The sequence below is a fragment of the Natronomonas sp. CBA1123 genome (genome assembly GCF_009741925.1).
Classification (GTDB): Archaea; Halobacteriota; Halobacteria; order Halobacteriales; family Haloarculaceae; genus Natronomonas.
Genome location: NZ_WPCC01000002.1, coordinates 115,029 through 207,538, shown reverse-complemented (window position 1 = coordinate 207,538; position 92,510 = coordinate 115,029). Strand labels below are relative to the sequence as shown.

At 57.3% G+C, this 92,510-nt stretch carries 84 protein-coding genes and 4 pseudogenes; 45 read left to right on the top strand and 43 right to left on the bottom strand.

Annotated features, from left to right (window positions below; genetic code table 11):
* Together GJ631_RS02365 and GJ631_RS02360 are read right to left on the bottom strand one after the other, a co-directional pair.
* Nucleotides 1–1,695: integrin alpha (locus GJ631_RS02365; RefSeq protein ID WP_156707604.1), on the bottom strand; the 1,695-nt coding region annotated here is incomplete at its 3' end.
* Between the two features lie 350 nt (nucleotides 1,696–2,045).
* Nucleotides 2,046–2,726 carry a proteasome assembly chaperone family protein gene (locus GJ631_RS02360; RefSeq protein WP_156707603.1) on the bottom strand — a complete coding sequence of 227 codons (681 nt, stop codon included), beginning with the start codon at nucleotides 2,724–2,726 and terminating at the stop codon, nucleotides 2,046–2,048.
* A 42-nt stretch (nucleotides 2,727–2,768) separates the two neighbouring features.
* On the opposite strand from GJ631_RS02360, the gene GJ631_RS02355 reads away from it, so the two are divergent.
* Complete coding sequence (locus GJ631_RS02355) at nucleotides 2,769–3,065, top strand: transposase (RefSeq protein WP_370518534.1); 297 nt, start codon at nucleotides 2,769–2,771, stop codon at nucleotides 3,063–3,065.
* Nucleotides 3,066–3,276: 211 nt separating this feature from the next.
* On the opposite strand, the gene GJ631_RS02350 is transcribed toward GJ631_RS02355, so the two are convergent.
* Nucleotides 3,277–3,765 carry an ester cyclase gene (locus GJ631_RS02350; protein WP_156707602.1) on the bottom strand — a complete coding sequence of 163 codons (489 nt, stop codon included), beginning with the start codon at nucleotides 3,763–3,765 and terminating at the stop codon, nucleotides 3,277–3,279.
* Between the two features lie 132 nt (nucleotides 3,766–3,897).
* Between GJ631_RS02350 and GJ631_RS02345 the strand changes: the two genes are divergently transcribed.
* On the top strand, nucleotides 3,898–4,338 hold the full coding sequence (locus GJ631_RS02345) for an ester cyclase (RefSeq protein WP_197424739.1): 441 nt from the start codon (nucleotides 3,898–3,900) through the stop codon (nucleotides 4,336–4,338).
* Nucleotides 4,339–4,545: 207 nt separating this feature from the next.
* Here GJ631_RS02345 and GJ631_RS02340 read toward each other — a convergent pair whose 3' ends face one another.
* From GJ631_RS02340 to GJ631_RS02330, 3 genes are all read right to left on the bottom strand, one after another.
* Complete coding sequence (locus tag GJ631_RS02340) at nucleotides 4,546–4,968, bottom strand: ester cyclase (RefSeq protein WP_156707600.1); 423 nt, start codon at nucleotides 4,966–4,968, stop codon at nucleotides 4,546–4,548.
* A 490-nt stretch (nucleotides 4,969–5,458) separates the two neighbouring features.
* Entirely contained in the window at nucleotides 5,459–6,790 is a 1,332-nt protein-coding gene (locus GJ631_RS02335; RefSeq protein WP_156707599.1) for a RimK family alpha-L-glutamate ligase, read from the bottom strand.
* A gap of 425 nt (nucleotides 6,791–7,215) precedes the next feature.
* Entirely contained in the window at nucleotides 7,216–8,268 is a 1,053-nt protein-coding gene (locus GJ631_RS02330; protein ID WP_156707616.1) for an NAD(P)-dependent alcohol dehydrogenase, read from the bottom strand.
* Nucleotides 8,269–8,457: 189 nt separating this feature from the next.
* Here GJ631_RS02330 and GJ631_RS02325 point away from each other — a divergent pair, with 189 nt between their 5' ends.
* On the top strand, nucleotides 8,458–8,706 hold the full coding sequence (locus tag GJ631_RS02325; RefSeq protein WP_156707598.1) for a hypothetical protein: 249 nt from the start codon (nucleotides 8,458–8,460) through the stop codon (nucleotides 8,704–8,706).
* Between the two features lie 579 nt (nucleotides 8,707–9,285).
* A complete protein-coding gene (locus GJ631_RS02320) occupies nucleotides 9,286–11,319 on the top strand; it encodes a heavy metal translocating P-type ATPase (RefSeq protein ID WP_370518531.1) in 2,034 nt (677 codons plus the stop codon).
* Nucleotides 11,320–11,756: 437 nt separating this feature from the next.
* On the opposite strand, the gene GJ631_RS02315 is transcribed toward GJ631_RS02320, so the two are convergent.
* The 3 genes from GJ631_RS02315 to GJ631_RS02305 all read right to left on the bottom strand — a co-directional run bounded on the left by GJ631_RS02315 (nucleotide 11,757) and on the right by GJ631_RS02305 (nucleotide 13,556).
* The gene (locus GJ631_RS02315) at nucleotides 11,757–12,239 is read right to left on the bottom strand and encodes a hypothetical protein (protein ID WP_156707596.1); all 483 of its coding nucleotides are present in this window, start codon (nucleotides 12,237–12,239) and stop codon (nucleotides 11,757–11,759) included.
* Nucleotides 12,236–12,817 carry a winged helix-turn-helix domain-containing protein gene (locus GJ631_RS02310; protein WP_156707615.1) on the bottom strand — a complete coding sequence of 194 codons (582 nt, stop codon included), beginning with the start codon at nucleotides 12,815–12,817 and terminating at the stop codon, nucleotides 12,236–12,238. The genes GJ631_RS02315 and GJ631_RS02310 overlap by 4 nt, the downstream gene beginning before the upstream one ends.
* Before the next feature lie 181 nt (nucleotides 12,818–12,998).
* Nucleotides 12,999–13,556, bottom strand: a complete 558-nt coding sequence (locus tag GJ631_RS02305; RefSeq protein WP_156707595.1) for a hypothetical protein — start codon at nucleotides 13,554–13,556, stop codon at nucleotides 12,999–13,001.
* Between the two features lie 69 nt (nucleotides 13,557–13,625).
* On the opposite strand from GJ631_RS02305, the gene GJ631_RS02300 reads away from it, so the two are divergent.
* The 4 genes from GJ631_RS02300 (at nucleotide 13,626) to GJ631_RS02285 (ending at nucleotide 17,921) form a co-directional block, all read left to right on the top strand.
* Complete coding sequence (locus GJ631_RS02300) at nucleotides 13,626–14,732, top strand: polymer-forming cytoskeletal protein (protein ID WP_156707594.1); 1,107 nt, start codon at nucleotides 13,626–13,628, stop codon at nucleotides 14,730–14,732.
* 142 nt (nucleotides 14,733–14,874) lie between these two features.
* The gene (locus tag GJ631_RS02295; RefSeq protein WP_156707593.1) at nucleotides 14,875–15,870 is read left to right on the top strand and encodes an ABC transporter ATP-binding protein; all 996 of its coding nucleotides are present in this window, start codon (nucleotides 14,875–14,877) and stop codon (nucleotides 15,868–15,870) included.
* On the top strand, nucleotides 15,867–16,706 hold the full coding sequence (locus tag GJ631_RS02290) for an ABC transporter permease subunit (RefSeq protein ID WP_197424735.1): 840 nt from the start codon (nucleotides 15,867–15,869) through the stop codon (nucleotides 16,704–16,706). Before GJ631_RS02295 ends, GJ631_RS02290 begins: the two co-directional genes overlap by 4 nt.
* 441 nt (nucleotides 16,707–17,147) lie before the next feature.
* Complete coding sequence (locus GJ631_RS02285; protein ID WP_197424733.1) at nucleotides 17,148–17,921, top strand: class I SAM-dependent methyltransferase; 774 nt, start codon at nucleotides 17,148–17,150, stop codon at nucleotides 17,919–17,921.
* Between the two features lie 15 nt (nucleotides 17,922–17,936).
* On the opposite strand, the gene GJ631_RS02280 is transcribed toward GJ631_RS02285, so the two are convergent.
* From GJ631_RS02280 to GJ631_RS02245, 9 genes are all read right to left on the bottom strand, one after another.
* Nucleotides 17,937–19,064 carry a DUF6517 family protein gene (locus GJ631_RS02280; protein ID WP_156707591.1) on the bottom strand — a complete coding sequence of 376 codons (1,128 nt, stop codon included), beginning with the start codon at nucleotides 19,062–19,064 and terminating at the stop codon, nucleotides 17,937–17,939.
* 1 nt (nucleotide 19,065) lies between these two features.
* Nucleotides 19,066–19,359, bottom strand: a complete 294-nt coding sequence (locus tag GJ631_RS19380) for a twin-arginine translocation signal domain-containing protein (RefSeq protein WP_156707590.1) — start codon at nucleotides 19,357–19,359, stop codon at nucleotides 19,066–19,068.
* Between the two features lie 162 nt (nucleotides 19,360–19,521).
* Nucleotides 19,522–19,929: a hypothetical protein gene (locus tag GJ631_RS18415; RefSeq protein WP_197424731.1), complete on the bottom strand. Its 408-nt coding sequence runs from the start codon at nucleotides 19,927–19,929 to the stop codon at nucleotides 19,522–19,524.
* A gap of 87 nt (nucleotides 19,930–20,016) precedes the next feature.
* Nucleotides 20,017–20,178 carry a hypothetical protein gene (locus GJ631_RS18410; protein WP_197424729.1) on the bottom strand — a complete coding sequence of 54 codons (162 nt, stop codon included), beginning with the start codon at nucleotides 20,176–20,178 and terminating at the stop codon, nucleotides 20,017–20,019.
* 126 nt (nucleotides 20,179–20,304) lie between these two features.
* Nucleotides 20,305–21,177, bottom strand: coding sequence for a polymer-forming cytoskeletal protein (locus tag GJ631_RS02265; protein WP_156707589.1), 873 nt, complete (start codon nucleotides 21,175–21,177; stop codon nucleotides 20,305–20,307).
* On the bottom strand, nucleotides 21,174–22,481 hold the full coding sequence (locus tag GJ631_RS02260; RefSeq protein ID WP_156707588.1) for an MFS transporter: 1,308 nt from the start codon (nucleotides 22,479–22,481) through the stop codon (nucleotides 21,174–21,176). The genes GJ631_RS02265 and GJ631_RS02260 overlap by 4 nt, the downstream gene beginning before the upstream one ends.
* A 123-nt stretch (nucleotides 22,482–22,604) precedes the next feature.
* Nucleotides 22,605–23,471, bottom strand: coding sequence for a hypothetical protein (locus GJ631_RS02255; protein ID WP_156707587.1), 867 nt, complete (start codon nucleotides 23,469–23,471; stop codon nucleotides 22,605–22,607).
* Nucleotides 23,468–24,049: a flavodoxin domain-containing protein gene (locus tag GJ631_RS02250; RefSeq protein ID WP_370518530.1), complete on the bottom strand. Its 582-nt coding sequence runs from the start codon at nucleotides 24,047–24,049 to the stop codon at nucleotides 23,468–23,470. Before GJ631_RS02250 ends, GJ631_RS02255 begins: the two co-directional genes overlap by 4 nt.
* 165 nt (nucleotides 24,050–24,214) lie before the next feature.
* Nucleotides 24,215–25,021 (bottom strand): SDR family NAD(P)-dependent oxidoreductase, encoded by an 807-nt coding sequence (locus tag GJ631_RS02245; RefSeq protein WP_370518533.1) that lies wholly within the window; start codon nucleotides 25,019–25,021, stop codon nucleotides 24,215–24,217.
* Between the two features lie 213 nt (nucleotides 25,022–25,234).
* Here GJ631_RS02245 and GJ631_RS02240 point away from each other — a divergent pair, with 213 nt between their 5' ends.
* The 10 genes from GJ631_RS02240 to GJ631_RS02195 all read left to right on the top strand — a co-directional run bounded on the left by GJ631_RS02240 (nucleotide 25,235) and on the right by GJ631_RS02195 (nucleotide 38,990).
* On the top strand, nucleotides 25,235–26,044 hold the full coding sequence (locus GJ631_RS02240; RefSeq protein WP_156707586.1) for a CPBP family intramembrane glutamic endopeptidase: 810 nt from the start codon (nucleotides 25,235–25,237) through the stop codon (nucleotides 26,042–26,044).
* A gap of 71 nt (nucleotides 26,045–26,115) precedes the next feature.
* The gene (locus GJ631_RS02235) at nucleotides 26,116–27,348 is read left to right on the top strand and encodes an acyl-CoA dehydrogenase family protein (RefSeq protein WP_156707585.1); all 1,233 of its coding nucleotides are present in this window, start codon (nucleotides 26,116–26,118) and stop codon (nucleotides 27,346–27,348) included.
* A 198-nt stretch (nucleotides 27,349–27,546) separates the two neighbouring features.
* The gene (locus GJ631_RS02230) at nucleotides 27,547–29,118 is read left to right on the top strand and encodes a class I adenylate-forming enzyme family protein (RefSeq protein ID WP_197424727.1); all 1,572 of its coding nucleotides are present in this window, start codon (nucleotides 27,547–27,549) and stop codon (nucleotides 29,116–29,118) included.
* 207 nt (nucleotides 29,119–29,325) lie between these two features.
* Complete coding sequence (locus GJ631_RS02225) at nucleotides 29,326–29,817, top strand: helix-turn-helix domain-containing protein (protein ID WP_370518529.1); 492 nt, start codon at nucleotides 29,326–29,328, stop codon at nucleotides 29,815–29,817.
* A 130-nt stretch (nucleotides 29,818–29,947) separates the two neighbouring features.
* Nucleotides 29,948–32,104, top strand: coding sequence for a hydantoinase/oxoprolinase family protein (locus GJ631_RS02220; RefSeq protein ID WP_156707583.1), 2,157 nt, complete (start codon nucleotides 29,948–29,950; stop codon nucleotides 32,102–32,104).
* A gap of 92 nt (nucleotides 32,105–32,196) precedes the next feature.
* A complete protein-coding gene (locus GJ631_RS02215) occupies nucleotides 32,197–34,350 on the top strand; it encodes a hydantoinase B/oxoprolinase family protein (RefSeq protein WP_197424723.1) in 2,154 nt (717 codons plus the stop codon).
* A gap of 6 nt (nucleotides 34,351–34,356) precedes the next feature.
* A complete protein-coding gene (locus GJ631_RS02210; protein ID WP_129069576.1) occupies nucleotides 34,357–34,857 on the top strand; it encodes an acetone carboxylase subunit gamma in 501 nt (166 codons plus the stop codon).
* A 40-nt stretch (nucleotides 34,858–34,897) separates the two neighbouring features.
* The gene (locus GJ631_RS02205) at nucleotides 34,898–36,484 is read left to right on the top strand and encodes a class I adenylate-forming enzyme family protein (protein ID WP_156707581.1); all 1,587 of its coding nucleotides are present in this window, start codon (nucleotides 34,898–34,900) and stop codon (nucleotides 36,482–36,484) included.
* A gap of 167 nt (nucleotides 36,485–36,651) precedes the next feature.
* Nucleotides 36,652–37,089, top strand: a complete 438-nt coding sequence (locus GJ631_RS02200; protein WP_156707580.1) for a hypothetical protein — start codon at nucleotides 36,652–36,654, stop codon at nucleotides 37,087–37,089.
* A gap of 656 nt (nucleotides 37,090–37,745) precedes the next feature.
* The gene (locus GJ631_RS02195; protein ID WP_370518528.1) at nucleotides 37,746–38,990 is read left to right on the top strand and encodes an RNA-guided endonuclease InsQ/TnpB family protein; all 1,245 of its coding nucleotides are present in this window, start codon (nucleotides 37,746–37,748) and stop codon (nucleotides 38,988–38,990) included.
* A gap of 113 nt (nucleotides 38,991–39,103) precedes the next feature.
* Here the strand turns inward: GJ631_RS02195 and GJ631_RS02190 are convergent, their stop codons facing one another.
* Together GJ631_RS02190 and GJ631_RS02185 are read right to left on the bottom strand one after the other, a co-directional pair.
* Entirely contained in the window at nucleotides 39,104–40,783 is a 1,680-nt protein-coding gene (locus tag GJ631_RS02190; RefSeq protein ID WP_156707579.1) for an acyl-CoA synthetase, read from the bottom strand.
* A 133-nt stretch (nucleotides 40,784–40,916) separates the two neighbouring features.
* Nucleotides 40,917–41,984 (bottom strand): phosphotransferase family protein, encoded by a 1,068-nt coding sequence (locus GJ631_RS02185; protein ID WP_156707578.1) that lies wholly within the window; start codon nucleotides 41,982–41,984, stop codon nucleotides 40,917–40,919.
* A gap of 412 nt (nucleotides 41,985–42,396) precedes the next feature.
* Here GJ631_RS02185 and GJ631_RS02180 point away from each other — a divergent pair, with 412 nt between their 5' ends.
* On the top strand, nucleotides 42,397–44,565 hold the full coding sequence (locus GJ631_RS02180) for a type B DNA-directed DNA polymerase (protein WP_156707577.1): 2,169 nt from the start codon (nucleotides 42,397–42,399) through the stop codon (nucleotides 44,563–44,565).
* Between the two features lie 173 nt (nucleotides 44,566–44,738).
* Here GJ631_RS02180 and GJ631_RS02175 read toward each other — a convergent pair whose 3' ends face one another.
* The 3 genes and pseudogenes from GJ631_RS02175 to GJ631_RS19375 all read right to left on the bottom strand — a co-directional run.
* A complete protein-coding gene (locus GJ631_RS02175) occupies nucleotides 44,739–45,248 on the bottom strand; it encodes a DNA-binding protein (RefSeq protein WP_231753853.1) in 510 nt (169 codons plus the stop codon).
* Entirely contained in the window at nucleotides 45,241–45,936 is a 696-nt protein-coding gene (locus GJ631_RS02170) for a nucleotidyltransferase domain-containing protein (RefSeq protein WP_156707576.1), read from the bottom strand. Before GJ631_RS02170 ends, GJ631_RS02175 begins: the two co-directional genes overlap by 8 nt.
* Nucleotides 45,937–46,036: 100 nt before the next feature.
* Nucleotides 46,037–46,335, bottom strand: a pseudogene (locus GJ631_RS19375) (hypothetical protein); the annotation flags it as partial.
* A gap of 206 nt (nucleotides 46,336–46,541) precedes the next feature.
* On the opposite strand from GJ631_RS19375, the gene GJ631_RS02160 reads away from it, so the two are divergent.
* The 5 genes and pseudogenes from GJ631_RS02160 to GJ631_RS02140 all read left to right on the top strand — a co-directional run bounded on the left by GJ631_RS02160 (nucleotide 46,542) and on the right by GJ631_RS02140 (nucleotide 52,413).
* Nucleotides 46,542–47,687 (top strand): Fic family protein, encoded by a 1,146-nt coding sequence (locus tag GJ631_RS02160; protein ID WP_156707574.1) that lies wholly within the window; start codon nucleotides 46,542–46,544, stop codon nucleotides 47,685–47,687.
* A gap of 1,001 nt (nucleotides 47,688–48,688) precedes the next feature.
* Complete coding sequence (locus GJ631_RS02155) at nucleotides 48,689–49,894, top strand: Cdc6/Cdc18 family protein (RefSeq protein ID WP_156707573.1); 1,206 nt, start codon at nucleotides 48,689–48,691, stop codon at nucleotides 49,892–49,894.
* A gap of 379 nt (nucleotides 49,895–50,273) precedes the next feature.
* Nucleotides 50,274–50,468, top strand: a pseudogene (locus GJ631_RS19370) (cell division control protein Cdc6); the annotation flags it as partial.
* A gap of 422 nt (nucleotides 50,469–50,890) precedes the next feature.
* Nucleotides 50,891–51,355, top strand: coding sequence for a hypothetical protein (locus GJ631_RS02145; protein ID WP_156707572.1), 465 nt, complete (start codon nucleotides 50,891–50,893; stop codon nucleotides 51,353–51,355).
* Nucleotides 51,355–52,413, top strand: a complete 1,059-nt coding sequence (locus GJ631_RS02140; protein WP_156707571.1) for a hypothetical protein — start codon at nucleotides 51,355–51,357, stop codon at nucleotides 52,411–52,413. Before GJ631_RS02145 ends, GJ631_RS02140 begins: the two co-directional genes overlap by 1 nt.
* Before the next feature lie 18 nt (nucleotides 52,414–52,431).
* On the opposite strand, the gene GJ631_RS02135 is transcribed toward GJ631_RS02140, so the two are convergent.
* The gene (locus tag GJ631_RS02135) at nucleotides 52,432–52,752 is read right to left on the bottom strand and encodes a hypothetical protein (RefSeq protein ID WP_156707570.1); all 321 of its coding nucleotides are present in this window, start codon (nucleotides 52,750–52,752) and stop codon (nucleotides 52,432–52,434) included.
* A 91-nt stretch (nucleotides 52,753–52,843) separates the two neighbouring features.
* A pseudogene (locus tag GJ631_RS19365) lies at nucleotides 52,844–53,116 on the bottom strand (hypothetical protein); the annotation flags it as partial.
* A gap of 467 nt (nucleotides 53,117–53,583) precedes the next feature.
* Between GJ631_RS19365 and GJ631_RS02125 the strand changes: the two are divergent.
* Complete coding sequence (locus GJ631_RS02125; RefSeq protein ID WP_156707569.1) at nucleotides 53,584–54,948, top strand: alpha/beta fold hydrolase; 1,365 nt, start codon at nucleotides 53,584–53,586, stop codon at nucleotides 54,946–54,948.
* Between the two features lie 227 nt (nucleotides 54,949–55,175).
* Here the strand turns inward: GJ631_RS02125 and GJ631_RS02120 are convergent, their stop codons facing one another.
* From GJ631_RS02120 to GJ631_RS18405, 5 genes and pseudogenes are all read right to left on the bottom strand, one after another.
* The gene (locus GJ631_RS02120) at nucleotides 55,176–55,424 is read right to left on the bottom strand and encodes a hypothetical protein (protein WP_156707568.1); all 249 of its coding nucleotides are present in this window, start codon (nucleotides 55,422–55,424) and stop codon (nucleotides 55,176–55,178) included.
* A gap of 524 nt (nucleotides 55,425–55,948) precedes the next feature.
* Nucleotides 55,949–56,287, bottom strand: a complete 339-nt coding sequence (locus GJ631_RS02115; RefSeq protein ID WP_197424719.1) for a hypothetical protein — start codon at nucleotides 56,285–56,287, stop codon at nucleotides 55,949–55,951.
* Entirely contained in the window at nucleotides 56,277–56,642 is a 366-nt protein-coding gene (locus GJ631_RS02110; protein ID WP_156707567.1) for a MarR family transcriptional regulator, read from the bottom strand. The genes GJ631_RS02115 and GJ631_RS02110 overlap by 11 nt, the downstream gene beginning before the upstream one ends.
* Nucleotides 56,643–56,707: 65 nt before the next feature.
* Nucleotides 56,708–56,830, bottom strand: a pseudogene (locus GJ631_RS19360) (DUF955 domain-containing protein); the annotation flags it as partial.
* A gap of 82 nt (nucleotides 56,831–56,912) precedes the next feature.
* Nucleotides 56,913–57,056: a hypothetical protein gene (locus tag GJ631_RS18405; protein WP_197424749.1), complete on the bottom strand. Its 144-nt coding sequence runs from the start codon at nucleotides 57,054–57,056 to the stop codon at nucleotides 56,913–56,915.
* Between the two features lie 62 nt (nucleotides 57,057–57,118).
* Here GJ631_RS18405 and GJ631_RS02100 point away from each other — a divergent pair, with 62 nt between their 5' ends.
* Nucleotides 57,119–57,418 (top strand): hypothetical protein, encoded by a 300-nt coding sequence (locus tag GJ631_RS02100; protein ID WP_156707566.1) that lies wholly within the window; start codon nucleotides 57,119–57,121, stop codon nucleotides 57,416–57,418.
* A 253-nt stretch (nucleotides 57,419–57,671) separates the two neighbouring features.
* Here GJ631_RS02100 and GJ631_RS02095 read toward each other — a convergent pair whose 3' ends face one another.
* Nucleotides 57,672–58,598: an ArdC-like ssDNA-binding domain-containing protein gene (locus GJ631_RS02095; protein ID WP_156707565.1), complete on the bottom strand. Its 927-nt coding sequence runs from the start codon at nucleotides 58,596–58,598 to the stop codon at nucleotides 57,672–57,674.
* Nucleotides 58,599–58,940: 342 nt separating this feature from the next.
* Here GJ631_RS02095 and GJ631_RS02090 point away from each other — a divergent pair, with 342 nt between their 5' ends.
* Both GJ631_RS02090 and GJ631_RS18875 read left to right on the top strand, forming a co-directional pair.
* Nucleotides 58,941–59,312, top strand: coding sequence for a helix-turn-helix domain-containing protein (locus GJ631_RS02090; protein ID WP_156707564.1), 372 nt, complete (start codon nucleotides 58,941–58,943; stop codon nucleotides 59,310–59,312).
* Complete coding sequence (locus tag GJ631_RS18875) at nucleotides 59,309–59,656, top strand: type II toxin-antitoxin system PemK/MazF family toxin (RefSeq protein WP_231753852.1); 348 nt, start codon at nucleotides 59,309–59,311, stop codon at nucleotides 59,654–59,656. The genes GJ631_RS02090 and GJ631_RS18875 overlap by 4 nt, the downstream gene beginning before the upstream one ends.
* Nucleotides 59,657–59,724: 68 nt before the next feature.
* On the opposite strand, the gene GJ631_RS02080 is transcribed toward GJ631_RS18875, so the two are convergent.
* Nucleotides 59,725–60,390, bottom strand: coding sequence for an HD domain-containing protein (locus GJ631_RS02080; RefSeq protein WP_156707563.1), 666 nt, complete (start codon nucleotides 60,388–60,390; stop codon nucleotides 59,725–59,727).
* Between the two features lie 177 nt (nucleotides 60,391–60,567).
* A complete protein-coding gene (locus GJ631_RS02075) occupies nucleotides 60,568–61,401 on the bottom strand; it encodes an aldo/keto reductase (RefSeq protein WP_156707562.1) in 834 nt (277 codons plus the stop codon).
* Between the two features lie 772 nt (nucleotides 61,402–62,173).
* On the opposite strand from GJ631_RS02075, the gene GJ631_RS02070 reads away from it, so the two are divergent.
* Nucleotides 62,174–62,977 (top strand): hypothetical protein, encoded by an 804-nt coding sequence (locus tag GJ631_RS02070; protein ID WP_156707561.1) that lies wholly within the window; start codon nucleotides 62,174–62,176, stop codon nucleotides 62,975–62,977.
* Nucleotides 62,978–63,196: 219 nt separating this feature from the next.
* Here GJ631_RS02070 and GJ631_RS02065 read toward each other — a convergent pair whose 3' ends face one another.
* Together GJ631_RS02065 and GJ631_RS19355 are read right to left on the bottom strand one after the other, a co-directional pair.
* Nucleotides 63,197–63,394, bottom strand: a complete 198-nt coding sequence (locus tag GJ631_RS02065; RefSeq protein ID WP_156707560.1) for a hypothetical protein — start codon at nucleotides 63,392–63,394, stop codon at nucleotides 63,197–63,199.
* A 512-nt stretch (nucleotides 63,395–63,906) separates the two neighbouring features.
* Entirely contained in the window at nucleotides 63,907–64,047 is a 141-nt protein-coding gene (locus GJ631_RS19355; RefSeq protein ID WP_156707559.1) for a hypothetical protein, read from the bottom strand.
* Nucleotides 64,048–64,097: 50 nt separating this feature from the next.
* On the opposite strand from GJ631_RS19355, the gene GJ631_RS19350 reads away from it, so the two are divergent.
* From GJ631_RS19350 to GJ631_RS02035, 5 genes are all read left to right on the top strand, one after another.
* The gene (locus tag GJ631_RS19350) at nucleotides 64,098–64,370 is read left to right on the top strand and encodes a DUF1450 domain-containing protein (protein WP_156707558.1); all 273 of its coding nucleotides are present in this window, start codon (nucleotides 64,098–64,100) and stop codon (nucleotides 64,368–64,370) included.
* Nucleotides 64,363–65,970 (top strand): sulfatase, encoded by a 1,608-nt coding sequence (locus GJ631_RS02050; RefSeq protein ID WP_156707557.1) that lies wholly within the window; start codon nucleotides 64,363–64,365, stop codon nucleotides 65,968–65,970. Before GJ631_RS19350 ends, GJ631_RS02050 begins: the two co-directional genes overlap by 8 nt.
* 104 nt (nucleotides 65,971–66,074) lie before the next feature.
* Nucleotides 66,075–66,758 (top strand): helix-turn-helix domain-containing protein, encoded by a 684-nt coding sequence (locus GJ631_RS02045; protein ID WP_156707556.1) that lies wholly within the window; start codon nucleotides 66,075–66,077, stop codon nucleotides 66,756–66,758.
* A 188-nt stretch (nucleotides 66,759–66,946) separates the two neighbouring features.
* Nucleotides 66,947–68,200: an alkyl sulfatase dimerization domain-containing protein gene (locus GJ631_RS02040; protein WP_156707555.1), complete on the top strand. Its 1,254-nt coding sequence runs from the start codon at nucleotides 66,947–66,949 to the stop codon at nucleotides 68,198–68,200.
* On the top strand, nucleotides 68,197–69,552 hold the full coding sequence (locus tag GJ631_RS02035) for an APC family permease (RefSeq protein WP_156707554.1): 1,356 nt from the start codon (nucleotides 68,197–68,199) through the stop codon (nucleotides 69,550–69,552). The genes GJ631_RS02040 and GJ631_RS02035 overlap by 4 nt, the downstream gene beginning before the upstream one ends.
* Before the next feature lie 272 nt (nucleotides 69,553–69,824).
* Here GJ631_RS02035 and GJ631_RS19345 read toward each other — a convergent pair whose 3' ends face one another.
* Together GJ631_RS19345 and GJ631_RS02025 are read right to left on the bottom strand one after the other, a co-directional pair.
* The gene (locus GJ631_RS19345; protein WP_370518532.1) at nucleotides 69,825–70,091 is read right to left on the bottom strand and encodes an ATP-binding protein; all 267 of its coding nucleotides are present in this window, start codon (nucleotides 70,089–70,091) and stop codon (nucleotides 69,825–69,827) included.
* A 29-nt stretch (nucleotides 70,092–70,120) separates the two neighbouring features.
* A complete protein-coding gene (locus tag GJ631_RS02025) occupies nucleotides 70,121–70,894 on the bottom strand; it encodes a hypothetical protein (RefSeq protein WP_156707552.1) in 774 nt (257 codons plus the stop codon).
* Nucleotides 70,895–71,109: 215 nt separating this feature from the next.
* On the opposite strand from GJ631_RS02025, the gene GJ631_RS02020 reads away from it, so the two are divergent.
* The gene (locus GJ631_RS02020) at nucleotides 71,110–72,675 is read left to right on the top strand and encodes a hypothetical protein (protein ID WP_156707551.1); all 1,566 of its coding nucleotides are present in this window, start codon (nucleotides 71,110–71,112) and stop codon (nucleotides 72,673–72,675) included.
* Here the strand turns inward: GJ631_RS02020 and GJ631_RS02015 are convergent.
* Nucleotides 72,632–73,171 carry an ArsR family transcriptional regulator gene (locus tag GJ631_RS02015; protein WP_156707550.1) on the bottom strand — a complete coding sequence of 180 codons (540 nt, stop codon included), beginning with the start codon at nucleotides 73,169–73,171 and terminating at the stop codon, nucleotides 72,632–72,634. The genes GJ631_RS02020 and GJ631_RS02015 overlap by 44 nt on opposite strands.
* A gap of 78 nt (nucleotides 73,172–73,249) precedes the next feature.
* Here GJ631_RS02015 and GJ631_RS02010 point away from each other — a divergent pair, with 78 nt between their 5' ends.
* A complete protein-coding gene (locus GJ631_RS02010; RefSeq protein WP_156707549.1) occupies nucleotides 73,250–73,558 on the top strand; it encodes a hypothetical protein in 309 nt (102 codons plus the stop codon).
* Between the two features lie 593 nt (nucleotides 73,559–74,151).
* On the opposite strand, the gene GJ631_RS02005 is transcribed toward GJ631_RS02010, so the two are convergent.
* Nucleotides 74,152–76,356, bottom strand: a complete 2,205-nt coding sequence (locus tag GJ631_RS02005) for an LUD domain-containing protein (protein WP_156707548.1) — start codon at nucleotides 76,354–76,356, stop codon at nucleotides 74,152–74,154.
* Nucleotides 76,353–76,862: an LUD domain-containing protein gene (locus GJ631_RS02000; protein ID WP_156707547.1), complete on the bottom strand. Its 510-nt coding sequence runs from the start codon at nucleotides 76,860–76,862 to the stop codon at nucleotides 76,353–76,355. The genes GJ631_RS02005 and GJ631_RS02000 overlap by 4 nt, the downstream gene beginning before the upstream one ends.
* Nucleotides 76,863–76,968: 106 nt before the next feature.
* Here GJ631_RS02000 and GJ631_RS01995 point away from each other — a divergent pair, with 106 nt between their 5' ends.
* The 3 genes from GJ631_RS01995 (at nucleotide 76,969) to GJ631_RS01985 (ending at nucleotide 79,897) form a co-directional block, all read left to right on the top strand.
* A complete protein-coding gene (locus GJ631_RS01995) occupies nucleotides 76,969–78,219 on the top strand; it encodes a Zn-dependent hydrolase (protein WP_156707546.1) in 1,251 nt (416 codons plus the stop codon).
* Between the two features lie 50 nt (nucleotides 78,220–78,269).
* Complete coding sequence (locus GJ631_RS01990; protein ID WP_156707545.1) at nucleotides 78,270–78,713, top strand: RidA family protein; 444 nt, start codon at nucleotides 78,270–78,272, stop codon at nucleotides 78,711–78,713.
* 203 nt (nucleotides 78,714–78,916) lie between these two features.
* Nucleotides 78,917–79,897, top strand: coding sequence for a C-terminal binding protein (locus GJ631_RS01985; protein WP_197424717.1), 981 nt, complete (start codon nucleotides 78,917–78,919; stop codon nucleotides 79,895–79,897).
* 634 nt (nucleotides 79,898–80,531) lie between these two features.
* Here GJ631_RS01985 and GJ631_RS01975 read toward each other — a convergent pair.
* Together GJ631_RS01975 and GJ631_RS01970 are read right to left on the bottom strand one after the other, a co-directional pair.
* Nucleotides 80,532–81,614: an ABC transporter ATP-binding protein gene (locus GJ631_RS01975; RefSeq protein WP_197424716.1), complete on the bottom strand. Its 1,083-nt coding sequence runs from the start codon at nucleotides 81,612–81,614 to the stop codon at nucleotides 80,532–80,534.
* Between the two features lie 203 nt (nucleotides 81,615–81,817).
* On the bottom strand, nucleotides 81,818–82,471 hold the full coding sequence (locus GJ631_RS01970) for a helix-turn-helix domain-containing protein (protein ID WP_197424715.1): 654 nt from the start codon (nucleotides 82,469–82,471) through the stop codon (nucleotides 81,818–81,820).
* 317 nt (nucleotides 82,472–82,788) lie between these two features.
* Between GJ631_RS01970 and GJ631_RS01965 the strand changes: the two genes are divergently transcribed.
* The 6 genes from GJ631_RS01965 (at nucleotide 82,789) to GJ631_RS01940 (ending at nucleotide 90,925) form a co-directional block, all read left to right on the top strand.
* A complete protein-coding gene (locus tag GJ631_RS01965) occupies nucleotides 82,789–83,952 on the top strand; it encodes a pyridoxal phosphate-dependent aminotransferase (RefSeq protein WP_156707542.1) in 1,164 nt (387 codons plus the stop codon).
* 93 nt (nucleotides 83,953–84,045) lie between these two features.
* Complete coding sequence (gene hutU, locus GJ631_RS01960; RefSeq protein WP_156707541.1) at nucleotides 84,046–85,803, top strand: urocanate hydratase; 1,758 nt, start codon at nucleotides 84,046–84,048, stop codon at nucleotides 85,801–85,803.
* 49 nt (nucleotides 85,804–85,852) lie between these two features.
* The gene (gene hutI / locus GJ631_RS01955) at nucleotides 85,853–87,052 is read left to right on the top strand and encodes an imidazolonepropionase (RefSeq protein ID WP_156707540.1); all 1,200 of its coding nucleotides are present in this window, start codon (nucleotides 85,853–85,855) and stop codon (nucleotides 87,050–87,052) included.
* Complete coding sequence (gene hutH / locus GJ631_RS01950; protein WP_156707539.1) at nucleotides 87,045–88,613, top strand: histidine ammonia-lyase; 1,569 nt, start codon at nucleotides 87,045–87,047, stop codon at nucleotides 88,611–88,613. Before hutI ends, hutH begins: the two co-directional genes overlap by 8 nt.
* Nucleotides 88,614–88,705: 92 nt before the next feature.
* Nucleotides 88,706–89,794 (top strand): glycerol dehydrogenase, encoded by a 1,089-nt coding sequence (locus GJ631_RS01945; protein WP_370518527.1) that lies wholly within the window; start codon nucleotides 88,706–88,708, stop codon nucleotides 89,792–89,794.
* A 234-nt stretch (nucleotides 89,795–90,028) separates the two neighbouring features.
* The gene (locus GJ631_RS01940) at nucleotides 90,029–90,925 is read left to right on the top strand and encodes a carbohydrate kinase family protein (RefSeq protein ID WP_156707538.1); all 897 of its coding nucleotides are present in this window, start codon (nucleotides 90,029–90,031) and stop codon (nucleotides 90,923–90,925) included.
* Nucleotides 90,926–91,056: 131 nt separating this feature from the next.
* Here the strand turns inward: GJ631_RS01940 and GJ631_RS01935 are convergent, their stop codons facing one another.
* A complete protein-coding gene (locus GJ631_RS01935; RefSeq protein WP_197424714.1) occupies nucleotides 91,057–92,271 on the bottom strand; it encodes an extracellular solute-binding protein in 1,215 nt (404 codons plus the stop codon).
* Between the last annotated feature and the right edge of the window lie 239 nt (nucleotides 92,272–92,510).

Here is a 92,510-nt window from a genome sequence, read left to right as displayed (position 1 = left end):
GTCCTTGTCCTTGTCTCGGTCCTTGTCCTTATCCTCGTCTTTCGGTTTCACCGAACAGTCGCCGGCGACGAGGTAGACTGCACCAGCGTCGGTCATCGGACTATCCTTCAGCGGTGCGCCGACCAATACATCGGCCTTCTCGTCGCCGGTCACGTCACCGACCGGAGCGACAGCCCAGCCTGCACGATCGGATTTGTTCTCCCCTTCGAGTTTCCCGTCGGCTCCCGTCAGGTTCCGTTCGCCCGCTTCGAGACCGCCGGTGACGACGTACGCAGCGCCGGTATCGGACGCCGAACTCGAATTGAATGGCGCGCCGACCAGGATGTCGTCGTAGCCGTTACAGATCAGTTCATCGCCGCCTGCGACGTTCCAACCCGCCCGGTCATCTTCAGCCTCGCCATATAAGGTCACGTTCGCGTCGGCCAGCGACGCGTTTCCGGTCAGGTTCTTGCCGGGGCGGACCACGTAGACGGCGCCGGAATCGTTCCCGACGGAATCGTTGTACGGCGCTCCAATGAGGACTTCACCACCCCGCTCGTCAGCGGCTTTGCGCTCTAACGTGTACCAATCGTCCGCGAGTGTGTTGCCCGCCATGGACACCGAAAATCCGGCACGGTCCCCATCGCTGATGCCTTCGAGTGTCAGGCCCTCGCTGACCGATATCGGTTCGTTGGCGTCGGCCGACTCCTCGGCATTACTCCACTCGTCGAATTCGGTCGGGAGCACATAGGCGGCGCCGTATTCCGTTCCGTTGGTGCCGTTGAACGGGGCACCGACGATTATCTCCGAACGGCCGTCGGAGTTGACGTCACCCGCCTCGCCAACGTCCCAGCCGGCGCGGTCGCCCTCACCGACGCCGAGGTATGTCACGGCGGCCGTGTCGTTGAGACTGTGCTCACCGAGAGTGACGTTCGAAACGAGATACACCGCACCCGAACGGTCTGCGGTGCTATCATTGTAAGGGGCCCCGACGAGGAGCGCGTCAGGATCCTCGCTCACTCTTCGATCAGTCTTCACGTCGTACCCGTCGCTCTCCGCACTGACTCCGTCGCTATCGTTCATCGCGACGGTGGCAACCGAGTGTCCCGCCCGATCCGAGGAGTCCGGACCGTAGTAAACGGCGTCAGCGTCGGTCGAGAGATTCACGTACTCGGGAAGGTGGTCGTCGCCCTCGACGATGTAAACCGCACCGCTTTCGGCGCCCCCTCTGTCGCTGCGCGGCGCGCCGATCACGATGTCGTTGTAACCGTTGCCAGTCAGGTTCCCGGTCGCTATGTCCCATCCGGTGTCGTCACCCGGCACACCGGAGAACGTCACGTCCGCCTCGTCGACGTCGAGTTCCCTCTCGTCGATTGGTCCATAGAACAGGTAGACGGTACCGGTGCTCCGGTTACTCTCGTTTTCCGCGGCCGGTGCCGCGATGAGAACGTCTCGGTGGCTATCGTTGTTGACGTCGCCGGAAGCAACGTCGTATCCAGCCGTCTCGTTGGTGGCGTTTCCGAGGAACGTGGCGTTGGCATCAGCCAGTGCACTGGGATTACTCAGGTTTCCGGCGTGACTCTGCTGCGGCGTCGTTTGGTCCGCTGACCCCGCACTTGCCGCGAAGCCAACGACAGACGCGGTACCAGAAACGACCAGCAGTGTTACGAGTACCAGAACCAGGATCCTGTGATCTGTAATTCGGACGCTATCCATTACGAGACCCACCAGAGAAACGCTCTTTGTTATTTTCTCGATATTATTCAATGTGAAACCGTACCACGATGGCTTCCGCTGGCACGGACGAGTAATACCGCCTTACAGAATGGGTGAGATACTCCTCTGCGCACGCATCTCGCGGCGATTCAGTAAGATTACCTTGTCAAGATTGAGGGTCGAGCAACATCGTCCCCTGGAAACGAGACACCGATATTCTAGAATTACCATCGTTTGACGGACATCGAGTGCTCGACGTCCCGTTCAGCTCACTGATACATACCCAGTTGAGGTGTTTCTGACTGTGATTGGTGAGTCTGTTCGACCATTTGTTGGTACTGTTCAGAGATTTACTGCATCTGTTGTTGAATCTGGTTCGATTGCTCTTCCAGTTCGGACGTATCGATGTCGAAATCCACCAACGGTTCCAGTGCGTCTTTGATAACTGATCGGGCGGCCCCTGGATCTGGGAGATATGGATCCGCGTGGACGATCAATACCGCTGCCGACACATCGTTATGATAGCAGTCATTGGCGAGGGCACCGGTAATTCCCCCGACCAAGCCCGTGCCCTCGGCCAACTCGATTCCAGCGTTCAAGATGTCCGCTTCGAGTTCTTCGGACGTCGTGATCGCCTTGACGGTACCAATATCCTCTTCGCTCTGGGCCGGCGCCCCTGCCAAGAAAATCGCCCGATCGAACTCGTTGGCCAGCTCCTCGTGAACGCACCTGCTCAATGGTTCGAACGCAGATGGTGGGAGCGCAAGGTCGCTCTGGAGCGTCATTACATTGTGATCGGAGCCAGCGTACACCCGGACCATATCCTGGACGCGTCCATCTTGATAGGAAAGGATAGGTGGGAACTCCTCAGAGACGATATTCCCGTGATGTTCGAGCTCAAGTTGGTTCGTGATCTGATCAACGGCAATCGCGGCGACCAGTCCAAAGCCCGGGAATCCCTCGATAAGAGTGGGTGATTCCGCTCCGATGTTGGTGAGTTGGTCGAACGTTACGGAGACATCATCCATCATTGAATTACCCACTCAACCAATTCTCTCGCAACCCTATCGTTAATTACCTCTATCCACCACACTTCCAGTGACAAAGGCTACGACGACCAGAAGATCAGACGACTTGCCCATCAACACGAGATTCGCCCACTGGTCAAGCACCGTGAGTTCACATCGCTCCGCAAGGCATGGAACGCGCGCTTAGACGCTAATCTCTACGGCCAACGGAGTCAATCCGAGACTGTCAACTCAACGCTCAAGCGAAAGTACGGTGCGTTCGTCCGCTCACGACGGTGGTGGAAGCAGTTCCGTGAACTCACTATCGCCTGTCTCGTTCATAATGTAGAGCGGTCACTTTGAGCAGTCAATACAGGTGAGCGATACACCACGAGTGAGGGCGATCTATCCACCAATTGATAAGTAACCTATACAAAATCTAGAGGATGAGTTCAGTGCGGAGGCACCGTTCTATTCAGCATGTCTCGTAAAATCTACTCGAAGGCTGTCAGAGTACGACTGCTGCATACAGAGCGTATGGTCAGCGGTTCTGGTGAGTAGCTGTTGGACTGTTTCACCGTCCGCTTTTTACGAGATTGACGAGCGTCCGCGCCAGACCGCCCAACGTGAAGTCCTCCGGTGCGATGCCGAGTTGTTGGAGCATCCCGAACTGGTCGATGTTCTCCCAGGTTTCCACCGCCCGCCCATCCTCGTCATATCGGGTGAGGGCAGTTCCAGTCACACGCACCGTTCGACCGGTCGGTTTGAGACCGACGAACTCCCCAGTGTGGGTTCCGGTCATCTCCCAGTGACTAGCGACGGTATCCCCTTCGACAATGACTGGTTCGAAAGTAAATTCGGCGTCCGGAAAGCCACTGATAAGCTCCCGTTGCATATCCTTGTACTCGGTATTCGTCAGGTCCTTTCCGTCAAAGTGACCGACCCAATCCGGTGCGTGGTATTCGTCGATGAACGAGAGATTGTGGTTTTTGTGGACCTCTTCGGCCCATCGTTGGGGGAATTGTCGGCGCTCTTCGATCGTGTCTGTCCGTTCTGAAGTCATAGTTGAGTTCCGATCTAATTAGCGATGCTGAACGCTAAGCAAATCGTTATGAATTACCTACCAACCAAGAGACTGGATAGCTGCTTCATTACTTTTCCAGCAGCACCCACGCTTCCAGTCAGGGGATCTCCTATGAGCAAATCCGACGACCTGAGATCACAGGTAGAAGAGACGAACGAACGAGTGTTCAATCGTGGCGACCTCGACTATATTGACGAAGTCTATGCAGAAGACATGGTGATGCACAACGTCGCCCACGGCGAGGACTACGAGGGACGAGAAGCGTTCAAAGAATGGGTCAAAGGCCTCCGCGAAGCCTTCCCAGATTTCGAGGTCGAACTCCTGGGAACCATTGTCGCAGACCAGACAGTCGTGACCAGATACCGTGCACGGGGCACGCATGAGGGGGCGTTGCCCCCGTTCAACGGTGAACCGACGAACGAGACAGTCGAGTTCGAGGGCGTCTCGATCCACACGATGGACGGCACGATGGCGACAGAAGCGTGGTGGTACTATGATCAGCTTACCATGCTCACCCAACTCGGTATTGTCCCCGAGATGCCGCCGATGTAGCCCTCCGTTGCAGTCCTTGCGTAGAGACTGGGGAACGATCGTCCAACGATTCCCCAAATCGATCTGATCGGCTGCATGAGAAGTACGCGTCTCGATCTTGCAGAGACTTGAGGAACGACCGAGTTGCGGTCAGTACGGCTTGCAAGACTCAGAGGGTGAGTTCGGCATCGCAGCCCAAGGAGCCGAGCGTCGAGAAGAGCGGGATCACTACTCCGTCGGCAAGCCCAGCTGCTCGGCGATCTCCATGGGGTTGTAGTACATCCGTTCTTCCTGGACTTTGCCGTCCGCGATGACGAACTTCGACATCCCCCCGTGCTCAAACGTGCGGCCAGTTGGGGGAAGACCATTGAATTCGCCTTCGTGCGTGCCCGTTGCCGTCCACTCAATCATGACTATCTCGTCGTCTTCGAGCAAAGCCTCGGCGGTGATGGTGAAATCGGGAAATGCGTTCCGGAGTTCACGGACATATGCTTCGAAGTCGTCCCGTCCGTGCACTGCACCGTCGGGGGCGCTTGGCTCATAGGCCACGAAGGAATCGGAGACCGAGTCTATCTTCGAGTACTCCCCATGCCACAGCGCGAGGTAGTCACTCATGAGCTGTTCGTGTCTGGTAGAGACGATTGCAGTCATAGCTTGATTTACCCGGTTGATCGTTCGGACGGGGGAGTTTAGTAATGGAGATAGTACCGGCGCGATACGTCCACGTTACTGGGATGTTCCCGGCTGGCTCCTGGGCGCAAACGCTCATTGGCTTGCCTGCCTTGCAAACCGAATGAACGGAGGTTACGCTTCAGTTCGAGCTATCGCTCTCTACACGTCGGCGGAGGTGCGAGACTCGCGCTGTGTAGTTAGCACGACCGATGAGACCTATCACTAAATAAGAATTTCAACAAATCCTCGAATTTCGATGATTTCAGGGATTCTAGCGCCATCTCAAGGCTACTGGTTCGAACAGTATTGAGCTGTTTCGCACTGGTTTACCCGTTCCTTCTTCAGCTCAAGCCGGTTCTGATCGGGTTTGCGCTTCCCAGATTCTGTGTTGTCGCCCAGTCAGAGAGTTGAGCTCAAAATTAACGCCTCAAACGCCCGTTTACGAACAGCTAAAGAAGGCCCAAGGGAACTATTCGTCGGCAATCTCTCTGTGATTCTCGACACGCCGGCTGACATCGAGGGTATAATTCTTCAAGATATCCCGACCGAGTAGGAGGCGGTGATTCATGTGTGATCGATCCTCGAGATTTGCGGCAACAGTATGTTGATCACCACCGATTCCGACGACGAGATCGACAACCGGTCGCGACCTGGATTGTTTCGAACTCCCCGATCGGACTCGAGAGACGGTGTGGATCGGGCCGGCACCGATATCGGCGGCAAGTTCGATATCGACGCTCGTTCTCGCAGCCCCTGAGTCTGATTTCGCAACGACTGTCTTCATTCCACTCGTTCCGCGAATCACGACCTCCTCAGTAAACCCGATGGTAATCGTATCATCAGCGACATCCGGTCTGGAGACAGGTTTGCAAGACGGAATCGAATCATCAAGTGTTGATGACAGGCGTTCAACGCGTTCGACATCTACGTTGCCACCAGCTGTTTCGATTGCCTGTTTGGCAATGTACGGAGCTGGACTGATACCGGTTGCCTGATATAATCCTTTGAATCCCGCCGTGGGATTAACTTCAAGAATGTACCATCCATCCCTCCCTTCGATCAAATCGACGCCAGCGCAGTCAAGGCCAATGATTTCGGTGGCTTGACGCGCGAGATTACGTACCGTCTCAGGAATTGAATCAGTTACATCTTCCACCGACCCACCGCGAGCTACATTCGTCCGCCAGTCACTTTCGACGGCATACCGATACATGGCACCGACTACCTGATCATCGACCACGTAGACGCGTAGGTCACGCGGTGTCTCTCCGAGTTGCCCCACGAATTCCTGAAGGAAGGCGCGACGTTTCCCGACTTTGGCGGTGAGTAAATCGGTGAGATCGACCTTCCAGGCACCGCCGCCATGCGTTCCAAGGGCGGTCTTGTAGACTGCCTCACTCCCAAATTCCTCACGAACCTTGTTGAGTTGCTCATCGCTCAGCGCAAGCACGGTTTTCGGTATTGGCAGGCCGCTTTGAATAAGGGCAGATGCTGCAGCCGTTTTATGAGCGGCTCGGGCCGTCGCTTTCGGGACATTCAGCATCGGCCGCAATTCATTGAGTGTCTGAGCCAGTCCGAGTTCTTCAAACGGTTGGTCAGTATTCGAGAGCAATAACCGATTGACGATGATGTCCACATCGGGCGTGAGCGTGGTCTGGCCGTCTTCAAATCTAACGACTGTGTTCTCCGACCGCAACCATTCTGGAGTGTGTCCAAGCGCTTCGACAGCATTCAGAATCGCCTTCGTTTCCTTGCTGTTGTGGAGGCTGAGTACACCAACGCTCAATGTATCGCTACTCATCTCGCCACCTCACGATGATACTTATCTGATCCCGGTATGGTTTCACGATACGATTTGAGGGCAAAGTCTTGGCTTGGCATTGCTGTTGCCTCTGTCTAGTTCATCGACGAACGAGTCCCTATAACGAGAGGAACATTCCCATAGGCTTGGCATCTCCCGACCACTCATTGTGAGTCGGTAATCGGACGTATCGTGGATATTGACGATCAAGCAAATGGCGATACCAGTATGGCTCGGAGAGCGTCTGACTCGAGAAGTGAATTGACAATGATGTTGGACTCTTTTAGACGTTCGACAGTCGTCGCCGGATCGCTGACATCGATCTTGACATCTCCCACGACTGCAATCGGGGGCTGTCGGTCGCTGTCGGTCGCTGTCGGGCGAACCTCACGAGGGAGTTCGTCTAAATCGGTCCGATTTATGTCTCACTCGAAATCGATGAGCGGTTTGATGATGTCGTCTTCCTTCGATTCCATCAACTCGAAAGCTTCGTCAATATCCTCAAACGTGAATTCGTGGGTCGTCATGTGAGTTGGATCGACACGGTCCTGTTCCAGCAACCGAAGGAGGCGTTGCAGACGGAGACGGCCGCCAGGACAGAGACCGGTGGTGATGTCCTTCTCGGCCATACCAACCCCCCAGTCTTCGCGCGGAATACGGACGAATTCGTCTTCGCCGTGATAACCGATGTTGGAGATCGTTCCACCTGCCTTGGTAACCTTGATACACTGTTCGAACGTCCCGCTCGTTCCAAGTGCTTCGATGGCAGCGTCGACACCCTCGCCGTCAGTGAGGTCCATTATCTGTTCGACAGGATCACCCTCAGCGAAGTCGACGATGTCATCGGCACCGTACGTCCGGGCGAGTTCTTGTCTGTTTGGCACCGTCTCGACGGCGATAATACGGCCGGCTCCCTGAAGAGCCGCTCCTTTTGTGGCCATCAGACCGACGGGTCCCTGTGCGAATACTGCGACGGTTCCACCGACGGGGACATCGGCGTGTTCTGCTCCCATGAACCCCGTACTCATCATGTCGGTGACGTAGACCGCTTCCTCGTCCGTCACGGTTTCCGGAATGCGGGCCATGTTCGCATCGGCATCGTTCACGTGGGCGTACTCGGCGAAGGTCCCGTCCTTCACGTTGGCGTATTTCCACCCACCGAGAGCCTGATTCGACTGCGAGGGATGCCCGTCCTGGGCGGCAAGCGAGCCCCAGTCAGGGGTAATCGCGCCGACGGCGACTCGATCGCCCGTGGTGAACTCCACCACGTCGTCTCCTACTGTATCCACGACCCCGACTACTTCGTGCCCGAGCGTCAGACTCTCCCGCTCGCCGATGGCGCCGTGAAGCGTATGCACGTCTGACGTGCACACGAGTCCTTTCGTCGGGCGGATGACGGCGTCCGTTGGACCGGGTTCCGGTACGTCCTTGTCGGCGAATCCAGTTTCACCGACCTCTTTCATGACAAATGCGTCCATTGTGAAGCGCCTCCCGTCTACCAACGGCGTGGGATGGTATAGTGCAGACTGCCAATTCCCACAATACAGTAATTCAGACAGATTCGCAATCCCGCCCGTAGAGAACCGAGCCCCGATGTCTATTCGTCTAGATACCCGCCAAATCACTACCGCGGAAAACCTATAGATACCCAGTACTCTGTTGCGTGTATGGACAACGATACCACGGACCTCATCCTCACCCTATACAGCGAGGAAGAAATCAGCGAATACGCTGCACGGATGCTGCTCGATGACGACACCATCGATCGCTATAACGACACGCTGAAACAGGCTGGTCGAATAGCCGGGCATCAAGCTGGTGGTCAGGGGATGGCTGAGTGGCCCGACGACGTCCCGATGCCGTACGGCCCTCTCTCTGAAGAAGAGTATTACGTCGAAGGGAATTCACGCCGATGACTGACATCACGCAGAACGACTAGACAGGGTACGAACACAGCGTAGAACATTCTTTCTCGCGGCCTCGAAATTGTAGGAGGGGGACACTCCGACCCAGCGCCTGTGGGACTGCACTCCCTGTGTGTTGACCGGGAGTGCGAACAGGCAAGCGTCGAAGGTGGTTCGGATGCCACGGACCTGTAGAGGTCGTCGAACGGGCCGAGAACACCGCTCGTGCATAAATATAATACAGAACGTTCCCGACCGAACCGCTCGTTCTCTTCTGAGTTCGCCCTCTCTACCCCACCTGTGCAATTTCAGAGCCTGAATAGACGATTCACGAGTGCTATTTGATACCAAACCTTCAGGAAGATAGCGGCTTCACATTAAGAGAGTGCATGATCCATGGGAGATCCTCAAGACACAAACAAGAATTCACTGGGAGGTGAAACACAACGGGACAACGGCAATCATCACCAACACGAACCCAGCGATGAAGATACTGAACCGGCCTTACACGAGCAGCATGAGCACGCCGAACACGAGGGTAAAGGAAACGACCACGGTTCCCACGAGGGCCACGGCGAGGGTCACGGTGGGATGCACGAGGGCCACGAACAGATGTTCCGGCGGCGCTTCTTCGTCTCCACACTCCTGTCGATTCCCGTCCTCCTGTATAGTGAAACGCTACAGGAGTGGCTCGGCTTCTCCGTCCCTGCGTTCCCGGGGAGCGAATGGATCAACCCCGTCTTCGCGGTAGTCGTCTTCGTTTACGGTGGAGTTCCATTCCTTCAGATGGCGGTGCCGGAACTGAAGGATCGGGCACCAGGGATGATGACGCTCATTTCGATGGCGATCAGCGTCGCGTTCGTCTACAGCCTTGCGAGTGTGGTCTTCCCGACGCAGTCGGCGTTCTTCTGGGAGCTCGTCACGCTGATCGATATCATGTTGCTGGGTCACTGGATCGAGATGCGGTCGGTTCGACGAGCCTCGAGCGCGATCGACGAACTGGCGAAGCTGATGCCCGATACCGCCGAGCGGATTACCGACGATGGAGAGACCGAGGAGGTCCCTGTCAGTGACCTCTCCGAGGGCGACCTCGTGCTCGTCCGGCCGGGCGCAAGCATCCCCGCTGACGGTACCGTCGAGAAGGGTGATTCGGACGTCGAGGAGTCGATGATTACGGGTGAGTCGAAACCAGTCTCGAAGGAACCCGGCGACGAGGTCATCGGCGGGACGATCAACGGTGACGGCAGTCTCCGCGTGCGCGTCGGTGCGACCGGCGAAGAGACGACGCTCGCGGGCATCATGCGCCTCGTCGAGGACGCTCAGCAGAGCAAATCAAAGACGCAGGTGCTGGCGGACCGCGCTGCCGGTTGGCTGTTCTACGTCGCGCTCGGGGCGGCAATCGTGACCGCAATCGCGTGGACGCTCGCGGTCTCGTTCAACGCAACGGTCATCGAGCGTGTCGTCACGGTGCTCGTTATCGCCTGCCCGCACGCACTCGGGCTCGCAATCCCACTAGTCGTCGCCATCAACACCTCGCTGGCGGCACGGAACGGAATGCTTGTCCGCGACCGGATAGCGATGGAAGAGGCGAGAAATCTGGATGCGATTATCTTCGACAAGACGGGGACGCTCACCAAAGGCGAACACGGCGTCGTCGACATGGCGACCGTCGACGGCGTCAACGAGGACGACGCACTCGCCTTGGCGGCGGCCGTCGAAAGCGACTCAGAGCACATGATTGCGCGAGCCATCCGCGAGGCCGCCGCAGAGCGAGAGCTCACCGCTCCGGATGCATCCGGTTTCGAGGCGATCAAAGGTCGAGGCGTACGCGCGACCGTCGACGTTTCGAGCTTCGCCGGTGGCTCGTCCGACGGTGGTGACGAGGTTTACGTCGGCGGGCCGAACCTATTGACCCAACTCGATAGCGAGATTCCCGACCATCTCAAGCGCTTCGCTGACGAAGCTGGCGAAAATGCACAGACCGTTGTGTATCTCGTCCGTGAGGGGGAGTTGATCGCCGCATTCGCGATGGCCGACGTCATCCGCGAGGAGAGTTACCGTGTTGTCGACGCCCTCCATGACCTCGGCGTCGAGGTGGCGATGCTTACCGGTGATTCTCAGGACGTCGCCGACGCGGTAGCCGACGAATTGGGTATCGACACGGTGTTTGCCGAGGTACTCCCCGAAAACAAGGATAAGAAAGTCCAGGAACTCCAAGACCAGGACAAACTCGTGGGGATGGTCGGCGATGGCGTCAACGACGCGCCGGCGCTAACGCGGGCCGACGTTGGCATCGCAATCGGGAGCGGCACCGACGTCGCGGTCCAATCGGCCGATGTCATCCTCGTTCAGAACAACCCGTTGGACGTCGTCCGACTTGTGAAACTGAGCAAGGCGAGCTACCGGAAAATGCAGGAGAATATCGTCTGGGCGGCCGGATACAACGTCTTCGCACTCCCACTTGCAGCGGGCGTGTTGGCCCCGATCGGGATTCTGCTGTCGCCAGCCATCGGCGCACTCCTGATGTCGCTGAGTACGGTCATTGTCGCAATCAACGCACAACTACTCCGACGCGTGGATCTGTCTCTCCCGAATCTTCCAGGAGTGTCACCTCCCAACGCTTGAGCTTCAGACTGAGCGACCAATTTAACCAACATTTTGGGCCAGAATCCCCAAATAGTTGGTTAAAGCGATAACGCAAACCAGCTTCGACTCTGGGAACAGTCTCGAAAACGGCCGAACTGTACGGCAAGTCCAGTGACCAAGTTCGGTTCGACATATGTCCAGATTACATCCCAGAAACGTGAAAGCGCCACGCCTACACCGAATCAGTTGACACGATACGGAGAGCTGCCCGCGATCGAGCCCTTGCTGATCACCCAGAACATCGCCGATATTCGGCGGACACGAGCGTTGATGGACCCCGCAGAGCGGTATTGCTCGAAGTCAGACTTCTCGATGAAATCACTTGAGCCGGTCGTTTGAGAGCAAGTTTGTTTCCGTGGCGAAGGCGCGAATCCCGCGTCAATAGGACAATGAGACGCGTGTCCTCAAATCCCTGCCTACGGCGGATTCTCCGCGTCGTTGATTCCCTCGAGTGTTTCATAGGCGTAGGCGTATCGCCACCGTTGAAGAATCGCTCGCGTGACAAGGGAGACCTCAGACACAGTAATACAGGATGGCTCAACGGGACGGCTTGGAGCGTTGGGCGGTGGATGAAAATGTCGTCTTGGCGCGCCGGGTTTCGGATGGCAGTCGAACCGAAAGTTCCGACCTCTGCCGTCCGTGTAGTGCGCGGCGTAGTTCCCAGTGAGACTCCACCGAACGTCTATCCGAGCAGTTGATGCCGCTCCGACTCCGTCGGACAGTTCGATCGTGAGTGTCTGTAGATTCAACGGGTTGTCCAGTGATGCCGTCTGGACCAGCGGCTCCTGCTCCACGAACAGGTCTCGAATCTCACGCAACGCCCCGGCGTCGATAGGACCAAACACCTCAGACGGTTCGTTCGGTTGGGTATGCTGAGAGAGTTCCTCGTCGTCGGTCATACGACGATGGATGTGCCGCCATTGCCATCATCGTCTGTGTCTCTGCCAGTAAGGTGACCGGTATGACTCGCTTCACCGATAGCGAGTGCTGCTTGTGCGAGCGCAAGGTTGCGTCGCGTCGTTTGCCATTCTGTGAGGAGCGCACCGTAGTCACTGTCAACATCATCGATATCCAATTCACGGGCGAATTCCTCGGGTGAATCGACATCATATTCCTCTCGCCACTCCTGTATCTGCGCCTTCATATCAGCAATTCCGGACGCAATCTCTTCGGGTGTCCGTTCCGCGAGGAGCGACTGTGCATGTTCGGTAACGATAGCCGTTTCCGACCGTCGGTAGCGCGTCGTCTGTCCGTCCTGAGAAGTCGTCACTTCTCCGGCGCTCTCGAGTGTTCGCAGGTGCTTTCGCGCCGTGGTCGGCGATACGCGGGTGCGATCAGCAATCTCCGCGGCGGACGCAGGATCGTAGGCACGGCGGATGATCTCGTACACTCGTTCGAAAGGAGTCGTCTCCTCAACCCATTCTTCTTCGACGATATCGTTCACGTCACGGTGTTCGGTACCGCCATCCGGACTCATTCGGTGGGGTGAGGACATCTCCTCGGACATTGTATGCTAAACAACGCGAGAGTAGTATAATAATCTGTTGAACAATATATTGGTTAGCAGACTCTCCATGCGTGGAGCTGACCACCAACAGCAATACGCATCTGTTTATCCACAGCAGGCCCGCCTCGGCATACGAACGTCTCGGCGCCAATCACCCCGACATCAGCACTCTGACCCCGCCAACTACCAATCTATCAAGCGAATGTGCTGCGACGCTGTATGAGAGAAAGAACACAATCATCACGAATATCTCGGGGAGGTTAAACGCGACAACGTTGACCGTCGCGACGGCGGGAATCAGTGATAGCAGGGCCTCAACCGCACGATCGAACGTTATCACGGCGACGGCAGAGCCAGCGACAAGCGCCATGAGGTAGCCCGCAGTTCGCAGTGACGGCGGAGTGACGCGTGACCACACCCGGAGTTGGTACTCGTCGTACGTGACGATGCCGAGGGCGGCGAGTTGGCGCCGTATCTGGTCGATTGCGGTCACCACGAGTATGAACCACAGCAGTGCCGCGATACCGAATCGGACGAACGAGGGCGATAGATCGAGTACCGTCTCGCTGAACACCGTGACGATGGCGGGGGTCGCCCGATCGACGAGGACGTAGAACAGGACGTAGCCGAGCCCAGCTTCTATCGGTCCGTACGCTGGGAACTGGCTCTCGTCCTCGTGACGCGGTTCGCCTGCGACAGACATGCCCATGTGGAGGTTGGTACGCCGTACACCTCGTGCGGGCAATTGTTTATTAACAATTGTGTTGTTATCATTCGTATGGGTTTCTTGTTCGGGGCGGTGGGCCGTCGGGGCGTCGTGGTCGTCCTCGTCGCGATGCTCCTCCTTTCGACGGTGGCGGGTGTAGCGGCAGCGCAGTCCGTACAGGGGGCCTCTGAAACAATTGTTGTTGAAGAGGGCCAGACAGTCTCCAGCGTCGAAGCGTTCGCTGGGACTATCGTAATACGGGGAACTGTCACGGGGGATGTCTCCGGGGCCGCCGGGACGATTCACGTCGCCGAGAGCGGGCGCGTCGGGGGATCGATCTCTGCCGCCGCCGGGGATGTCCGAATCGAAGGTAAGGTAGGAGGCGATGTTAGTGCTGGCAGCGGAAACTTCCAAGTGACCGAAACCGCGACGATTGGCGGGGATGTCAATGTCGGCGCGGAGTACGTCCGCATCGACGGCCGAATCGACGGCGACGGTCGTGTCGGTGCAGAAACGATCGTGCTTGGACCGAACGCAGATATCGGTGGGGAGTTCCGATATGATGCCAACGAATTCACCCAAGACCCGGCGGCAACGGTCGCAGGTGGCGTCGTGGAGGATTCGAGTCTCCGAGGCGATGTTGGTGCCTTCTCGCTACCGAACTGGGTAGCATGGGTATACGGCCTCATCGCGAATCTCCTGCTCGGAGCGATACTGCTCGCGCTCTTCCCGGCCTTCTCGGCACGGCTCGCAGGGCGTGTGTCCGACGAGCCTGCAAAAACCGGTGGGGTTGGGTTGTTGACGCTCGTCGGCGGACCGATCCTCTTGGCGCTGGTCGCCATCACGATCATCGGCATCCCCTTTGCAATCCTCGGCGCAATCGCATTCGGATTCGCAATCTGGGTCGGGATCGTCTACGGCCAGTACGCCGTCGGTGCATGGGTACTCCGTCGAGCCGGACGGGACGACCGGTGGCTGGCGCTCGTAGCCGGCATCGTTGGATTCGCCCTTCTAGGTGCAATCCCGGTCTTAGGTGGACTCCTCGTGTTCGGTGCACTCCTGTTGGGCCTGGGTGCACTCGCCTTGGAACTCCGGAACTCGTTCCGCACCCGGGGACGGTCGGGGCCCAGCGATCGACAGACGACGTTCGACGAGTCGTTCGGCGATTCAAGCGCCTGATCTTCGCCAAACGGGGGCGAAGGTCCGCAAGTATGTTCAGTCGGGATGTTCATCGAGGACGTTCAGCGAAGATGTTCATTCAAAATGTTCAGTTAGCGTGTACAAAGGAGACTATTTGGGGATTGCTAGCAATACAAACAGTATGAATCCATCCTCTGCCTCTCTGTCTGATTCGAGGGAGGCAGCCGATCACGAACGGATTGCCATCCAGACGGTGGGGTTGACAAAACGCTATGGGAAAGACGTTCTCGCTGTTGACGATCTCGATTTGACAGTGTATACCGGCGAAATCTTTGGCTTTCTCGGGCCGAATGGCGCCGGGAAGTCCACAACGATCGACGTGATCATGGATTACGTCCGCCCATCGGCTGGAAGTGCAACCGTCCTCGGATACGACGCCCAGAGGGAGACGCGGGAAATCCACAAACGGGTCGGTATTCTTCCCGATGGATACGGACTCTACGACCGCCTTACTGGTCGCAAACATCTCGAGTACGCGATAGCGTTGAAGCAATCCGACGACACAGTCGACGACCTCCTCGACCGGGTCGGCCTCGATGCTGCAGCTGCTGACCGAGTCGTCGGTGGCTATTCGAAGGGGATGATGCAGCGGTTGGCCCTCGCGATCGCGCTCGTCGGCGACCCCGAGTTATTGATTCTCGACGAGCCGTCATCGGGGCTCGACCCCAACGGCGTCCGTCTCGTCCGTGAAATCGCTCGAGACCACGCCGACCGGGGGAAGACCGTCTTCTTCTCCAGCCATATTCTCAGCCAAGTCGAAGCAGTTTGTGATCGCGTCGCGATACTCAACCGAGGACGACTCGTCGCTATCGATTCGATAGACGGACTTCGCGAGGCGCTTGGAACAGGGTCGACGGTAACCATCACAGTCGATTCCGTGCCGGACTCGCTGACACTCAAGGAGATAGCCGGTATCTCCGACGTTGCAGTCGATGGGCGAACGATTCGGGTAAGCGTCGACGAAGCCACAGCGAAAGTCGACGTGATCGACCGCATCCGGGATGATGGCGCTGCAATTCTCGACGTAACGATCGAAGAGTCATCGTTGGAAGATCTATTCAGCGCATACACGGGTGATGCACCCCCACAGGTTGATGCTTCGGAGGGAGAGCGGTGACGCTTGCGACAATCTGGCTGACGATTGCTCGCAAGGAATTCGCCGACGCTCTCCGGTCACGAATGATCTGGGGCATCGTCGTGATCATCGCCGCGATGACGTCCCTCTCGGCGGGCATCTCCCTACTCGTTCCGGATGTCGAAGGCGGTGCCGAGATGGCAATTGGCGGTGCATCACAGTTCGCGGGACTCCTTGTCCCGATTATGGCGCTGATCGCCGCCTATCTCGCGATCGCAGGTGAACGGGAGTCGGGGAGTCTGAAGGTGATCCTCGGTCTCCCGCCATCAAGGGGTGAAGTGCTCCTTGGGAAGTTTCTCGGTCGAAGCGGTGTGGTCGCTATCGGACTCACGCTGGGGTTCGTGGTATCTGGTGTAGTCGCCGCGGTTCTCTACGGCGGACTCCCCGTGGTAGCGTTCATCGGGACAACAATCCTGACCGTCGTTCTCGGCGTTTCGTTCGTCGGCATCGCGATCGGTATTTCAGCCGTAACCACAACACGAGCACGGGCGATGACGTTGGCGATCACGGCATACCTCGGGCTAACGCTCCTCTGGGATCTGGCTCCCACTGCGGTTCACTTGCTGGTCACTGGCGAGATGCCTGGTGGCGTCGTACCCGCCTGGTACCTACTCTTACAGGGACTCAGCCCAACCGGGGCGTACAACGCACTCGTCCAGCAACTGTTACTCGGTGGTGGAACGGCCGTGGAAGCGCGAATCGGCGGCCCGGCACCCAGCTACCTCGATCCAGCTGTGTTCCTGGGTATTCTGTTCGTTTGGACTGTCGTCCCGCTCCTCGTCGGGTATCTCAGCTTCCGTCGAGCTGATTTGAGCTAACCGGCTGTATTGAAACTCATCAACCGGCAGAAGGTTTCGGAAATCGTGCTACATAGAGAGCACGAGTTGGTCATGTACGATTCAACCAGACGTGCCGGAGGCCAGCCAGAACGTTCGGGACGCTGCAACTCCCGATGCTGATTGGCATCGTCCTCGGATTCATCATGTACGCGGTGACCAGCCTCAGAACATAGTACTTCTCTCCCCGTGTTGCGCTCTTGCTGTTCGCTCCAGCTGGGATTTTCGTGGTGAATATTATTCGAGTGGCGACTTTGGGATCGACAACGCCGATTTGGGCGCCAGCCATCTTGGGGACGGCCCAAGCGCTCGCTCTCTTGGCGATTAGCTACGTTCTTCATACCGAACCAACAGTTCACACTTAACCCGAGCCGAACGCAAACCGGGGCGAGTCTTATGTGCTCTGGGTACACCTCGGCACCTATGGACGCCTTGGGCAAGGTGATGGACAGCGTCACTGAAGATTTGACGTCGGTCAGCCACTACCACGAACTGGCCGCTGTGTACGATTTTGTCCTTGCTCGGCGATACGACCACGATAGAATGGCTGCCTTCGTCGCCGACGAACTCCCGGACGACGCGAGTACTATCTGTGTCGGTGGTTCCGGCCCAGGACGACTACTCGCCCTGCTGGCCGACCGCTACGATGAGGTGGTCGGCGTCGATCTGAGTCCGGCGATGTGCAAGATAGCTGCCAAGAGAACAGACGCTGAAATTGTCGAAGCTGACCTTCTCGAGTATTGCGAACAGGAACGGTTCGACGGCTACACGCTGCTCGGCAACTCTATTGCGCATCTACCTGCTGGAAACATCCAATCGTTCTTCGAGACAGCTCGGACGTGTCTCGCATCTGGGGGAGTCATTGCTATCGACTTTACCCTAACGGAGACGCTCTCTAACGGACATCACCGATCGGACAGCTTCAGATCTGAGCGCTATCGTGTCGACCGGTCCGTGATTGTAACTATCGAGGACCGTAACCCAGAGGCTCTCGGCACACCCGCCCGATACGCCTACAGCTACGAACTCACAGACGAGCAGACGGGTGAGACAGCCACCACCGGGACATCCGTGTCAGTTCGGGCGTTCGACCCACCGGAACTGCTTGGAGCGGCGATACGGGCTGGCTTCATCGAGGTGTGGCTAGTTGACCCGCCAACCCCTCACGGCGGCGGGCTGTTGGCGCGTCGGCGGTAATGTACCCGAGTCACGCTACTCGATGGCTAACCGCTCCACGACCGACACCATGTACTCACGTCCGGCAAACAAGGTCGTATCACCCTTCGTTGTCGCCACCGGCATATGAAGTGTCGTGTCCCCCTTCTTCGCCGCCGCCTTCGCAGTCCCGAGCGGCGCACGCTGGACCCCCGCCGCAATGACATGGTCGTCAGCCGAGCTACGAGCAACGTGGACACCGGTCCACCACGGCCCCTCTCTGCCACTGACGACGCCAGTGAATGACTCGATAGCTGTTTCGGAGCCGAGAAGTTCGGTCACGAAGTCGGGGTCCTTCCCTTCGCGGTAGGCGACCTTCGGACCGGCCAGCCACTCAACCTCATCGGCGTCGGTGACCCCGGCTCTCTTCAGCATTTCTCGAGCCTCCTCACGCTGAAGTAATTCCTTCGTCTCAACATCGACGAGTGGATTGGCCGACTGTCCAGCGACCGATGCGTTCGGCGTTGACAGGACTCCAAGGCCGAAAGTACCGCCGCCCAGCGGAGCCGGACGGCTGGCGTCCAACAGCCGCTCGACGTCCCTGACGTGCGATGATCCGTCACCGAAGACAACGTTCCCCGGTGCAACTACGAGGAACGGATTATTCCCGGTATCGAAAGGGTTGTTCCCAGTATCGAAGGGGTTGTTTCCGGTCGCTCTCGCCTGCTCACCGAACACCTCTTCGAGCGACCGATCGCCAGTCGCGAGGAGCAACGGTGTCGACTTGTCGAACGCCCCATCGACATCCCCATTGAGCCAGGTCGTCGTCAGACCACCATCGCCGTCACCGAGCCAAGGTCGCGAAGGGAAGACCTCACCCGCCGATGCCTCGAAGACGTTCCCGTCCCGGACGGACACTGTCTCGGTATCGAAGCCCTTGCTGTTTAAAAATACCAGCACGTCGTTGGGATCGGCCTGATCCCTCCTCCGCACCCCTGTGGGAGCCAGGACGCTGACGTACCCACCCGAGATCGATGATACGTTCTCGAGGAACGGCGTGGGGAGGGTATCGATACCAAATTCGTCTCCGTAAGCGACGGCCGCACCTTCGCTGATAGCGCCCCCGTTGACCCGTTCGACGAACCATCCGATTGGGGTACGAAGAGGCCCGTGTCTGTCGGCCATCTTACTGCCCACCGAGTCCATCCGCCCGCTTGTAAACGGCGGCCTGGTTCGTTATTTCGACCTCTGTGTCGGCAGGCCCATCGAGAGTAATGGTCTTCGGGGTTACAGTGGCCTCGGCGAGCAACAGCTCAGTCTGATCGGCGTCAGGAAGTGTGACCGGTGACGCCGCGAACGACTGGTTGGTTACGCCTGAACAACCAGCGAGCACAATGCCTGCGGCTGTTCCCGCAGTTGTGAGGAATCGGCGTCGATTCCAGACGGTGTCACGACCTGATGAGGTGGCACCTCTTGTCATTTACTCATCCTCCAATCGAGGGGTAATAAATCCCCTATACGAAATGGCTGGTTCTCAGAGTGGACGGAATCAGCCGTTACAGTACCGGCCTGTTTTCGAGCGTCAGCGCTTGATCCGTGAACTTCACGTGTAATCCCACACGACAGCCGTTTTACGCGCTCTTCACCCAGCCACGTGTGCTATCGCGACCGCCTCGCGGTAGCACGCGAGTGCCAGCAGCAGGTATCCACCGACCAGAAGCGCCCACTCACGGCGTGTCAGCGACCAGTCCCTCGGGGAACGTACTCTTTCAAACTCTTCTTTCCACCGGGGGCCGGATTCCTGATGCCACAGCATCACGCCCCGCGTCGCGACCACGATTGCGACGAATGCTGTAATCTCTATCGGTCCACTTCGCTCGACGAGCACAGTCAGCGACGGCACAATACGCTCTCCTGTCCCACTGGCGAGTGACCCGGTCCCCCAGACTGCTCCGTAGCGGGGGGCCTGAACGACCTCGATTACGTAGCCCAGCGGCGTGTTCACCGATCGGAGCGTGTTCGCTGCGACGGCGATTACCGAGACAGCCACATTCCATCCAAACAGCGTCAGGAACTCTCGCGGAACACTTCCTGCGTAGTCTGCAGAAGCGACCGGATTCCCACCTCGGAGTAGTCCCTATGGGTGGAAGAGGTAGCTGAAAACCCACGACACCGTGAATACGCTCGGGACGACGACCCACAGGGAAACAAACCGGACGAGGACGTCATCGTGATTGACGTACCGTCCGACTCGCTTCGAGAATCGGGCCACCAATCCGGTCGCATTCGACGCCGCCATACGTTCAATCATCGTTTTCCCTCGACAAATACGTTCGCGAGTCGCAGGATACGCGCCACGCGACATCTCAATGGCAATGACCTGCGTGACGACGACAATCGTGAGTGTGGAGTGCTGCGTTGGTGGCTACGTTCCGCCAGGGATGGTGATTGGCTCGAATCGCTGCAGGCCAAAGTACGTGTTCAGGACGGCCCCGACCCCGACGACAGCAACTCCGAGTTGTGCGATTCCACCGAGATACGGCACGAGCCCGAGAAGTTCGAGGACGAGCAGGAACGCGGCGATTCCAGCGAGCGTCGCGACGCCATCGGCCTCGATTGGAAGACGCATCCCGATGAGGTACCCGAACACGGCCTGGCCGTAGAGGACGATCAGGAACTCGGCGAAGAGTCCGACGATGGCCAGCGGGAGTAGAATAAGGGTGAACGCCATGTAGACGAAGAGGACCAGAAGCGTCGTTGCGGCGAGGCTACCGATGACGGCGCTGACGAGCGTGTGCTCGGTGATGGCCGCACCAACGTTCTCGATGATACTCGGGTGTCGCTCGGCAAGCCACCACCCGAACGCGCCGAGGACGAGGAACTGCAGGAGGAACGCCCCGATTCGTTGGGCGGGCGAGCTCGACGGAGTGGGCGGCTCGAATTGTGAGACGTGACCGACTGAGGCATCGGAGCTAATCACAGCGGCACCCGAATAGGTTTGGAGCGTTCCGGTCACGGTCGCGCCGTCATTGACCGAGAGATTCCCGTTGAGGAGCGTCACGTCGCCGTCGACCGCACCGTCGATGGCTGCGGTGCCACCGATTACATAGACGTCGCCCTCGAGAGTCGCGTCCGCGGGCACAGTGGTGGTTCCGCCGGCGACGACGTGGACGTCCGCCAATGAGTCGATATCGTTGTCGCCCTGGAACGTCACGGACATCTCCTGGACATCGCCGCCACCGATGGAGATCATGAGGAGGACGACGATGAGGAGCGGAATAGCTTCCGTCGGATTCATGCCCTCGCACCTCCGTTCTCGCGGGCGAGTTCGATCATCCGTCTGGCGTACAGACCGACCGCAAGCCCGAACAGGAGGAGCAACGAGAGCGCCTGTACCACGTTCAAGTGAGAGAGAAGCGTGAGGTCCACAGCCTGGAAGTACAGTGCGAGTGCGGTACTCGAGAACGTGGCGAGCCAGCCGGCGACGCCGATGCCAATCGCCGAGTGAGTGCCAATCGTCTCCGGCGTCGAAAGGTCGGGCCAGAGCGCGAAGTTCAGCGTCGTATAGAAGCTTACAGCGATCGCATACAGAGCAGGGTTCAGGGGTGATGCCCCGTTCCCCGTAATCGTGGGGAACACCGCTGCCAGACGGAGGTCGGATGTGTACATGACGTGTGTGAGAGCGAACAGCGCGAACGTCCAGAGGAAGATGCGCGAGAGCGAGAAATTCGCGTAGATGACGCCGGCCATCACCGCACCGACGACGTGTGCGACGGCGATGAACAGACGCGTCGAGAGCTCCGGCGACTGCCAGGAACTCAGCAATAGCGATGGCGTGTCGATGATTCGGAGAAATCCGAGGCTATCGATGAAGAACACGCCGAACATCAGGACGACCGGGACGGCGAAGGTGAGACTGCGCGTCCGTACCGACGCTCCATGACAGAATCGTCCCGTGCCGTATATGCCGTGTTGTGCCCCGAGGTCGTCGAGGAGGTCATCGAGACGGTCGTAGCTGACAAACGACAGCACCGCGAGCACGAGGAGACCTGGCGCCATCGCGGCGACCATCAACTGGCTGAAAACGTCGATTGACCATGAGAGAGGAACCGCGTTCGCCAGGAAGTACGCTATCGCCGTGATCGCCGCGGCGACGTACCCCCGGTCTGGGACCGGAACGAGGTCGATCGCCAGCGAGAACGAGACCGGAAACCCAACCCCGAGACCAATCGACGCGAGCACGATCCACGCGCCGAATTCGGGAACGGTCCGAATCATCGGGGCGACGAGCGTGAGCGCGAACTGGACACAGACCACGCCGAACAGGAGTCGGAACTTCGTCCGGAGGTCAGTGCTCCAGCCGCGTCGGTCCATCGTCACCCCGGTGACAACTGCGACAACGAGCGTCACGAGCGCAAGCGCCGCCATCCACATCGAAACGGTAGTTTCGGTCATGCCGACGAGGCGCGTCCCAAGATCGATGAGCCCCAACTGGACGAACGTGATGTTGTAGTAGTAGCCGGCGACCATCAGCGCGACGAACAACACGTACCCAGCCACCGTCGTCCAGCGCCTCTGGCGGATGTTCCTAACGATTCCCATTCTCGATTTCTCGATATATCGTGTGCTCGGATGTCTAATAAAAGCGGTACTTGGTGAATACGAGTATGCGTGGGCCCCCGGCATCACCTCATCTCTACGGAATGAGGATTCTGTACTCTTCGTTCAATCCGCTCGTGTTTCAGTTTCGGCGTGTGGGTGGCCTGTAGAAGCACTGGAAGGGATGGCTCGGATGAATCGAGTCGTAAGAACGAGACCAGTGATACTCAGGATAGCGAATATCACGATCTGGGGGAGGGGAACGGGTTGGCCGTTCTGGAGCATGAAGACGATCATGGCGAGGACTGCCAGACCGAGAGTGGTGCCTTTCACGAGAAGGACGCCGGTGAATACGTAGCCCCACGCTCGCTGCTTCCAGAGAAGGACCGCCGAGATAGCGAACGATGGGATGACGACGCCGAGATCCAGAGACTGAATGACGGGAACGGGCAGCGTCGTCTCAGCGATGCTCGGAGGTCTGGTTCCGGAGAGACTCGCTGGGCCGACCTCGGCGAGCCACATCAGCGCCACGAATCCGGCGACGAGCGCCTGGAAAGCGACGTATCCACGGACCGGATGCCCGTCGAGTGCTTCCTTCAGGTCTATTGGGTCGATGCGGGCGACGCCGCCGATGAGCGTGAACAGCGTTAGTGAAAACAGCGCGACGTAGACGAGATAGAGTTCGTTGAAGGAGGTGAGGAGCGCGTACGAGGCGTACGTATAGAAGAGATAGCCGGTGACACCGAGCCAGACGACGTAGCCGCGAAGTGAACCCTGAGAGCCATAATATAGGGCGCCAGCGAGTACAGGGACAGCGACGACGAGCGTCAACAGATCCTGCCCGTACAACTGTGGGAGGAGAACTTCGGCGTCCCGGTAGAACCCTGGAACAAACAGCCCGACGCCAGCCGCCACGACCGCGAGAAAGAAGGTGAGCGTCGATGCAACGAGATAGGGCCGAGTGAGGCGTTGGGAAGTTCGTGTAGCGGTCATGCCGTTGAATCCTCAGTCATGTCAGGGGCGACGCCGAGTCGGCCTTCGACGAACGCGGCGACATCCGCTGTGAACGCGTCGACAGCGTCCCAGTCGGTGAACTCAACGTCACCGCCCGGTTTCCGTTCCTCGGTGAGAAGGTCCTTCGCGATTTGCTTCATCATGAGACGTTTGAGGAACCCGTACTCGGAGAACCGAAGGGCGCCACCGAACTGCCCGATTCGGTCCGGATGCCATCCGGTATCCGTGATGAACGACTCTACGTACCCCGCTGCCTCTTCGTGTTTCTCCTCGTTTGCTGAGGACAGCGAGACCTGAAAGAACGCGGACAGCATCCCCGATAGCGCGTCTCGGTTCTCCGTGACGAAATCACGAACCTCGTCCTGATGTTTGCCGACGTGAATCGACGCGCCCACGATGGCGGCGTCGTACTCATTAAGGGTGAACGATTCCGGTCGGTCGCGCACGTCGATTGCACTCGCCTCGTGGCCGCGCTCGGCGATTGTGGCCGCGATTCGCTCTGCGATCTTCGCCGTCTGGCCTTCACCGGTCCCATAGAGTATCAAAAAGGAACTCACGTGTTCTCTCACCTCGATACGGGTGTTCGCCGCGCCAGCAGATAAATTCTCGTTGAACCGACCGCTTCGTTCAGGCTACAAGAAAAAATCGGCTCTGTTGGAATCACGTTCTGTAGCAATAGTTGTCACTCAAGAGTAATATTTTCCCCAAGCTCGAATAACGGTTCACGGCCAGTCAGGATCGACGCCGACGAGGTGGGCGCTGGTCTCCCAGAGCTGCTGCCGAGTCTCTGGATCAGTTGCTTCCGGCGCGGGGGGCGTGATCCCGTCTCCAGTGACGTAGGCGCCGGTTCGTTCACCGAATTCCGGGGCCGTGACGAGATGACAAAGTCGCTGTGCGCCTTCCTGCTGTGTTGTGCCGATACCGGGGACGATGGCTACAGCACGGATCATCAGCCGTGTCCAGAGACGGGCATTGCGGAACAGGTTCGTTGAAGGGACGAAACCGGGGTGGAAGCAGTTCGCTGTAATCTCGGTCTCGTCGAGTCGATCGGCAAGTTCGACCGTGAACGCGATGGTAGCAAGTTTCGACCGGGCGTACGCTTGGAGCGAATCGTAGTCGTTGGTGAACTGGAGATCGTTGAAGTCCAATGTGGCGCGACGGTGGATATCTGAGGCCGTAACGACGACCCTGGTTGGTACTGAGGTTCTGAGTCGGTCCAGTAGTTCGTGTGTCAGGAGATACGGGGCGAGGTGATTAACGGCAAACGTGAGTTCGACGCCGTCCTCGGTTTCCGATCGGCGGCGAGACGAGAGCCCAGCGTTGTGAACGAGAGCGTCAATCCGGTCGTATGTATCGAGGAGTTCCGCAGCAAGAGAACGAACGGTTGCCTGGGTTGCGAGGTCCGCCTGGTGGAATCGAATCTCGCCGTCGAGCCTGGCCGCCTCAGCGGCGAGTGTGTCACCGCGTGTCTGGTCTCGTCCGAGAACCGCAACCGTCGCTCCCTGTGCAGCAAGTTCTGTTGCGGCGATACGGCCGATACCGCTGGTCCCCCCCGGTCAATACCACGAGGCGTTGTGTATTATCCGCGGTCGCTGTCACGTATCATTAAAGGAATCAAACGGCAGATGCGTATGAATTTCGGTCAGGAGTGCGGTCTGCAGCAAACGGATACGTATGCATACTGAGCGCCTGTCGCCAACGGTGACACAACTGTTTTTTCGGCGCCGAGAGTCAGTGTCTCCATGCCGCCCACAGCGTATGGCGTCTCCTTCGGCAAGCGGTTCGGCGTGACCCTACTGGCTGGCGTGCCCGGAATCGCCGCTCTCGTCGGCTACATCTACGTTACTACGCCGCCGACTGCCGTCCCGGCCGGTCTGTCGCTTCCACTTCTCGCCGTTCTGTCAGGTCTCAACCCCCTGTTGCTCCTCGGCGTCGCGTGTCTGCTCGGTGCGTACACAGCACCGCGTGTGGGATTGCGGTCGTATCTCATCGACCGGTTGGGGACCGGCGAGGGAGTCTGGGAACACCTCCGTGAGGAGGTTGGACTGGCTGTTGGTATCGGCATTCTCGGGGGCATCCTGATCGTCATCCTCGACGCGGTGATGATGCCGTTCGTCGGCCAGGATTTACCGCAGTCCGTGATTGGGGCGACCAGACCGACTGTGGCTACCGTTCTGGCGTACGCTCCGGTCCGATTCCTCTATGGGGGAATCACCGAGGAGCTTATGCTCCGGTTCGGGCTCATGTCGGTGCTTGCGTTCGTGGGCTGGCGCGTCACCGGTCGTCGGGCAGACGGCCCCGGATCGGGAGTCATGTGGACCGCAATCGTGATTTCGGCCGTGCTGTTCGGTGTGGGGCATCTCCCAGCACTCGCACAGTCTGTCGCTCTCACCCCCGCACTAATCGCCCGGACTGTCCTCTTGAACGCAATTGCTGGCATCCTGTTCGGCTGGCTCTACTGGCAGCGAAGCCTCGAAACGGCAATGATAGCCCACGCCTCGTTTCACGTCCCCCTCCTGATGCTCTCACTCGTGCAGGTCGTGGTGCTCTAAGGGAGTCCAACCCCCCGAGTCGGACTGGCCAAGATATCACTTACAAGTACCCCCGACGAGGTAAGTTTGTCATGGAGTACCACGACTCCGAGAAGGCCAAAGAGGTGGCGACACGCGTTGAGAAGTTCATGGAAGACGAGGTGCTGCCTCGCGAGCGGGAGGCACTCCGAACGGGAGACCGGATCTCTTTCGACGAGTTAGAGGAGTACTGGGAGATGGCGAAGGACCGCGATCTCTTCGCACCACAGATGCCCGAAGAGTACGGTGGGCAAGGACTCGACTTCCGTGACATGCTTCCCTCCTTCGAACAGGTCGGTCGGTCACTCTTCGGTGCGCTTTCGATTCGAGCGAATGCTCCTGACGAAGGGAATATGCATACCCTCGAGATCGGTGGAAGCGAGGACATCAAAGAGGAGTACCTTCGGCCATTAGTGCAAGGCGAAAAGTGGAGCGCGTTCTCGATGACCGAACCGATGGATGGCGGCGGGTCGGACCCGAAAATGCTCCAGACGACAGCAGAGAAGGACGACGACGAGTGGGTTATCAATGGCCACAAGTGGTGGAGTTCGCAGGCGAAAATCGCTGACTTCCTGTTGGTGATGGCCCGTACGGATCCAGACGCCCATCCCTACGAGGGAAGCTCAATTATTCTGGTCCCAAAAGACACTGACGGTGTCGAAATAGTTCGAAACTATCCGGTGTTGGGCGGCCATGGCATCCTCGAAGAGGATTTCGGCCACGCAGAGATCGTGTACGATAACGTCCGCGTCCCGGTTGCAAACACCATCGGCGAGGAGGGCGGCGGGTTTCGACTTGCGCAACTCCGACTCGGTGGGGGACGGCTGACCCACTGCATGCGGTATTGCGGTATGGCGGAGCGGTCGCTTGATGTCGCGAAGGCGTACATGGCTGAACGAGAGGCATTCGGTTCACCACTAAAAGACAAGCAAGCACTCCGCCATCGAATCGCGGATGCCGAGACAAAGCTTCACGTTGCTCGAACTGCGTCACGCCATGCCGCTCGGGAACTCGACAACAGTGACGCTCGGGTTGAGGTCGCGATGGCCAAGACGTTTACGGCGAATGTAACGAACGAGATCATCGACTTAGCAGTCCAATGCTGTGGCGGCAACGGTATCGCAAAAGACCTGCCACTCGCGCACTTCTATGAGGAGGTTCGGCCGTTCCGAATCTTCGATGGTGCCGATGAAGTCCATCGCCGAACCATTGCCAGAGATGCCTTCGAGGACCTCAAACCCGAAGAGGTCGAGCACGTCCTCCGATTCAACGAACCACGTCGATAGCAGACAGACCCCAACGGCGGTATCGTTCATGCCTCGTCTCTTTTTTCGGTTGACACCAATTCGTATCTGATCCACTCCGATGTTGGCGGCGTAGAAACTGAAACCAACCTGTGTCTGCCCCTGTATGTTCAGCTAAGAAATGTAAAATTTGATGGCAAAAATGTATATGTATGTTACCATGTAACAGTAACTCCGCGAATGACGATTCATGGCCCGGCCGCCGAACCGATGACACTAGTCTCGGCGTTTGACACGCTTGCTCGGTCACATGGTGACAAAACAGCAATCAGAACGGGCGATACGACGTTAACGTATACAGATTTAGACGAGCGCACAGCAAAACTCGCCAACATCTTCCGATCGCTCGGGCTTGACAGTCAGGATTCAGTAGGCATTCTGATGAAGAATCGTTCGGAGTTCATCGTCACACAAATTGCAGCAGCACGGGCAGGCATCATCGTTGTACCATTAAATAGCGCCATCGACAAGCATTCTATCGAGTCTATTCTAGAGGACGCGAACGTTCGAACTCTCGTCGTCGGGCCAACGATGTTCGATCTCGCCAAAGAGATCCAACAAACCAACCTCAAATCTCTCGATATAATTGGCATCAAAGACAAAGCAGACTTGCCGATCGGATTTCACGGGCTCGAAGAGCTGTTATCGAAGGCCGACACTGACCCACCAGACGTTACGGTCAGCCCAGAGGATACCGCTGCCATCCACTATACAGGTGGGACAACTGGACAGCCGAAGGGGACGCTCCACACGCACTATTCGGTGTTACTGAATATCTATGCACACATCCAAGAACTCGAATTACGCCCCAACGACCGGCAGTTGTTAGTCACGCCACTCGGACATTCAGCGGGGCGTTTTGCTCTTGCTGGACTCGTAAACGGTGCAACAGTCGTCCTGCGGGAGCGAGTCGACAGCGAATCGGTACTACAACTCATCGAGGAGGAATCGATTACGTGGACGTACCTCATCCCGACGATGATTTCAGACCTCCTCGAAGCCCCGTCGGTAGAGGATGCTGACGTTGAATCCCTTCAAACGCTCGTGTACGGTTCAGCCCCGATTACACCGTCTCGCCTCAAGGAAGGACTGGAGGTGTTCGGCGATATTTTCATCCAGTTCTACGGTTTGGCAGAGGTTCCGAACATCGCGACTATTCTTCCGAAAGCACACCATCGCCCACAGGATGAGGAATCGCTAAAATCAGCCGGATTCCCAGCCACCCTCGTCGAAATAGCGCTGTTTTCCGACGAGTTCGACTTCGATGGCCAGATCGGCGAGGTCGGTATCAAAGCCCCGTACGCGGTTGGCGAATATCTAGATGGAACGTCTACTCACGACAGCGATGGCTGGATTAAAACGGGTGATATCGGGAGAATCGACGATGAGGGCCGACTTATCCTTCTCGACCGGAAACAGGATATAATTATCACCGATGGAGAGCCGGTGTATTCGACGGAAGTAGAGGACGTGATTCAGCGACATCCCGATGTGCATCAAGTCGCCGTTATCGGTATTCCAGAATCAGCACATGAGAGAGTCCGAATGGACGACCTGACCGTGGAACAGTCCATCAAAGCAGTCATCGTTCCGGAGGGTGACGCAGAAATCACTCTCGAAGAGCTACAGGAATACTGTGGCGAACAGCTTTCGGAGCGGATAGTACCTGAATCACTAGACACGGTAGGAAAGCTCCCAGAGACAGCATACGGAAAAATCGACAAACGACTGCTGAAAGAGCCGTATTGGTGACTTTCGGCGATGGTGTCGTCCAGACTCCGCGTCGAGTTCCGTGTGGAACCAACCACAGAATTGGAGGTCATTCAATCAGCCACCGATAGCGACTCGGTCGAATTGGACAACGCCCTATATGCGGGCGACGGTCTGTGGTACCAGCATCTAACGGTGACGACCGACCTACCAGTGGGGAGTATTCGAAGCCACCTCTCGGATGGTGTCGTGACCGAACTGGTCGACCTCTCACCGGCCGAGGAGAGCGATTTGACATATTATATTCTGGCACTCATGGAGGAACCGGACCCCTTCGTCGTCTCGGAGGTTACCGAAGTCAAAAGCATTCCCCACCGAATTCGACTGGTAGATGGACAGTTGACTGTCACGGCCTCTGTTGAGGACTGGGAACATCTGAAGCGCGTCGCTGAACACCTCGAAACCAGTTACCGCGATTTCGAATTATTGAGCACCTCACAGACGGCTTGGACGGGGACACCGCTCGGGACGAATCAATTAAAGCACGCCGTCCGTGGAGAGGTAAGCGAATCGCAACTCGAACTACTAGCTGAGGCCTACCGAAACGGATATTTTGATGTCCCGCAAGCAGTGACGGCGAAGGAATTGGCCAGCATTCTCGGGACGAGTCAATCGACGTTGAGCGAAGCATTACGCAACGCACAGTATACGCTATTCGAGATCCTGTTCGGAGAACAATAGTTCACTACACCCGTTTTAAACTAGAGATATTAATCGGCGGGGTTCGGAGCCATGCTCATAATCATTCGTGTGAAACACGGTAGCGCATCGCACGGTAGACAATCACTGAGAGGAGATACGGAAGGGCAACATGGCAACAGAGAACAACCACAATCCAGAGCTTCTATCGCTGGACACCGGCGGCACGATGACAGATTCGTTCGCTGTGGACCAGCAAGGACGATATACGGTTGGGAAAGCACAGACTACACCAGACGACGAATCTCAAGGTGTCATTGATTCGTTCAACGACGCACTCGGCAAGTGGGGGACCTCGATTAAGGGCGGATCGGGGACGCTCCAGGGGACCGTGTATTCGGGAACCGCAATGCTGAATCGACTCCTCGAACGCGAGGGTGACGCCGAGATTGGGCTCATTACGAACCGGGGATTCGAGGACGCACACCGATTCGGGCGAGGAATTCAATCGTGGGCAGACCTCTCCTATGCAGGACGGCTCCATGCTCGCGAACACGAACATCCCGATCCGATCGTCCCACGGGAGAACATTAGAGGCGTACGAGGGAGAGTCCGCCTCGACGGGACTGAGATGGTACCGCTCAACGAGGGGGAGGCCAAGAAATCCATCGCGGACCTCCTCGACCGAGACGTAGACGTCATCTGCGTCACGCTGCTGTATTCGTACCAGAACCCGGAGCACGAACAGCGCCTCAAAGAAATCGCTGAAGACGTCAAGGCCGAACGCGGAGACGAGACACCGGTCTGGCTATCCAGCGACCAAAATCCCGTTCGAGGAGAGCTGCCACGGCTCAATAGTCTTGTACTCGAGGGATATGCTGTCGAACCCTCCCGTAAACAGTTATACAACATCGAGGACGCACTTGAACAGCGCGGCTACGAGGCGCCGTTCAGGGTACTCACGTCCTCCGGCGGGACCGTCGCTCCGGACCACGACTGGCTCGTTGAGACGATGATTTCGGGGCCGATTGGTGGAATATTCGGTGGTGAGTACCTCGCAGATCACCTCGACGTTGACAACCTCGTCTGTTCGGACGTCGGCGGCACGAGCTTCGACGTTGGCCTCATCACAGAAGGCCACTACCCGACGCGATGGGACCAGTCGCTTGCGAAATTCATGGTCAACATCCCGATGGCAGCGATGGATACGATCGGGTCTGGCACTGGGTCGTACGTTCGCGTCGACCGAGCCTCAAATAGACTCGAGGTTGGTCCCGATAGTGCTGGATATCTTGTCGGAGTGTCAAACGAGGACTCCGGTCTCGAAACGCCGACAGTAACCGACTGTACGGCGATGTTGGGCTATATCAACCCGGACTACTTCCTCGGCGGTGATATTCCGCTGAACGTTGATCGGGCAGAGGAGTACATCGAGGACCAGATCGCCGAACCCCTCAATCAAGATCCAGTCGAAACTGCCCGCGGTGTCCTCGATATCGTCGAACGTAACATGACGAACGAACTCCGGGGAATGATTCTCGGCCTTGGCTACTCCCCAGAGAACTACACGCTTGCCTCCTATGGTGGTGGTGGTCCGCTCCACGCCGCGGGATACACACGCGACGTTGATTTCCAAGACGTGTTGATTCCGGAGTGGGCGGCTGCGTTCTCTGCCTTCGGGTGTGCGACTGCTGATTACTCGTATCGATACGACCGATCGCTGGATCTCGTTATCCAGCCTGATATGAGTAATGCCGAGCAAGCCGCTGAAGCGCTTACAGACACATTCTTGGGCCTGAAAGAACAGGCTATCGAAGCCTTCGAGCGGGACGACATCGACATTGAGAAGACCGATTTCAAGCCGGGCGTCCGGATGCAGTACGCCGGGATGTTAGACGACATCGAGATCTCCATCCCCGATGAGATGTGGGACGGCGAGATTGCGGCAGAAGACATCGAACTGCTCATCGACAAATACGAAGAGGAATTCGCGAAGGTGTTCAAGCGCGCTGCCAAGAGCCCAGAGTTGGGATATATGATTACCGTTGCTGTCGGCACGGGTATCGCCCCGTCGCCGAAACCGTCGATTCCTGACGAGGACCTCGTCAGCGCTGACGACCCACCCAACGAGGCGTACAAGGACGGACGCGAGATTTACTGGGACGGTGAGTGGCACGATGCGTCTATCCTCGAAATGGAGCACATCCAGCCCGGCAATACCGTCACCGGCCCGGCCGTCATCGAAGCGCCGGCCACGACGATCCTCGTGCCACCCGGTTTCGAAGCACCGCTCGACAACAACCGAATCTACCACCTCACAAAGCAATGAGTCAGGAACCAGAGACAACACAGGGAATCGCATCCGACGAATACGATCGCGTCGAGCCGCCAATCGGGTGGGACGGCCAAACCCTACAGGAGATGCTCGACGAAAGCGAGCAGTTGCTGGAAGACACCGGTCGGTATCACGGCCGCGAGCGGCTCGAAATGAAAGAGGACGAGCCGTTCCAGTACGAGCGGATGTTCTCGAGACTACGCGGGGCCCTCGTGAACGCTCGGGAAACTGCGCTCCATATCAGTGCGTCTGCTATCGTCCGCGAAATCGGTGAACTCGCGTTCCAGCTCTACACCCCTGAAGGCGACTGTATCGCCACCTCGACCGGTATCATCGTCCACGTTCACACGGGGAGTCTCGCGATCAAGTACATGATCGAGGAGGGGTACGAGCACGGGCGGACGATTCAACCCGGGGATATTTTCTGCAACAACGACAACGATCTCGGCAACGTCCACACGGCGGACGTTCACACACTTATCCCGATATTTTACGATGACGAGTTGATTGCGTGGGCGGACGGTGTCACCCACGAGGTCGACATCGGTGGTTCGACCCGAGGTCACGACCAACTGGCCAGCACGACCCGTTACGAAGACGGCTTGTACGCAACGTGTGAGAAGATCGGCGAAAACGACGAGGTCTACCAAGACTGGCGCGATCGGGCCGAACGCGGCACCCGGACGCCGATGTTCTGGGACCTCGACGAGAAGTGCCGGGTTGCGGGCGCTCACATGATTCGTGAGGCGCTCACCGATCTGGTCGATGAAGTCGGCGTCGAGAGATACAAAGAGTTCACCCGCGAGGCAATCGAGGAAGGCCGCCAGACACTAGAGTCTCGCGTTCAAGAGCGGCTCTTCCCAGGTACCTACCGCGATGCGAGTTTCATGCCAGTGCCGTTCAAGCAGGAAGGCTGGAACCCGGTCTCGCAGAAAGATATGCTCAACCATCTTCCCGTGGAGATGGAAGTCGGCGGCGACGGTGGACTCTCATTGGATATGACGGGTGCGAGTCCTCCTGGACCACACCCATACAACTGTTCTGAAGGATCGATGCAGGGAGGTCTCTGGGTGTCACTAACCCAGTGTCTACTGCACGATGGGAAGGTCAACGACGGATCGTACTTCGCGGTGGACGCGAACTTCCCGGAAGGAAGCGTGGTCAATCCACAGGATCCGAGCCTCTCGTATCACACCGCCTGGGGATCGATCATGCCGACGTATCAGGCAGTCTGGAAGAACATCTCAAGGGCGTTCTTCGCACGCGGGTTCCGTGAAGAGGTCAACACCGGCTACAGTGAGTCCGGTGATACGATGCAGGGCGGCGGATTCAACGAGGTGACAGACGAGTACTTCCCCATCGCTCCGTTCGACCTGTCGTGTCAGGGGATGGGTGCAAGCGCCTCACGGGACGGGCTCGATTACGCCTACACGATGTGGAATCCCGAGACGGACATGGGCGACATCGAGGAATGGGAACTCATCGAGCAGGGACTCCCGTTCCTCAGCCGCCACATAAAGCCCAACACCGCCGGCCACGGGAAATACCGCGGTGGGTCGGGCTGGGAGACACTCCGCGTCGTCGACCGGAGCTACGACATGTCGCTTTACAAGCACGTCCGCCCAGGGGTGACAAACAGTACCTCTGGGATGCACGGTGGGTATCCACAGGCAACGAACTACTCAGTCAGAGTCCATAACACGGATCTCGAAGAGCAGTTCGAGGATGCTGAATACCCGATAAGCGACAAGGTTCCCGGAGACCTCGAGGAAGATGTCGACGGGGACGTCGTTCGGACCGAACGCGGGATTTACTTCCCGACTACGTTCGAGAATCACGACCTCGTTTATTACCACATGGGCGGTGGCCCAGGATACGGGGACCCTCTTGACCGGCCCTTCGATCTCCTCAAGGAAGACCTTGAAAAGGAGATTTACACGCCGGATATCGTCGAGAACGTCTACGGCGTCGTCGGTAATCTTGACGAAGAGGAACGCGAGTTCGAAATCGACCACGACGCGACCGAAGAACGCCGAGAGGAGATCAGAGAGCAGCGCCGCGAGGAATCTCAGTCGGTTCGGTCGTTCATCGACGAGGAACGCGAACGACTCGTGGAGGGTGACCTGAGCGACCCCGCTCGCCGGATGTACAGCGGGGTCTTCGATCGTGGCGACGACTGGTGCGACGACTTCCGTGAGTTCTGGGACCTGCCTGAGAACTTCGAAATCAATATGGGGTGATACACGATGTCGACCGACAAATCACAAATCGAGAAGCTGATCGATGGAACGCTACCGTGGCCAGAACTCCGCGACGATGTCCTTCCAGACCCGAAGGACCCCGAGCGATTTGAGACCACAATCGAGATTCTACAGGAGCGGGTCGATTGGGACGACCGAATACTCGTTCCCCTCAACGACCACTTGTACGTGGTTGCAGGCGATGACGGACGGACGGTCAAAGCCGAATGTGGTCACGAGCTCTGTAGTGCAGATGAGAACTGGAAACTGGAGTGTGACATCCGTGCCCGCGAAGAACAGGAGGAAACCGCCGAGCTGTATCCCGAATTGATGACTCCGGACCCCGACTGGACGTTCCAGATTCGGGAATACTTCTGTCCAGAGTGTTACTCACTGCTCGACGTCGAAGCCGTTCCAGCCGGATATCCGATCTTACAGAAGTTCGAGCCGGATATCGACACGTTCTACGAAGAGTGGCTTGACCAACCCGTTCCAGACGGGCAGTAGCGGAGGTCAGTTTCTAACCACCGATTTTCGATACGATTCCATGATTGAAACAGACGCACATGCACGGACGCTAAAGTCGGTCTTCGAAAAGAGCCTCCGCAAGTACGCCGATCGGGTTGCAGTCCAGTTCGAGGACGAATCGCTCACCTATGCCGAACTGGATGCTAGGGCGAACGCCTTCGCCCACGCGCTCGCCGACCACGATGTCGGCCCCAACGACCGGGTCGCATTGATGCTGACGAACCGGGTTGAGTACCTGATTGCCGATCTTGGTGTCATCAAAGCCGGTGCCACGAAGGTCCCACTCAATGATCAACTGACTGCGGCAGAGTTCGAGTACATGCTTAACGACTCCCATGCGGGGACTGTCGTGTGTGGGCCAGCATTCGTCGATACCGTCGACGACCTGCGGTCCTCGCTTGACGACGTCGAGACGTTCGTCGGGGTGTCGGATGAGGAATCACTCCCCGAGAGTTTTGTGCCGTTCGAGGAGTTCACAGGAGAGGCGTCTGCCCCACCTGAAACGGTAGTTGAACCGTCCGATTTCGTGGGGCACTACTACACTGGTGGAACGACAGGGAAGCCGAAAGGCGTCCTTCATACCCACGAGAACATGACGGTAAACGCGTACTCCCATATTATTGAGCTCGGGATTACCGCCGACGACACGATGTTGCTGATGACGCCGCTTCCTCACTCCGCAGGCGCATTCCTCTGGGCGGGTCTCCTTGCTGGCGCCACAGTTGTCGTCCGCAATGGATTCGACATCGATATCGCTCTCTCGACAATTGAAAATGAATCCATAACGTGGACGTTCATGGTTCCGACCATGATTTATCGGGTCTTGGATTCGCCACAGCTGTCAGACCACGATACGTCATCTCTAGATACGCTCGTCTACGGTGCCGCACCGATGACGCCAGCCCGGTTGCGTGAGGGACTTGACGCATTCGGACCGGTATTTCTGCAGTTCTACGGGCAGACCGAGGTTCCAAATCTGATAACGACCTTCGGCAAACAGGAGCATCAGATTGCTGTGGAACGGGACCTGAACGAACGGCTCTCATCTGCGGGCCAGGCCTGTCTCATGAGTGACGTGAAAATCGTCGACGTAGAGACTGGTGAGGACCTTCCTCCCGGCGAAGAGGGTGAAGTTCTGGCCACCGCACCGTACACAATGGAGAGGTACTACGAACGGCCCGAAGCCACCGAAGAGACAGTTACCGATGGTTGGGTACGTACCGGTGATATCGGCCGAATCGACGAGGACGGATATGTGTACCTCCTCGACCGTGCGAGTGATATGATAATTACTGGTGGGATGAACGTCTATTCCACAGAGGTCGAAGAGGCACTCGGCGAACACGACGGTATCAAGGAAGTCGCCGTAATCGGTATCCCCGACGAGGAGTGGGGTGAAATCGTTACCGCGATTTGTGTTCGACGAGATGAGGCTACCCTCACCGCGTCGGATATCTTCTCGTTCGCGGATGAGCAGTTAGCCGACTACAAGAAGCCGAAGCGCGTCGAATTCGTCAACGAGATTCCAAAGACACCGTACGGAAAAATGGATAAAAAGGCACTTCGCGACGAATACTGGGAAGACGAGGATCGCGAAATCAGCTAAACGCTGTATTTTTAATTTGATGGCTCTGTTGAAACCCTCAACAAGTGATAGGTTTCAGGCGCAGTGCTGCATACAGGGCGCATAGCCACCAGCTCAAGATCCAATATCATAGACTCAAACTGCCAAGTACAGGCAAGACACTTAGTTCTCGGGAGACCATCGCGAATATGGATCGCCGCCAGTTCCTCATGGGGACAACTGGTGTAGTGGCCAGCTGTGCCGGTTGCTCGGATTTCTCCTCTCAGTCGGTACCGCTCAACCTTGCCGTGTTCAACCACTCTGAAAGCTGGTACAGGGTCGAGTTCGAACTGTTTCGGACCGACGGGAATCAGTCTGCACCGGAGCAAGCGAGGGTGTACTTCGAACGGATAGACATTGAGCCACGGCAGGAGGACGCGAGCGGCCCGTCGATGACACTACGAGAGGCCGTTGCCGAGTCCAGACCCTACGTCGTCCGGTACAGGGCGTGGAGGGAGTTCGGTTCTGCAAAGTACCCGGGCGTTTTCGACAAAGGCCACATCCACTTCTTCCCGCCGGATGACGACGGCCCCAGTGATGCCGTCGTATTCCGCATCTACCCCGAAAGGGGGATGGAACGAGACTGACGGTCTCGCACACCCACTGCGAGCCCAATTCTGTAGGTGCCACCTGAAAGAAACGAAGACATCGCGGTGAAAACACTCTCCGTATGTAGCACGCCAGTTTTGACACAAGGTCGGTAGGTTGGTGCTCTATGTCGGTAAGCGGGTCATCTGTATTAACCGGGACTGGGGGCAATGTATCATCTACTGAGGATTTCAACAGCGCCAATTTGATATAAATTGGCGACAGCTATCACAGCGTCAAACTCCGAGGCATTCATTCGGTTCTGCCTGTAGAAAAGCGTTAAACCCTTTTTGTGAGCCATTTACCAAAATCAAGTTGCGACCCACCACAGCCGGCTAGCGATTCGAATGGTCGGTAGGAGTTTAGCTGAAAGTAGGCGCTAAGCCCCCTTCCTCAGCGAGCGCCGACCGAACGGGAGGCGCGAGCAGGGAGGGGATACAGCGCCGCATAGTTCTCATACACAATTCTGTGGCAGGCCCACAGGCCCACGCAATCGCAACGTTTTTGTGCATATAGTGAATACTATGCATACGGTGAAGCGGACCACAATCACGCTCCGAGAAGACCAACACGAGTGGATTCAGGACAATCACCTGAACCTCTCGTCGTTTATCCGCGAGTGTCTCGACGAGCACATTGAGGAACACGGGTAGCCGTGTACTACGCCTACAAGTACCGTCTCAAGCCGTCCGATGCCCACCGAGAGGAGTTGGACCGCCACCGAGACATTTGTAGGCAACTCTACAATCACGCGCTCTACCGCTTCAACCAAATCCCCGAGGACGCAGGCACGCTCAATCAGCGTGTTCGGTCCATCCGAGACGAACTTCCCAGTCTCAAAGACTGGTGGGATGGCCTCTCCGACGTGTACTCGACAGTCCTACAAACGACTGTCATGCGAATTGAGCAGAACGTCAAGTCCCTCGGGGAACTCAAGAATAACGGCTACGGCGTCGGTCACCTCAAGTGGAAGCCGCCACGGGAGTTCCGAAGTTTCACGTACAGCCAGTGTGGCTTCAAGCTCGACAAGAAGGGCGGTCAGACTGTCCTGTCACTCTCGAAACTCGCGGACATACCAATTCGGCTTCACCGCGCCATCCCCGACGACGACACCGTGAAACAGGTCACGGTCAAGAAGGAACCGACGGGCGAGTGGTTCGCCACGTTCGGCATCGAACTGGACCGTGACCCGCCCGAACCGCCCGAGAATCCCGAGCGGTGCGTCGGAATCGACGTGGGGATTCTCAAGTACGCTCACGATACGGACGGTCACGCCGTCGGGTCGCTCGACCTCTCCGCCGAACGGGAGCGGCTGGAACGTGAACAGCGGTCCCTCTCGCGGAAACAGCACGGGTCGAACAACTACGAGAAGCAACGGCGGCGGGTCGCAGAGTGTCACGCCAACCTCCGACGGAAGCGGCGCGACTTCTTGCACAAGCTCTCGAACTACTACGCTCGGGAGTACGACCTCGTGGCGGTCGAAGACCTGAACGTGAAGGGGATGCTCGAATCGACGTCGAACAGCCGCAACACGGCGTCAGCGGCATGGCGAACGTTCCTCTCACTACTTGAGTACAAGTGCGAGCGGGAGGGGACGCACTTCGTGGCGGTCAACCCGAGAGGGACGACCAAGGAGTGTGCGGCCTGTGGGACTTCGACGGAGAAGCCGTTGTGGGTCCGCGAACATTCCTGTCCCGCCTGCGGGTTTGAGGCAGACAGGGACGCGAACGCGGCGTGGAACATTCTTTCTCGCGGCCTCGAAGACGTAGGAGTGGGACACTCCGAATCAACGCCTGTGGAGACTGCGCTCCCTGTGGATACGTCAGTATCTGCAAAGCGCGTCGTGGAAGCAGGAAGCCCTACCCTCAACGAGCGAACCGCGCAAGCTGTGAGCGAGTAGGGTAGGGTAGTTCACAAAGCCATCTACAAGCCGATCGACCAACTGTAAAGTACTGAGCAGACGGGGCTTGAATCGTCTACATTGAGAGCACCGCGCTCGACGTCTACTAACAGTCAGTCGTCCAGCCCTTCCTGTTCGCGAAGTGACTGCCGGCGGACCTTTCCCGTCGTCGTCCGGGGGAGTTCCGCAACGAACTCGACTTCGCGAGGGTACTCGTACTTTGCCAGCCGGTCCTTGACGTGGGCCATTAACGTCTCACGGAGCTCGTTGCCGGGGTCGTACCCATCGGCGACCAGTACGAACGCCTTCGGGACCTCCCCGCGCTCCTCGTGGGGGACACCGATGACGGCGGCGTCCGTGACGGCGTCGTGGCTGGCCAGCGATTCTTCGATCTCCTCGGGGCCGATGCGGTAGCCCGAAGAGATGATGACATCGTCCTTTCGGGACTCGAAGTAGAAGTAGCCGTCCTCGTCGATCCGACCGAGGTCCTCAGTCAGCAACCACCCGTTCCGGACCTTGGTGTCGGTCTTTGCAGGCTCGTTCCAGTACTCCTTGAAGCAGACTGGGTCGCCCTCATATCTGACGGCGATCTCGCCGACCTGGTTCGGCTCGACTGTAGGCTCGCCGGTCTCCGGATCAACGATGGTAACTTCGTGACCCGGTGCGGCCAAGCCCATTGACCCAGTGCGCTGTTCTGCCAGCGACCCGTTTTCGACGACGGTCACGTTGGCCTCGGTCTGTCCGTACCCCTCGTGGACAGCGGCGCCGCTGAACGTTTCTGCCGCCCATTCCGCGACCGACTCGCCGAGCGTCTCGCCACCGCTTCCGATGACGCGCAGCGAGTCCACGTCGTATTCCTCGCTGGGTACCTGCATCATGAACTTGAGTGCCGTCGCCGGCGCGAACAGCATCGTGATGTCGTAGCGGTCCAGCAGGTCGAACGCCTTCGCCGGGTCGAACTCGCCGCCATGATACGCCAGTACCGGCCGCCCGTAGAACAGCGCCGGGAAGACGATGTTGAACAGCGAGGCGATCCAGGCCCACTCCGCCGGCGTCCAGAACCGCGTCTCGTCACCGAATTCGAAGTCGGCAACCGTCTGGATACCCGGGAGGTGCCCCAGCAACACACGGTGGGCATGCCGGACGCCCTTCGGATCGCCCGTCGTCCCAGAGGTGTAGATGAGCAGCGCGTCGTCCTCCGCAGGGGTGTCGACTGCTTCGTACTCGGCGTCCCGACCGGCCACGGCGTCGGCGTACGCCTGCTCGTCGCCTTCCGGTTGCCCGTCGACAACGAGTACCGACGCCAAATCGAGGTCATAGTCGTCACGAGCACGCCGGAGCGCACCGACGTTACTGCCGTCGACGATACAGGCGCTCGCGCCGGCGTCGGCCAGCCGATAGCCCAGCCCGTCCGGTCCGAACAGCGTCGACAGCGGTACCGAAACCGCACCAAGCTTCCAGGCCGCAACGTGGGCGATTGCTGTCTCGGGCTTCTGGGGCAGATTTACACCGATTCGGTCTCCGCGCTCAACGCCGCTGGCCGCCAGGTGGTTCGCCAACCTGCTCGCCGCGGCCTCGAATTCGGCGAACGTATACGTGTCCGTCGCACCAGACTCGTCCTCAACGAACAGAGCCGTCTGCTCAGGTGTCTCTTCGGCCCACCGATCGCAGACGTACGCGGCGATGTTGAACCGGTCCGGGACCTCCCACTCGAACCAGTCGCGTATCTCTTCGAAAGTCTCCCAATCGTGCTCGTGAAAATGGTACCTGTCCAGACGTTCAATTGTGGCCATGTGACACATAAACTAGTGGCCCAATCAAAATCGTTTTGTCTAGCGACCCTCTGAGCGCCGTCGATTCGTGATTCCAATCTGTCACATCTGATGCGTCCGAACGATCAGTCGTCGGGGGAACGCAGCAGCCCATTCAAAGCGGCTCCTCGCCCTCGATGATACGCTTTGCCCGGCGGGCCAGTTCGGGGACACCTTCCTCTAAGGCGGGATAGAGCGGATCGTCGGCGTCACCCGACAGATAGCGGTAGTACATCGCCTCGGAGGTAGTGACAACTTTGTAGCCAGCCAGTCCCCGGTAGAACCGCTCGTTGGTGAACGCTCTTCCGGTCCGGTCCTCATACCGGTCGACCAGTTCGCGCCGACTATGGTAGTCCGCATGCTCCATGAACTGGGGGACGAGTTCCTCGGGGAGACCGATATCGCGGTCGTCGGCGTTCCGCCAGAAGACCAGCATCCACCCCAGGTCCGCAAGCGGGTCTCCCAGCGTACTCAGTTCCCAGTCGAGAACTCCGGCGACCTCGGGCGGCGTCCCGGGCGCGAACATGAGGTTGTCAAGCTTATAATCGCCATGAACGAGAGCATGATCGGCCTCATTAGGGACGTTCTCGGCCAGCCAGTCGCCGACCTCACGGACGTGTGGTACCTTGCGGTCCTGCTCGGTCTTCTGGAGAATCCAGTCCAACTGCTCAGTGAAGTTCTCGACCTGCCGTTGAAGATAGCCTTCGGGATACCCGAACTCGCCCTCAGCCAGTCCGACCGCCTCATAATCCACCGCATGGATGGCCGCAAGTGTGTCCACTAAGCGCTCACCGACTGCGCGGCGGTGTTCCGGGGTAGCGAACCGGGCTGGTTCGCTGGTCCGCAGTACGTCCCCGTCAAGACGCTCCATCAACACGAAATCACTGCCGAGCACGTCGGAGTCATCGCAAGTCGCCACAACCTCCGGCACCGGCACCTCGCCGGCAACGGCGTCCATCACTCGGGCCTCCCGGAGTACGTCGTGGGCTCCCTCCGCGTGATCACCGACAGGCGGGCGCCGCAGAATTAGATCGCGGCCGTCCCACTCGACGAGCAGTGTCTCGTTTGAGAACCCGCCCTCATGGCGCTCGACGGCGAGGGACGCGTCCGGCGAACCACCGAGTTCCTCATGACAGAACGCTTCCAACGCGTCCGCAGAGACGAGATCATCGGCGTCAGTCATGGTGCAACGCCCCCTGAAAATGGATCAAAGAGTTCCTCGATCAGCATCGTGGTGGCACGTCACTCCCCTGCATTATAGCGGTTCGGGCGACTGTCGCGAGCGACCGTGTGAACCGCCTCGGGGGCAAGCCCCGAGGCACTCGGTCTGTTTCGCCTGTAGATTCTATCCTCGAAGAAGGATAGCATTCGTTGCTGAGTTTTAACCAACATCTGGGCCGATCACTCTGGGCTTGTTGGTTAACGCAAGTGACGAACTACGGAAATCATTCCGGAAGGAAGGGGGAACACGAACAATAGAAGAGAAGACGCCATCGTCCGTGTCCTCGACTCGTTTCCAGAAACGCGGAAACGACACGCCGTAGCTTATCGGACATTCGGCTGTTCTGTAGGGTATAGGAGGGAATGATTATCAAATGCCATTCACGGTTGATTTTTTCGATGATGGCCGCATTCTAGAGTGGGAAGCAACCGCCGGCGGCGCCGTCGCAACAGAACGCGATAACTACACACCGCGCTTCTACGTCGCCGCTCGCGACCCAGAGACCGACCTCGACCTCACGACACTCCAGTCGGTGTACGATCAGCACCCGGACGTCGTCACGACCGAAATGGTTGCGCGACGGCCGGGCTTTCGACGGGACGAGGAACCAGTCCTCGCCGTCGACGTCGCCCACATCGACCGCGTCACCCCACTCGCCCGGCAGGCACGCCAGCTGTCGGAGTATCCAGTCGGGGATCTCGCCTGTTTCAACGTCGACTTCTCGCGAGAGTTCCGGTACTGTCTGGAGACCGGCGTCAATCCGACGCCGGCGAGCGAGCTGTCGACGCTCCGGCTCAGCGTCCCGGTGACCGAAACGAGTAACGACACCTATGGAGAGCTGTCCGTCGCCGGCAACACCGTCACTGGCTCGCCTCCGGACATTCTGTCGGCCGTCCAAGGGGCGATCGACACACACGATCCGGACGTCCTGGTCTGTTCGACGAGCGAAATCGTCCCGACCCTCCACGAAATGGCAACTGACGCCGGCGTCGACGACTTCTCACTGAGTCGGTGGCCGGACATCGACTATCAGCAGCTCGCGAGCCGGTCGACGTACTCGAGCTACGGTCGCGTCGGTCACTCGCCGGCACGTTACAACGTGCCCGGCCGGGCGATCATCGACAAGTCGAACACGTTCTTCTACGGGGAGACGAACCTCGACGGCGTCCTCGACCTCGTGTCGCGCTCGAAAAAGCCCGTCCAGGAGCTTGCGTGGGCGTCGATCGGGAACGTGCTCACCGCCATCCAGATCTGCGAGGCCCACGGCCGCGGCGTCCTCGTCCCGTGGACCTCCTGGCGCCACGAGTTCTACAAGCCGATGGGGACGCTCCACGACGCCGACCGTGGCGGCTTCATCTTCGCTCCCGAGGTCGGTCTCCACGAGAACGTCCACGAACTCGATTTCTCCTCGTTGTACCCGAACATCATCTGTACCCGGAACGTCTCACCGGACGTCATCCGGTGTGACTGCCACAGCGACCGCGACGACGTCCCCGGCCTCGGATACTCGATCTGCGACGACCGGGGCTACCTCGTCGACGTGCTCCAGCCGATCATCGACGCTCGCGACGAGATCAAGGCGGCCATCCGTCGCGAGCATGAGCGGGACGACCCCAATGAGGACCGACTCGCGGAACTCGAGGGACGGTCGGGAGCGCTAAAATGGATCCTCGTCGCCTGCTTCGGCTATCAGGGGTTCAGCAACGCGAAGTTTGGCCGCATCGAGTGCCACGAGGCGATTAACGCGTTCGCCCGTGAGATTCTGCTGGCGGCGAAACAGCGGCTGGAAGCTGGCGGCTGGCGCGTCGTCCACGGCATCGTCGACTCAATCTGGGTGACCCCGGACCCTGACATCGACAACGATGACCGTGAAGAACTCGAGGCACTCGCGACGGAGGTCACGGAACGCGTCGAGATTCGGCTCGAACACGAGGCCCACTACGACTGGGTGGCGTTCGTCCCGCAGCGCGAGAGCGACGCCGGCGCGTTGACGAAGTATTTCGGGAAGGTCGCCGGCGACGACGACTTCAAGATCAGAGGTATTGAAGCCCGACAGCGTTCGACCCCGCCGTTCATCGAGGACGTCCAGCGGGACTGTCTCGACCAGCTCGATGCCACGCGGTCACCGGACGCGGTGATCGGACGGCTCGAACGAGCAATCGATGAACTGCAGGCGGGCAACGTAGCAGTAGAACGGCTCGTCGAGCGGAATCGTGTCTCCAAACCGCTGGAGGGCTACTCACAGAATACCCAGAATGTGGCCGCCTTGAAGCGAGCCCGCGAGCAGGACCTGGCAGTCCACCCGGGCCAGGATATCGAGTATGTGGTCGTCGACGACGAGAAATCCTCGCGAGACCGGGTCGCCCTCGCCCACGAAGCGATCGAGACCTACGACGCCTCCTACTACGAGAGGCAGCTGGTCAGAGCGGTCGAGAGCGTGCTTTCACCGCTCGGGTGGGACCGGTCCGACATTCGTCGAGAGCTCTCCGGTGAGAGGGACGCCGTTTTGAGCTCGTTCGGAGCCTCGAACGAATTGTCGTAGTGGACCTCACCTCAGATTTCCGTCGTTTCGATCCAACCCCACGTTTCCGACGTTCCTTGTCCGATATCAGCCGGGAAGTTCCGTAATTCGGTGGAATTGGATGGCTGACAATATGGCGTGAGTTTCGTCGGGGTTTCCGGTCCATAGTGCACACCTGAAGTGTTGAAACGTAGTCAGTCACACAGACAGACGCCGCCTTCCCGGATCTGGCTTACTGCGAACTGATGGACAGCGCTGGCGAGGTCGGTCATTGCTTCCGCCTGCTCTTCGGTTGGACGCCCGCCGCCGTAATAACTCTCTGTCCGGTTCTCGCTGTAGAGGTCCTTCATCGCCTCTGCAGTCTCCCGCTCAAACAGCCCGATTTGGTGGGCACGCTCGTAGCTGAACTGATGGTCCTGAAAGTCCTGAAGCGTATCGTTCGTCATCGCAAGTGCGTACGCCTCGATTGACCGTTCAATTGCGCCGAAACAGATCTCGATGACGGCCGTGTAGTACCCGTCCTGTGACTGGAGCGTGTCAACGACCTCGAGGAGGCGGCACGCTTTCGTCAGCTGTGTCTTCCAGTCTTCGTCAGCACTAATCCCGTCCTCGAACGCTGTCTGACCGTGTCCGACCATCTCGAAAGCATCCTGTGCGCGGTCGAGTGCTGCGAGCACAGCGGTCGGGTCCGAGCCGTTACTCATCAGTGACTCCTTCCTCCAAGAGGAGGTTCTCGACGGTTTCGAAGTCACTCGTCTTGTAGACCGGAATCCCCGAAACGACGATCTCCCGGATGTCTTCGGTGTACGTCGGAATCGCCTGGACGGCCTCGACATCGATATCGTAGGCGTATCGGTCACCATCGAACTCCGTGTCTTCGAGATCACGGGCAATGGCGTTCGCTTCTCGTTGGCTTTCCGCCCGCCCAGACCGGGTTAGCACCCAGAGATCGATATCGCTCCGCCGGTCAGCCTCGCCCCGAGCCACACTCCCATAGAGAATGATGCCGACCACATCGATGATGTTCTCACGAAGTTCCGTGACCGCAGCTTTGACCGGTTGGTGATACTCTGGCTGAGGAATGCGAAGGATCGGATCGTCCGGGATAGACAGGCGTTGTCTGTTGATCTGGACGAGTCGCTGGTTGCTTTCAGGCGATTCGATGACCAGGTCGTTAGCGCTGAGAACGTTTACTGCCCGTCGGACGGACTGGTGTGAGTGACCAATCTGTGTCGCGAGTTCTCGCAGTGAGAAGTCACTGAATCGGTGATTTGTTAAAAATAGAAGGACGTCACTCGTCGCCTTGTGTTTGAATAAATCCGGATCTGAAGGCGGTATTGAAAGAGAAATAGCTGTCCCAGACGAATTCGTACTATTCGTCTCACGGTCCATATGCCGTATCACGGACCACTACTATAAAAACCTTATATATGTACCGGGACCGACCTAAGTATTCATCTGCCAGCAACGGACGTGCGAAGAACGAGATGTGTCACCTCCGAACCTCACCACGTTTGGTCGCTGGGGCTAGAAAGTCCCACTCTCGGATGGCAAAACCCACAATTTCGATTCGCCGCTGGACCGGTTCCCACTCACGCGCAATCTCTCGGCGACGATCCTTTTCGGTGACATCGAGTCCCTGATCAGCGATCGTCCCGCGAAGTTGATTCGGTGATTCGACGTCGAACTCGTCCTTCCATCCTCGGACCCAATCATTCATTTTGGGAGCCGCTCGGTGAGGTATTCACCCGTCGAGAACTCGCGGAGACACGGGTGCCGGAGCTGTCGGCGTTCGCGAACATGAAGAATAATTAACCAACATAGGAGACATTTGGAGAAGTATTGTTGGTTAATCGCGGTTCTCATGAAGGCGCGTACTGAAGATTGCACGTATACCACTCCGTCCTTGATTAGAACAACAGACTAGGAAACAGTCAGTCCGTATACTGGCTATAAAAACACCTATATCAACAGAGATAGATTGTGTTACTACCGAGATGTCCCCGAAAGAGCTTCCCGATCGCGCGCCAGGGACATACGTCTCCTATCACCCAAATCCCTACTATTCGCCTGAGACGCTCCCTATAGAGCCAAAGCTTGAAATCACCGATCAGACACACGCTCTCGTAACTGATGCCGCACATCAGATCGGTCGTGTCGACGGCATCAGTTCAACCGTTGATTTCTCAACAGTACTCTATACTTCACTTATTCGGATTGAGGCTGTCGAATCCGCACGTATCGAAGGGGCAGATGTTGTATACCAAGACGTTGAAGCATATCACACCCAGAATCCCACGGTTGAAACAGACCCGACAGTCGAAAAAGACCTGAAAGAGGCACTCAACTACGAAAACGCGCTTACCCACGGGCTCGAGAAAGTCAAGAGTGGAGATGAAATAACGCTCTCGCTCATCAAACGCCTTCACTCGATGCTGCTTGAAGACGTCCGAAACGACGGAGACGTTGTCGGGGACTTCCGGGACCACATGGTTCATCTAACAAGTCCCCAGTCGGGAGAACGCCCGTTCGTTCCCCCACCGCCGGAAGCGCTCGACGCACTGATGCAGTCTCTTGAGGGATACGTCCGGATGGGCGGACAGTATCATCCACTCGTGGATGCTGCAATTATCCACTACTTTTTCGAGACAGTCCATCCGTTCTCGGACGGGAACGGTCGACTTGGCCGCCTCCTCATTATTCTCTATTTGACGAGCCAAGGGTATCTCGAGAGTCCGTACATCTACCCGAGCGCGTACTTCAACCGGCACAAAGTCGAATACGTTGAACGAATGCGGGCGGTCAGTGACGAGGGTGCGTGGAACGAATGGTTCCAATTTTTCCTCGAAGGGCTCCGAAGTCAAGCGGAAACATCGTACGACCGAACCCACCAGCTCCGTGAACTCCAGGAGCGCTACGAGAAGGAGTATCCGGGCAACACGAAAACGGATCAGTTTGCACGCCAGTTACTCCAGTATCCGTATTTTACGGCACCGGATCTCGTGGAGTATCTCGACGTCTCTCGTCGGACTGCCTACAAGGTCGTCGACAATCTCGAATCGGATGGCCTCATCGAGGAAGTGACCGGGAAAGAACGCGGAAAAGAGTACAAAGCCGTTGACGTGTTCAATATTCTCGAGTAAACTACCTCGGTGGCAGTCCTGAGACGTTCTGCCTGCTCTGTCGGAGAATGAGAGTTGAGATTAGATTGAATTTTGATTCAGCTTTGTCGGTGGTGGTTAACCAACATAACAGACGCAGTGAACAATTTTGTTGGTTAATGAATGTGGCGTTCGTTCGAATTGTCTGGCGGGGTGAATAGTGATCGAATCGTATCGTATTAGTGAGTATTTCCACGAAGAAGAGCAGACACGGGTATGGCGAGAAATCATTGTCGTACCCGAAGCCCCTACGAAAGGACACCGGGTTTCCGGTGAAATACCCGGAGCCAACTCTGTAACTCATGATGAACCAACAGTATTGGCAGTTTTATGCACCGTGGCTAATAGAGTCACGCCGATTTGGTGGCCCAAGGGACACACCACGTTTCCGGTGTATCGAGTCAAGAAGCCCGTTGGGTCAAGATGATAGTTTGAGACGTCCTAAGAATCGACTCCGACACACACACACACCACGTTTCCGGTGAAATGCCTATCAAAAGACGCTGTGCCTGCAGTATATCGCTGTGGTAGCGATTGTATAACTGTTCTTTCCTAGATGTACGTCTGACATAGTTTTATTACTATTACCTGAGTACCGACCACTGACTTCATCGTCAGCAAAGAATGAAGACGACAGCTGTCGTCTTCCAGCTTCAGTTGATCTAACCGACTCTTGCTACTTGCGGGCGTGAACATTCGCATTCGTCTGCTTTCTCTGGTTCTACAGTTTCTGTCCTAACACGAGTCCTGGAAACCTCTTCAGCTGGGATCTGCCAAGCCAATGGATGGACTCCGTCCATTGAACAGGCCGTAACATGCTCTGTTTGGTACTGAGTTGCGATTCTAACCGTCTTTCCGATACCTCGATACCCCTCTTTCATCTGGAGTAGATACACTCATAATTCGGGTTTCACCGGAAACCCGGTGTGTGTGTCTCGGGGGAAGCTTCAAGTCGTTTCACCGGAAACTCGGTGTCAACGAGTATGTCTCAGTCTGACGAACTATTCACCCGGGAAGATCCGATCTTTGTGAACAAGGAACTCTTAGAAATTAACCACCTCCCGGATGAGGGACGCATCGTTGGGCGGGACGACGAGATTAGTAAACTTGCGAATGCAGTGAATCCGGCTATCTTTGGCCAGAGTCCGAGCAACGTTCTCATTTACGGTAAGACGGGAACTGGGAAATCTTTGTGTGCGAAATACGTATCAACACGACTTGTCGAAACTGCTGCCGAGGAGAACGTTAACGCGAAGACTGCCTACGTTGACTGTGCACAAGATACAACTGAAACACAAGCTGTTCAAACCATCGCTAGCAAACTCAATGACCCTGACACGACTGGCGTTAACATCCCAGATAAGGGAATCAGTACCGCGACGTACTACAAGCGGCTCTGGAAAATTCTGGATGAGCAGCACGACGTTGCGTTAATTATCCTTGATGAAATCGACAAACTCGAGGACGACAGCATCCTGATGCAGCTCTCACGAGCGGGAGAAGCGGGGAAAATCGAGAGTTGTAAGATCGGCGTGATTGGGATCAGCAACAAGATTCGGTACAAAGACCGAATGGACGAGCGTGTTAAAAGTAGTCTCTGTGAGCGTGAGTTCGTCTTCCCACCATACGATGCCGGACAACTGAATGATATCATGGAAGCACGACGAGATGCCTTCCGTGACGGTGTTCTAGACGAGAGCGTGATTTCTCGCACTGCAGCACTGGCCGCTCGCGAACACGGGGATGCACGCAAGGCAATTGACATCCTCCGATACGCCGGCGAGATCGCACAATCCGAGGAGGCAGAAGTCGTCCGTGAGGAGTTCGTCGACCGGGCCCGTGACCAGGCAGAAACCGATCGGTTCCGTGAACTCATTCGAGGTTCGACACCCCACTCACGATACGTACTACAAGCATTGACAATCCTCTCGCTTAATTCGCCCGAAAAAGAGGGATTCAGAACAACTGCTATCTACGATTTATATGAGCAAATTTGCCGACAGGAGGGCTCCGAGGGACTTTCGTTGCGTCGGGTTCGTGACCTCCTGAAAGAACACGCGTTCTTGGATGTTACCGAGCAATCTCGATGCTCCGGTGGTAGTGCTGAAGGTAGCTACACTGAACATCAACTCCTTGAAGACCCGGAAGTCATCCAGAGTGTCCTCTCGGGAAGCCTTGATTCTGAGTGAATAGGTCTCGACTGTTGGCTTCATCCTACAACTTTTGTCTTGCTAGGCCAGTGTCTGCGGTACTTCCTTTTTGATACAATCTCCAGTTGTAACACTGGCTTCATTTTCACCGGAAACCCGGTGTGTATGGATCTCACCTCACTTTACGGTAGAATTGGAATAGATTCACACACAAACCCGTAAACAGCATTGCTAGCTCTATTCAAGATAACTTACACCGGAAACGTGGTGTCTCCCCTTCGTGTTTGCTGCGATGTATTTTACCGAACAACTGGTGTCCGCGGTCGAATTATGGCAATTTTCGCGTAGAGATTTTGGAGCGATAATCTAAGAATTGACTATGGATCGTTCACCGGAAATCTGGTGTGAATGAGAAACAGAGCTGACTAGGTACTCGCTGGTGAATTTCGAACGTCGGAGCCACGGTCCCGGTTCAGGGACGTCTCTTGAGTTCCAATTCGGTGAGCGTCCAGAGACGATTCTCGAAACGCTTCGTGAAGACTCTAGAATCGACATGGTTGCCTCATCTGAAGTTGAGTCAGTCGTCAACGCACAGATCCGCAACGAAACCTGACACGTAGCGAGCGGAAGCCCCCCGCTCAGGCGTGAGAGGATATCAAACGGACCGTCTCCATTGTCGCGGTTTTGTTTCGGCACACCCCTCTATCGATGTGTACAGTTTGGCTGTTATCGTGACACACGGTTGTTGAGTGAAAATCTGCGATTTCCAAATCACCTCAAGGGTCACCGAAACACCCCTCTATCGATATGTAAATTCCCTCAAAACACTCCGTATGTCTCGAAATCAGGGTTTCAGGGAACATCGATTGGTGGCTGTTCAACTGGAGATTGGTCGTTGGGTCGGGACACCCCTCTATCGATGTGTTCGTCCTCGGTAGTTGGCTTGGACACACCCCTCTATCGATGTGTTCTCAACTAGTCCAGTGTCTCGAATTCGCCGAAGATTCACATACTATCGCGGCGTCAACAGAGAGAATGGCGACGATTTGGCTCACAATTGCAAGTCCCACGACCGAGGCGGTCGTCAACCCGTTGCTTGCAGCCTGCGACGACCACTTCGTGCCGGATGAAATCCATCTACTCACGAATCCTGGTCTTGATCATGTAACGCCGACGTTGGTCTCGCTGCTCGAGGACGTCGTCGCGACCTACGACACAACAGCTACTGTCGATACGCACCGGCTAGAGGCTGAAACCGACTACGGAGCTATCGCCTCGTTTTTCGTCGACAGCATTGCGACCGGCACGACCGACGACACCGTTGCGATAGATATCACGCCGGGTCGGAAATTCATGTCGGCAATCGCGTTCCAAGCGGGCCTCAAGCACGGCGCCGATCACGTCTTTTACCTCCACCTTCAGTCGACGGCGTACGGCCGGTGCTATCCGGACATCCCGCGAACGAACGTTGACCTCGTCGATTTCACGGAGGTGGTCTAATGTACATCCAGCGTGACCACCTCGTCACTCTTCTCAACGCGCTCTATGACAGCGGTGTGTCCTCGATTCCGGTCAAACATCCCTGCGACGACATCGGCGAACTGCTCCGCATTGAGCTCGAAGCTGCAGGGCAAGCCACTGTCCGTTTCACAAAAGGCGCTGTGACCTATCGGGATGCTCGGGAAACAATCGAACTCGAATACGGTCCAAGAGCGTACAATGACTTGCCTGACGCGAACAGCTACGTCCGCGCTTTCGTTGGCAGTGGGTTGGTGTCCCCGGAAAACGCTGATGCGATTGCTGAGTTTGTACAGCAGCATGGCTACCCGGATCTTGAGGCGGGCCACGATCCGGTGATGATTGGGCTCGATACGAATCTGATGGGATTTCGACTCACCGAGGCACTCGATATCGATCCGGTTTCAGGGTCTCGCGATGGGGCCAATCGACGGCCGACGATGGGATATGCACTCTCGAAAGGCGTTAAGAAAGAACTCGATTGGTACTACAACCACTACGATACGGCGGATTTGACAGCGGCCTTCGGCGAGGAGTTTACTCGGTTACAGAACCAACCTGCAGGGAGCAACCGTGAGGGATTCTTGGGACTGTATGAGTTTCGCCGGTTGGCCTCACGCCGGCGAACAGACCTTGTTCCCGGAGAAGACGGCGACGTTGAGAAAGGCGACGCAGCGATTATTCAGGCCTATCGCGAGTACGATCAGGGTAATCGAAAGCGAGTGTTGCTCTTTAGCAACGACTATGCGTTCATCGACAACGCTCAGGACGTCGGTCTTCGGGCCCAACACGTCACCTTCCCGGTCGACTTACCTCGAAAAACGACAGTCCCGTGGCGGGGAGTGACGACGCTGCTGTACATTCTCGCGGTCCAATTCGGCGTCCTTCAGTTGCCGAAACTGACGCTCTACGGCGTCTGGGAGAATAAATCCGGAAAACACTGGCAGGACGAAGCGTTGTTCGTCGACAATCGGAGTCCCGTGGTCGGTGAGGCACTTGAACGGGCTGTCTCGATTGTTGAGCGGTTTGAAAACGTCTAATTCCGAAGAAATGGCATTCTAATCGGGGCTGACGGGTCCTTTGTATTTTGACCGGATTTTGTCGCCATCCCGCCACTGCCAGTAGTAGTAGCGATTGTCGTTGATTTCTTTGATCGTGATCGTCGCCTTTGTGGGCACTTCATCCGGCAAGTCGTCAGGTCGCGCTTTGACCTCGGAGTCGTCTGACTCCTCCTCGAGGCGCGTCTCACGTTCCTTGTGTTCAGCCAATGTCTCCGCGTAGTGGGCGACGTGCTGGAGTTGGTCTGGGGAGTATCCGTTGAGCGTGTCGACGAGGTCTGTCGGGAGCTCCGCGGGTGGGGTCGGTGGTTCGTAGGACATCAGCAGTCGCCTCGTGTTAACCAACATACCTCGCTATATACATAGAATTGTTGGTTAACGAATCTGCCATCGACTGCCAAGGACGCAATCGCTACATACTGTCCCCGCAGATACCATCGTGTCCCTGTCGGGACCGCCCAATAACGTATGCATGAATTTCGGTGGCGAGCTCGTACATCGCTTCAGCACGCGCTGCTGAGGCGAGCCCATCCTGATAGTATGTTTTTGCTCGATGGTCGCGCCAGAGATTTGCGAGATCAGCCGCTATCGATTCTCCGAACATACCAGCTGCCGCCGCCTCTCGGTAGACACCAGGATGCGTGCCGGGTAGATCGTCCGGCTGCATGGTGCCGCGTTCGAGGAGATATTTATAATTCGTCCATCGCCGCTTCTTGGCCGTGGAAACGTATTTTGAAAAGAACCCCTGACGCTGTGTTCGACGGAATCGACAATTACGCTATGGGAAATCCAACTCGCTTACACATAGTTTGACGGCCGTAAGGGGTGTCTCGCCGCTCGCTAAACTACTCGACAGCCCCCACGAAGCTCGTACTGAATCCACGACCACCTCGTTGGCGGACTGAAAGGGCGAGACGCGGCGGCGTTCATACAGTCGCTACGCGGGCGCTATCTGAGGTAACGAGGATATCCGGCGTCGCGACCGCCGCCGCGCCGAGGGCTTTCGATTGGTGTTCGCCGTCAGCAACTACCACACTGGGTAGATTAACAGCACCCACCCATTTCACCGCTGACACAATTGTTATCTAATTACACGCGAAACGTCTCGCTCTCGTAGCCACGCTTGCAAGCGTGAGTACGAGGGAGACAACTATGACAGGAGAAACCTTTCTGAGCGAGGAGTGGTGGGACGAGTACCGAGACGTCGTCGACGACGACCCGGAAATGACGCTGCAGGGCCGCGATGCGTTCGATGAGAATTTCGTGATCGCGGTCGGCGAGGAGAACCACCTCCTTGATTTCCACAACGGGGCGGTACAGGACGTTCGAACACCGGGGCTGGACGATTCGTGGGCATTCACCATCGTCGGGGGACGAGAGGCATGGGAACACTTCGTCGAAGAGGTCCCACCAGCTCACCACAACGAACTGTTCGCCTCGTTCTACCGAACGGCAGTCAAGGGCGAAGAGGGATACTTCGACATCGTCGGCGACCACAAGGCGGTCTTCCAGAACTTCCGGTCGGTCCAGCGGGCGCTGGATTTGATGCGGACCACCGAGAACGGTGAAACGCCACGAACGGAAGGGACGAACCGGCCATCGGAACCAACCGATGAAATCACTGGCAAGTACGTCAACGTCGAGTTGGATGGGATCACACACCGGATCTACTACGAGACGAACGGTCCGGAAGATGGGATTCCACTGCTGTGTCAGCACACGGCTGGCTGTAACAACTCACAGTGGCGGCACATGCTCAACGACGACGAGATCACGGAGCACTTCCGTGTCATCGCATACGACCTCCCACAGCACGGGAAGTCGGTGCCTCCGTCGAGTGAGTCGTGGTGGGCCGATCAGTACGACCTCACCGGAGAGCGGTTCACCGAGACAATCGTCTCGATTGCCGACGCCCTCGAACTCGATGAGCCGGTCTTCATCGGTTCGAGTATGGGGGGGACGATTACGATGGAGCTTGCCGACTGGTATCCCGATCGATTCCGCGCGGTCATCGGCTTGGAAGCGGGTCTGTTCACGCCCGGCTTCTACATCGGGTGGCTTGCCCATCCGCATGTCAACGCGAACGATGTCAATTCGTATGCGACGTGGGGGCTGATGGCGCCACACTCCCCCGAATGGGCTCGGCGAGAGACGCTGTACAACTACGAACAGGGCGCCAATGGCGTTCTCAAGGGCGATCTCTACTACTATTCGGTGGAACACGATTACCGGGAGTCCGCCGACGATATCGACGCGACCCAGACGCGGATGTATCTCATGAACGGCGAGTACGATTACCTGACCAATCCGGACGACGCACGAGCGGCAGCAGAGGCGATTGGTGAGGGGGCGACGGCACACGAAATGAAGGCGATTGGGCACTTCCCGATGGCTGAAGGCCCGGAGCTGTTCCGGTCGTACATCAAGCCCGTGTTGGACGATATCCGTGGGGTTCGAGACGAACCATTACCTGATGTGTTCGCCCCCGAAGACTTTGGAGTCGAGGCGAATCGATAACTGCGCGTTGTTCTTTTAGAACCCTTGAGCACTGACTGAGCGCGTTGCAAGTAGCTGTTCGCGTCTCAGCTTTGGGGGTCCCTAATCTCCTCAACGAGCTTCCGAGCAGTGGTAGCTGACGACAGCCAAGTCCAAACGAACACAGACAGCAGCGTCGGGATTGTCGTCAGCAACGACTCGGTCGGCTTGATTCTCTCCACCGATCTAGTCGTCTTTCGTGATGTCAGCTATCGGCGTGAATTCCCTTCGACGTAATACTCCTCTTCAGAGAGATGACCGTACGGCATCGGGATGTCATCGGGCCACTCAGCCATCCCATTACCGCCATCTTGATGCCCGGCCATTCGACCAGCCGCTTCCAGCGTGTCGTTATAACGATCGATGGTTTCGTCGTCGAGCAGCATCCGCGCAGCGTATTCGCTCATTTCTTCCTCGTTATAGAGGGTGAGGATGAGGTCCGTGGTATCGCTGTCCATGCACGCTACAGAGTATTGGGTACGTATAGGTGTTCCGCGGTAGTGCTCACACTGTTACGGAAATCGAGTGTACTGTTCATATTACTACATCTATTTACCTTGTCGGAGGAGTAGACTATCCGATGCCCTCCAGAATCAAAGCCGTTGTTTTCAGTGAACCATCTGGAAGACGCCAGGCGGCCGTAATGTTTGCCAGCTCGCTCGCTATGTTGAGTATCTACATCTACTATGGTGTTCTACGCGATGGGTCCTCCATCAGTTCGCTTATTATGGCGGTTGGATTCGCTCTGTCTGGATTCGCTGAATCCCTTCCAACGGAGCGTCGACGGATAGCAGGTGGTTTGCGTGTCGCTGCGATTCTGTGGTTGACTGGTCTACTCTACCTCACTGTCTTCGCCCCCGAAGTGATCCTTGGGCCACGGTAGGAGAGCCGTCTACTGTGTCTAAGGAAGACGATTTCAACAGAGCCGATATTTCGAACGGACAGGAACACCGGACGAACGGAGAGATGTCCTGAAGGAGGGTCAGGAATCGAGGTACGCCGTACACTCATCGATCATCCGGTCTGCGAACGCCGTTGTCACTTCACCTTGCGGATTGGCAACGGCTTGGTGTTTGATCGTCGCCACGACCCAGGGAGAACAGTACGAGGTCTTCGACGGGTCACGACCGCGGATCCAGTCCGTCCCGATCTCGTAGTTCTCGGGGAGATTACTCGTCGTCAGGGCGGCACAGATGTACTCCTCGCCAGCATACGGAAGCGAGTCAGCGGCGAGGACGAGCCACAGCCGAGGGTTTGCGTTCTGCCTGAACGGATCTGGGGCCCAGAAGACATCGCCTCGCTGGAATGTGTTACTGCTCACGATCCTCGCGCGGGTCTACCGCATGCCCCATCCACGCATCATAGTCGAAGGTTTCCGACTCGTGACGCCCAGCAGCGGCCGCACTATGCTCAACTGCAGCATCGAGACTTCGCTCGTGGTCGCTAATCCGCCAGTACTGCCCACGGTGGTCGATGCGTCCCGATTCCCGGAGCCGAACGAGCGTCGGCCCGACGGAGCCACGTTTGACATCCGTACCGTCAGCAATCTCACTCTGGGTGAACGCCTGATCGGCGTTCGACCGCAGAAACGAGAGGATCGCCTCGGCGTTCGTCCCAGGAGCGGGTGCATCATCGTCTTCGGTAATCTCCTCGAAGCGATCTGCACTGATCGGCATGATGTATCGATATGTACTGATTGTACTAAGCCCTTCTCCACGACTGGCCAGTGGTTCGGCTGGCGCTACTCTTCCAGCACGTCGATATGCCGTTCTGCCGTCCGACTGATTCGTCCAAGCCGGTCCCGGACGACCGATGAATCGTCCGACTCCCAGGCGGCCAGATAGAACGCGGACCGACTTGAATCGCCCCGCACCCGTCGGGGGCGATACAAACTTCGCTAAGAAAGGCGAGGGCCTCGAGGCTTGACCCTCAGGTAGTTCACAATATCACTCGCCGCCATCGGCGACAGGGCGGCGGGTGGCGTCATAGTCTTCGGGGTCTCCGCCTAGATCGGCGGCTAAGTCTTCCCGAATTTCTTCACGGAGCTCCTCGAGCTTCTCAGTGGCCTCCTCGAGTTCTTCTTCAGTCACCGGCTGTTGATTCCGTGCCATGATTCAAACCGCTTGACGAATCCTTCGAGGTTCTTGGATAAATGGTCTTCGGCGCGATCAAGGGCAAGGCCGGCCGGCATTGGCGGCGCAACGTACTCGGTCCGGGCTTTCTCGCCGTCGCGATAGATGTCGATGTGGAGGCCTTCCTCAGTGACATCATGTCCGAAGTCGCTGACTGGGTCGTGGTCGTAGCGGACGACCTCACGCCAGCTGCTTTCGAGTCTGTACTCCAGCTGAACGACGAACCGGGTGACCTTCCCGCGGCTGTGGCTGAAGCCGATTCGAATCCGGAGCGAATCCGAGAGTGGCTTCGTGTATTCTCAGTCGTAGTCCCGCGGTGACTCAGCGCCCATATCGAACCTATTGAGGGCATTCATTAAAAGCGGCCCAACACACTTCTGCCGCCGCTGGATTTGGTGTTTCAATCCGACTCAGGGTCTCACATACAGCCCATTTCACGCATTATTCCTCACGGTCCCCGCGAGGATCGACTACGTGTTCCATCATGCATCGTAGTCGAAGGATTTCGAATCGTGACGCCCAGCAGCGGCCGTACTATGTTTTCTCCACGACTGGCCAGTGGTTCGGCTGGCTCTAGTCCTCTAGGACGTCGATAAGCCGCTCTGCCGTCCGGCTAATTCGTCCAAGTCGGTCCCGGACGACAGATGGGTCGTCCGATTCCCAAGCGGCCAGATAGAACGCGGACCCACTCGTGTCCAGCCCGACGTAGCGACCGACGACGTAGGCGACGCTCTCGGCTTCGACTTCTCGCTTCGCCCGTTCCGTCTCGTCGTCGACATCGCTGTGCAACAGAGCGTGGGCGTACTCGTGGATGAGCGTCCGAGCGAGGTCGGCCTCGTTCGGCCGATCACGCACCTTCACCTGTGGGTTCCCGTCTGGATGCTCTGGATACGTACAGACGCCGTTGGCTTCCGGATGCGGCCACGCCGAGTCGTCAACCACGTTGACCGCTACATCCAGCGCGGCAGCAGCGTCAGTGAGTTGGCTGACGAGCGTTCCGGCGTCGCCCGTCGCTTCCGTCTCCAGCTCTGGCAGGGGCTCACCGTCTGTCTGCGAGATATCGAAGACGGGCGCGGGATTGAAGCCGACGAGACCCCGCGACCACTCTTCGGGGTCGGTCTCGTCGTAATCACAGTCAATCTGCTCGTGGTATGATGGCGAATTCTCGCATTCGGGACACCGCTGGGCAATGATCGGCGCCCAAATCCAGATGGCTGACTCGCCCTCTGTGACGTGCCGATCGAACTCCTCCTGCCACGTCCGATACCCCGCGACGCGTGTCGCCTCCGGGCATTGCTGTTTGATGAGTAGCGTGTTTCGATACGTGTAATCGTGAAACTGGCTCTGGGCATCCAGCCACGCTTGGAACGCTTCGCTGGCCTGTGCGTCGTTGACGGCCGCGACGAGGTCCTCGACCCACGCTTCTATCGTGCTATGCATCTCCTCGGATCGTGTGTCGGACTCGGTGAACGAGACCGACGCATCACTGGTCGTAGCCATGGAAATCACCGAAACAACGGCTCGCGGACCGATTCGAATCGCCCCGCACCCGTCAGGGGCGATACAAATCTTGGCTTGGTCTATACGAACGCGACGGTTGACGAAAACGGGTGAATCTATCCGATGTCCGGGCTGTCGAACGCGACCGAAACCTCAACCGCCAATACGCCCAGTGAGGGTATCGGTCGATTTCGTTCCGCGAGAGACTCCCGGCCTCACGCTGGAGAGAATGTCACTGCTACAGCTGGTCATCTCGTGGCCATGAGTGAATAATTCCTTCACCATTTTCATAGCTTTCACGCCGAACACTCTTTACAGTGGCTGCCGTACCTTCACACAACGATGTCGATCGACCGAGATACCTTCGAGAACACGAGCGAGGAAGACCTCGCGGAGCTATCTGTCCCCGACCAGGTTCTGGGGTTTCTCGCCGCCAATGACGATCAGGCATTCAAGGCACGCGAAATCGCCTCCCAGATCGGCGTCGACGAGGGGCCGGTCAGCACCGCGCTCTCGCGGTTGAAGAACCGCGACCTTGTCGAACATAAGGCGACGTACTGGGCGGTGACCGACGACACCGAGCGGCTTGAGGAATACAGCGGCTACGAGCGGGCGACCGCCCTGTTCAACGAGCGGCTCGGGACCGAAGACAAGGAAGCGTGGCGCGAGCACGCCCCTGAGAAGCCACACCCGAGCGTTGAGGACGAACAGTGACCGAGGGGCCGCCAATCTTCGAGCGTGGTGATGTCGTCTACGGTGCTGATCCGTTCAAAGGTGAGGGCGACGCTCGGCCGTGGCTCATTCTCTCGAACCACGAGGGTCGCCCATTCCACGGTGAGCAGTACATCGCTCTGACGCTAACGTCGAAATCTTGGCTAGACGGGCTCATCGAGATTCCAGAGACGGGCTGGATTCGTGGTGGCACACCAGACGACAGCCGAATCGTTCCGTGGGCTGTCCAGTCGATTGCTCGCGAGGACATCGACTTCTGGCAGGGCCGTCTCGATGGGACGCTCGTCGAGGAAGCGGTCGCTGCACTCGTCGAAGAATTCCAGTAGCCGAGGCCGTCGAAAAGCGGTTAGGAAGACGCTTCCCGTAGCGAGACCCGTGTTACAGTAGAGATACACTACCTTTGCCCTTCAGTCCCGATCTCAGCATCGAATTGCTCGAAAAACGTCTCCATGAAATCCCACCGAGATGCGCCAAGCTCCTCACCCGGGGCCGTGTACAAGGCATTGAGTCGTGCTTTGGCCCACTCTTTCAGGACCGAGATATCCGGCCTGTCTGAAGACTCTATTTCGGTAACTGACGTATCGTCTATCACAGCGAATCCTTGGCCAGTACGGCCTGACCGTTCACCAACGATGCAGGCGAGTCGAACCAGTCCACGTGCTCCGACAGCATCCAGCTTGTCCGCGTCGAAGAGTAGCTTCGCTTCGATCGTTTCTGGTTCTGGCGAAGAGGCTCGGATACTGTGTGCCCGCAGACAGTGCTCGATTGCGTTGAGTTGATCGGTCGGCACTGACTCAGCGGCAAGGAGTTCGGCTGCTTCGTCTGCGGCCCACTCGCCGTGATGCTCGATTGCCCCTGTCCGCTCGCGTGGCCGGCCAATGTCATGTAACCAAGCTGCTGCCGACAGTACATCCCGGTCAACAGTCTCCTCACACTCGCCTGCTAAGCGAATCGCGACATCGTGAACCCGCTTCGCGTGGAAGCGATCATGCGCTGGCAGGGCATCTTCGTAGTACGGTGTGGACAGTTCTCGAGCAAGGGGACCTAATTCGTGTACCATTGGAGGGGAGCGGACGTTTTCTCGCAGTCGATGTAGTAGCTATGGAAATTTTTTGGTCGAAAATGAGGCGCTGGTGAAACCTTCAGTAGGCGACTGGCATCGAATACAGCAGAACATAGAGAACCTGTCGCTCATGCCGATAGAAATCTCGCACACGATGTTGTTCAGCGGGATTGGTCAGATTGGAAGGTGGCGTACGACTGACGGTAAGCGATTTCGAAGCTGAACAGTCAGTGGGCCACGGCAGTCGTCGATTTGCGTCATCTCTGCGTCAGTAAGGCTGAAATCAAAGACATTGAGATTCTGTTCGAGATGACTTTTACTGCTAGCTTTCGGGATTGCAACGACTCCTTCCTGTTGAATCAACCAGCGGAGCGCGACCTGTGCAGCGCTTTTGTCGTATTGTCGCCCGATACGTTCTAAGATTTCCTCTGACAGCACATCCCCTCGAGCCAAGGGGCTGTACGCAGTAAGTGCAAGCCCGTTAGCGGCGCAGTACTGCTGGAGTTCTGATTGGTCCGTATAGGGGTGATAGAGGACTTGATTTGCTACGATTGGGAGTTCCGAAATTCGTCGTGCGTCTTCGAGTTGTGACCGCGTAAAGTTGCTGACGCCGATACTCTTGACGACGCCCTCGTCGTGGAGTTCGGATAAGGCTTCGAGTGTCTCCTCAAGGGGAATACGAGGGTGTGGCCAATGGATGAGAACTAAATCGACGTAGTCGACACGGAGGTTGTCGAGGCTCTCATGAACTGATTCGAGCACGTCCTCATATCGAAGATTCGACCGCCACACTTTCGTCGTCAGGAAGATGCTCTCGCGGTCGATGTCGGCTTGAGCAATGCCGTCACCCACCGCTTGTTCGTTGTCGTACGCCTGTGCCGTGTCGATATGTCGGTATCCAGTATCTATAGCTGCTTCCACCGTTTTTGTACACTCTGTCCCGGTGTTCTGCCATGTTCCGAGACCGATTTTCGGAATTCGCACACCAGCAGTTTCGACGTATTCCATCTACGAACAGATGCAGCTGATAGCAAATAGTGCGTTTTGTATGGTGAAATCGGCACTTGAGTTTCGCGAGCTGAGTGGTAACACAGACGCTTGGCGACCCTCCCGAGAGCGCTCACTCTAAGGCACCAACAACTCACGGATAGCCGCCCAGACGTCATCCCCTACGACCAATCATTCGACGGAGACTATGCGCCAGTAGATACAAGCACCCGAATCCCAAGATGGAGGTGAAGAGAAAATCCGGATACGCTGGGCTATATACGAACACACCGATAGCCATCGTCAGGTACCGAGAAGACGGCTGTGTGGCGACGCTGATGATTCTCTTGGAGTTGAGGACGATGGGGACGAATCAGCTGGGGAGGGCATGGTTGTTCGGGGATGTCGATGGAGTCGTCTCCCTGCCGTTTGAAAAATTCACCGCAGGAGTGCGGTGCAGTAGTCTGTTTTGCAGAGGGGTTCCGTTATTGCTACTCACAGCCCCCTTCACTAGACACTATCATGCCGACGATGGATTACGGCGAGCAGGGGGAAGTGACCGTTGAACCCCATCGTGACCTCGGCAACGATACATACAGACGATAAGGCGCTCATCACTCGTCACGACCGCCGTATGTTGCTCTCGGATATCAGCACCGCCCGGCGTCAGAGGCTGATAGCTGTCTGGTAGAATTCACACCGAACACCGGGACCGTTGTGTGATTCTAATTAACACACAAACACTGGTTTGAGTCTTCCACAGTACTTACCCAAAGGCGAATGTAGCCATCGTATGAATCGACGGTATCTGATTGGGGGACTCGCTGCGGTCGTGGCTATCGCCGTGATTGGCTTTGCACTTGCTACGATTGGTCCAACTGGATCCAGCCCACTGGGTCCTGACCAACAGTATCCTGCGGGGGCGGACGCAAATCACATCAACTTCACGGCGCTTGACAGCACTGATACCAACGTCTCACACACGCCACGGGAACACTGGGATTCCTACGCAATAGAGTACGACGCGCCGCCCGAACGGCCAATCGTTGAGGGTGAGTACTACATCAACGCCGAAACGGGGGAAATTCTCGCCGAGCGCTGGTATGACGCCGAAGTCTATCGAAACGGGAGTATCTACGCATTCCTCCAACCCGCCGAGAGCATCCCGAACTCGCACCAACGAGAGGAGTTCGAATCGGACGAGTCGTTCGTTTATGACAACGACACTGATGCGTACTATCGCTATGATTCCAACTACGGTAGCCTCGCACCGACGAACATCGGCCGACATACCAACATACTTGAGGCGTACACGTGGGAAGCCATCAATACAACAACCCACCACGGCGTGCCCGTCATCACGTATCAGGTGACAGGCACGCAACCGAACGCATCGAATATATCCTCAGCCGGCGACGGAACCCTTCGAATCGGCCTCAACGATGGAATCATCTACGCCTTCGATATCACGCTTGAGGATGATGGAACTACCTACCAGTACACGTACAATGTCGGCCCAGCGCCGTTCCCGGAACACAACTGGGTTGAGACGGCCCGAGAACTCGCTGCTGAGAACACGACTGCAGAGAGCGATTGAAAACACGGGTTGAGTCTGGACTAGCTACGGAATAGTAGTGGAACCGACTCATTCCAACCGGCTCTGTTGAAACCCTATTAGTTCGACACCTCTCTTACTGAAACAGTCGTTACGTAGGAGTGCGTATTGACCGCTGGGATTCCTGCCAATCAGCACACCTGCTCAAGGAGTTGTGATGAGTACACAGCGCAAGTCAGTCGAAGCAGGACTCGCCATCCTCTACTGGTTCTCGAAAAAAGACAAAGCAAGAGAACCGACTACCACGAACCCAAGACCGAGAAGGCCCAGTATCATAGTGTTTCCACCGGGTGGAACTGAGTAATTGCTCTGTGCGCTGTAGTAGACCTGAACAACGAGCAGTAGAGAGATGATCATGAGCCACCGCCGTATGGAGAGTAGCGACGCTTCTGTATCCATGTTTGCAAATTTTTTTGAATATTATATAAAACCTGTTAGTTAGGAACCAAAACTACTAATCAACAATATTAGGCATCGGGCGACTGATGCATACACTCTCTGTATTGACCGCACCGAGGCAGAACTTGTCACCTTCTGATGATTTCAACAGAGCCTTCCAACCCTAATCAATCGGCTTTACCGTGTACCGATGAGCCACGCCGCATAATCGGCTCGTTACATTGGGGACATTCATGGTCGGACATCGACGCCCGACGGAGAGTCGTTGAAGTGGTCGTTACTGGTCAGCCGAATAGACCTCGGCCCACAGGTATGCAACGCCAATGAGGGCGTAGAGAAATCCGAAAGTTGCGAACGGGAGATTATCCTGCAGAACGCCCGACACAGTTTGTACGAGACCGAGACTGACCATCGCGATTCCAATCAGGGTTCGAAGCCGCTCTTTCTCCATCACTTCGAACTACAGGGAGCGATGGTGATAACGTTCGGTACGGACCATTCCGTCGTCGTACTCAGTCCCGCCGCCACCTGTGCCCACAGTCGGTACAGATGTACAATCCCGTCGGTGCTTCGTCACTCGAGTATTCCTTGATGTGGCCGGAGTAAAACCTGAGGACCAGTGATAGAAGCAATGCCCAATATCTTATAAACACCTGTCTATACGAAGGAATCGTCGTTAGTCCGTTCCCGACTGCCTCCCTGCATGCCTCAATCCGAGGGCAACCACTCCGGCTGTAACACCACGAGTCACCCGAATCAGACGGACAGACTCATCGAATGCTGTCTCGACAACGTAACCGTCGACGAGCACCGAGAACTCGCCGCCAGCGACACTGATGTCGAAATGCAGTATTGCCTCCAGCAATGTGGGATCTGCTATGCAACGCCCTTCCTCGTCGTCGACGGCGACGTAATCCAAGGGGTCAGCCATCGAGCGCTCATCGACAGCCTGCAGGAGGACAGCGCCCATGAGTGACCTGAACGTCCTCTTCGTCTCAATCGACAGTCTGCGGCGGGATATGTTAGGCGCCTACGGCACGCCATTCGACTGGGTTGCAGATCTCGACGTTGCGACGCCGAATCTGGATCGCTTCGCCGACCGCGCGATTACCTTCGACACCCACTACGCGGGGAGCCTCCCGTGCATGCCGGCGCGTCGGGAATGGGACACCGGCATCCAGGAGTTCCTGTGGCGCGGGTGGGGCCCACTCGAAGCCTACGACACAACGCTTGCCGAGAAGGCCCGAAATGCAGGGGTACTCACGAAGCTGCTTACAGACCACTTCCACCTCTTCCAGCACGGCTCCAGTGGCTACTACGAGGATTACCACGGCTTCGAGTTCGTTCGTGGCCACGAGGACGACCTCTGGAAGACCGCTCCGTACGACCCCGACCCCGATTTGCTTCGACAAGTCGGCTACGACCTTGACGGCGGGCGTAACGAATCTACCGCCGAGGTAACAGACGCCGCCGCCAACCCCAACCACGTCCTCGACGCGTACGATCTCCAGCACTATCGGCCGCGCTGGAAGTACGTCCGCAACGTCGCGAGATTCGACGACGACGATGAGACGGACTTCTTCGCAGCGAAAGTGTTCTCGCGAGCGGCTGAGTGGCTCGACGCCAATACCGAGTGGGCGCAGTGGCTGCTCCGTGTTGACGAATTCGACGTCCACGAACCCTTCCACTGTCCGGAGCCGTATGCCTCGATGTACACCGACGAGGACCCGCGAAATCCCGACCTTCCGGTGTGGCCGTACTATGGCCGCGTTGACCGTGGCCAAGCGGAGCTGACCGATCGTGAGCTAGCATTCGTCCGCTCACAGTTCGCCGGGAAGGTGACGATGGTCGACACCTGGCTCGGTGAACTTTTCGACGCGCTTGACCGCAACGACCTCTGGGAGGAGACAGCCGTCGTCATCACCGCAGACCACGGGTTCCTGTTAGGCGAACACGGCTGGGTCGGAAAGATGAGCCCCGACTTCGATCTCGTTGCGCGGACGCCGCTTTTCGTCTGGCATCCGGACAGTCCGCGGCTCGGCGAGACTGTTGAGGCGTTGACGTCGGCCGTCGACTTGCACGCGACGGTCCTTGAGCTATTGACCGGGAATGATGGCGACGCACCGCACAGCCGGAGTCTCCTGCCGCTTATCGAGGGAGAGACGGAACAACACCGCGAGATGGCGCTCTACGGTTGGTGGCACTCGGATATCAACGTCACTGACGGGACGCATACGTACATGGTGCCAATCCAAGAGGATGTGCCGTTGTACAACTACTCGACAACGCAGATGAGTGCCCAGAGCCCGTTCACACCGACGAGCGGCTACGACGATCCCGAAGCAGGTGCGTTCCTCCCGTACACAGATGTCCCGGTGTGGCGACAGCGGTACCCCTCCGCCTCGCTCCTTCGCGAGCCACGACTGTACGACACCGATGCCGATCCCGCCCAGTCACGGAACATCATCGATGAAGTGCCGGAAAGACAGTCGGAACTGGAGGACGTATTGCGAGAGGCCCTAGATGAGGTGGCTGCGCCTGATGAGGCCTACGAGCAGTACGGAGTGTCCCAATGAGCCGCAAAGCAGGATCCCACGTCGAATCCACGTGGGTACTGGTCTCCGAGCAGCGGTCGGTGAGCCGCCCGAGCGTTAATACAGTCTGGGGCTAATCAGAGGATATGCGGTTCGTCACGATTGTCTTCCGTCATCCAGACGGCTGGTTCCAATCGCTCGGTGGGGCCTTCGCTCAAGCGGACGACATCACACGCGTTGCGGTCCACTCCCAACAGTTAGTCGCCGACGGCCAGGCTATCTACCTGTACGAATTGGAAGGGGAAGCCGAAAAAGTACGGGAGGTCCTCGAAACGACGGACATCGCAACGAGCTACGATGTCGTCCAGAGCGGTGAGTCAGCGTTCGCATACATCCACTTCGAGCCATCGCCGATTATCAAGCGTCTCCTCGGAGCACCCGAACGGTATGGGCTCGTCATCGACGACCCGATTATCGTACAGGACGGCGGCCAGGTCGAAGTCACGCTGGTCGGTGAGGAGGACGATCTCCAAGAGGCGCTTCGGTCGACGCCCGATGAACTCTCGGCGACTATCACGCGTGTGGGCGATCACACGCCCAACCCCAACCAGCTGTTATTGAACTTGAGTCATCGCCAGCGCGAGGTCCTCAAGACGGCCTACGCCCTCGGGTATTACCGGCAGCCGCGCGAGGCGACTTATGGTGATATTGCCGCAGAACTGGACTGCTCACCGACGAACGCGGGCGAAATCCTTCGTCGAATCGAGAACCAAATTGTCGGAGAACTGCTTGCCAGTCACACCGAGACGAATCCAATCCCCGGAGACTGACGATCACTGCGTTCGTCGCCAGCTCAGTTTCGTTGCTCTGATACCGCCGATACTTCCGATATCCTATTTCTACGCCCTGTTATCGACCGGATCCGTCACGAGAAAATTCAGTGGATCAGTTTACCCCTACTTAAATACCTGTCTATAGAAAGGGATTAGCGTTAGTCACGCACACTCACACCCCCGGTATGCCAGCCGCCAACCGCAGTCCATACGGCATCGAGATGTTCAACAGCGACCGTGAGGTGAGTACCGTCGCCGAACGAACGTATCACTGTGCCGGGTTTAGTAGCGTCACGGCCTTTGAGACGAGCGAGGGCCTCGTACTCGTTGACACCGGACTCGGGAGTGAATCTGACGCAATCGCTACCCAACTCCGCGAACGGACGGATGCCCCTGTCCACACTGCTATCTATACGCATGGCCATCTCGATCACGCCTTCGGCCTTGATGCATACCTTCGCGACGACCAGGAACCCCCGCGGGTGATTGCTCATGCAGCGATGCCCGAGCGGTTCGATCGATATCAACGTACTGCGGGGCATAACGAAGCCATCAACAGTCGGCAATTCGGCGGGACCGCCTCACCTTCGGAGGCGGATGCCGAGGAGAGTCGCTTCGGGTGGCCTGACCATCCGCCAACAACCCTGTATCGTGACGAACTCACCATCAACGTTGGCGACATCACGTTTGAATTGCACCACGGCCGCGGCGAGACCGACGATCACACCTGGGTGTATTGTCCCGAGCGGGATGTCCTCTGTACCGGGGACTTCTTCGTCAACGTGGCGCCAAACGCTGGCAATCCACAGAAAGTCCAGCGCTACCCGTGGGAGTGGGCGGATGTGCTCCGTGAAATGGCTGGCGTAGGCCCAGCAACCATGTGTCCAGGTCATGGCCCACCGGTTGTCGATGACGCCGAAGCAATCCGGGAGAGACTGCTCTCAGGAGCAACGTACCTCGAGACGATCGTTGACCGAACGCTTGAGGTACTCAATGATGGGTCGCCACCCCACGTCGACATCATCCACGAGGTCGAACTCCCGGAGCCCGACTCGGACGAGCCATGGCTCGCAGAGGTCTACGATGATAGTGAATTCATCGTTCGGAACGTCCTTCGCTACTATGGTGGCTGGTGGTCCGGACGACCCAGTGAGCTCCGCCCCGCAGCAAGGGACGACCGAGCCGCCGAGTTCGTCGCGCTCATCGGCGGTATTGAGCCACTACTAGACCGCATCGAGGAACGCCTCGCGAGTGATAACTACCGGCTCGCCTGCCACCTCGCAGATGTTGCCCTTGAGGCTGCACCGGCTGATGCAGACGTCCAAGCGGTCGTTGAGACGGTATACGAACAGCGTGCTGAAGCGACAACCAACCTCATGGCACAGAATATCTATGCGGCCGCAGCCGAGTACGCGGCTGAAGGGAGGCCGTTCCGATGACGGACACCTTCGATACGTTCGGTTTGGATCGCGGTGCAGTGTCAGTGATCGGGGCAACGGGGCTCGTGGTGGGGAACGTCATCGGTATCAGTATTTTCACGCTCCCGGGGCCGCTGGCTGCGGACGCCGGGCCCGTCGTCATCTTCGGGATCCTGCTCGCGGCGATTCCGCTGGTCTTCGGTATCGGCATCACGTATCAACTCGGCTCTGCGATTCCGACGACGGGTGGGAACTACATTTATGCCTCGCGGCTCGTTCACCCGTTTGCGGGATTCCTCTTACCGTGGCTGATCCTCCCTGGCGTCTGGGCAGGGCTGCTGTTCATCGGGGTCGGGTTCGCGGAGTACGTCGGCCTCTTCGTGGCCACGCCAGACCTCGTGTTGATCTATCTCCTGCTCACGACGTTCCTCATCTTGAACATCGTTGGCATCCATCCCGTTGCACGCGTTCAGTTACTGTTCGTTGGTGTGCTCATTGGGAGCATGCTCCTCTTCATCGTTCCCGGCGCCTTCCATATCGAACCCAGTAACTACACGCCATTGTTACCGAACGGCGTTGGGCCGTTTGCGCTCGCTGTCGTCTCGCTGTACTTCCCGCTGCGGGGTTTCTCGATGGTCGCCAACATCGGCGACGAACTCGAGAACCCCTCTCAGGCGATTCCTCGGGTGTTGCTACTCTCGGCACTCATCGCGTTATCGCTGTTTATCGCGCTGGTCGCTGTTCTGGTCGGCGTCGTCAATTATACCGAACTCGGCGTCGGCGACGGCGCGGTCGTGATGGCTGCCGAGCGGTTCCTACCCGGCCCGCTGGCTGGCCTCCTCGCCGTCGGGGCGGTCGCGGGGGGCTTCACCTCGATTAGCACGACGTATACGGGGTTTTCGAGAGCGTTGATGCGGGCGGCAAATGATGGCATCTTCCCGACCGTGTTCGCGGCAGTCCACGACCGCTTCAGTACACCGCACATCGCGCTGTTGGCACTAGGCGTGCCGCCACTCCTCCTCGCGCCACTCCAGCCGTCGCCAGTAATCCTCTCAATATTTCTTGCAATCGCTATCCTCACGGTCAACTGCCTGAACGCTGTTGCACTCTGGCGACTCCCGCAGGTGTTTCCAGACCGCTACACGAACGCTAGCGTGACGCTTTCACCGCTTAGTATCCGGATCGTTGCGATCGGCGGGGCTGTGAGCTCACTCGTTCTGATTGGCGTGACAAGCCTCCGGCTACCGTTGATGGTCGGCGTCATCGCCGCCTACATTGCAGTCGGCTATCTGGTTTTTTCGACTTCGGGTCTGGCAACTCGAACAGCACGATACCGACCTCCGAGAGGTGATGCGCTCACTGGATTGAACTGATAGCTCGCGAGTATTGAGCTGGCGCCGCCGGAGTTAGCTATCAGGAAAATTCAAAACCTAATTCACCGACCACAGTCTCCTCGGTACACAACAGAGACTAAGCCGGACCTCTGACGAACGATTCGTATGGGTTGGAGCCGCCGTCGCCTCCTCGCTGTAACTGGCAGTCAAACCGACCGATTCCACAGGAATTCCGGCCACGTTTCACCGACTATTTCGGTAGGTTACGTACGGTAGTGCCGCGGCGAGTAGAGCAACCCTTCCAGTGTGGCTCACGAGGATTGCGAGGCGGTTGGGAGCGAGATTCGAACGAGAGTCCCACTCGGGTCGTTGTGCTCGAGTTCGATCGTGCCATCAGACGTCTGAATTGTCCAGTAGAGAATCCACAATCCGAGTCCCCGGGTATGCGTGAGCGGGGTTTCTTCGGGAAGCCCAATCGCTTCCCGATCAGTCTCCGGGATGCCGATGCCCGTGTCTGCAATCGTGAGGTGTACCATACCGTCGTCATCGGGACACTCAACCGTCACCGTAACCGACACATCGGCTGCGTTGTGTTCGATCGCGTTCGTCAATGCCTCGCGAATCGCGAGCGGGAGGGAGGGATGGGCGGTGACCCAGCATCCTCCGGAAGGCTCGCAGAGATTGTTCCACTCTGGTGAGCCTCTCGAACCTGCTGAATCTGGGTGTCGATTATCGATGGCAGGTTGAGGATGGTTGAATCGGCGGTATCCCAAATACCGACGATTTTCCGGGTCCGAGAAGTCGTGTCGAGAAGTGCCTCCAAGTGCTCGCGGATTACGTTGGCGTCATGCCTGATGTCGTCCGTTTCGGACGCGGTTTCAATGTTTTCGAGGTGCCCAAGTGCAATCGCCAGTTCGTTCCTAAGGTTGTGCCGGAGCACCCGCTGATTGATGCGGAGCAGTTTGGTGAGTTCCTCCGTCTCAGCTAGTTGCTCGTTCGATTGGACGGCAAAGAGACTCGCCCGAATACCAACGGCTGCGCCAAGCGCAGGCGCAAATGATAGGAGAAAACTAAGCTCGGCAGTAATCCCGCCTATCGACCACGTTACCCAGACGGCGACTGCCAGGAGCGCGAACGAACCAGCGATGACTACACCGACCAGTAACGCTCGCCACTGGCCGTCTCGTGAGACCGGACGCTCAGAGAGCTCATACCCTGTGAAGAGTACGATCGTCGACAACCCAACGACCATGAGCATTTCCAGGGCCGAGGCCAACCCACTCCCTTGGATGAGGTAGTGTACGACTCCAAGGCCGAAACAGAACCACCCGAAGGCGTAAAACCCGTGTCGCGGCTGCAGTGTTCCGGTGGGAAACGGCACAAGTCATGCTTTCAGTTTACGGTTAAATTCTTTTGCACTAACACAGCAAGGGTATCAAAATCTCGAGGTCAGTCCCTCCCCTCATCTCACGCTGTTTCAATTCTGAGAGGTCAACTCAACGGGCCGGGAATGTAGCTTAATTCTCTCGTCACCATCGCCAGCAGAAACATTGGAATCCTCGGCGTATTGTGCATTAGAATCTTACTAACGTCGCGATGCCGGCCGACGACCATGAGGAAGCCGTCAAAGCCGCCATCGAGACCGGCCACCTCATCCCGAGCGACATCGGGTACTTCCTCGCACGCCCGCACCAACGCCCCAAGGTCATCCTCGACGAGTACGACCAGTATGACGACCGGAACATCTGGGCGAACATCTGGCGAATCAACGAAGTCGATACCAGCCAACCGCTCCCCCGACAGCTGCTAGAAGTCTCCTCGCTGAACATCCCGCCATTCACCGACGAGAAAAACGACGAAGCCATCGTCACCGCCGCCGTCGAACTCGCGCTCAGTCGTGGCGCCCTCCAAACGACGGACGATGATAAAATCGAACTGCCGCCAGCAGGCATCCCAGAGAAGTGGAAACGGGCATGGGAACGCACGGGCACGGAACTCGATGAACCGACCGACCGCCATTTCCTCAAAATGGCGCTTCGAGGCACCGAAGACCTCGAAGACCTCGACGACGCCGAAACCCACGTTCAAAACGCACTCGACCAAAACACCCTCTACGAAACTGACGGCGGCATCCGAATCAACGACCCAGAAACCAGCGAAGGGCCACCACTCACCCCCGAATCAGACGAAGATAGCGAAGACGACGACTCCGACGACGACCCTGACGGCACCGGTGAGTCAGGAGACGACGGCCCCGATACCGGTGGCGGGAGAGAAAGCGAATCGGGCTCCGACGGTACACCAGCAGACGAAGAGAACGAAGACACCGAGGCAGACGAACAATCCGACGCCGCTGAAGAGACCACAGAAGCCACCGATACTGGCGAGGCATCCGGTGAGGCCGACACGGCGGCAAGTGACCAATCGCCTCCGGAGCGCGTCACACTCAACGAGGAATTCTCTCCGGACGATATGACGCCGGTCCCCGGCACCGACCGCACCGTCCTGGAGGCGACGGCGGGAGGAGAGAAACCCCCCGAGGATTACGAGCAAGCCGAACTCTGGGACATCACCCCGACCGACGAGGCCCCCGAGGGCTGGCAAGACGCCTTCGCCGCCGGTATCGGCTTCTGGGACGGCGAATCCTCGGGAACGCGCCGGATGATTTTCGAGCTATTGATCCGGGTTTGGATTGAGAGTCCCGAGCCCGTGACCCTCAATCACCGCCTGTCGCCAGCGAGTGATTACGGCCCGGGTAACGATTTGCGGTTGGGTCACGCCGCTGAGAAACGACGGCTCAGCGTGCCCCGCCTCTGGTGGTGGATGGAAATGTGCGTTCGGGGCTCCATCCTTCGGGTGGTTATCGAACCGGAAATCAACGCCATCAGGCTCTGTATAGTGGTAGCGGTACGCGCCGCGTTTCCACCACGTAATCTCCAAACGGCCCGGCGCGTCCAATCCCGCCGAGAATTCGACGACGAGTTCGGTCGGGTTCACCGGGTCGTCGAACGTCGCGGACTCGACGAGCGGTTCCTCGCTCAAGAGGAGGTCACGAATCTGCTGGAGGCTCGGGAAATCGATTGGGCCAACCGGCCCGGAGATGTCGTCCGCCATCGATTTACTGCGTCGCTGCACCGAGGTCCCGCGCACGACCGTAATTGATGGCGGCTTGGGCGATATGTAGGTTCCGTTCGACGGTCTGCCACTCGGATACCGCCTCCCACGCACCGTCAGGAGCGTCGTTTTCCAATGATGTCGCAAGGTCTTCAGGCGAGGCGGCGTCGTATTCAGTTTCGAACTCGTTGATGCGGCGTTTCATCCCTTGGACGCTCTCGATCAACTCGTCTCGCGTGTGTTCCGTCGCCAGCGTCCGAATCCGACGATAGAGGAGCGTATCTTCGTTCCGGGCATACGTCGTCGCCCCCGTCTCTTCTGTCGCGGTTGCTGTGCCGACTTCGACGAGCGATTTGAGATGCTTTCGAGCGGTCGGCTCACTCACGAGTGCCTCGTCAGCGATTTCACTCGCTGTTTTCGGCGTCGTCGTCTGTTCGACGACCTGTTGGACGCGTTCGAGCGCTGTGGTTGAACTCTTCCAGTCGTCGCGTGCCTCGGCAATTGCTCCGTGATTGCCGCTCGGTTGCCCGGAGTCAGTTCCCATACACGACTATCTCTCCTCGAAGATAAAATATGTTTCCTATGGAAATATTTTTTACTCAGGGAACTACCTCACGTGAGGTTGAGTGATGGGGATCAAGCTGAGTATAATACTCCTGAAATCACCGAGAAGGAACCGGTCTGCGTGACTGTCTGGCGCGAGGCCGACAATCATGATCTGGGAGCGTCGGACGAGTACAAAATCTTCGACGTGTTTCATCCGTACCACCTTGACCCTGGTGTAGAAATCGATATTGAGGAGCAAGGCTACCATCAGATTACCTTCTCGACGACGGCCGTCGCCGGTGGTCCGGAGGAATCCGGTGTCGTCGTCGACGAGGACCCAGATGTTATTCGGTACAGTCCACCGACAAGTGGTCTCCCGCAATGATTCAGCGCTTTTGTTGCTGAGTCTTTTGACGTGGGGCGTGAGCGAAGGGAGAACGTAACCTGTAATTTCGACGATCTCACGACGTAGGATTCGACGGAAGGTTCATTCTTCCAAGCATCTAAATTTCGTGTATGGATTGTTCAAAATGCCGCAGGCTCGGCGCACTGTGGATGATCGGGCAGGGGCTACTTCTCGTTCTTGTCCCACAGCTCTGTATCCGAATGACGAAGCAAATGATCGGCATGAACTTCGAAAACGCTGACAAGCTCAGTGCGAAACCGGCGCTTCTCCGACAACTTCGAGCATCCGGGATTGGCATGACTGCGGCCGGAATCGCTGGCTTCACTATGGAACGAGCCGCTTCCGAATCGGACGAGACGAGCGAACCTGCCCAATCCGAGACGAAAGCATAGACTGTCGGAGGGCGACCACCTCTTTTCGCTCCAGTGCTAGATTAATTTCCGCCGGGATGCCTCCAACTCCTTGGTCGTTTGGGGCTTTGAGAGATTCTCGTTCTGCCTCATGTCGAGGCCTGCGGCGTCACTGAGGGTATCTTCGCCGGAGATTGAGTTAGAAATCTCTCTCCGGCACCATTAGGGCCCCGAGGGGGCTATGACTTCGATCGGATGTGTGACCTCCCGTCTAAAGAGCGTCGACAACTGTTCCGTACACGAGGTCCCGCTGGCGACGATGGTTCTATCGGTTCCCTCGAACTGCTCAGCAAGGTTCGAACCGAGGTCCATCGAGAGTTCGTAGTACTGTGATTTGTAGCCGAAACTACCTGCCATCCCACAGCACTCGACATCGGAGGTAACGAAATCGACTCCGAATTCTTCGAAAACGGCCTCGGTGTACGCGTCAACACCCATCGTTCGCTGTTGACAGTGACTGTGGTAGGCGATTGAATCGTTCACTTCGGCGAGTTCGTTAATATCAGCCCCGTTTGCGAGCAGTCCGTAGACGTACTCCATGACATCGTAGCTGTTCTCCGAAAGACGTTCGAAAGCATCTGCATCGAGAAGTTTGTCGTATTCACGACGAACCATTGCCAAATCAGAGGGTTCGATCATAACGAGGTCTCGTCCCTCATCGAGATGCGGGCGGAGGTCCGCAGCGACGTCTTCGGCGAGGTTCGTTGCTGTTTGAATCATCCCTTGTGAGAGTGGTGCACGCCCACTCTCGATTGGCGTAGCGAGCTCCACGTGAACACCGAGCGCCTCCAGCGTGTGAATAGCGGCTTTCCCACGGTTGGTGAGGACGTAATTCGTGTATACGTCGGGATACAGTACGACTGTTCGCTCGGCGGTTGCCTCCGGAACCGTAGAGCCTCGGTTTGCAAACCAATCGGCGAGCGTTTCTCGCTTGAATTCGGGGAGGTCACGTTCCGGGGCGATACCGAACGCGCGATCCATCAGGGCCCGGACGGGGCCGAGATTCGCCAGCCAGTTCGATACTGGAGCAGTCGCGCTCCCGAGTGTTGCCACCGTATCGAAATTCCCGAAGAACCGCTTTTGAAGGTCAACCGTCTCTTCTGAATCCGGCGTCAGTCCCTCGACGAGGAACTCGAAATCACTTGGTGCCCGCTCGCGGTTGAGTCTGTCCCGGACAACCGTATTTATCCACGGTATGTCGATTTTTACCGGACAGGCGTTTACACACCGCGAACAGCCTGTACAGAGATCGTTGAACTCCCCGGCTGTCTGGAGGTCTTCGATGCCGGCCTCCCAACCGGTCGCGATACCGCCCGTGTACGTCTCACCGCCGAAGGCGTGACCACCGACGTGCTGGAAATTGCCACACGAGTTGGCACACGCCCCACAGCGAATACAGTACAGTGTCTCCTTCAGTTGTTCATCATCACGCATCTCCATCCGACCGTTGTCAATGAGGACGAGATGAAATTCACGTTCGGCATCTCCGCTTCCGAGCGGCGCATCGGGCTCATCGAAGTCGATTGTCGGTGACTCGACTGGTGGTGTGAGCATCGAGACGTACTGTGGGAGGTCCTGTCCAGTCGCAGTCTTCGAGATGAGTTCGACGAACGGCTGGAGTGTGTCGGCGTTCGGAATGACTTTCTCGACGCCGGCGACCGCGATATGCGTGTTCGGTGTAACAGCCGATTTTCGTGCGTTCCCCTCATTTGTCACGAGTGTGATGGTCCCCGATTCAGCGAGAATGAAGTTCGCACCAGTCATTCCGATATCCGCCTCTCGAATTTGGTCGCCGAGATAATCACGAGCGAACTCCGTGAGTTCCTCAGCCGTCTCGAAGGGCTCGTCCGGTTCGAACACGCGGTTGAACAGCGTTGCGACCTCGTCCCGGGATTTGTGTAACGAGGGACCAACTAGATGTGATGGCGCCTCTTCAGCAACTTGGAGTACAAATTCCCCGAGGTCGGTCTCCCACACGTCGACACCGATCTCCTCGAGTGCGTCGTTCACCTCGATTTCCTCAGTCGTCATCGACTTCGATTTTACGAGTGTCTCAGCGTCCTTCGAGGCCGCAACGTTGGTGATGTATCGATTCGCGTCCTCGGCGTCCTTGGCGAGATACACGTGTCCGCCGTTCGCCTCAACCTGATCTTGAAGCGTCTCTAGTAATGACGGAAGCTCCTCGATCGAGTTTTCTTTGATCTTACGGGCCTCACTCCGAAGCTCCTCGAATCGTTCAAATCGATTTACTGCCTCGTAGCGAGCCTGATTGAGGTGGTCGACGTTTTTCTGAATCGACTCACTCTGCGTTTCGAGCAGGGTTCGGAGCTGTTCCGCCTTGCGACGACGCGTCCGTTGTGAACTCATCGGTCTGTGATGAGAACGACGTCGACATTTTTCGGTCCGTGGACGCCCTCGACGAGCGATCCCATATCACCAGTTGAGCTTACGCCCGTGGCGAAAATTGAGGATTTGCCGGCGGCAAAGCGACTTTCGAGGTGTCTGCCCACGGAGTCGACCGTCTCGAGGACGTCGTTCTCACGGACGATTCCAACGTGATGTGGAGGGTAGAGGCCTACAGGCTCGGTACCGGCCGAATCGCTATCCAATACGAGCGTTCCATACTCGGCGATCGCCTTCCCGACCGGCGTAACGCCTGTCTCTGAAGATTTGAGAAGCTGCGGTGTCGGCGGCGTCTCGACGCTCGTGTTTGACAGCGAGAGCCCCTCATATGAGTCTAGGGGGACGCCGACTGCCGGGGAACTGACGAGTGACTCTATTGTCGCTTCGAAGTTCGCGGGCTCCGTTCGCGTCATCGAAATATTTAGTTCTTTGAGCGACGACTCGAATGTTTCCACAGTGGACGTACTCATTTATCGAATAGTACCTAGCGAGTCACAAAGGGCTACTCACTCCATATGGTGGCCACTCGCCACATGGGGGTTGAGAGTTTATCGGATTTGACTAACAGGCAGATGCATGAAGCTGGACACGGAGCGACTTCGGGATGATATCGAAACGAATGCGACGTTCGGGGAGGTGGCCACGGAGGAGGGCCGAGGGCGCACCGTTCTCACGGGGAGTGAGGCGGACAAGCGGGTCCGAGAGTACTTTGTCACCCGTCTCGAGGACGCTGACCTCGAGGTCCGTTACGATGCGGTGGGAAACATCGTCGGACGGTGGAATCCCCCCGGTTGCGACCCCGATTTGGCCCCCATCGCCTTTGGAAGTCATCTCGACTCCGTCCCACGCGGCGGCATCTTCGATGGCCCCCTCGGCACCTACGGCGCCCTTGAGGGCGTTCGGACGATGCAGGAAACCGATGTCACGCTCGACAGACCAATCGAGGTAGTCAGCTTTACTGAGGAGGAAGGGGCTCGATTCGGTGTCGGTACGCTTGGGTCTTCCGTAGCGAGTGGCGAACTCAGCACGCGAGAGGCCCTCAAGCTAGAAGACGCCGACGGTATCACGTTGCAGGAACGCCTCGACGAAATCGGATTTCGTGGGGAAGGGACGATAGACGTCGGCAAGTGGGACGCCTGGATGGAGTTACACATCGAACAGGGAACGCGGTTGACCGACGCTGGCGCCGCCGTCGGTATCGTGGAGTCGATTACAGGTATCACGAACTGCGAGGTGACGGTAACCGGAACAGCCGATCACGCGGGCGCGACTCCGATGTTCGAACGATCGGACGCGCTCGCGGCGGGTTCGGAATTCGTCCTCACGCTTGAACGAATCGCCGAGGAGGTCGCAACGACTCACGAGGCTGCCGTCGGCACCGTCGGAGAAGGCAGCATCGAACCGAACGTACGGAATATTATCCCAGAACGGGTGCGGTACCAGCTTGATATTCGGGATGTCGACCAGGAGACAATGGATACGATCGTCGAGCGCTGTCGATCGAGTCTCGAGCGTATCGAGCACCACCGTAACGTCACTACGTCCCTCTCGCGATATCGAAACACCTCACCCATCGCGATGAGCGAACGCTGTCTGTCTGCAGCGGCCGCCGCGACGGAGCCGAACACTGAATCGATTCGGCTCTACTCGGCCGCAATGCACGACACAGCGAACGTCGGCGGCGTGACGGATGCTGGACTCCTATTTGCGCCGTCGGAGGATGGAGTCTCACACTCTCCGCGGGAATGGACTGACTGGGAGGACTGTGCGATCGCCAGCGGTGTCCTCGCTGGGGCAGTACAGTCCTTGGCGTCGGAAGCCTCGTAACCACCGTCTGGAGGTGTTACCCTTTTGTGAGCGTCACCAGACGTTTGGGTATGACTCGCTATGCGATCAACCCCCCAGAACTGAAAGACGCCCGGGAGATCGGGTATAACCACGCGATACTCCACGACGGGACATTCTACATGGCTGGGCAGGTGGCAATGGATTCAGATTCGAACGTCATCGGTGATGACATCGAGACCCAAGCCAGAAAAGCCTACGAGAACGTGGGAATCCTCCTCGAAACGGTTGGCAAGACGTACGCCGACGTGGCGAAAGTCACCACACATATCGTCGACCCAGAGACCCACTACTACGATGGCTACAAGACAGTTTACTGGGAGACGTTTTCTGAACCCTACCCATGTCACACCGTCTTGGGCCACGAACAGTTGGCGAACGAGGAGTATCTCGTCGAGATTGAGGTAGAGGTGCCCTTCGCTGAAGAGGACGTGGCTTCGATCGAGCCCGATGGCGACGTGATTCGGGAGCTCTGATACCGGCTGTTGTACCTGTTCGTGGATACTCATTGCATCGTCTCGGCAACCACCAGTATCGGTTGACGGAAGTATCTATGAGCACTCACACTGGAAGCGGCGCGAAAGTCCACGATGTCAGATGGTGGGAAGTCAGGCAGCCGAACCGACCGAGGCACATATGGAGGCAGTAGGTATATTCGACATGGCGAGATTTCCTCTTTATGAACGAGACGACACGCGTTGTCATGCTCGACCCCGATTGGTTCGGCGACGTAGAAGCGGAGCGAGAACACTTCGAAAGCCTTCTAGATGATGTCGTGGTTGAGGGAATTGACTGTACTGACGAGGAGATCCCCGACAGGGTCGGCTCTGCAGATCTCCTGCTCTCACATTATACCGGGGTCTCAGCCGAGAGTATGGATGCGACAGGGTGTTCGGTGGTCTCACGTTATGCGACTGGAATAGACGGCATCGACATCGCTGCCGCGACCGATCGTGGGATTCGCGTGACTCGCGTCCCACACTACTGTAACGACGAGGTTGGGATGCACGCACTCTCGCTTATGCTGGCGTTCGCTCGTGGAATCCCAACCTACGACGCGGCCGCCGTTGACGCGAGGTGGGAATTTTCTGATGCCGCGCCGTTGCGTCCGGTCTCGGAACTCACCGTCGGGCTCCTTGCATTCGGAAACAAGGGCCGAGCCACTGCCGAGAAGGCACTTTCTCTCGGTTTTGATGTCTGCGCGTACGATCCTTACGTCGAGGATGCGACCATCGAGGCCGAAGGAGTTCGACCTGTCGGCTTCGAGACGCTACTCTCGACGGCCGACATTCTCTCGATCCACGCACCGCTGACGGATGAGACCGAAGAGATGATTGATGCTGACGCAATCGCACGCCTACACGATGACGCGATTATTATCAATACGGCGCGCGGTGACATCCTCGATGAGGACGCCCTTCTCGACGCCCTCGATGACGACCGACTCCGAGGAGCTGGACTCGACGTCCTCCAACAGGAACCACCAAGCGCTGAGAACCCACTTCTCGACCGAAATGACGTGCTCGTGACGCCTCACGCAGCTTGGTACTCGACGCGGACTGCACGCATCCTCCGGCGCCAGGGGACAGAAATCGCCGTCGAGGCCTATCGGGGTGAAGATACGGAGGGGATTGTGAATCCGGACGCACTCGATTTGTGACATGCTCCTCGTGGTAAACAGCGAGGCTTCCCGTCCCGCAGTTAGGAGGTTTGTCAGTCTACGATACGAATAGTTCTCTCGTACGAAACATCCCGCTCTCGTGGTCGAACAGGTTTACTGATGGCTGTGCCACACAGCCGGACCCCTATTGTCGGTGAAAGAGCCGTTACATAGATCTGCAAGTCGGTCAGTAATTTATATTTATAGCAGAAGACTTGAGCATGGCCGGTCCTTCCATCCGCCTTGGCCTTTGCCTCATTATCGGTCTGTTCACAGGAAGCACTCTTGGTATGCTCTTCGTTCCTGATCCGACAGGAATAATCGCATTCGGTATTGCAGCAGTGTGTACTGCTGGAATACCCGGCTATCTTTACAGAAGTGACTGGCTACGTGACTAGCTGAGCGATACACCCTCTGTACCGAGAGATTTGTGGAAGAAACCGATTACAGTGGGAGCAGCGCGAAAGCCAACGATGTTCGTCGCAAGAAATATCAATTAGATATAAAGAGAAGGTATCGAGATTTATGTTTTCGAGGCAAGCCCCTACAGATCTGCCAGAAACAAAGGAGGTATCTGGTGATATCTTCATCGCCGCGGCGTTCGACGGAGTTTGCGTTCCGAGCGGAGAGGGTATCAATCGTCTGGATAAACGAACACGTTCTCGGGATCCCACCCGATTGTGACCGTGTCACCCCGTTCGTGGGTGATTCGTTCGCCACGATTTTGGGTAACGAGCCGGATTGTCTCTCCGAAGGCGGGTACAGAGACGTGATACTGTGTTTGGTCGCCCTCGAAGGACACCTGTTCAAGCGTGCCTTGGAATTTATTCACGCCATCTGAATCGAGCGTGACGTGTTCGGCTCTGAGCGCGATAACGACATCCGAGTGGTCCGCCCCGATTTTGCTCGGAATCTGGATTGTCGTATCTTTGACGGCAACAGTCGCTGTCTCCTCATCGTGGTTGGTAATCGTTCCATTGAGCAGTGTCGTGTTGCCAATAAAATCGGCGACGAATGGCGTCTCCGGAGCGGCATATAACTCCTGGGCGGGAGCCAGCTGTTCAAGACCACCGTCGCGAATTACCGCAATGCGGTCCGCCATCGAGAGCGCCTCGGTCTGATTGTGGGTGACGTGGACGATAGTTAGTTCAGTCTCCTCGTGGATTCGAGTTAACTCTGCTCGCATTTCTTCTCGGAGTTTCTTATCGAGCGAACTCAGCGGCTCGTCGAGCAACAACAGCGTCGGTTCGTAAACGATCGCACGGGCGAACGCGACGCGCTGTTGTTGGCCCCCGGAGAGATCGTTGACCGGCTTGTCCATGTAATCGGTCGGGAGACGAACGAGTTCAAGCACATCGGTAACTTTCTCAGTAATATCCTCCACGTTCTCACGTCGCATTTTGAGTGGGAATGCGATGTTCTCTTTGACAGTCATGTGGGGGAACAGCGCGTGGCTCTGGAAGACGAGGCCGATGTCACGTTCGTACGGCGGCTCATCCGAAACCGGCTCGTCGTTGATGTATATTTCGCCGGAAGTGGGCGTTTCGAAGCCAGCGATCATGTGCAACAGGGTTGTCTTGCCTGCACCACTCGGCCCGAGGATCGTCATAAATTCGCCGTCCTCTATCGGAATCGTCACATCGTCGACCGCACGGAGGGAGCCGAAGTCCTTGGTCACGCTATCGATGCGGACGACAGAGTCTGTACTGTCAGTCACGTTTTCGTCGAATCCTTGGCTTACCATCGTCTGTTGGCCGATCCTGCTCGGTCCTTGGAGACATAATACGGCCCTCCGCATGGCGGGTCAGTTAAATTCACGTGCGATACAGCGGCGTGATCGTTCATACCCTTTTCCCTGCATGTCGATGAGGGCTGCTACTCTCGCCGAGACTACTTGCGGCCGAGTCGTCGGAGCAAGCTTCAAATCTGTCCAATGAATCCGTCCATTACTTTCTTTTCGCCCCGGCGAAGGTGTTCTTCGACGGTTCGACGGGTGATGCCGAGTTTTTCGGCGATCTCTTCCGTCGTGGTCTTGCGGGGCAGTTCGTAGTACCCGTCGTTATGAGCCGTCTTGAGGACTTCGCGCTGGCGGCGTGTAAAATCCGATATCATGTCGTTGGGCGCGATTAGCGGCTCATTCCGATTCAGATCGACGCTCTGGAGCTTCCGTTTGGAGTCGACAGTCACGTGTTTACCATCCTCGACCAAGTCGTGATAGAACTGCGAAATCTGGGAGGATTCGAGGGCAACCACTTGGAAGCGCTTCTCACCGCGCTCGTATCGTAGCGGCGCGACCAACAGACAGCCGGCACCCTGGGCGTACTCTTCGAGATAGCCGCTCGATCGTTCTCTCAGACACCCTTTCGTAACGATAATCCCCTCGTCTTGTTGGCTCATCTGCCCTTGGATACCGACGGTCGACCGTAGGTGCTCTAATACCTCATCGTCAATGGGGCCTGCCACGTGGAGCAAGTCCCGATCCTCGTTGCACCACAGTCTGATTGTTCGGTTGGTCTGTGCGGTAACTTCGCCGAACGCGCTTGAGTCATTGATACTAAACGATGCCGTGTGCATGGTAGTGTCTAACTTAGGTGTGCTCATTAATATTTCCTCCAATCTGTATCGTGTTCATCGTTGGTAACCGTCAACCGAGTGTTGAAACCTTCCTTGCTCACTGGAGATAACTATACCGATTTTCACAAAATACTCCAGAGATATCGGATAATATTATATTTATACTGCTAACTTCCGAATAGACATTTATTTATCTCTGAAAAAATAGTACGCCACAGATTGGTCGGTTTGCAGACCTCGCCATGCGTATACCACTCAGAAACGGGGCCACCGTATGGAGGGGATATCGTTTCCCTGCGGTCCCAACCCGTTATCGTATGTTCGAGGAATCCGATTTTGCGAGGCGAGCTACACGGATGCCCGAATCAGGCATTCGAGAAATCTTCGACGCGGCACAGGAATACGACGAATTGTACGATATGAGCATCGGCGAACCGGATTTCGAGACTCCCGAACCGATCGCCAATGCGGTTAGAGACGCGATTGACGAGGGTGTCGGAAGCTATACTCAGACACTTGGCCGTGAGGAACTTCGAGAGGCGCTGTCAGCCAAGCTTAAAAACCGAAATGGAATCGACGCCGACCCGCTCTCAGAACTCGTCGTCACACCTGGAGCGATGGGTGCGATCTTCACCGCGACGCAGGTCCTCTGTGAGGTGGGTGACGAGGTTCTCGTGCCCGCGCCGTACTGGCCGAATTACGAAGGCCATCTCGCGAGTGCGGGTGCATCGCTTGTGGCAGTTCCGACCTCCCAGGAGGAGAATTTCGTTCCTACAATCGCAGACATCCGGGCGGCAGTGACCGATGACACCGTTGGCATTCTCCTGAACACGCCCAATAATCCGACAGGGGCTGTCATTCCGCCTGACCGACTCCGCGGAATTGGGGAACTGCTCACCGAATTAGATCTTTGGGGGATTCTGGACGAGACCTACGAAGATCTCGTTTACGACGACGCGACACATCACTCCCTTGCCAGCGATCCTGCTATCTTCGAGCGGACGATTACCGTCCACAGTTTCTCGAAATCATATGCAATGACTGGATGGCGGCTCGGCTATGCATCGGGTCCAGCGGACGTTATCTCGGCGATGCGGGTGCTCCAAGAGCACACCGTCTCCTGTGCCGCCGAACCCTCCCAGATTGCCGCTCGCGCCGCGCTTGATCATCCTGAAGTCGTCGAAGAGATTCATGCGTCGTTCGCCGATCGGCGCGCGCTCATCCTCGATCGATTGCGCGACATTGACGGCGTCCAACCCGGCAATCCCAAAGGGGCGTTTTACGTCTTTGCTGATGTCTCTGCAGTAACGGAATCCAGCCGCGAACTCACGATGAAACTCTTAGAAGACGCACACGTCGGATCCGTCCCGGGGTCTGTCTTTGGGCCAGGGGGTGAAGGATTCTTGCGGTTTTCGTACGCCACGGACGCCGAGACGATCCGGAAAGCAATGGACCGATTCCAACACGTGGTTGAATCCTAAGCGAGTGCCTCGGTTCAACTGCCTATTTAAATTAATCACCATATGACGGTTCTATGTCTTTGTTTGTCGTTACTCTAGGTTACATTGAGAACGATGTCCGACAATCAGAGCCAGCCCAGTTCCAGATGGCAGGAGCTCAAGGGTGCCCCAACGGGAACGGAGTTGCGAACGAACGGCTGGCAACAGGAAGCAGCACTACGACTGTTGAATAACAACCTCGACCCGGAGGTTGGTGAGGACCCCGAACGCCTCGTCGTTTATGGCGGAACCGGCCGTGCCGCCCGTAGCTGGGACGCCTATGACGCGATTATGGACCAGCTCACCTCACTCGAAGACGACGAAACCTTGCTCGTCCAGAGCGGCAAGCCGGTCGGACGGTTCAAGACCCACGAAACGTCTCCCCGTGTGCTCATCGCAAACTCGAACCTCGTCGGCCACTGGGATGACTGGGAGCACTTCCACGAACTGGAGGCAGAGGGACTCATGATGTACGGTCAGATGACTGCCGGCTCGTGGGCCTACATCGGCACCCAAGGTATCATCCAGGGGACCTACGAGACATTGGCGAAGTGTGCCGACGAACACTTTGGAGGCGATTTATCGGGACAGCTCACCGTCACCGCGGGCTTGGGTGGAATGGGTGGTGCCCAGCCGCTTGCCGTCACGATGAACAAGGGCGTCTGCTTGGTTGCCGACATCGACGCGGATCGTATCCAACGTCGAATTGATACGGGTTACTGCCAGGAGATGGCTGACGATCTTGATGAGGCAATTGAGCGCGCACAAGCCGCAGTCGAAGCCGGTGAGCCCTACAGCGTCGGTGTACACATGAACGCGGCAGACATGTACGAAGAGCTTCTCGAACGAGAGGTGATCCCTGACGTAGTCACGGATCAGACATCGGCTCACGATGCACTGGAGGGATACTATCCGAGCGGCTACACTGTTGCCGAGGCCGATGACCTGCGCGAACGGGACCCGGAACGCTACCGTAAAGAGAGCCTCGACACGATGGAGCGGCACGTCGACGCGATACTGGAGATGCAACGTGCCGGTGCGGTTGCCTTCGAGTACGGAAACAACATCCGCGGACAGGTTAAAGAGCATCGAGGACGCGAGGACGCATTCGATTTCCCCGGGTTTGTCCCGGCGTACATCCGACCAATGTTCTGTCAGGGACAGGGGCCGTTCCGGTGGCTTGCGCTCTCCGGTGAGGAGTCCGACATCTACCGGACGGACGACGCGGTACTAGAGCTGTTCCCGACAAAGGAGCGACTGCGTCGATGGATCAATCTTGCCCAAGAACACGTCGAGTTTCAGGGACTGCCATCACGGGTATGCTGGCTCGGTTATGAAACGACTCGGGCGGCCGAGGTTGGCCTCGACGATATCGATTCCATCGACCCAGACGACGAGCTAACCGAACGCGCACAGTTCGCCCTCCGAATCAACCAACTCGTTGCCGACGGCGAAATCACGGCTCCGATTGTTGTAACACGAGACCACCTCGACGCGGGGAGTGTCGCCTCACCGAACCGGGAGACGGAGGCGATGAAGGACGGTAGCGACGCCGTCGCCGATTGGCCGATACTGAACGCTCTTCTGAACTGTGCCGCGGGTGCAGATATCGTCAGCGTTCACGACGGTGGCGGTGTCGGCATCGGTAACGCCGTCCACACCAACAACCATGTCGTCCTTGACGGGTCGGAGCGTGCGGCTAAAACAGCCAAACGAGTGTTCACTACCGATCCTGGGATGGGGGTCATCCGACATGCTGATGCCGGCTACGAGACTGCTTTTGACGAGGCAGAGCGCTCGAACGTAGTGATCCCCATGGAGAGTGATGAGTGATGTTACATATCCTACCCGGGATCACTGATGATCAATCAAACAGTAGCCCATGACTGAGTACACCGTTATTCACGACGCTGGAGAGCTCCTCAAACTCACTGAATCGGGTGTCGACCGAATAGAAGATGGCGCTGTTGCGATTAGCGAGGGGAGTATCGTAGCAAGCGGATCGAGTGACGACGTAACGCGTGAGTTTCCAGCTGAAAACGCAGCAGGAGCGATTGACGCGTCGGGGAAGGTTGTCCTCCCTGGGTTTGTCGACTCACACACTCACGCCGTATTTTCGGGCGACCGTTCTGGTGAGTTTACTGCAAAGCTTGAGGGGAAAACCTATCAAGAAATCCGGGACGAAGGGGGCGGAATCTTGCGCACTGTCGAGGCAGTCCGAGAGGCCTCCACGTCGGAACTCGTTAAGCTACTGTTAGCACGGCTTGATCAGATGCTGGCTCACGGGACGACTACAGCCGAGGTAAAATCCGGATACGGCCTCACCGTTGAGGCCGAACGAAAACTTCTGGAGGCGATCGACGTGGCTGCCAGCCGACACCCTATCGATGTCGTCCCCACGTTTATGGGGGCCCACGACGTCCCAGAGGGATCCAGCACCGACGAGTACGTCGATGAGGTCATCGATACCCAACTGCCCGCAGTCGACGACTTAGCCGAGTTTTGTGACGTATTCTGTGAGGCAGGTGTCTTTACCACTGAACAGTCTCGCCGGGTGCTTGAGGCAGGAGCGGACACCGGGCTGACGCCGAAGATTCACGCCGAAGAATTCGAACGCATTGGTGGCGCTCAGCTGGCTGCCGACATCGGCGCAGCCAGTGCTGACCACCTGCTGCAGGCAACCGCCGAGGATGCGGACGCACTCGCTGCCGCCGATGTTACGCCCGTTTTGCTCCCTGGCACAGCATTCACACTCGATACTGAGTACGCAGATCCCACACTGTTTGATGAGGTTGCCATCGCGACGGACTTCAACCCTAACTGTCACTCGATGAGCATGGAATTCGCCGTTGATTTGGCGTGCCACGGGATGCGAATGGTCCCAGAGCAAGCCCTTCGATCGGCGACAGCAGTCGCCGCTCAGGCGCTCAACCGAACCGACGGGACCGGGACACTCCAAGTGGGTGCCCCCGGCGACGTGATCATCTCCTCGGTATCGAGTGTGGACGAAATTCCATACAATTTCGGCATCAGTACGATCGAGGCGGTCCTCAAGGACGGAGATGTGGTGTATCATGACTGAGGTCGTCGTCGACGGGGAAAGCTTGACGCCCGAAGATGTCGAGGCGGTAGCCCGACACAATGCAACGGTCACCGTCACCGAGGAGGCCCGCGAAGCAGTCCGTACTTCTCGGGAACGTATCGAGGATATCCTCGACACCGGAGAAGCAGTCTATGGTGTTAACACCGGATTCGGAGAACTCGTCCAGAAACGCATCCCTGCATCCGATATCGAGTCTCTCCAGCAAAACCTGATCCGGAGTCACGCCGCGGGGGCCGGAGAGAACCTCACCGTCCCCGAAGTCCGTGGGATGATGGTCACGCGTCTAAACGCACTCGTAAAGGGGTTTTCAGGCATCCGCGAGCGTGTCATCGATCTTCTTGTCGATATGCTCAACGAAGGCGTCCATCCGGTCGTAAAATCAAAAGGAAGTCTGGGAGCAAGCGGCGATCTTGCACCGTTGGCACATCTTGCGCTCGTCTTTATCGGTGAAGGGGAAGCCTTCGTCGATGGGGACCGGCTGTCTAGCGAGGCGGCACTCGACCGTCGAGGGCTTGAACCGGTCGACCTTCAAGCAAAAGAAGGGCTCGCGCTCATCAACGGCACTCAACTGACGGTCGCCCTCGCCTCGCTCGTGGTGTGTGATGCCGAGCGAATCCTGCAGGCGGTCGACATCGCTGGTGCCTTGACAACAGAGGTAACGATGAGCACTACTGCCTCGGCCCACCCTCGAATTCACGAGGTTCGCCCGCATCCCGGACATTCAGAGACAGCGAAGAATCTTCGTCTCCTCACCGAAGATTCGGAAATCATCGACTCACACCGGAACTGCGACCGCGTACAGGATCCCTATTCGATCCGGTGTATGCCGCAGGTCCACGGTGCGGTGCGGGATTCACTTACACATCTCCGTGAAATCGTAACGACGGAACTCAACAGTGCGACCGATAATCCACTAGTGTTTGACGCCAACCGCGTTGACGACCGCGCTAGCGGGACTGAGAACGCGGCAGTCCTCTCCGGGGGAAATTTCCACGGCGAACCGCTTGCACTCCCGCTAGATTATTTGAGCGGCGCGCTCACTGAGGTAGCCGCAATCGCCGAGCGCCGCATCGATCGGCTACTCAACCCGAACACCCAAGAGGAACATCTTCCAGCATTCCTTACCAACGACAATGGCCTCCAGTCGGGATACATGATCGTCCAGTACACGGCCGCTGATCTCGTCAGTACGAACCGCTCGATCGGTCGCCCGTCAACGGACAATATCCCGGTCAGCGGCAACCAAGAAGACCACGTGAGCATGAGTGCGACGAGCGCTCATCGCGCTCGTGAGATTGTCAATAATACGCGCCACGTTGTCGCTGCGGAGCTGGTCTGTGCCGCACAGGCGATGGACTTCGTAGAGGGACTAACTCCTGGTACTGGGACAGGGGCCGCCTATGAGGCCATCCGCGAACGTGTTCCCTTCCTCGATGAAGATCGGACAGTCGGCACCGACGTGGATGCTGTCCGAGACATAATCGCCGACGATAGACTGCTCGATCACGTCGAGGGGGCAATCAACGGTGAACTGGAGTAGACCTCTCCGCATGGCAGGTGTCCGTTGATGATTGCAGACGGTGTATGGTCTTGCATGCGAGCTGATAACGACGATTCAGGGGTGGTTACACGGTGACCCGAATATTCGGGTCACCTGGTCGCTACGTCCAGGGCCAGGGCGTCATCGACTCGATCGAGAAGTATCTCTCGTTTGATGGCTCCCAAGCCGCATTGCTTCTTGACGAACAGATTATCGACATCGTTGCTGAGCCGTTGGGCACCGGCCTTGCTGCATCGGGATTTACCGTTGAATCCATCGCACTTGATGAGGTCCCGACGGATGATAGAATCGATAGAATCGTCGATGAAATCGACGCTACTGATGTCGTTGTCGGTGCGGGCGGCGGACGAACGCTGGACATCACGAAGGCAGTTGCTGCGCGTCTTGAGACCTCCATCGTGACTGTACCGACGATCGCCTCCACGGATGCACCGACGAGCAGTCTGTCGGTCATCTACACCGAAGCAGGTGATTTCGAAACGCTCCAATTCCATGGCTTCAACCCGGATCTCGTTGTCGTCGACACCGAACTCATCGCGGCTGCCCCGACGCGGCTGTTCCGGTCCGGTATCGCGGACGCGCTCGCCACGTGGTTTGAGGCTGATACGGCGTATCAGGCACACGCGAAGAACGTCTTTGAGGGCCACTCAACGCGGACCGCACACGCAATCGCCCGAGAGGCCTACGAGACAATCACCGAACACGGTGTCACCGCTGTAACAGCCGTCGAACAAAACGCAGTAACGCCAAGCGTCGAAGCGGTCGTAGAAGCCAATACGCTCATGAGCGGACTCGGCTTCGAAAGCGGCGGTCTAGCCGCTGCTCACGCTATTCACGACGGCCTGACACACCTCGATCTCCACGGTGCTACCCACGGAGAGAAGGTTAATCTGGGTACGATCACCCAGCTCGTCTTGGAAGGAAGGCCGAAGGACGAACTCCACGAATTTATCGAGCTTTCGATTGAACTCGGCTTGCCAGTTACGCTCGAGGAGATCGGACTTACAGAGACAGACGCAGCGACTCTTCGACGGGCCGCCGAGGCAGCCTGTGAGCCGGTCGAGACAATTCATAACGAACCGTTCGAAGTGACACCCTCAGCTGTTGTCAACGCGCTTGAGACGGCCGATCGCGTCGGTCGCACGCTAAAAGACGGCTGATCAGCCGGTCTTTTTGACTTGTGTTGCATACATATAATACACGTTCAACCGCCACGATTCTCCCCCATGGAGCGACACGATAGTGGATGATTTCAGGTATACACCCCAATCGTCACACTTTCGATGATAGGTGTGCGTACTTTGAACACCGAATCCCATGTTGAAAGACACCAATTATCTCACAGTCAATCACCACTCACGTAGTGGCCGACTCTCACTGTTGACCAATCACCGATGAGCGAGGTACTTGTCGTCGGCGATGCCATTGTCGATTTCGTTTTTGAGGACGTCGACCGCGTCCCAGACCCTGGCGAGGAAATGGTGGCTTCGCGCTTCGAAGTGCGCCCCGGTGGGTCCGCTGGCTATGCATCGTTGGGTTTGGCAGCACAAGATGTCGACGTTCGGGTATCGACACCCGTTGGGGCCGATAGGCTCTCCGAGCAGTGGCTCACGTTCATGTCTGAGCACGGCGTCGATACTGAGATGGTTAACCGGGTACCCGGTACAGGTATCAGTACCGCCGCAGCGATTCTCACGGATACCGACCGATCCTTCGTGACGTATCGCGGCGCTGCTGGAAACACTTCAGTAGAGATACCAGACAGTGGAACCGCGGATATTGTTCTCGTGTCTGGCTTCGCACAGGCGCCGTACCTCTGGAGTGACGACGGCGTTGCCTCTATCCAGAAGTTGGGCGAGCGCGAGGCTCCAGTCTTACTCGATACGAACTGGTCTCCATCCGGCTGGCGGGAGGCATTCGAGGAAGTTCTCCCGTCGATTGACTATCTGCTCGTCAACGACACCGAAGTCCGCCGACTGGGCGAGGCAACGGCGATACCAGCCGCCGGTAGTGCACTCGTTGAGCGCGGTGTCGGGACTTGCATCGTCAAGGCCGGCGAGGAAGGCTGTATCGTCGTCGACAACGACGGCTTCGAGACGGTCCCCACCGATTTCACCGAAACCGTCGATACCTGTGGAGCCGGCGACTTCTTCAACGCCGGATTCATTTCGGCCCTGTCTGAGGGAAAGTCAGTTACCAAGGCTGCGAGGCGTGGAAACCTGGTCGCTGGTGAGGCGATTCGTGTCTTTTCTATCGATGACAAACTATCGTCGATCGAGGCGCTCTCTTAACTCTCAGCTTCAACCTTCACCATGGGATATGAATCGGGGAATCAACGAAATTCCATGTGAATCCGATTGTGGAATCTAACTACGAGTCAGAAGAATGCGGCATGAGGGACAAATAAGGGGACTACGCCCGCCTACGAACCCATAATCTCGTTGACTCGGCTCTCCCACTTGGGTTCGTATTCGGTGAGGACATCTAGTGACGGCGTAATCATCTGATCGAACTGCTCCTGGTCCGTCGGGAAGGCGACATCCTCCTCCATCCAAGAGGGGATCTCCGCGTCCGCATGGAGGGGTGCGACGCCGAGGTTCTCACACCACGGACCAATGTTTTCGGTGCTTGCAGCCGTGTTGATGTACTTTTGGCTCCAGTAGGTTAGTGAGTCGCTCTGTCCCCGCGGGACCCACATCGTATCGCGGCCCGCTCGTGCACCTTCCTCCGGAATCGTGTAATCGACGGGCGCACCGTCATCTTGGGCGTTGACGATATTCGCCGGTAGCAACACCGCCATTGAGACCTCTCCCTGCCGAAGGCTCTGGGTGAGTTCGGAGTCTTCACCGATCGTCCCGACGTTCGGGCGGAGGCTTTCGTACTCATCCCAAACTGGCCCCATCTCTTCGACCGGCCCGAGCTCAGTGTCCGTCATCTCGGCTAAGACGGGGGTTATGCCGTGGCCGCTCGGATAAAGTCCGATTTGATTCTCCCACTCGTCGTCCCACCACATGCTCCAAGAGGTTGGTTCCGAGTCGACCTCATCGGTGTTGTATGTGAGTGCGTAAGTGTACGAGTAGAGGTTAACGAACGGCCATGCAATGTCGCCAGCGTCGGGTTGCGCGGCGCCAAGTAGATCCGTAATGTTCGGGACTACCTCGGTATCGAGCGGCTCCATGAGTTCCAGTTCGAAGGACTGAAAACTCGTCTTCGTAAGCGACCACTGAACGTTGACTGGAGGTTCGCGGTCCTGCTGAAGTGCGGTCCGGATCTTCGCCTGCATCTGGTCCTCGCTGGAGTTGTCGTATTCAACATCTATTCCAGTCTCCTCGGTGAACGGCGTCGAGACGTACTCGTCGAGGTTGTCCTGCCAAGCTCCCCCCCAGGCGCGAACCGTAATCGAGTCCGGCTTTTCGGGTTCGCCACCACCGTTTCCATTTCCGTTGCCGTTTCCATTTCCATTGCCGTTTCCATTTCCGTTGCCGTTTCCATTGCCACCACTACATCCAGCCAATCCAGTGACCGATGCGGCACCAGTTGCCGCGATGACCTTCCGGCGGCTGAGCCGTTTCACGCCGTCCGATTTCTGCGTATTTTCTTCCATAGTTCGTTCAGTATGAGTGTCGTTACCGGTCATACAACTGTGCCCACCATAAGGTTGTGTATTTATAAAAGACCCGTCTTTCTCCCAAGGTTTGTTCAGGAAACATCCACGGTAGCAGAGAGATATCACCGACAATCTCGGTCGAGAGCGATAGTATTCGTATATTCAGTTACACAACCCGGCAGTACGCCGTCCGTCCAAATTCCTGTCATCAGAGATATCCTGAGCCCACAACGGCCAGATGTTGGAGGCCCTTCCGAGGGGCGAAAACA

Coding starts and splice junctions, on each gene's coding strand:
- GJ631_RS02360 (WP_156707603.1), bottom strand. CDS start 2,726: ATGATGGATGATGTCTCCGTAACGTTCGACCAACTCACCAACATCGGA.
- GJ631_RS02350 (WP_156707602.1), bottom strand. CDS start 3,765: ATGACTTCAGAACGGACAGACACGATCGAAGAGCGCCGACAATTCCCC.
- GJ631_RS02345 (WP_197424739.1), top strand. CDS start 3,898: ATGAGCAAATCCGACGACCTGAGATCACAGGTAGAAGAGACGAACGAA.
- GJ631_RS02340 (WP_156707600.1), bottom strand. CDS start 4,968: ATGACTGCAATCGTCTCTACCAGACACGAACAGCTCATGAGTGACTAC.
- GJ631_RS02335 (WP_156707599.1), bottom strand. CDS start 6,790: ATGAGTAGCGATACATTGAGCGTTGGTGTACTCAGCCTCCACAACAGC.
- GJ631_RS02330 (WP_156707616.1), bottom strand. CDS start 8,268: ATGGACGCATTTGTCATGAAAGAGGTCGGTGAAACTGGATTCGCCGAC.
- GJ631_RS02325 (WP_156707598.1), top strand. CDS start 8,458: ATGGACAACGATACCACGGACCTCATCCTCACCCTATACAGCGAGGAA.
- GJ631_RS02320 (WP_370518531.1), top strand. CDS start 9,286: ATGCACGAGGGCCACGAACAGATGTTCCGGCGGCGCTTCTTCGTCTCC.
- GJ631_RS02315 (WP_156707596.1), bottom strand. CDS start 12,239: ATGACCGACGACGAGGAACTCTCTCAGCATACCCAACCGAACGAACCG.
- GJ631_RS02310 (WP_156707615.1), bottom strand. CDS start 12,817: ATGAGTCCGGATGGCGGTACCGAACACCGTGACGTGAACGATATCGTC.
- GJ631_RS02305 (WP_156707595.1), bottom strand. CDS start 13,556: ATGGGCATGTCTGTCGCAGGCGAACCGCGTCACGAGGACGAGAGCCAG.
- GJ631_RS02300 (WP_156707594.1), top strand. CDS start 13,626: ATGGGTTTCTTGTTCGGGGCGGTGGGCCGTCGGGGCGTCGTGGTCGTC.
- GJ631_RS02295 (WP_156707593.1), top strand. CDS start 14,875: ATGAATCCATCCTCTGCCTCTCTGTCTGATTCGAGGGAGGCAGCCGAT.
- GJ631_RS02285 (WP_197424733.1), top strand. CDS start 17,148: ATGGACGCCTTGGGCAAGGTGATGGACAGCGTCACTGAAGATTTGACG.
- GJ631_RS02280 (WP_156707591.1), bottom strand. CDS start 19,064: ATGGCCGACAGACACGGGCCTCTTCGTACCCCAATCGGATGGTTCGTC.
- GJ631_RS19380 (WP_156707590.1), bottom strand. CDS start 19,359: ATGACAAGAGGTGCCACCTCATCAGGTCGTGACACCGTCTGGAATCGA.
- GJ631_RS18410 (WP_197424729.1), bottom strand. CDS start 20,178: ATGGCGGCGTCGAATGCGACCGGATTGGTGGCCCGATTCTCGAAGCGA.
- GJ631_RS02265 (WP_156707589.1), bottom strand. CDS start 21,177: ATGAATCCGACGGAAGCTATTCCGCTCCTCATCGTCGTCCTCCTCATG.
- GJ631_RS02260 (WP_156707588.1), bottom strand. CDS start 22,481: ATGGGAATCGTTAGGAACATCCGCCAGAGGCGCTGGACGACGGTGGCT.
- GJ631_RS02255 (WP_156707587.1), bottom strand. CDS start 23,471: ATGACCGCTACACGAACTTCCCAACGCCTCACTCGGCCCTATCTCGTT.
- GJ631_RS02240 (WP_156707586.1), top strand. CDS start 25,235: ATGCCGCCCACAGCGTATGGCGTCTCCTTCGGCAAGCGGTTCGGCGTG.
- GJ631_RS02235 (WP_156707585.1), top strand. CDS start 26,116: ATGGAGTACCACGACTCCGAGAAGGCCAAAGAGGTGGCGACACGCGTT.
- GJ631_RS02230 (WP_197424727.1), top strand. CDS start 27,547: ATGACGATTCATGGCCCGGCCGCCGAACCGATGACACTAGTCTCGGCG.
- GJ631_RS02220 (WP_156707583.1), top strand. CDS start 29,948: ATGGCAACAGAGAACAACCACAATCCAGAGCTTCTATCGCTGGACACC.
- GJ631_RS02215 (WP_197424723.1), top strand. CDS start 32,197: ATGCTCGACGAAAGCGAGCAGTTGCTGGAAGACACCGGTCGGTATCAC.
- GJ631_RS02210 (WP_129069576.1), top strand. CDS start 34,357: ATGTCGACCGACAAATCACAAATCGAGAAGCTGATCGATGGAACGCTA.
- GJ631_RS02205 (WP_156707581.1), top strand. CDS start 34,898: ATGATTGAAACAGACGCACATGCACGGACGCTAAAGTCGGTCTTCGAA.
- GJ631_RS02200 (WP_156707580.1), top strand. CDS start 36,652: ATGGATCGCCGCCAGTTCCTCATGGGGACAACTGGTGTAGTGGCCAGC.
- GJ631_RS02190 (WP_156707579.1), bottom strand. CDS start 40,783: ATGGCCACAATTGAACGTCTGGACAGGTACCATTTTCACGAGCACGAT.
- GJ631_RS02185 (WP_156707578.1), bottom strand. CDS start 41,984: ATGACTGACGCCGATGATCTCGTCTCTGCGGACGCGTTGGAAGCGTTC.
- GJ631_RS02180 (WP_156707577.1), top strand. CDS start 42,397: ATGCCATTCACGGTTGATTTTTTCGATGATGGCCGCATTCTAGAGTGG.
- GJ631_RS02175 (WP_231753853.1), bottom strand. CDS start 45,248: ATGAGTAACGGCTCGGACCCGACCGCTGTGCTCGCAGCACTCGACCGC.
- GJ631_RS02170 (WP_156707576.1), bottom strand. CDS start 45,936: ATGGACCGTGAGACGAATAGTACGAATTCGTCTGGGACAGCTATTTCT.
- GJ631_RS02160 (WP_156707574.1), top strand. CDS start 46,542: ATGTCCCCGAAAGAGCTTCCCGATCGCGCGCCAGGGACATACGTCTCC.
- GJ631_RS02155 (WP_156707573.1), top strand. CDS start 48,689: ATGTCTCAGTCTGACGAACTATTCACCCGGGAAGATCCGATCTTTGTG.
- GJ631_RS02145 (WP_156707572.1), top strand. CDS start 50,891: ATGGCGACGATTTGGCTCACAATTGCAAGTCCCACGACCGAGGCGGTC.
- GJ631_RS02140 (WP_156707571.1), top strand. CDS start 51,355: ATGTACATCCAGCGTGACCACCTCGTCACTCTTCTCAACGCGCTCTAT.
- GJ631_RS02135 (WP_156707570.1), bottom strand. CDS start 52,752: ATGTCCTACGAACCACCGACCCCACCCGCGGAGCTCCCGACAGACCTC.
- GJ631_RS02125 (WP_156707569.1), top strand. CDS start 53,584: ATGACAGGAGAAACCTTTCTGAGCGAGGAGTGGTGGGACGAGTACCGA.
- GJ631_RS02120 (WP_156707568.1), bottom strand. CDS start 55,424: ATGGACAGCGATACCACGGACCTCATCCTCACCCTCTATAACGAGGAA.
- GJ631_RS02110 (WP_156707567.1), bottom strand. CDS start 56,642: ATGCCGATCAGTGCAGATCGCTTCGAGGAGATTACCGAAGACGATGAT.
- GJ631_RS02100 (WP_156707566.1), top strand. CDS start 57,119: ATGGTCTTCGGCGCGATCAAGGGCAAGGCCGGCCGGCATTGGCGGCGC.
- GJ631_RS02095 (WP_156707565.1), bottom strand. CDS start 58,598: ATGGCTACGACCAGTGATGCGTCGGTCTCGTTCACCGAGTCCGACACA.
- GJ631_RS02090 (WP_156707564.1), top strand. CDS start 58,941: ATGTCGATCGACCGAGATACCTTCGAGAACACGAGCGAGGAAGACCTC.
- GJ631_RS02080 (WP_156707563.1), bottom strand. CDS start 60,390: ATGGTACACGAATTAGGTCCCCTTGCTCGAGAACTGTCCACACCGTAC.
- GJ631_RS02075 (WP_156707562.1), bottom strand. CDS start 61,401: ATGGAATACGTCGAAACTGCTGGTGTGCGAATTCCGAAAATCGGTCTC.
- GJ631_RS02070 (WP_156707561.1), top strand. CDS start 62,174: ATGAATCGACGGTATCTGATTGGGGGACTCGCTGCGGTCGTGGCTATC.
- GJ631_RS02065 (WP_156707560.1), bottom strand. CDS start 63,394: ATGGATACAGAAGCGTCGCTACTCTCCATACGGCGGTGGCTCATGATC.
- GJ631_RS19350 (WP_156707558.1), top strand. CDS start 64,098: ATGCCTCAATCCGAGGGCAACCACTCCGGCTGTAACACCACGAGTCAC.
- GJ631_RS02050 (WP_156707557.1), top strand. CDS start 64,363: ATGAGTGACCTGAACGTCCTCTTCGTCTCAATCGACAGTCTGCGGCGG.
- GJ631_RS02045 (WP_156707556.1), top strand. CDS start 66,075: ATGCGGTTCGTCACGATTGTCTTCCGTCATCCAGACGGCTGGTTCCAA.
- GJ631_RS02040 (WP_156707555.1), top strand. CDS start 66,947: ATGCCAGCCGCCAACCGCAGTCCATACGGCATCGAGATGTTCAACAGC.
- GJ631_RS02035 (WP_156707554.1), top strand. CDS start 68,197: ATGACGGACACCTTCGATACGTTCGGTTTGGATCGCGGTGCAGTGTCA.
- GJ631_RS02020 (WP_156707551.1), top strand. CDS start 71,110: ATGCCGGCCGACGACCATGAGGAAGCCGTCAAAGCCGCCATCGAGACC.
- GJ631_RS02015 (WP_156707550.1), bottom strand. CDS start 73,171: ATGGGAACTGACTCCGGGCAACCGAGCGGCAATCACGGAGCAATTGCC.
- GJ631_RS02005 (WP_156707548.1), bottom strand. CDS start 76,356: ATGAGTTCACAACGGACGCGTCGTCGCAAGGCGGAACAGCTCCGAACC.
- GJ631_RS02000 (WP_156707547.1), bottom strand. CDS start 76,862: ATGAGTACGTCCACTGTGGAAACATTCGAGTCGTCGCTCAAAGAACTA.
- GJ631_RS01995 (WP_156707546.1), top strand. CDS start 76,969: ATGAAGCTGGACACGGAGCGACTTCGGGATGATATCGAAACGAATGCG.
- GJ631_RS01990 (WP_156707545.1), top strand. CDS start 78,270: ATGACTCGCTATGCGATCAACCCCCCAGAACTGAAAGACGCCCGGGAG.
- GJ631_RS01985 (WP_197424717.1), top strand. CDS start 78,917: ATGAACGAGACGACACGCGTTGTCATGCTCGACCCCGATTGGTTCGGC.
- GJ631_RS01970 (WP_197424715.1), bottom strand. CDS start 82,471: ATGCACACGGCATCGTTTAGTATCAATGACTCAAGCGCGTTCGGCGAA.
- GJ631_RS01965 (WP_156707542.1), top strand. CDS start 82,789: ATGTTCGAGGAATCCGATTTTGCGAGGCGAGCTACACGGATGCCCGAA.
- hutU (WP_156707541.1), top strand. CDS start 84,046: ATGTCCGACAATCAGAGCCAGCCCAGTTCCAGATGGCAGGAGCTCAAG.
- hutI (WP_156707540.1), top strand. CDS start 85,853: ATGACTGAGTACACCGTTATTCACGACGCTGGAGAGCTCCTCAAACTC.
- hutH (WP_156707539.1), top strand. CDS start 87,045: ATGACTGAGGTCGTCGTCGACGGGGAAAGCTTGACGCCCGAAGATGTC.
- GJ631_RS01940 (WP_156707538.1), top strand. CDS start 90,029: ATGAGCGAGGTACTTGTCGTCGGCGATGCCATTGTCGATTTCGTTTTT.
- GJ631_RS01935 (WP_197424714.1), bottom strand. CDS start 92,271: ATGACCGGTAACGACACTCATACTGAACGAACTATGGAAGAAAATACG.